The following is a 115343-nucleotide window of genomic DNA, read 5'->3' as shown; positions in this document are numbered from 1 at the left end:
CCAAAAAAAGAAAAAAACAATTGAGAAATATTTGGATTGTGATTTTTATACCAAAAATTATGTTATCCATACAAAAATTTCATTAAAAAATCGAATTTGTTAGTAAAAAGCCAAATGTTAAAAAAGTGAAAATTTAATTTTTTTATAAGCTTTTTTTGGCAATATTCGATGTTCCGTAGCAAGGCCAAAAGTTGTTTCGCTGGGGGTTGGAAATCAATATTTTACTTTTATTTATATGGAAAAAACTTGTACGAACGTTTGGAATAGCTGCCTTCAGATCATCAAAGACAACATACCGGCCCAGAGTTTTAAAACCTGGTTTGAGCCGATTAAAGCTTTGAGAATGGAGGGAAGCGTATTAACCATACAAGTACCAAGTTTATTCTTTTACGAGTGGCTTGAAGAGCACTATGTAGGGTTACTGCGCAAGACAATCAAAAAACAATTGGGCGACGAAGGACGTTTAGAGTATAATATAGTTGTTGAGCAATCATCAAGTAAACCATACACAACTAACATGCCTTCAAACGGAAATGGCGCTGATTCAAAACATCAGAGTATGCCGATACCTATTTCAATTAACAAGGATATTAAAAACCCCTTTGTTATACCCGGGCTCAAGAAGTTGAACGTAGATCCTCAGCTTAACCGTAACTACACCTTCGAAAACTTTGTTGAAGGTGATTGCAACCGTTTGGCCCGCTCTGCCGGTTATGCCGTTGCCGCTAAACCCGGAGGTACTTCATTTAACCCTTTAATGATTTATGGTGGTGTAGGTTTGGGTAAAACGCACCTGGCACAAGCTATTGGTAACGAAATTAAGCGCACCCTGCCCGATAAACTGGTACTGTATGTATCATGCGAAAAATTTACGCAGCAATTTGTTGATGCTTTAAAGCACAATAATATTAATGATTTTGTGAACTTTTACCAGGCCATTGACGTGCTGATCATGGACGATGTGCACAACTTTGCCGGTAAGGAAAAGACACAGGATTTCTTCTTCCATATATTTAACCACCTGCACCAATCGGGCAAACAACTAATCATTACATCAGATAAAGCGCCTAAGGATCTGGCCGGTTTGGAAGAACGCCTGCTTTCGAGGTTTAAATGGGGCTTATCTGCCGATTTGCAGATCCCTGACCTGGAAACCCGTATGGCTATCCTGAAGAATAAAATTTACCAGGATGGCATCGATCTGTCAAACGATGTGATCGAATACGTTGCTCATAACATTGATAATAACGTACGGGAGCTGGAAGGCGCCATGGTATCGTTACTGGCCCAGTCAACCCTTAATCGTAAGGAGATTGACCTGAACCTGGCTAAACAAATGTTGAAAAACTTTGTGAAGAACTCATCTAAAGAAATTTCGATGGAGTATATCCAAAGTTTAGTGTGCGAGTACTTTGAAGTACCTATTGAAATGGTAAAATCTCAAACCCGCAAACGTGAAATTGTACAAGCCCGTCAAATATCGATGTACCTGGCTAAGGCACATACCAAAAGTTCATTGAAATCAATCGGTCATTTTTTTGGTGGCCGTGACCACTCAACCGTGATCTATGCCTGCCAAACTGTGGAGGATTTGATTGACACGGACAAGAAATTTAAAGGGTACGTAGCAGATATTCAGAAGAAACTAAAAATGAGCTAATAATTGCTCGCTAATACAACAAAAAAGGCCGGTTATTTTTAACCGGCCTTTTTTGTTTTTATGTTTTTTAAATGTAGTTTTAACGGTTGTAAACCTTATCATAAAACTGCATATGAAAAAACACACCCTCCTGCTGTTTTTGTTTTTTTTCCATTTTTCAAATATTTATGGTCAATCCGTTACCCTTGAAAAAGGCAAGCAATTTGAGGTTGATGTGCATACAGAAACGAGGTCGCCCGATATGGCGGACTATTCCACTTTAACCTTTGCCTTTAAGGTAGAGGGTAAAGACGGGCCTAATACTGTACTTGAGTGCAGGATTGTAAAAGTGGTTATGAGTAGCCTCTATGCTAAATATCCAGGTTCCAATAGTATATTAAATACCGATAGCATCCATACACTTAAATTAAACTCGTCCTGGCTGCTTTTACATCTGGCGTTGATGCATCAGCCGTTAACTGTAACAATGAGCCCGCGCGGGCAATTGCTGAGTATTACCGGTGTTGATAAAGCTTTGCAGGCTGCCATTGACAAATGGGGCCTCAGCGATGCAATGGCTTCACAGCTAAAGGCTAATGGTAAAAGCTTTCCTGAAACCAGTATAACCGGCATATTTACTCAATTGCCGCCACAAACCATCAGTTACAAAAGCGAGTGGACAAGCGATAACTTAAATTATAAGGTTACTGCTATTAATGGTGCTTTGCTTTATATTACTTCAACAAGTATTAAAACAGGAAATGGCCAGGGCATGAGCGGCTCGGGTATTTTTAACCAGGTAACGGGGCTCATGGAGCAGTGGCAATATGCAACAGAAACCAAGTTTGAACAGGAAGAAGAAGGGAGAAAAATAATGGTGCCGCAGTATGCCTACAAGCAAAGCCTGCGGTATGGTGAAAGGCATTATACGCAGGATACTGCCTGGATTAGCATGGCCATAAAAACAAGTCGTTCATTTAGTGATGCTCTTAAAACCAATACGATGTTCGATTCGGTAAAGGTGCATCGCTATTTCAGGGATAACGATGCTAAATTTGGTAATGATCCTTATTATGTAGTAACCAGATTAAATTTAATGCAAGAAATAGCCGGTTCCAGTAATTATGATGCTTACTCCAAAATGCTCAGAAATACACCCACAAGGTTTTTGAAAGACGAGGAAGGGCACTTGTTCAATAAATTTGTTGAGGTGAGTAATACCTCTGCCGACTCGGCCTATGTGATCAGTAAATACCTTTATAAAACCAGATTGTTTGATCAACTCATTCAGGAATCATATGCACAAAGTTTTTTAAGTTCAGATATAGCCAGTCTTATGCAGGACAGAAGGCTTTAAGAGGTATGTGGCTTTACAAAAACTAAGTGACGCAGATGTAAAGAAAGTGCTTGCCGAGCAAAGCGAGCAACGGCGCAATTCTGTGCAAAAGGCAAATGAGCTGCTACTTTTACTGCATCAGGATAAAGATGTGTTGATTCAACAAAAAATAAACCCGCTTTATTTGTGGGTAAACGCAAAAAAACATGAACAAGAGCCCAACTTGTTAAACAAAACAGCCAAAGCTTTTATGCATATGGACGATGCCAGTATGAAAGCTGGAAATGGTAGCAGATATGCCTTATTGACGTATAAGCTGCTTTTAGGCGCTCACGCAACTGCCAAGGCAAATGCACTTTTGTTAAAAACGATTGAAAACCTGGAGCGATACAGCGCAGATACGCTTAATGCTAACCACTATGCCGATCAAAATATGCTGGCTTATGCCTGGTATCTGAAATATCAGGCCGAAAAACCTGCCGATTCGGTTAAGGCGCTGCAATACCTCTCAAAAGCGGCCAGGTGTTCACCCGCTACTACCAAGGAAAAGGCTCATGCCAGTTATTACGACCGGGTTTTCCTGCATTCAAAGGAGAGTTATAGGGAAGAGTTCATTGAACGGCTTTTTAATAGTGGGGATGATACACAAGCGCTTAAGGTATTTGTTGATCACGTTAACGCCGGATTGGATAATATTGACGAGATTACAAAAATTGTATGAGTCGCATTTTACAAATAAAAGTTTTAAGGATTTTTTTGTTTCGGATGTGATAAGTACCTGGAAAACCGCACCGCCATTTACCCTTAAGGCACTTGATGGCAAGGAATATTCATTGGCCGCGTTCAGGAATAGTTGGTTGGTACTTGAATTTTGGGGAACCTGGTGCGGCCCATGTCGCGCTGAGATGCCCCAAATTAATGCTTTTAACAAGGAGCTGAGTGAAGGCAAACATAGCGGTATCAATTTTTTAAGTATTGCCTGCCGGGATAACGAGCAGGAGGTAAAACTATATATTACCGCTAATAAGTTTGAGATACCTGCGGCTATGGCGAATGATACTATTGAAAAGCAATATAGCGTTTCAAGCTATCCTTCTAAGATTATTATATCGCCCGAGGGTAAAATGCTGACCCTGAAGTTTGGTGGCGACTGGACGGGGATCATTAAAAAGCTTAATCAGATGTATCCGGCAAATAACTAAAATTGTTATGGAGAAAGGTAAATGAGGTATATTTAGTTATGAAAAAACTTATCCTCGCAGTATTTATTTTATTGTCGTTCCAATCCTTCGCCCAGCAAACGGAGCAGGATGCTATTAAGCAAACCATCAATACTATGTTTAACGCCATGCGTAAGGGCGATAGCACGATGCTTAGATCCACCTTTGCTAAAGGAATCGCTTTTCATAGCGTAGCCAACAAAAAGGATGGAACCGTAACTTTGGAAATTGAAAACCCTGACGATTTTATCAAACTTATTGGCACGCCACATAAGGGTGTTTATGATGAACGTATAACTTTTGCCGATATTAAAATTGACGGTCCGCTGGCCAGCGTTTGGGCTCCATACAAGTTTTACTTAGATGATAAATACAGCCATTGTGGAGTGGATGTTTTTCAATTGATGAAAACCGCAGATGGCTGGAAAATCATTTACATAGTTGATACAAGGCGGAAGGGCAATTGCCCGGAGTGATATTCTACATCACACCCAACTTCATCATTCCATAAAACAAACCGGCGCAATGCATAGCTTGTTTTATCTCGTTATTGAGCAGTAGTTGTTTTACTTCTTCAATGGTGTATTCTTCAACAATCAGTTCCTCCAGTTCATCGAGGTGTTGGCCCTGCACCTTTTTGCCACCTTTAGTAAAATAGGTAAATGTTTGATTGTTAGCAGTGGATGGGTTACCATATACAGTGCAAATCAGTTCAAATTCGTCAAACTGGTAGCCGGTTTCTTCCAGCAATTCCCGGCGTATTGCGTGTACAGGTTCTTCGCCTGCATCAATCACACCGCCCGGAATTTCGAGCGAGATAACACCTGCGGCATGACGGTATTGTTTCACCATCAATACTTTATTGTCTTCGGTTATGGCTACTGCGTTAACCCAGTTTGAATATTCAAGTACATAGTAATCTTCAACTATTTTGCCATTTGGCATTTCGCATTTATCAATGCGGAGGGTGGCCCAGGGGCCTTTGTGGATGTATGATGATGAAAGTAGTTTCCAGGTGAGATCTTTACTCATAGTTATTTTGCAGAAATTGATAGATAGCGTTACGCTTGTTTATGTTTTCGAATGATGCTCGATTGTGATTCTTCTCCAGTCGGTTAAATATAGAAATGATCTTTTGTAAGGCGGCCAAGGTTTCGTCATTAGCTGCAAAAGGTTCATAATACATATATAACAACTGAGCTAAAGCATCCAGCTTTTCGGGCGAATAGTTTCTCTCGTTGAGTAAAATGTCAAAATCTTCGATGCTTAGTTCAAGCAGATCGTTCAATTTTAGATCATACTCGTCCTGAAGCATTTGATCAGCATGTTGAATAAATGCTTCAGGATTTGCAGCGTTTTTGAAACCTGCCAGCTTTGATATCGAATATACGATCTTTTCAATCTCGCGTAAGATGAAGTCTTTTTGCATTGGTTAAGATGTGTTATACCGTGAACGACTACCAGCTGCCGCTTGAGCCGCCGCCGCCGCCGCTTCCGCCGCCAAAACCACCAAAGCCACCGCCTCCGCCACCGCCGGAAAAACCTCCCCAGTCGCCACCGCCGCTCCGGCCTCCGCCGCCAAGCATGTTACCTGCCAGGAACCACCAGAATGGGCTTGCACCCCCTGCGACCAATGATTTGCCTGCCGCCTCCGCCGCCGCGATTGCGGAATACCAGGATCAGGATAACTACGACTATGACAATGACTATAAAACCAGCCGGGCCGCCGTTGCTTTGCTTTTGTTTTTTTGCCGCCTTATACTCGCCTTTCATTGCTTTGATAATGCTGTTGGTACCAGCATCAAGTCCGCCATAATAGTCGCCTTGTTTAAAGTGCGGTTTAAGGTCATTTTGGATAATATCCTGAGTAACGATATCGGGCAAGGCGCCCTCGGCGCCGTAGCCGGTTTGAATACTCATTTTACGGTCGCCAATAGCAACCAATACCAATACGCCATTATTTTTGTCTTTTTGCCCTATACCCCATTTCCGTAACAGTTGAACGCCATAGTCATTAATATCATAACTCCCTGTCGATTTCAGGATCACCACTGCAATTTGCGTTGAAGTGGAATCATTGAAGGCTACCAACTTAGTTTCCAGTCGCTGTTTATCAGCCGGGTTTAGAGTGTTGGTATAATCTGTTACGAGAGTATTGGAGCGTTCCGGAAAGTCCTGAGCAATTGCGGCAATAACGCAAAGTGTAAATCCGAAAAACAGTATAAACTTTTTGAGCATGTTTTTAATTTTTAATCGCCATCCATAAAGGCTATATCATCCGGAAGTTCGTTTTGATCGCCATCTTGATGAGGGAAATATTTTTGGAGCTGTTCCCCGGCAATTTTAAGGCCTGTAACAATTCCTTCAACAATATCGCCATATTTAAAATGCTGCAGCATATCATCGCGGGTGGTATCCCAAAAATCGGGGGGGACAACCTGGTTAATACCGGCATCGCCTATGATGGCAAATTTGCGGTCGACGGTGGCCACATATACAAGCACCCCATGCCTGAGCTTGGTTTTATGCATATTGAGCTGTTGGAAATATTTTGCAGCACGGTCAAGAACATTTTCACTGCACCGCTTTTCGATGCACACCCTGATTTCGCCCGATGAGCGGTGCTCGGCATCTTCAATAGCTTTGCGGATGCGCTGCTGTTCCTCTTCGTTAAATACAGCCATATATTTTAATTATTGATTTTGTGAATTGTTGAATTGTGGAGTTATTGCATCTGTGGGCTTGTTTAACTGTTGAAGTACAAGTCGTAATTCAATAACTCAATAATTCAGTAATTCAATAATTAATTAAACTCTACTTTAGGGGCTTTGTCGGCACCAGGCTCGGCAGTGAAATAGCCTTTTTCAGAAAAACCGAACATTTTGGCAGTTATATTGGCTGGAAACGAACGGATTTTGCTGTTATATTCCTGAACGGCATCATTAAAATCTTTGCGCGATACATTGATCCTGTTTTCGGTGCCTTCCAGTTGAATTTGCAAGTCGTGGAAGTTGGAATTCGATTTCAGGTCGGGGTAGTTTTCAGTAATTGAAAGCAATTTACCAAGGGCCGCGCTTAGCTCACCTTGTGATGCCTGGAAAGCTTTTATTGATTCGGGTGTAAGCTTGTTGGGGTCAACTTGCACCGATGTTGCCTTTGAACGTGCCTCAACCACAGCTGTAAGGGTGCTTTTTCAAAATTTGCTGCGCCTTTTACGGTATTAACTAAATTGGGGATCAAGTCGCTACGGCGCTGGTAATCGCTTTGCACGGCACCCCATTTAGCTTTAACAGTTTCATCTAATTTAACCATACTGTTATAGCTGCATGAACTTAAGGACATAGCTGCAGCTATGATTAATATAACCGAGAATAACTTTTTCATTTGTTTTTCGTGTGTTTTTGTGATGTTTTGGGTTAGAGTGCAAATCACGTACCGTTGTTACAAAGGGCATGAGTTGCTGACAAGGTGTCAAGTTACGGCTTTTTGGTAAATTATAGAAGGATGTGAGACGTAAGATGTGCGATATGAGAAATAATTAATGGATTTGAGATATGAGACGTGAGTTATGAGAATGTTCTGTTCTTTTACCCTATAAAAGCAGAAAGCCCCATCAGGGGCTGCGTCATTGTAAATGATTTGTATAAGGTTAATAGCGGGACCGGCTTATCCTGCCAGGCAATGTTCTTCGCGCATGGTTAGTTTCGCTACCATATCTTTTAAAAGCGTACGGGCACGGTGCAGTGTAGTGCGTGATAAAAGTTCGCTCATGCCCAGCGACGAACCTATTTCCTGGTGCGAGTAACCTTCAATGGCGTACATGTTAAAAACAGAGCGGTATGTTTTTGGTAATTTTTGTACCAGTTTCATCAGGTCTTTAGCTTCAAGTCCATTATCATTAAATGAGCTGCTGATAGGTATAGCGGCGGCTTCCTCTGCTGCAAAATCATCAACCAAAACTATTGGCTTTAACTTGCGATAACGTGATATGGCGCAATGTACCATGATGCGGCGGATCCATCCTTCCAAACTGCCTTCGCCACGGTAGTTTTTCATATTGCGGAACATTTTTATAAAACCTTCCTGTAATATATCCTGTGCCTCGTCTTTATCGGTTGCATAACGCATGCAAACAGCAAGCATACGTGGTGCTAATAACCTGTATAATTGTTCCTGGCTCTTCCTGTCGTTAGTCATGCAGCCATTCCATATAGTGTGTAAGCGTTCGTCGGCGGTAGTCATTGTTCTATTATTTAAATACATGAGGTGCATGCCAATCTAAGTGCCATTTTGTAATTTATTGATTTTCAGTATTTTATTTTTTGTTGGCTTTTAAAACTGTTCGATAGCGTACGGTCAATGTGCAAAGCCGAACGGTTTTGAGGATTTTGAACCTTCTCCCGATACTTTTAAAAGTCTCCCCCTTTGAGGAGAGATTTAACCGGGGATTCTTAACTTTGCACCATCCGGGATAAAAACCCGGCATCAGTCATGACAAAAGAAACAGAGATAGTTTGTCCTCCCGGGCAACAGGAAGATGAAGCAGTTTTAAAGCAACTGGCGTCAGCAGCGCTGAAAATTCCCCTGAAAAATATTTCGGCGTTAAAAATCTTAAAGCGTTCTATTGACGCGCGCGGCCGCCGTGTGGTTTACCGCATGCAGGTGAGGGTTTTTATAGAAGAGGTCTACCAGCCTGAAATTTTTTCTGTTAATTACCCCAACGTGCAATTTGGCCGACCAGTAATCATCGTTGGTGCAGGCCCGGCCGGATTATTTGCTGCCCTGCAATGCATCGAACTGGGTTTAAAACCAATTGTTATTGAACGGGGCAAAGATGTAAAACAACGCCGCCGTGATTTGGCAAATATCAACAAACAAGGCCTCGTTAACCCCGAATCAAATTATTGTTTTGGGGAAGGCGGGGCAGGTACTTATTCGGATGGTAAGCTGTATACCCGCTCAACCAAGCGGGGAGACGTGACCCAGGTGCTTAAAATGTTTGTAGCCCATGGTGCTGCCGAAGATATCTTGATTGACGCCCGTCCGCATATCGGTACCAACAAACTGCCGCAGATTATCACTGCCATGCGCGAAACAGTGCTGAACGCAGGCGGTGAGATCATGTTTGATACCAAAGTAAGTCAACTGTTGGTTGATTTTGGAAAAATTAAAGGCGTCAAAATAGCTGCGGGCGAAAAGATTATGTCAGATGCTGTGATCCTGGCTACAGGCCACTCGGCAAGGGATGTGTTTGAAATGCTGCATAGCCAAAATATCCTGATCGAAGCTAAACCTTTTGCTTTAGGTGTAAGGATAGAGCATCCGCAAGAAATAATTGACCGCGCGCAATATCATTGCGAATTGCGAGGCCCTGATTTGCCGCCATCATATTATAGCCTTGTTGAACAGGTTGACGACCGCGGTGTGTTTTCTTTTTGTATGTGCCCGGGCGGCATCATAGCCCCGTGCTCAACAGAAGCAGGGGAGATTGTGGTAAACGGCTGGAGCCCTTCAAAGCGAAATAACCCATTTGCCAATTCGGGTACGGTAGTTCAGATTAACCTGGAGGACGTTGCCGGCGATGATAGCGATCCTTTTAAGATGCTCAACTTTCAGAAACAGGTTGAACATGCTGCTTTTGTAGCCGGTGGCGGTAATCTGGTAGCGCCCGGACAACGGATGGTTGACTTTGTGCAGAACCGTTTATCAAACGATTTACCCGTTAATTCATACTTGCCCGGTACTAAAAGCGTTGAACTTAAAGAATTGTTACCGGGGTGGATCAATGAGCGCTTGCGCAAAGCGCTACCGGTATTCGGTAAAAAAATGAAAGGCTATTATACCAACGACGCCATTTTGGTTGGCGTTGAATCGCGTACATCATCGCCTGTTAAAATTCCGCGCGACAGGGAGACCTTACAGCATCCACAGGTTAGGGGTTTATTTCCCTGCGGAGAGGGGGCGGGCTATGCGGGTGGTATAATTTCTGCTGCTATTGATGGAATTAACTGTGCAACTGCTGCTTTAAAAATATTATCATGACCACATCTCAAAAATTATTTAACCAGCTTCAAAGCGTTTTGTCGGGCGAACCATGGTATGGCCCCTCAGTTTATTCCATTGTTGATAATATCAGTTTTGAAGCTGCCTATGAAAAGCCCGCTGGCTCAATACATAATATTGCCGCTATTATTTTGCACATGACCGGATGGACTGAAGAAGTAATGGACCGCATGAATGGCATGGACGCACAGTTGCCGGTTCGTGGTGACTGGCCTGAACCCGGCCTGCCCGACGAACAAAAGTGGAAATGGATTGTTGAAGATATAAAGCTGGTGAATGTAAACCTGGCAGGCTTTATCCAAAACTTCCCGGAAGAAAAATGGAACGAGCCTGTTACCAAAAAGGGCGGAGAAGCCGGAGAAACTTACGAATACCAGGTGACCGGTTTGATACAGCATCATATTTATCATTCCGCGCAAATTGCTTTATTAAACAGGATGATCAATGGCTAATAAAAAAACATTAATATTAGGGGCAACGCCAGATACCAGCAGGTATGCCAATTTTGCGGCTACCCGTTTGGTTGAACGCGGGCATACCATTGTTAATGTCGGCGTAAAAACGGGCGAAGTAGCTGGCGTACCTATTGAAAAACCTGAAACCATACACCGTGATATTGATACCATAACGCTGTATGTTGGCCCACAAAATCAACCTTCGTTGTATGATTATATATTGAACACAAAACCCAAACGGATCATATTTAACCCTGGTACTGAAAACAGCGAACTGAGGCGCAAGGCTAACGAGCAGGGCATCGAAACGGAGTATGCCTGTACGTTAGTAATGTTATCGATAGGACAGTATTAAGCTCGAAGTCTAAGTCGATAGTTCAAAGTCGGATGTCTGTCAGACATGATCAGATTAATACTTTGAACTTGTAGGGCTTAGGACTTATGACTTTGGACTCTCAACTCACTCTCCGCTGTTAAAGGCCTGCATATCTATCAGTTTCCTGTACAAACCATTGTTTTGCAATAATTCCAAATGCGAGCCACGTTCAACAATGCAGCCATTTTCAAGAACGAGAATGATATCTGCATTTTGTATGGTGCTTAAACGGTGGGCTATTATAAGCGATGTCCGGTTCTGCATTAGGTTGTTCAATGCTTCCTGTACCAGTTTTTCGGATTCGGTATCCAATGCAGAGGTAGCTTCGTCTAATAGCATGATTGGCGGGTTGTTGAGCACCGCGCGTGCAATACAGATCCGCTGGCGCTGGCCGCCGGACAATTTTGTGCCGCGGTCGCCGGTATTGGTTTGATAGCCATTTGGCGTTTCCATAATAAAGTTATGGGCATTGGCTATTCGCGCAGCCGCTTCAACCTCTGCCTGCGTTACACCTGTTTTACCAAAAGCGATATTGTTAAAAATGGTATCATTAAATAAAATGGACTCCTGGTTAACTATACCCATTAAAGCTCTTAATGATTCCATGGTAACGGTTTGGATATTTTTACCATCGATAGAGATCGTACCAGATTGAGGCTCACTGAACCGGGGCAGCAGATCCATCAAAGTTGATTTTCCTCCGCCGGATGGCCCGACAAGGGCTACTGTTTTTCCTTTCGGAATTTCGAAGTTAATGTTTTTAAGTACATATTTTTCAGTTTCAATCAATGACTTTCCGGTATCAGCGGATTGCTTAACATCAGGTTTAACTGCATAAGCAAATGATACATTTTCAAATGTAACCTTGTCTTCAAAGCCGGTAAGTTCTGTGGCATCAGGAGCGTTAACAATTAGTGGTTTCTCATCTATTAGCGCCAGTACGCGTTCGCCTGCTGCTATGCCGGAGTGAATGTTACTAAAAGAATCTGAAATTGCTTTAGCCGGACGCATAACTTGCGAAAAAAGGGCAATGTAAACAATAAAATCCGAGGCGGCTAAAGTGCCGGTGCCGCTTATAATTAGCGAGCCACCATATAACACGATGCCGGCAACCATTAAAACGCCTAAGAATTCGGATACAGGCGAGGCCATTTGCTGCCTCTTGGCCATTGATCGGGTAATTCTTGAATATTCCTTGTTTTCGTGATCGAAACGGTCTTTTATAAATGAAGCAGCATTAAATGCTTTTATGATCTTAATACCCGATAATGCTTCATCAAGATTACTGATCATGTTGCTATAGGTTTGTTGTGATTCGGCGGCCTGTTCTTTAAGCCGTTTAACTATCCTTGATATTATAAACGCCGAAACAGGAATTATCAGCATGGAAAACAAGGTTAGTTTAACGGATATTACAAACAGCATTATCAGGTAGGCTATCAATTGAAAAGGTTCTTTGAAAGCAACCTGTAAAGTACCGGTAACCGAAAACTGCACCACCTGCACATCTGCTGAAATTTTTGAAAGGATATCGCCCTTGCGTTCATTACTAAAATAACCAAGGTGCAGGTTCATTACATTGTTAAATACAGTACGGCGAAGGTTAAGCAATGTATAAATACGCAGGTTTTCCATTATGCGCTGCGATAAATACCTGAATAAATTACTAAGTAAAACTGATGTAACGATTGCTATGCAAACAAACTTTAAAGCGCCAAGCGGGCCATAATGTTGATTAGCTGTATGAGCGAAAAATTCAAAGTCCTTAATAGGGTCCCACCAGTTTTTGGGTTTAACAATTACGGCATTTGCAGCGTGTTTATCAAAAATTGTAGTAAGTAAGGGTGCAAGCAACGCTATATTGAGCGTATTAAATATTACCGAGAACAACGTGCATATAAAATAAGGGAATGCAAATTTTCCTATAGGACGAGCGAATGACAGAAGCCTGAAATATATCTTCATCAAATTATTTTAAAAGTGCAAAGCTAATAGTAATTAAGTAATTAAAGTGATCAAAAATATAGAAGCTGCCGGGGGCATTTACTAATACTTACAGCTGACAGAACCTGGCCTGTTAGAAACTATCCGATTTTATATACCTTTATCAAAGATTGTGCTTAAATACATCAGGCATATCAACGTTAAAAAAATGAATAATAATATAGCATTACTGGTAGGACTGAAGAATAATTTAGACTACAGTAAAAACTTTTATGCTACCACGCGCGCCCTTTACCCTGATGTTGAAATTGTTTTTACAAGTTACAATAGTACCGACGGAACCCATTTATGGTTGGATAGTTTGAATGACAGCAATGTCAGGTATTATTATTCGGATGAAGCGAAAACATTTTCAGATACTTATAACAAGTGCATTGAAATAGCAACAAAAAAATACGTTGCCTTATTACATAACGATATAATAATTGCTCCCAATTTTATTGAATATCTGGAGAAAAGCATATCGAAACAAAGCATCACCAAATTTACCACCGTTGAACCGCCGGTTTTTGCTGATGACGAAAGACCAGGCAAACTTGTAAAAGATTTTGGAGCCGATATTAACACCTTTGATATTGCGGGGTTTTATAAATACGCTGCTGAAATTCAAAACAAAAAGCAACCCGATGTTAAAAATGATGCTACAACTTTTTTCTTTTGTATGCTAAGAGAAACATTGCTCGATATCGGCGGCTTTGACCCTTTATACAATCCGATGTTTTGTGAGGATGACGATATGATTATAAGACTGGGACTGCTGGGCCTCACAGGATACGTAACAGTTAATGCTTTGTGTTATCACTTTGTTAGTAAAACATCCAGGTTTTCAGAGGAGTATCAAAACCGTACCATGCAGATTGAACTAAACTCTAACCGTAATTTTTTCAGGAAGTGGGGTTTCAAAAATTCATCGGCAGTAAAAATAAAATACGACGTTGGGTTTGTAGTAAAGAATGGAAGCACAGAGTTGCTTGAAAAAATAGAACCACTTTGTGCTACCGTTTATGTAGATGGTGATTTCAACGAATATATTGATCGGGAGCAACGGAATACCCTGTTTAATTTAAATAATAAGATAAAATCATACCATCAAAAAAAGAAAATGACATCCTTGTTTTTTTGACGGAAAGAAATTTGGTGCACGTTCGCTGGATATCCTGGAAAACCTAAGCGGCTTAATTACGCGCAAAAGACAGAAACGAACTGCAATAATTTACAAGTTGTTAGGGTTGGGCAATATGATATTCAGAAAGCATATTTTCCGGGTCAGGATAGCTAACTTTGCAACTTATCAACACCTGCTCATCAAAAGGAAATAATGTTTTTCAGTTTTTATAAAAATAAAGTAAGCATATCATACGGCGTAACGGTTTGTAATGAACATGAGCAACTAAACAAATTGCTGGCTCATTTGCTCAAAAACATTGATAAAAATGATGAAGTAATAATATTGCAGGATATTACTAAGGAGGATGAAAAAACTACCGCAGTAATTGAAAAGTATAAGCATCAAATAGTACATTTAAAGGCAAAGCTTAACAGCGATTTTGCATCGTTTAAAAATAACCTGGTGAAAAATGCATCCAGCGACTACCTGTTTCAGATAGATGCCGATGAAATCCCTAAGAAAACGCTTATCAAACGTATAAAAAAACGTTTGTACCGGAAGCCAGATTGCGATTGCTTCCTGGTACCAAGGGTTAATATTGTTGAAGGGCTTACAGAGGCGCATATACAAAAATGGAACTGGACGGTTGATAAACTTAACCGCGTTAACTTTCCGGATTACCAGTTTAGGATCCTCAAGTTAAACGGGCATATTAAATGGAAAAATAAGGTACATGAAGAACTTTATGGCTTTGAAAAAAGCTGCTATTTGCCTCGTAAAAATGAGAAGTATTGCCTGATGCACATTAAAAACCTTGAACGACAGGAAGCCCAAAACAATTTTTATGATACCTTACAATCCTGACCAAACACATTTATTTTAGTGAAACGTATAGCTTTTATTGTTCAGCGGTATGGCATCGAGGTTAATGGTGGTGCCGAGTACCATTGCCGTTTAGTTGCTGAAAAACTAAACAACCGTTTTACTGTTGAGGTGCTTACTACCTGTGCTAAAGATTATATGTCATGGGCAAACGAATACGCTATCGGCACCGAATTTATAAATGGCGTTAAGGTGATACGTTTCGGTGTTGAACACCCAAGGGACTTGAAAAAATTTAAGCTTGCAGGCCGCAGGTTACGGAAGAAAAAGCAAAGAAGATATCATAGGTTGCTTGGCTATTTCGGGCAGCTGAAAAACTTTGAAAAATTGACCGGGGTTAAACCCCGGGCCGAAAACGAGTTAGCGTGGATAAAGGAACAGGGGCCTTATGTGCCCGAGCTCATCACGTTTTTGAAAACCAATCAGGAAAATTATGATGTCCTTATCTTTTTTACCTATTTGTATTATCCCACCGCTATAGGGATTTCAGTGGCCTCTCATAAATCTATACTGATACCTACTGCTCACGACGAGCCACCTATATATCTCGAATTTTTTAGAAGCTTTTTTAAACAGCCTAAGGCCATTCTTTATAATACCGAAAGCGAAAGACGCTTTGTTAACAAAGTTTTTGGTAACGAGGATATCTATTCAGACGTTGTTGGGGTTGGAATTGATGTGCCGGCACTTCAACCCAGTCCGGGCGCCAATGCTCTGCTACAACAGGCCGGCAATTATATTATTTATATCGGGCGTATAGAGGTTGCTAAGGCCTGTGATGAACTTATCAGCAACTTTATAAAGTTTAAGGCCAGTACGGATAATGATATTAAGCTTGTATTTGTAGGCAGGGCATTTATGCCGGTTACAGAACATCCGTCAATCATTTACACTGGCTTTGTTGATGAATATATTAAATTTAACCTGCTCAAAAATTCCAGGGCGTTGGTAATTCCCTCAATATTTGAAAGCTTATCATTAGTAACGCTCGAAAGCATGGCTTATGGTATTCCTGTTATAGCCAATGAAAAATGCGAGGTTATCAAAGATCATATTAATAAAAGTGGAGCCGGTTTCTTATATAACAACCAGGAAACTTTTATAGCGGCTATCCAAACAGCTTTTAGTAATAATACAAATGTTGCGGATCTGAGCGAAAAAGCCAAATCATATGTAGCCGAAAATTATACCTGGGTAAAAGTGTTAGAGAAATTTGATGCGGCTGTTGACTATGTAGCCGGTCATTCTTCGTCAAGCATCTCGCAATAAAGCTGCAGATATTGCCTTGCTGTTTCATCCCAATTGAATTTTTGCGCATGGGCCTTGATTTTTTCTGACGGGTTATGTTGGCGAAAATGCTGCATACCCTCATTAAATGCTTTTTGCATCTCGCTGCCATCAAAACTCGGGAAAAAGTAAGCGCAATCTCCTGCAATTTCGGGTAACGAAGTATGCGTTGAAGTAAAAACAGGTTTGCCGTGGTGCATCGCCTCTATTACAGGCAAGCCAAAGCCCTCGGCTATTGAAGGGAAAACAAAGGCCTCACAATGTTTGTAATACCATGCTTTGTCATTATCTGATATTGTTCCAATTATTTTTACTCTGCTTTCCACTCCATATTTTTTTGCTTCTGCCATAACTTCGTCTTCATACGGGGTTTTTATCCCGGCTATAATGAGTTCAAAGTTGTTATTGGCTAATAATGCAGGTAAAACATGAAAGTTTTTCTTGGCAGATACGATACCTATAGTAAACAGGAATTTTCCTTTAGTATGATATGCGGGGAGGTGGCCGTGCGGTGATTCAAGTTTGTCGGCACCGTTGTAAATTACCGTTAATTTATCAGCTACTTCAGGAAAATAAGTAACAACATCTCTTGCAGCAAACTTAGAAATGGTTACTATACGGTGGCATTTATTAATACGCTCGCCTAACTTTTTAAGGTAATGATTTAGTTTTTTTGCCAATATTTTCGTGAATCTGGTTAATATCATGTATAGTCATGATCTTCTTGTACTTGCTATGTACTTTTTTGGGTTTTAACCTTGAAAATTGATCGGTAAAATGGAAAAGTTTTATACTGTCTCTGTTTATGAAAAAAAACTTATGATATTTTTGGCGGAAATGCCGCTTCACTTCATCGTTATCAAAGTCAGATGTGGCGTCATATAAAAAATAACTCAAATCAAAATTTTTATTTTCTTTTATCAGTGCCTTTCCCAAGCTTCTTCCAAAATAAAATAAGCCTGTATTGGGATATTGCATCGAATCAAACGTTACCAATACACGAGGTTTATTCATATCCATGTTTTAACTTTCTCTGACACCATAAACGGCGTAATTGTTTCTAAATTGTTTGTTCCGCTTTCAATATAGCTCGCTTTTTTGCCAACAGGTGCCCATCGGCCAGGGTGTATAGGCCTTAATGAGGGGAATAATCCAAGGGTATTGATCCCGGTTAGAGCAGCCAAATGCAGCGGGCCTGTACCTGAAGCAATAAGCCCGCCAGTTTTACTTATAAATGCAATTAACTCACTTAACGACATCTTTCCGGTCATATCTTGTACTGTTGAAGGGAGTGTTTTCAGCCAGTTTGCAAGCAAGGCCTTTTCGTTTTCGGAGCCAGTTACAATGATGTTGAATTTTTCGGGTGAAAGGAGGTGTATCAATTCGGCAAAATTATCCAGGCCCCATTCCATACCGCTGCCGTGTGATTTTGGATGGATGATCAGGTTAAACTTATCATTTACAAGTACAGAACTTAAAGCCGGCGTAAGCTCAATTTTGCTGTGAAAGTTATTATTGGATATAATTTCTATTAAGGACGGTACATACTTAAGCCCCAATGGTTTTAACAACACCAGATTAAGCTGTGCCTCATGCAGGTCGGACTTTTTGCGGCTTAATTTTACCAGCCTGTTGCAGGTGTACCAATGAAAAACCCTGTTGGTTGTTCCTATCCGGAGCTTAATACCCGATTGTCTTGCTATCCTGGCAATATGTTTATTAGGCAACACATGAATTATTGCATCTACGTTTTGTTTCTGCAGATATTCAATCTGTTGTGCTTCGGAGAGCTTTTTTAATTCATCGTAATTAATAAATGAGTCTATTGAAGATATGGTATTGATTACTGGCTGCGTATAGGTACGGCCTAAAAAAGATACCATAGCATTTGGAAATAATTGCTTAATGTATGCTGCTACAGGTAAAGTAAGTACAACATCGCCAATAGCGTCAACCCTGCTTATTAAGATGTGTGGTGTTTTTATATAATTAATATCGGCCATTGTCTTAAAGAATTGTACGGGCAGGATTAAAAAAATGCTACACATTAATTTGCAATGATAAGATTAAATCTGTTACAGGGTTAATGTAATTTTATATCGTTGTTATATTAATCCGCATCTTTTATAGATAGTAGTTTATAGATATCTTATTTATCTGATTAACAATTTATAGTTTTACTTATTCGTCTTTTGCTTAAATATTAGTTATTTATGTTAGTGGTATAATACGCATGATATATAATAAATAAGCCAATTCCCCGTAGCGAAGTTTTAATATTGGTATAAGGTGTTTGTTACATAATGAATAGATTTGGACTTTATTATCATTTGCTTTGAATTTGCATCAAAATATCGTTGGTCAATTAAATTTTCGTGTAATTGCGCGTGCTTTAACGATCGTTGAGAATGATCTTAATGGCAGCGGCGCATTGCTTAAAAGCCTTAAGTTTGATAAAAGCTGCCCGGTTATCGGCATTACCGGCCCACCCGGAGCCGGCAAGAGTACGCTGGTAAACGGTGTTATTGATTTACTTTTAAGAGAGGGAAAAAAGTGGCTGTGCTGGCTATTGACCCTACATCGCCGTTTAATTTTGGCTCCCTGCTTGGCGACAGGATTAGGATGGCTTCTCATTTTACTCATCCCGATGTTTTTATCCGATCATTAGCCACACGGGGCTCTTTAGGAGGCTTGTCAGCAAAAACTATTGAGATGGCCGATGTGCTAAGGGCTGCAGGGTTTGATTTCGTGTTGATTGAAACAGTAGGCGTAGGGCAATCTGAAATTGAAATTACTGGGCTTGCCGATATTACGCTGGTTGTATTGGTGCCTGAGGCAGGAGACGAGATTCAGCATATTAAATCGGGCTTGATGGAAATTGCTGATGCTTTTATTATCAATAAAGCAGATCGGGAGGGGGCCGATGTGTTTGCCAATAATTTAAAAAAGATCATTGCACACAGCGTTAACGAGCAGCCGCCCATTTTTAAAACTATAGCCTCCCAAAACCAGGGGCTCGTGGATATAGCCGCCTTTATACAAAACGCCAATTTAAAGCAAAATAACAGGCGTAAATTGCTGTTGACCGAAAAAGTATACAAACTTATTCAGCAAAAAATGATGACTGGAATCGATAAAAAAAGCTTCAGCTTGATATAGCTAAAGCTTTGGAGGCCGGAAATTTTAACCTGTATAGTTTTGTGGATACTTATGTATAGTTATTTGATAGCTTAATGTAAAGAAAATACAGATTGAGCTTTTTTGTTTATATAAATTTAATGTATGTTTTAGCTGTTCATAATTTCTTCAATGTGTTCTGCTTCAACCGGGATGCTGCCCATTAAATCTATATTACCGGTGCCGGTGATGAGGATATTGTTTTCGAGGCGGATACCCAACCCCTCAGCGGAAATGTAAATGCCTGGTTCGCAGGTTAGTATATTCCCTGCCTCGAAAGGTTTATACCTGCTGGCATAGTCATGAACATCCAGGCCCAGATGGTGCGAGGTGCCATGCATGAAGTATTTTTTATACAGAGGGGCGTTTTTATCCTGTTTTTCAACATCATGTCTGTCAAGCAAGCCCAGGCCAATAAGCTCTCCCGTCATGATTTTACCAACTTCCTCCTGGTATTCATTCCATACTGTGCCTGCTACAATGAGTTTTGTAGCTTCCCGCATCACTTTTAAAACGGCATTATAAACCTGGCGCTGCCGCTCAGTGAAACGGCCGCTAACAGGTATTGACCGGGTCATATCAGCATTATAATTGCCATATTCGGCGCCGAAATCAAGCAGTATTACATCGCCCTTGTTACATACCTGGTTATTATCATTGTAGTGCAGCACAATAGCGTTGGCGCCCGAAGCAATAATTGGATTGTAAGCATGGCCCGTAGCACGCTGCCTGATGAATTCATGAATGATCTCAGCTTCAATTTCATACTCGGTTACACCGGGTTTGGTATATTTTAAAACACGTACAAAAGCATCACGCGTAATGTCACAGGCTTTTTGTGTGAGCTGTATTTCAATATCTGATTTTATTACCCTAAGATCGCGTAAAATTGGCGCCGAACGGGTGTAATTATGAAGCGGGTACTTTAATTTAAGAGCTTCATACATGCGGTAATCGCGATATGGAACAGTATGAGCGTACCGGTCATTTTCATTAGTATTGATGTAAATATTTTCGCTATAGTTAATAATGCCATGGAGTATGGTATCATATTCATTCAGCCAAAAAATACTTTCAATGCCCGATGCTTCGCGTGCTTCCTCTTTAGTGTATTTGTGGCCTTCCCAAATAGCTATATGCTCGTTAGTTTGTCTTAAAAAAGTACTTCTCTGTATGCTTTATTAGGACAATCGGGGTACAAAACCAGGATGCTTTGTTCCTGATCAATGCCCGTTAGGTAAAAAAATCCGGGTTTTGTTTAAACATAAATGCCTGATCACCACTGCGCGGGAACTCGTCATTGGCATGAAAAATAGCGATTGAATTGGGTTTTGTTCTCGAAACGAAATTTTTTCTATTATTTGTAAATAAGCTATTTTTTATCGGCAGATATTTCATATTTATCGGTTGAATATTTTATTAAATCATTTTTTTTAGTTATTTGTGTAACTATTACAATTTTTGGAACAATGTTTGGTCATGGATTCAAACATAATTACTAAATTTGAAAAAAATCACAATTAAAATCGTTTAATCTTAAAAACTATGAATTATTCTACATTAAAGAAAACAGTCGCATTGTCTTTTGCTTCTTTGATGGTTGCAGGTTTGGCGAATGCGCAAACCGATTCAACCAAAACAATGGCAACTACAACGTCATCTGAAACCTCAACCGCTAAGGTATTTGGTGGTTTAGGCCAGTACAGGAAATTTAGCATTGGTGTAAATGGTGGTGTTACCTCACAATCATTAGCAACCGGTGGTTCAAGCGATTTCCAAAAGAAAAAACTTAGCCTTGGTTATGGTATTTCATTGAAAGAGCAATTAGCACATTCTTTTGCTTTACAATTAGACCTGAACGGCGGTAAAATTAAAGGCGAAAATGATGGTACCGGCGGTACTTACCGTAATGGTTATGTTAGCTATGATACCAAATTCTGGCAAGGAAGTTTAAGCGCGGTTGTTAACGTTGCTACTATCGATTTCATCCGTCGTAAAAATGCTGTTAACTTCTATTTCAAAGGTGGTTTCGGTTTAGCGATGTATGATCCAACTATTACAAGGATTAACAATGGAACCCAGGTAACCGGTCATTTCAAAAACGATGGTGCAAGCGGTACTCATTACGTAAAAGAATTGGTTATCCCTGTTGGTGCAGGTGTTAAATTCAGGTTAAGTGACGCTGTTGCCTTAGATTTGGGTTATACTCAAAACTATGTTGATGGTGATAACCTTGACGGTTTCAACAGGGCTTATCCTACTAAAGACCACTACTCATACGGTTACGCTGGTTTAGAATTTACTTTAGGTTCAAAATCGAAACCAGTATTAGAGTGGGTTAACCCGGTTGCTATGATGTATGACGAGCTGTATGATGCAGCTTTACGTCAGGAAGTAGAAGCTTTAAAAGGCCGTGTTGCTAACGTTGAAACTGCTGTTAACGACCTGAAAAAAGATTCTGACGGTGACGGTGTTGCTGATCAGTTTGACAAATGCCCAGGTACTGCTGCAGGTAGCGTAGTTGATGGTTCTGGTTGCGTTATCGTATTCCCTAAAGATACTGTTGCTCCAACTCCAGCTGCTGCTTACTCAAACATCCAGTTTGAATTTGATAGCTCAGTATTACGTACTTCATCTTACCCAGTGTTAGATGCTACTTCAGCTGACTTGCGTTCATCTGGTTCAGCCGTTGAAGTTGATGGTTTCGCTTCATCTGAAGGTACTGCTGCTCACAACTTATCATTATCTAAAGACCGCGCTAACTCAGTAAAAACTTACTTAGTTAACTCTGGTGTTGATGCTAAGAAAGTGAAAGTAAAAGGTTACGGTGAAACTAACCCAATTGCTGACAACTCAACTGAAGAAGGTCGCGTACTTAACCGTCGTGTTCAATTCAAAAAGAAATAATATCTGATTAAATATTATTTGCGAAGGCTCCGGATAACCCGGAGCCTTCTTTGTTTTATAAGGTTTTGTATTTGATTGTTGTACCTTAATATAATAGGTATGGGTTTACAGCGGCAAAATTTTGCGTAAGTTTGTGTAATGTATTTCTTCAGGAAAAAAGATCCAAACAGGCCCGACAATTTTAACTTGCGGGTAATGCATTTTATAAATGCATTGGCTGTAATCATGTTCCTGGCCGGGATTATCTGGAAACTGGTACAGGTATTTATACTTAAAAAATGAAAACAATCATCAATACCAACAATGCACCTGCCCCTATAGGGCCATATAGCCAGGCTACTTTAGCCGGTGGTTTTTTATTTGTTTCGGGCCAGATCCCTATTGATCCGCTAAGTGGCGAACTCATTAGCAGCGACATCAAAGCAGAGGCTACACAGGTAATGGAAAACATCAAAGCTATTTTAACCGAAGCTGGCTTAGGTTTCAATAGCATAGTAAAAACCAGTATCTTCTTAACCGATCTGCAGAATTTTGTACAGGTTAACGAAGTTTACGGAACCTATTTTACTGCCGATTTTCCGGCCCGCGAAACTATCCAGGTATCCGCTTTACCAAAAGGGGTAAACGTTGAGATCTCGGTTATTGCGGTTAAATAATATTTTGATTTCGAAATTCGGATTTTCGATTTCGGATTTTGTCTGAGCCGGAATTAAGCAGATTTAAGGATTTATTTAGCATTCTATAAATCCTTAAATTTTGTAAATACTGATTCAGACAAATGCGTTAGGGATAGTAGCGGATACCGGCCCGAGCCTAAGGCTTGCGGGCGTATGAGCGGATAGCCCGGCCGAAGGAACGCCCAAAATTAAAGATTGGCGGTTAGAGATTAGGTTTGCATATGAAATCCAATAAGCAGCGTTTTAAGAACGCTCATTTACCTTGTATCCTGTCCCAACCAGCGATTGTCTCGTTATATTTATAGATTAGTCGATAGTTATTATAGCCATCTGTTAATTTAAGAAAACCACATAAACTACATTTACTCTACCGCTATAAAGAAAGGTTAAAACAGTTAATCAATGAACCCTTTTCAAACGCCACTTGTATATTTAAAAGGTGTAGGCCAGTCGAGGGCCGAGGTTTTGAAAAAGGAACTTGAACTGCACACCTTTGAGGATTTGCTGCGCCATTTCCCGTTCAGGTATATTGACCGTACCCGCTTTTATAAGGTAAGGGAGATACGTGAAGAACTGCCTTATGTACAGGTGCTGGCGCGTATTATCAATAAAGAAGTTGTTGGCGAAAAGCAAAGCCGCCGCCTGGTGGTAAAAGCCAAAGATGATACTGGTATTATTGAGCTGGTATGGTTTAAGGGCATTAACTGGATAGAGAAAACCATTATTCCCGGCAAGGTTTATGTATTGTTCGGAAAGCCCGGCTTTTTTAACATGATGCCACAGATGGCGCATCCCGAAATGGAGTTGTATATGCCGGGCGCTCAAAAACAGGGTAACCTATCCTTACAACCTGTTTACAACTCAACAGAAAAGCTCAAACAATTTTCGCTGGATAGCAAAGGAATTCAAAAACTTACCGCGGTATTGCTTGATCTGCATGCTAAGGACATTCGTGAAAACCTGCCTTTATATATCACCAATCAGTTTAAGCTGCTCAACCGGGCTGATGCTTATCGTAACATTCATTTCCCGGCTGATGCTACACTTCTTAATGAAGCATTACACCGTTTGAAGTTTGAAGAGTTGTTTCTGCTTCAGCTTAAATTACTTAAAAATAAACTTCTTCATACGCAAAAGTTTAAAGGGAATGTATTTGATAAAGTTGGGCATTATTTTAATGAGTTTTATCATCACAAGCTGCCTTTTACCTTAACCGATCCGCAGAAGCGGGTATTGAAGGAGATTAGGCAGGATACTCAACGGGGCATACAAATGAATCGTCTGCTTCAGGGTGATGTGGGTAGCGGTAAAACCGTAGTAGCGCTGATGAGCATGTTAATAGCTATTGATAACGGTTTTCAAACCTGTATTATGGCGCCTACCGAGATCTTGGCCAACCAGCATTATCAAACCATTAAAAGCCTCGTAGGCGATGATTTTATTGAGGTCGCTTTATTAACGGGTTCAAGCAAACAAAAGGAGCGTAAAGTGTTGCATCAAAAGCTTGAAGAAGGTACGCTTAAAATATTGGTTGGTACCCATGCCCTTATTGAAGATAAAGTACAGTTTAAAAACCTGGGCTTTGTGGTAATTGATGAACAGCACCGCTTTGGGGTTGAGCAACGGGCTAAACTTTGGCGAAAAAATGCTGTTCCGCCGCATATATTGGTAATGACGGCTACACCTATTCCCCGTACATTGGCCATGACATTATATGGTGACCTGGATGTGTCAGTGATTGACCAGTTGCCGGCTGGTCGTAAACCTATCCAAACGGTTCATTTTTATGAAAATCAGCGCTTACGGATGTTTGGTTTTATGAAACGGGAGATAGCATTGGGCAGACAGATCTATGTAGTATACCCGCTGATCCAGGAAAGTGAAAAGCTCGACCTTAAAAACCTGGAGGATGGCATTGAGACTATGTCACGCGAGTTTCCGCTGCCTGATTACCGGCTCAGTATTGTACACGGCAAAATGAAGCCTGCCGAGAAAGATTTTGAAATGCAGCGTTTTATTAAAGGCGAAGCGCAGATCATGGTGGCCACTACCGTAATAGAAGTAGGGGTAAACGTACCGAATGCTTCGGTGATGATCATTGAAAATGCCGAGCGTTTTGGCCTGTCGCAATTGCACCAGCTGAGGGGGAGGGTTGGGCGCGGGGCCGAGCAATCCTATTGTATTTTGATGAGCAGTCATAAATTGAGTCACGACGGCAAGATCCGTCTGGATACCATGGTGAAGACCAACAATGGCTTTGAAATTTCGGAGATAGACCTGCAGTTGCGGGGACCGGGCAACATAGAAGGCACCCAGCAAAGCGGCGTAGTTGATCTGAAACTGGCCAACCTGGCCACCGATCAGGAGTTACTTTTCAAGGTACGCAAATGTGTTGAAACCATTTTTGAAAAAGATCCTCAGCTGGCACACCCTGAAAACCAGATTTTGCATCATGCATTTGAAGTAAAGAACGCAGGGTTGAGTTGGGATAAGATATCCTAAGGGATTAATCGTCATCATTTTGCTTTCTTGTTTGTATGACGGGTAAAACAGGTGTCATGGATATGCTCTCGAAGCATGGTGGGTAGGGCATCTGCGCGCGACCCTTCAGCAGGGCTCAGGTAACAGGCCAGCCCTCCTCGTAAGTTATTGGTTTTTTAGCGGTTTGTGATTTGAATGCCTTCTTTTAATTATAGTCCCGCCGCTCTTCGCTCTTTACTGCTCAAATAGTACATTTGTTAAAACTGATCTTACTGTTTATATATGAAGAAATTTACTTTATTATTTTCTGTTGCTGCCTTGTTGTGCACACAAGTTAAGGCACAGGACTCATTAACTATCCGCAAAATGTATGACGAAGCGTTGGTTAACGGCCAGTGTTATGAAAATCTCCATTACCTGTGCAAAAATATAGGTCAGCGCCTCAGCGGCTCTGCCAATGCTCAAAAGGCTGTCGACTGGAGTAAAAAACTGATGGATGGTTATGGTTTCGATAAAGTTTACCTGCAGGAAGTAATGGTGCCGCATTGGGTGCGCGGAGCAAAAGAGAAGGCCGCTATTATTGATGGTAAAACCCGCATCCCGGTACCGATTGTTGCCCTGGGTATGTCAATAGCAACGCCTAAAGCAGGTATTACAGCTAATGTTATCGAGGTTAAAAGCATAAAAGAACTTGAAGGCCTTGGCGAGAGTGTGGTGAAAGGAAAGATCGTTTTCTTTAACCGCGCGTTCGATCCCCGTTTTATTGAAACAGGCATGGCTTACGGTACAGCAGGCGATCAGCGTTTTATGGGGCCGGCCGTAGCCGCCAAACTTGGTGCAGCCGGTGTAATAGTACGTTCGCTCACTGAAATCATCGATGATTATCCGCATACCGGCGCTACCCTTGCTGCCCCGGGCAGTAAAATGATTCCAGCCGCGGCCATATCTACAAAAGCAGCCAATAAGTTGAGCGCTATGCTTAAGTTGAGGAAATTCCCGGCGGCCAAATTTTACTTTAAGCAAAATTGCGAGTTACTGCCTGATGTGAAATCATATAACGTTATAGGAGAAATTACCGGCTCTGAAAATCCTAATAAATTTATTACCGTTGGCGGGCATCTTGATTCATGGGATTTGGCCGAAGGTGCACATGACGACGGTACCGGCGTAATGCAGTCGGTTGAGGTATTGAGAATTTTTAAAACGGTTGGATACAAACCTAAAAACTCGGTACGCGCCGTGCTTTTCATGAACGAGGAGAATGGTCATAAAGGTGGCACTAAATATGCCGAACTGGCCGCCCAAAATAAAGAGCAACACATTGCTGCTATTGAAACCGACGAAGGTGGCTTTACGCCCCGCGGGTTCAGCTTTGCCGATGTATCAAAAGATTTTATCAAAAAAGTGAATGATAACTTCAAATCAATCCTGGAGCCATACGATGTTGATAAGTTAACTATCGGAGGGGCGGGTACGGATATTGAGCCGATGAAAGAAACGGTACCGGGAGTAATATTAATTGGCTTCCGCCCTGATTCACAACGGTATTTCGACTTGCACCATACCGCTAAAGACGTTTTTGAAAACGTAAACAAACGTGAGCTGGAACTTGGCGCGGCTGGTATGGCAGCGTTAATTTATTTGATAGATCAGCACGGATTGTAAGGAACCGAACCATGATTTTTAGGATTAAAGGATGATCCTGATGTGATACCATGCATAAAATTCATGGTAATCTTCTAATCCTAAAAATCATGGTTCAAAAAATAGCTACCTTTGCGGCACATCTAAAAATTAATAAATAGTGACCGAAGAAGGCGATAGTAAACCCCGGAAAGTAGACTCCTTTGCAGCATTGCGTTATAAAGATTTCAGATCTTACATAGGCATGCGTTTTTGTTTCACCTTTGCATACTCCATGCAGGCCGTAGTACTCGGCTTTTATATTTACAGTATCACCCATAGTAAAATAGCCCTCGGCCTTATTGGCTTGTGCGAGGCTATTCCGGCTATTGGTATTGCTTTGTACGGCGGCTATATCGCCGATAAATCTGAAAAGCGAAAAATGCTTTTGCTGATCTTTAGTGGAGTGTTACTGACATCCCTGGTGATGTTTACCGTAACACTCAAAAGCATGAGCGGTATTATTCATACTGGTTGGATTGTACCTATTATGTACGCTATGATATTTTGTAATGGTGTGGCGCGTGCCTTTTATGGCCCGGCAACATTCACCATTTACGCTAACAGTATCCCAAAAGAATTGTATCCAAATGGCAGTACCTGGAGCAGTAGCAGCTGGCAAGTTGCATCTATTTTGGGCCCGGCAGCAGGTGGTTTAATATACGGTTATGCGGATAAGGTAATACCTGGTTTAAGCGGTATAACTGCTACGTTTAGCTGTATTCTGTTTTTGCTACTGGTATCGTTGGTGTTGGTGTACATGCTGCGTCAATATCCGGCGCAATATGTTCCTAAAGAAAGTATCTGGAAAAGCCTTTCGGAAGGGATTCATTTTGTGTTTGGAAACAAAATGATGATCGGCGCTATGAGCCTCGATCTGTTTTCGGTATTTTTTGGTGGTGCGGTGGCTTTGCTGCCTGTTTTTGCCAATGAGATATTAAAAGTAGGTGCTGAGGGACTGGGTATCATGAGGGCTATGTCGTCATTAGGGGCGGTATTGACCATGCTGGTGATGACACGTTTTTCGCCGATGGGCAAGCCGTGGCGTAACCTGCTTATTGCGGTGACCGGTTTTGGTTTGTCAATCATATGTTTTGGTTTATCAACTAATTTTTACCTCTCGCTATTATTTATATTTACTGAAGGAGCTTTTGATAGTATCAGTGTTATTATCCGAGGTACGCTGATGCAGCTTTTAACGCCCGATCATATGCGTGGTAGGGTATCGGCTGTTAACCAGATGTTTATCGGTTCATCAAACGAAATTGGTGCTTTTGAATCAGGTACGGCTGCGCAATTGCTGGGCACTGTTCCGTCTGTATTGTTTGGGGGGAGTATGACTATGATTATAGTAGGCATTACTTACCTGAAAACTAAAAAACTGATCCCATTATCATTGCAACAGATCCATGCACCGGGTGAAGAGGGGATAAAGGAAGGGTAGAGAAATTCTGACATTCCTAAAACGAGTGTCCTGCTGAGTGTTTAAATCCAGGGCCTCTGCGCGCGACCCTTCGACAAGCTCAGGGTGACAGGCCGTCGCTCTCCATGTGTTTACTATTTTGCGGACGATATCGCTTTCACAATCATGAATTTTTCATGTAGCCTGCATTATTTTTAATCTATCCCCTTGCTTTGCTGCATTATAAATTCACATCTTTACGTTGCCAAAAAACGGCATCATCAAACCAATAAACAATAAAACAAACTCACCCTTACAAACAATGAAAAAGGTAATATTAGTAACAGGAGCATCTTCTGGTATTGGCTTAGCTTGTGCCAGTGCACTGCAAGCGGCGGGCCATACGGTTTACGGGTCATCACGTAACCTCGACCGCATGAAATCTGTGTCGTTTAAACCTGTTCAACTTGATGTTACCGACGATGCTTCGGTAAAGGCAGCAATCGACACCATTATTAAGACCGAAGGCAAAATCGACGTATTGGTGAACAATGCCGGCAATGGTGTAACTGGCCCGGCTTATGCTATGCCGGTTGAAAGTGCGAAGCAACAGTTTGAGGTTAACTTTTTTGGTGTGATCCGTGTTAGTTCGGCAGTATTGCCGGGCATGATCGAAAAAGGTCAGGGCCTTATTGTAAACATCAGCTCATTGGCCGGTTTATTCGGCTTGCCATATCAAGGTATGTATAGCGCTTCAAAATATGCTATTGAAGGCTACTCACAAAGTTTAAGGATGGAACTGCGCAATACAGGTGTTAAAGTAACCCTGCTTAACCCCGGCGACTTTAAATCAGACTTTAGCCAGAACCGCGCTAAGGTTAAATTCCCAATCAAGAACGATAAACTGGAAACCGAATACAACGCCGCAGTTGCCGCTATGGAGAAAGACGAAAGCATTGCCCCAAGTCCTGAATCATTAGCTAAAAAGCTGGTTTCGATAGTAGCTTCGTCAAGCCCTAAACATCGTTACCTGGTTGGGCAGGTGGGACAAACTATAGTGCCTACGCTAAAGTCGATTTTACCTGGCGGTTTGTTTGAGAAATTAATGAATGATCATTACGGGATAAAGTAAGATTTTATTTCAATAGCTAAAAAAATGCCATCCTAACAGGATGGCATTTTTTGTTATATTCAAAACTACTTCGGGTTTAGCGATAGCGTAACCCGGAGTGGGCATTGCTTAAGCTTTCAGCTTCAGTGATAAAGCTGAAAGCTTTATGCGTGTTTACCACGGGTTACGCTATCGCTAAACCCACACGGCAGATTTTGGATTTTATTTTATTCAAACCAATCTTTGCCATTATCCAATCGAATAAGCATATCTGAAAAAGATGTGCCGATTTCAATAAAGTACTTTTCTTCGTCATTAAGAAAATCTGAAAGAATAATACGATGAGTTCCATCTTTTTTAAATTGGATGCCAAAGAATTCGCCTCCACCGTTGGTGCCAATACCTAATATACCTGGCCTGTATTCAGGAAATTCATAACCATCGTTTGCTTCTGCAAGTTCTTCGCCTGGCCATAGGCGCACAAAGTTTTCGCCAATAAACTCCCCAAACGGTCCGTAATTTTCGAGGTAATATTTATAGTCTTCAGGTAGTTGAAAAGGAAGGGCGTTTAAAATATTCTGTTCCAAAGGTTTTAACCTCCGTTCAAACTCGTATTTATTTAACAGGTATTTAAGTTTTTCTATTACATATAGCATCTTATACTACCGCAATTAAGAAATAAAAGCAAAGGCCGCATCAATTGTGTTAGATGCGACCTTTACATGAAGTTTTTACGCAGTCAGTTTTTTATACTTAATCCTTTTCGGCGCAACATCTCCCAGGCGTTTCTTCCTGTTCTCTTCGTAGTCAGAATAATTTCCTTCAAAGAAGTAAACCTGTGAGTTACCTTCAAAGGCCAGGATGTGGGTACAGATACGGTCGAGGAACCAGCGGTCGTGACTGATGACTACGGCACAACCGCCAAAGTTTTCCAGGGCTTCTTCCAATGCACGTAAAGTATTTACGTCAATATCGTTAGTAGGCTCATCCAGCAGTAATACATTCGACCCTTTTTTGAGGGTGATAGATAAGTGCACACGGTTACGCTCGCCACCTGATAGTACACCTACCTTTTTCTGCTGATCGGCACCGTTAAAGTTAAACTTAGATACATATGCTCTTGAATTTAGCGGGCGGTTACCTACCATAATGGTTTCCAAGCCGCCCGTTACGTTTTCCCAAACAGATTTGTTGGGGTCAAGGTCGTCGTGCATCTGGTCTACATAACCTAAAGCTACTGTTTCACCTACACGGAAGGTACCTGCATCGGGCTGATCCTGTCCGGTGATTAAGCGGAACAGTGTAGTTTTACCGGCGCCGTTAGGGCCAATAATACCAACTATACCTGCCGGAGGCAAGGAAAAGCTCAGGTTATCGAACAATAATTTATCGCCGTATGATTTGCTTACGCCATTGGCCTCAATCACTACATTACCCAAACGCGGGCCCGGCGGAATGAACAGCTCCAGTTTTTCTTCGCGCTCTTTAGTTTCCTCAGATGCCAGTTTTTCGTAATTGCCTAAACGGGCTTTTGATTTGGCGTGGCGGCCTTTCGGGCCCATACGCACCCATTCCAGCTCGCGCTCCAGGGTTTTCTGACGTTTGCTTTCACTCTTTTCTTCCTGGGCCAAACGCTTGGCTTTTTGATCTAACCATGAGGAATAATTTCCTTTCCATGGGATACCTTCTCCACGGTCAAGTTCCAGGATCCAGCCGGCAACGTTATCAAGGAAATATCTATCGTGCGTTACAGCTATAACTGTTCCTTTATATTGTTGTAAATGTTGTTCCAGCCAATCAATAGATTCGGCATCTAAGTGGTTGGTAGGCTCATCAAGCAACAATACATCCGGCTCCTTTAATAAAAGGCGACATAAAGCTACGCGGCGGCGCTCACCACCAGATAATACTGAGATTTTGGTATCCGGTTCAGGACAGCGAAGGGCATCCATGGCGCGTTCCAGTTTGCTATCCAGCTCCCATGCGTTTACCGCATCAATTTTATCCTGTAATTCGCCCTGGCGGTTCATGAGTTTTTCCATGGCATCGGCATCTTCATAATATTCCGGAAGACCGAATTTTTCGTTGATCTCTTCATACTCCTTTAGTAAGGCAGTAGTTTCAGAAACCCCTTCCTCAACTATTTCGCGCACGGTTTTTTCAGGGTCAAGTTCCGGTTCCTGGCTCAGGTAGCCAACGGTATATCCAGGCGAAAACACCACTTCGCCTATATTGGTTTTATCAATCCCTGCAATAATTTTGAGCAATGACGATTTACCGGAGCCATTTAAGCCGATAACGCCAATTTTAGCGCCGTAAAAAAACGACAGGTATATGTTTTTTAATACTGTTTTTTGCGGGGGATAAACTTTGCTCACCCCGGCCATTGAAAAAATTATCTTTTCGTCTGCCATTATAATTGGATCAATAAATAGAAATTCAAATATGGCTAAAATAGATGAAACGGAGGTTGTAGATTAATGATTAGGGGGCAGTAATTTTAAGTTGTTTTTTGAGTTATAATGTTAATTTAAATTTAATTGAATCTTAAGCGAAGCGCACAACCATCACCGCGGGTTTCCCGTATATAAGTTATATGACGATACCCGGTGGTTAATGCCTAATTGTCATGTTTATGACGAAATGCCTTAAAAGGTGGAAATGTTATTAAATATTTGAAATTTGTTTAAACTTTTTTAGGATATTTATATCAAACAGGTAAGTTTCGTTCGTATATTGTAAAAAAAATGCTTGTTAGCGGGCTTTTCAGATAAAAACTGTTGATTGATGCCAAACTTTGATACATTGCGTATCATTACAATGTCTGTTTCTGCAAAGCATTAAATGTTGGCAATATTGTTGATGAAAGTAAACAGGCGTCGTAATTTGTAAAAACATAATTTATACATTAGGGCGTTCAATAATTAGAAAGGTATATATGGAAGCTAAATTTTCGCCGAGGGTAAAGGATGTTATTCAATATAGCAGGGAAGAGGCATTACGTCTTGGGCATGACTATATAGGTACTGAACATCTTTTGCTTGGGCTTATCCGCGATGGGGATGGTGTAGCAATTAAATTGCTGAAGGGATTGAACGTTGATACCGCAAAACTTCGCCGCGCCGTTGAGGATGCAGTAAAGGGAACTATTGGAACAAACGTACATATCGGCAGCATCCCGTTAACAAAACAGGCCGAGAAGGTATTGAAGATAACTTATCTGGAAGCCAAAATATTTAAAAGCGATGTAATTGGTACAGAGCACCTGCTGCTGTCCATCCTTCGCGATGAGGACAACATTGCCTCACAAATACTTGTACAGTTTAATGTAAACTACGAAGTATTTAAAGGCGAAGTTGAATCGCATAAAAACGATGTTACTGACGAGATGCCGGGGTCACCTACAGGTGGCGACGATGACTTTAAAGAAGAAGAGTCATTTAGTCAGCCTAAAAAAGTATCCGACATTAAATCAAAAACACCGGTACTTGATAACTTTGGCCGCGATTTAACCCGCGCTGCTGAAGATGGCAAGCTTGACCCTATTGTCGGTCGTGAAAAAGAGATCGAAAGGGTATCACAAATTCTATCGCGCCGTAAAAAGAACAACCCTATATTAATAGGTGAGCCTGGTGTAGGTAAATCGGCCATTGCCGAAGGCCTTGCATTACGCATTGTTCAGCGCAAAGTATCACGTGTATTGTTCAATAAGCGTGTAGTTACACTTGATTTAGCCTCATTGGTTGCCGGTACCAAATACCGTGGCCAGTTTGAAGAGCGTATGAAAGCGGTAATGAACGAACTGGAAAAATCACCTGATGTAATTTTATTTATTGACGAGATCCATACTATAGTAGGCGCTGGTGGTGCTTCAGGTTCGCTTGATGCGTCAAATATGTTTAAACCAGCTTTGGCGAGGGGAGAGATACAATGTATTGGCGCAACCACTTTAGATGAATACCGCCAGTACATTGAAAAAGATGGTGCTTTGGACCGTCGTTTCCAAAAGGTAATGGTTGAGCCGGCTACGCCGACTGAAACTATCGAGATCCTGAACCGCATTAAGGATAAATATGAAGAACACCACGGTGTTACTTATACTCCTGAAGCAATTAATGCTTGCGTTAACTTAACCACGCGTTACATTACCGACAGGTTTTTACCGGACAAGGCTATCGACGCGCTTGATGAAGCAGGTTCACGCGTTCACTTAACCAATATCCACGTGCCTCAAAACATTTTAGATATTGAGCAAAAGATAGAACAGATCAAGATTGAAAAAAACAAAGTTGTTCGCAGCCAGAAATACGAGGAAGCTGCTCAGTTACGTGATACTGAAAAGAATTTGTTAGTTGAGCTTGACCAGGCAAAAGCTGTTTGGGAAGCTGAAACAAAATCAAAACGTTACACTGTAACCGAGGATAACGTTGCCGAAGTAGTATCAATGATGACCGGCATCCCTGTACAACGTGTAGGTCAGGCCGACAGTCAGAAGCTGTTGCACATGAGCGATACTGTTGCCAGCAAGATCATTGGTCAGGATGAGGCTATCAAAAAGCTAACCCGTGCTATACAGCGTACTCGTGCAGGTTTGAAAGATCCTAAAAAACCTATTGGTTCATTCATCTTTTTAGGCCCTACAGGTGTTGGTAAAACCGAGCTTGCTAAAGAGCTTGCCCGCTTTATGTTCGATACCGAAGATGCCCTGATCCAGATTGACATGAGCGAATACATGGAGAAATTCGCAGTATCCCGTTTAGTGGGTGCGCCTCCGGGCTACGTAGGTTACGAAGAAGGTGGTCAGTTGACTGAAAAAGTTCGTCGTAAACCATATGCAGTAGTGTTGCTGGATGAGATTGAAAAAGCTCACCCTGATGTATTCAATATCCTGTTACAGGTGTTGGACGAAGGTCAGCTTACTGATTCATTAGGCCGCAAGGTTGATTTCAGGAATACTATCATCATCATGACATCAAACATCGGTGCCCGCCAGTTGAAAGACTTTGGTCAGGGCGTGGGTTTCAGCACCAATGCTAAAACTTTACAGGCCGAAAGCCATTCACGTGGTGTTATTGAGAATGCCTTGAAACGTGCATTTGCTCCTGAGTTCCTGAACCGTATTGATGACGTTATCGTATTTAACTCATTAGGTAAAGAAGAAATCTTCAAAATCATCGATATCGAGCTTGCTTACCTGTTTAGCCGTGTAAATGGCTTAGGTTTCAAAATCGAGCTTACCGATGCTGCAAAAGATTTCATTGCCGATAAAGGTTATGACTCGCAATTTGGTGCAAGGCCGCTTAAACGTGCCATCCAGAAATACCTGGAAGATCCAATTGCCGAAGAGATCCTTAAAGGTGAATTAGCCGAAGGTGATGTGATGGTAGTTGATTTTGATACCGAAACCAAAAAGATCAAAATCACCGACCGCAAAGGCGAAAGCAAAAAACCAGAGCAGGAAGAGCAAAAGTAATTTTGCAATACTGTATTAATATTAAAACCCCGTTTCGATTTTTCGGAACGGGGTTTTGTTTGCTGTCTGAACTAGGATTTTAGTGGATTTTTGGGATTAATCGGATTTTTGTCTGAACTCGAATTTTTTGAATTTTAAGAATTTATTTAATTGCCTTTTCATTCTGATAATTCACTCAATTCGTTTAATTCTAGTTCAGACAATATTCTGTAAATCCTTTAATTCTGAAAATTCTGATTCAGACTTACTTTTTTCCACCACCGGCTCATAATCAACAGGTAACATTTCGGCAACGCGGCTTATGCCCCAGTCACCTTCATAGATTACGGAATGAGGATTAGCTACAATACCATTGTTATCAAAAAAGGCATATGGCTCATCGAAAGAAATAATAGTTGTAGCGTTGTTAGGCATGTTAAACGCCTGGAAAGAATTGTCTGAAGCTTCCCGGCCTTTTTTAGTATACATAACATACAGGCAATCGGTAAATCCTATAGCAAATAAGCCTTCCTGGTCTGTTAGCTTGAAAAAGTCGGCTCTGTCTAAGGGTTTATTGACAAGACTTTGCAGGTATTTATTATTGGGGCCACCGTGATAATTAGGATTAGGCTTACGGATCAGGCGCATCACAACAAAGTTTTCTTGTGTGAGACTATCTTTTATAGCCGACCGATAGAAATGCATATATGAACCAAGGTACGCTGATTGTCGTTCTTTACGCCATTTACGCTTTTGTTTTTCGGTTCCCTTCAGGTCTTCGAAGTTGGAGATTCCCTCATAATACAACATGGCTTTTGCCGGGTTGTAATTGAAGTTGGTTAATTTGTATCGGATCTTATAACCCAGTGCCTTGTTTTCAATCTCCAAAAAATCGTGAGAAGTAGCTTTTAAGATTCGGGTAGCTTCATCATAATCAAAATCAAGCACATCTGAGTTCAGGATTTTACATTTAGCGGCATTGTCCGAATAGCCTAAAAATTGCTGCCTGAAAATAGCATAGTATTTTTCACGGTTAGGATCGGGCCTGATCTTAATCTCATTTAGCTGAAAGGTTTTGGGGATAATACTGATGGTCCCCAGGTTGATATTGGCACTGCCCGCCTGCAAACTATAAGTGTAGGTTTCATAACCAACTATGGATATAATGAAATCATACTTGCCGGGCTTTACGTTGCTGAGGGTGAAAGTACCGTCATCAGCCGTTTTGTTGCCTACCTGGGCATTGTTTAAAAACACACTGGCATTGGGCACGGGCTTGGTATCGGTCATGTTGATTACTTTGCCGGTAATTTTTACCTGGCCCATACAGTACGCAGGTATCAGTAACGATAAAAGCAACAATAACTTACGCATGGTTAAAATTAAACTAAAATTTTAGTTTAACAATATAGCTGCATGAAAATTTATCAGAAATAAAGATTCGAAATAAAATAATTTAAAAAACGTTTAAACCTTTGAACAATTTTTTGTTCAAACAGTTATATAACTAACGCAATACTTTATGAAAAAAATCTTGACTTTAATTTGCTGCACTATAGTACTTGCTGCAACATCGTGTAAAAAGGAATATGTAACTACCAGCCCGAGCGCTACCACTATTTTTGATACCACTCCAAATTTTGTGCTCGACAATAGTATTAACGGCTATACCACGACTTTAAATGTACCCGAAATTACTGACTACTATAACAATCACGGTGCTGTTTTGGTGTATTTAGAGGATAATGGTACCTATGAACAGCTACCGGATGTATATGGGGGGATAAGTTACAGGTTTGTATATCAAACAGGCAAGCTATACATTGATGCTCAAAATTCCGACGGAAGCGTCCCTACAGGTAACGGTATCCCCGGCCCGTTAAAAGTGAAAATAGTATTGGTGCCGTAATCCAATTTAACTCAAAACAAAAAGGAGCCTTGCAAACGCAACGCTCCTTTTTGTTTAAGAACATTTGAAATTATTTCCCCATCTGATCAATAACCGCCTGGGTTACGCCGGTGAATGAGAAACCACCATCGTGAAACAAGTTTTGCATAGTAACCATTTTGGTTAAATCGCTAAACATAGTAACGCAGTAATCAGCGCACTGATCAGCATCAGCATTACCCAGCGGGCTCATTTTTTCGGCAAATTCAATAAAACCGTCGAAGCCTTTTACGCCCGAACCGGCGGTTGTACGGGTTGGCGATTGAGAAATAGTGTTAACACGTACTTTTTTAGCCATGCCGTACTCATAACCAAAGTTACGGGCAATGCTTTCCAATACCGCTTTGTTATCGGCCATGTCATTATAACCAGGGAAGTAACGCTGGGCAGCGATGTAGCTTAATGCCAGTACTGATCCCCATTCATTAATGGCATCATGTTTCATGGCAGCCTGCAAAATGCGGTGAAGACTTAATGCTGATATATCGAAACCTTTGTGGGTAAATTCGTAGTTGTTTTCAAAATAAGGAATGTTTTTGCGCACGTTAACGCTCATGCCTATTGAGTGCAGGATGAAATCAACCTTGCCGCCAAAATGCTCCATGGTTTTGGTGAACAGGTTATTGATATCATCGCCATTGGTAACATCGGCACCAATAACCGGCGCATTGCATTCTTCGGCCAGTTTATTGAGTTCGCCCATGCGTAAAGCAATAGGGGCATTTGATAATACAATTTCAGCACCTTCCTGTACGGCACGTTGTGCTACCTTCCAGGCTATTGATTGCTCATTTAGCGCACCGAAAATGATGCCTTTTTTACCTTTTAATAAATTATAAGCCATTTGTTAAGTTTTTATAATTGAAGCAAAGTTATAATTTTATTTCAGTTGCTGATTGGCTGTTTAAACTAACGGCCGTTATTGCCTGCTGCAAACTCAAAACTGCTAACTGAAGAGTAACTCTCTCGCATTTTGCAAAGCACTTTCGCCCGGCTTATCCCCGCTTAGCATTTTGGCTATCTCCAATACGCGTTCATCGTTGTCCAATTGCTTGATCCGGGTAAAGGTAGCGGCTTCGCTATCATCTTTATAAACAAAATAATGGCTTTGTCCTTTGCTGGCGATTTGCGGCAGGTGGGTAATGGTGATTACCTGTAGGTTTTGCGCTAATCGCTCCATTATCTGCCCAACCTTATTGGCTACCTCGCCAGATACACCAGTGTCAATCTCATCAAAAATAATAGTAGGCAAGGCAGTGTATTGCGCCACAATAGATTTAATGCTCAGCATCAACCTCGAAAGCTCTCCACCGGATGCCACCTTGCTCATCTCAGCCAAAGCATGTCCCTTATTAGCCGAAAATAAAAATTTAATGTTATCAATCCCCGTAGCAGTAAGTAAGGGAGCTTGCTCAGTAGCCCCCCTTTAGGGGGCGGGGGGCATTTGCTCAATGCTTAACATCGAGTTTCCCATCCCCATCTCGGCCAGTGTTGCCAATATTTGTTTCTCAATATCCGGGATAGCTTTTTTGCGGTTGACTGATAACTGTGTCGCCAGCTTTTCAAGTTCGGCTTTATCGGCGGCAATTTGTTTTTGCAGCTTTTCAATGGCTTCGTCACCAAAAAGGGCTTGCTGCACTTTGTCTGATAATTCTTCCTGAATCTGCAATAGCTCGGCGATGGTATTTACCCGATGCTTTTTTTGCAGATTGTAGATCATGCTTAACCGGTTGTTCACCTCTTCGGCACGGGCTTCATCAATAAAAGTATGCTGTTCAATGGCATCAATTTCAGCAGCAATATCTTTCAATTCTATGATAATGCTATTGATGCGCTGGTGCAATTCAGCCACAGCCGGGTTGTATTTTTCTATAGAACCCAAAGCCTGTCCGGCTTCTTTTAGCTGAGTCAACGCTGCAGCTTCGCCATCCTGTAAAAGATAGTTGGCGCCTAAAAGGTTGCGCTTAATTTCTTCGGCATTGTTGAGGGTGTTTAGTTCCAGCTCCAAATGTTCCTGCTCATCGGCAACCAAAGCACCTTTTTCAAGTTCATCAAACTGAAACTGGAAATAATCAAGATCGGCTTTGCCTTTATCATTTTCGGCTATGAGCTGGTTCAGCTTGCTTAACGACTTTTTATATGCTTTGAATTTGGTTTGATAATCAAACAGCAGATCCGAATGACGGGCGACGGAGTCAACCACTAACAGTTGAAAATCCGGATCATTGATCTCCAGCGTAGCATGCTGGGAATGGATGTCAATCAGCTTTTCGCCCAGTTGCTTCAATGCTGTGAGGTTAACCGGCGTATCGTTTACAAAAGCACGGGATTTACCATCGGCCGAAATTTCACGGCGCAATACCGTTTCGGTTTCATAATCCAGATCGTTATCCTCAAAAAAATCGGCTAAATGAAAGCCACTGATTTTGAAAGTGCCCTCAATAACGCATTTTTTTGCTGGTTAAAAAAGTACTTGCTTTCGGCCCGTTGTCCTAAAATAAGTGAAAGGGCACCCAATATGATCGATTTACCTGCACCGGTTTCGCCGGTTAATATGTTCAGGCCGCTATCAAAACCTATCTCCAGGTTATCGATAAGCGCGTAATTATTAATGGTTAGCTTTTGAAGCATAAAAAAAGTGTCCTCATTTTATTGAGGACACTAAATTACAAATTAAGGTTCTTTAAAAAAGATTTTTAATGCTAATTGCTAATTTATTTAGTCAGCTGTGTCTGGTTTGATATCTTCTTTATCGTCGGTGTCAAACTTGTAATCAAAGTCTTTATCCATTTTATCGCGGTAAAGTTTCATTTTTTGTTTAAACGCCGGGCTTTTCATATAGTCCCGCAGTTTTTTGCTGGCTTCTTTAAGCCGTTGTTGTGCCGCTCTAATTTCAGGGCTATCCTGGAAGCCGCGCATTTGCCGGCCAATGTCCCTCATATCCTCCTGTAGTTTTTTCATGTCGGGATTGTTGTAGGCCATCCTGATGCTATCGCCCATGGCCTGCATACGGTTTCTTTTGGCAATAAATTCCGGCGAGTCATAGCGGCTGCGGATTTTTTGGCCCAGGTTTTTCAATTGCTCTGTTTGCGCCTTCACATCGGCCGGGATCTTGCTTTGCAGTTCGTCCTGGTATTTTTTGTAGTTAGGGTCTCTATCGTCGTTATAACCACGATACCCACGATCATGCGGGATGCCATATTTTTTCTCCAGCTCTTCGTTCATTTTTTTAAACTCAGGACTGCTGTAATAAGCACCAATCTTGCGGCCTATCTCACCCATCTGTTCGCTGGTTTTTTTAGATTCGGACGTTTCGCCATATTCCTTTTGAAAATCTTCGCCCATTTTTTGCATTTCCAGCTTCATTTTTTCCATGCCTTCAGTATTATAATAGGCCTGCAGGGCTTTGCTTTTAGCTTCAAGCATTTCCTGTTGCTTTTTGAAATCATTGCTGTTGTAGTATTTACCAATCAGCTCGCCTTGTTTGTTTACTTCGGCGCTGAGTTTTTCAAGCTCAGCATCGTTAAAACCGTCGTAGTTAAAAGAATCATGGCGTTGTTTGGCTTTAACTATTTCGGCCTGGGTTTTCTTTTTATAGGTTACAGGTTTTTTAGTTTTAGGAGCCACCTTGCGTATGGTATCTTCCACAAATAGAGCATGTAAGGCGGCAGGCGCAGCAACTTTTTTAACTGAGAGCTTGCCATCTTTTATGGTGGGGTTTAGCCAGGCAATGCTGCTAACGCCGGCAGCCATTATGGCAATGGCCACAAGCAGGTGGCGGATATTGCCTATAGGTTTCTTTGTTTTCATGATGCGTTCAATTCTGTTTAATAAATGATATTTTTTGCCATTAGCAGCCAGGGCCAGCTGTAAATGCTGCTGCCTGGTTTGCTCAAGCTTCAAAAGCGCGTGTGCATAGATCAAGGGTTGCTGTGTTGTTTGCACAACAAGGTCATCGCAGCTGTTTTCGCGCTCCTGATTAATGATTCGATTAATTAATTGGGCAAAGGGATTAAAGAATAACAGTATGGAAATAAATTGCTGCATCAGGTTCAGCAGGTAATCATTACGTTTAATGTGCGATAGCTCGTGCAGTAAAATGGCTTCAACCTCGGTAGCCGATAAGTATGTAGTAAGGGTTATCGGCACCAAAATAATGGGGCTTAAAAAGCCTATCATACAAGGGGCATCAACCATACGGCTAAAGTTTACCCACACATTTTTAGTAATGCCCAGCTTTTGGCAAAGCTCATCGGCAAAGTCCTGTAGCCTGTCGGCGGGTACCATGGTACGTTTTATCAGGCTGATCCTTTGCCAGCTTAAGCTAACTTTAAGCAGGTTAAATACCAAACCAGCAAAGTAAAGGGCTGATATATAAGGCAGATAGCCTTTTATAACGTATTCGTAATAATTGTTTTGCGGTTTGAATGCTACTTCATGCAGCGGAAGGTAGAAACGTGGTAATAAAGATGGTGCATTGGCGGATGTAAAATTGATCCACTCGTGCAACCTGAACTGATGGATAAACGTGTATATAAACCAGGCGCTTATGGCAAGGATGGCGCCCATGGCCAAATTGTGCTTTTTAATGGCCGATAACTGCGGCCTGCAAATAAACACTAACCTTAAGGCAAACCATACTAACAAACCCTGCCATAACGATTGCAGAATAGTTACGCCCAACACCTGGCTTATATTATAGAATAAATTTTCCATCACGTTTATTTTTTATCCTGATCAAATTGATTCAAAAAATTTTTAATAGCGTCAATCTCGTCTTTTGATGCGCGGTGCTGGCCAAGCGCCTGGATCACCAAATCGGAAGTGGAGCCCTTAAATACAGTAGACAAGATTTTATCCAGAGCGTTGCTTTGGGCCTGCTCCATTGTGAATAAAGCCTTGTAAACATGGGTTTTTGAAGTGGTGTCGCGCTCAACCATTCCCTTATCATGCATAATTTGCATGAGTTTTAAGGTGGTGGTGTAGCCGGCATCCTTGTTTTTAGCAAGCTCCTCGTGAACTTCACGTACGGTGCACTGGCCCTTTTTCCAGATCACCTGTAAAATTTCAAGTTCGCTTTCTGTTGGTTTAATTTCCATCTGTCTCTCTATTACGAATTTCTTCGTACAAATATCTACGATAGATTTCGTATTTACAAATGGTTTTGAAATTATTTAACAAATTTTAACGGTAGGGTGGGTAGTGAGTGGTTGATTGGGTGAGTGAGGAAGAGGTTTGTCTGTTCAGAAAAAATCCGAAATCGAACATCCGAAACGGCGTAGCCCTCTTGAACACCGTTGAAAGAACAATTAAATTGTGAAAAATCCAAAATCAAACAATCAGCATCTTTTAACTATTTTTGCGCTGGAAACTCCGAAATCGAACATCCGAAATCCGACATCAAATACCCATGCTGCAAATACAAGAAAACGTATCCCTCAAAAATTTTAACACCTTCGGTATTGATACCAGCGCCCGTTATTTTGTAGAGATAGCCCATGAAACCGAACTAACAGAACTGTTTGCCGACCCGCAGTGGCAGCAAACAGAGCGACTAATACTCGGTGGCGGCAGCAATATGCTTATGGTTGATGATTTTGACGGACTGGTTGTGCGCATGAACATCCGCGGTATTGAGCACCGGATTAGTCATGACGATGTTTATGTAGAAGCAGGTGGTGGCGAGGTATGGAATGACCTGGTTAATTATTGCGTTGCGCATGAATATGCTGGTGTCGAAAATCTGAGCCTGATCCCGGGTTCGGTAGGGGCATCGCCTATACAAAATATAGGTGCCTATGGCGTGGAGCTTAAAGATGTATTTCACAGTTGCCGCGCTTTTGAAATAGCGACAGGAACATTCAGAAATTTCAGCAAAGAGGATTGTAAATTTGGTTACCGCGAAAGCATTTTTAAAGCTGAACTGAAAGAACAGTATATTATAGTATCGGTAAAGTTCCACTTATCGCTGGTGGCAAGCATTAACACCAGGTATGGGGCCATTGAGCAAGAATTACAAAACAGGGGTATCTCAAACCCTACTATTAAAGATGTATCGCAGGTGGTGGCGCATATCCGGGTATCCAAACTCCCCGATCCGTCAACTATAGGAAACGCGGGCAGCTTCTTTAAAAACCCGGTGATCAGTGCCGAAGAATTTGCTGTGGTGCAAGCTAAATTTCCTGATGTGGTAAATTATCCTGCTGCTGATGGCGGCGTAAAACTGGCTGCCGGATGGCTTATTGAACAATGTGGATGGAAAGGAAAAACCGTGGGGCACACAGGAACATGGAAGAACCAAGCCCTGGTTTTGGTGAACCACGGAGGCGCTACGGGGCAGGAAGTGTATAACTTTTCGTCGCAAATCATAGACAGTGTGTACACTAAATTTGGCGTTACACTACAACGTGAGGTTAATATTATTAGTTAAATAAGTTTATTTAAAGTGAATTTTCATTTTTAATAAAATTTCTTCTCAATAACATTCCTGTTACAAATGTTCCCTGAATAAGTTTGATTTTCTGCTGTAAAAATTCATAACGTTCTGTTTTTCAGTATTGTATTTGTAATCAATGTGTGAATATTACACAATGGGTAAGTTTCAATACTGATGTTTAAATGTGGACTTTTTACTACACACTTTGGCTTAATGGCATCATGCTTGTCTAATTGTTAACACAAAACTTTAACAAAATGACAAAGATTGAGTTTAACACCCTTGTACTACGTCAGGCGACTTCTTTAAGATCATACGCTTTACATTTCACGCACGACGCAGACGATGCTAACGACCTTGTCCAGGATACAATGTTGAAGGCCATAACTTACTACAACAAGTTTAAGGAAGGCACCAATTTAAAAGGATGGTTATATACCATCATGAAAAACACATTCATCAACAACTATCGCCGTTTTGTTAAAATGAGCACTTTCGTTACCAAGAGTGATGAAATATCATCGCCCAACCTGGTATTTAGTTCAACCAAAAATCAGGGCGAAGCCAAATTTGTTATGGATGATATTAAAAAAGCTTTAGACAGGCTACCCGAAGATTATTATGTACCCTTCACCATGTACTTTGAAGGTCATAAATACCATGAAATTGCCGATCACCTGGATATCCCGATCGGTACGGTAAAAACCCGTATACACGTAGCACGCAAACTGCTCAAGAAAAACCTAAAGGCATATGATAACGGCATCGCCAAACCCGTTTACGCAGAGAATTAATATTTAATTAAACTCCATCATATATATAGAAGAAACCCGCTCATGAGGCGGGTTTCTTGTTTCAATCCAGGTTATTAACCGGGCTGTGTTATCTTAAAAAGGTACAGCCGGCTGATAAAATATTTGCCGGGTATTATATACCAATACGCTGTTGAAAACGATATAAATAAAGTTTGTAGCATAAAACAACGGCATACTCAATAATATAAGTTCGCCCACGCCAAGGTTCAATATAGATGAGGGAATATGAAAAAATTCGTGGTTAAAAAGAACAATAGCTGTTAAAACGATAGCTAAACACCATGATATTTGAAAATTGATAAGCCGTTTACAAGGTTTATCTATATCCTTTATTTTTTTTCTGTTGGATAACCACAAGGCCAGTGGCAATGCTATTCCCAACATAGGGAATATAATGAAGCTTAAGGCTGATAAATTGAATTGTAGTAAGAAGTTTCTGCTATCATGATTCAAAATTCCTGCCGGTTCGAAAGGCAATTCTGTTAAATCTTCAGGAGTAATATTTAGTGCGGTTGCCAGTCTTTTAAGTGTATCGCCCCTTGCGTCTGTTCATCGTTTTCTATTCGTTGCACGGTTCTTAAACTTAGTTGGGCTTGTTCAGCCAATTCTTCCTGGCTTAATCCTTTACGGTTGCGCAATTCCTTAATCTTTTTTCCGGGGTTATAGGTTTTCATATTGATATATTTTGCTGAACAAAAGTATAACTGCCTAAAGATATTAATTGCCGACTTGTTTACGTCATGTTTACGACATTGCTGTTATTGCTAATACGCCAACTTCTTCATTGCCTCCTTCGCTACCACCTGCCCTGAGATAATTGCCGGCGGCACACCTGGCCCGGGCACAGTAAGCTGGCCAGTATACAACAGGTTGTTGATATGTTTTGCCTGCATGGCGGGTTTAAAAAAAGCAGTTTGGGCAAGTGTATTTGCCAACCCGTAAGCGTTGCCTTTAAAGGAATGATAATCGACTTTGAAATCATTTAGCGCATAGCTCCGTTTCACCACGATCGAATCCCTTATGTCATGCCCGGTAATCTGAGCAAACCTATCCATCATCAGGGTGAAATATTTTTCGCGGATGGTTTCGTCATCATTTAAGCCCGGCGCTATCGGCATCAGGAAAAACAGGTTCTCGCCGCCCTCGGGGGCAACCGTGCTATCCGTTTTTGAACTACAGCAAACATAAAACAACGGACTGGAGGGCCATTGGGGCGCAGTATAGATCTCCTTGGCATGCAATTCAAAGTCTTCGTCGAAGAATAGGTTATGGTGCTGTATGTTCGGCACTTTTTTATTAGTGCCGATATAGAACAATAAGCTCGATGGCGACATCGTACGGCTATTCCAGTATTTAGTAGTGTAGTTACGATAGGGTTTTTCAATTAAATGCTGGTCAACATGTTGATAATCTGCCCCTGCAATTACCATATCGGCGGTGAATACGCCGTTATTGGTTTGGATTTTATCAACCTGTTTATCCTGTATATTGATTTTTGTAACCTCTGTATTGAGCTTGATCTCAACCCCCAGTTCGATGGCCATGCTTACCATAGCTTTTACTATTTCGTTCATGCCACCCATAGGGTACCAGGTGCCCAGGGCAAGGTCCGCATAGTTCATCATGCTATACATGGCTGGGGTATTTTGCGGGGTGGCTCCTAAAAATAACACGGGGAACTCCAGTAGTTTAATTAATTGGGGGTTTTTAAAATATTTGCGTACATGGCTGCTCATACTGGTAAGCAGCTGCATGCTGAAGCTTTTTTTGATAAGGTTAAAGTCGATAAATTCGGTGATGGAATGGGAGGGGCGGAAAACGTACTCACCCATGCCTACTTTATATTTATATGCCGCCTGGTTTAAAAAATCCCGTAATGCTTTACTACTGCCAGGTTCGGCTTGTTCAAACAGGGCTTCAAGCTCAACCATATCCGCTGGAACATCAAATATTTCATTTTTGCTGTAATAAACACGGTAGCCGGGATCAAGCCTTTTTAGCCGGTAATAATCGGAAGTTTTTTTGCCGAACAGTGCAAAAAAGTTTTCAAATACGTCGGGCATCCAGTACCAGCTTGGCCCCATATCAAACCTGAAACCATCCTGCTCCCAGGCCCTGGCACGGCCGCCGGGCTGGTCATTTTTTCCAGTATGGTAACTTTAAATCCTTCTTTAGCTAAAACACAGGCTGCTGATAAACCAGCAAATCCCGAACCAATAACAATAATATGTTTGCTGTTCATGTTTAATGTGAAGCCCAAGATAAGAAAAATGTTTTAGGCCTATAAAAAACAATACCGCTTTGAATTTGTACTTTTGAAAAAATGACCACGCGAGTGCCGATGATGAACCTGTACGATGAAACTTGTTTTGAATGCAGTAAACTTATAACAAAAAAATATAGCACTTCCTTTAGTCTGGGCATTAGAACTTTCGATAAAAGTTTTCGTTATCCTATTTATGCCATTTACGGCTTTGTACGTTACGCTGATGAAATTGTAGATACCTTTCATGGGTACGACCAGCAGCAACTGATCAACAGTTTTGAGGAAGAGACCTTTAAGGCGATTGAAGAAAGGATCAGCACTAATCCTGTGATTCATTCTTTTCAACAGGTAGTTAACCAGTTTGAGATCGATCATGAATTGATCAGGGCTTTTCTGCGATCAATGGAAATGGACCTGCATAATAAAGCCTATGATGAGGATAGCTACCAAACTTATATCTATGGTTCGGCAGAGGTTATCGGCATGATGTGCCTGCGTGTTTTTACCAATGATGATATTCAGTATCAGGCCCTTGTACCGAAGGCCCGAAGCTTGGGGGCAGCTTTCCAAAAGATCAATTTTTTAAGGGATGTTAAGGCAGATTATACAGAACGTGGGCGCTCATACTTTCCCGGGGTCGATTTCAATAATTTTACCGAGCATGATAAGCTTGCCATTGAGGCGGAAATTAAACACGATTTTGATGAAGCCTTTGAGGGGATAAAATGCCTGCCTGCCGGTACCAGGCTTGGGGTTTATATTGCCTATATTTACTACCTGCAGTTGTTTAAAAAAATAAGTTACACACCTGCCAATGTAATACTACAAAAACGCATCAGGGTTTCTGATTTGTGTAAAATGAGTTTGTACATCAAAGCTGTTCTGCAGCAAAAGTTAAATGTTATTTAATGTTCAGGAAGATCTTTTTTATAGCCAGCATATTGGCATTGGTATTTGGGTTGAAAACGGCTGAAGCCGAAGAACCCAATCTGAAAGTACTGCGCAAGCAAATGCTTATTGCTATTGATAAAAGCAAAACCACCGATTCGTTGTTTAATAACCTTAATGGTATCAAAGAAAAGAGTGGTATAGTCAATGGTTTTATAGGCGGCCTGTTTGCCTTAAAAGCCAAACATGCCTGGAACCCATATTTAAAATTGAAATATCTTAACAGATCGGAAAAGGTATTTAGGCAGGCATTAATTGAAGATCCGCATAATATCGAGATCAGGTTCATGCGCTTTTCTGTTGAACACAATGTGCCTTCTATTTTAGGCTTTAATAAAGACCTTGCTGCGGATACTGAGGATATCATAGCCCAACTGGGTAAAAAGAATTATGGCTCGGCCGATAAGGAATTGACAATCCAGATTATCAAATTCCTGCTTCATTCCAAAAGATGTACTCCTGCCCAAAGCCAGGCACTCAATAAACACTTAACCGAACTTACGTGAGATACACCTATTTACTGATCAACCTGCTAACGGTATTTTTTCCCGTTGTGCTTTCATTTGATAAAAGGGTGCAGTTTTACAAAACCTGGAAATTTATATGGCCCGGCATGGCCATTACCGGTTTGTTTTTTTTGTTTTGGGACGTGCTTTTTACCATAAGAGGTGTTTGGTCGTTCAATCCGGCATACATCATAGGCGTTAAGTTTTTTGGTTTGCCCTTAGAGGAAATGCTATTCTTTTTAACGGTACCGTTTGCCTGTATATTCATTTACGCCTGCCTTAATCACTATGTTAAGTGGCTGATGCCTTTCAGGCTTACCGGCATTATAAGCAGTATGGTAATATTGCTGAGCATCCTGATGCTGATATTATATCACGACCGGCTTTATACCGAGATTACGTTTGGCTTATTGCTACTGCTTGTGGTGCTGATTCAATACGTTTTTAAGGCCGATTGGGTTAATCGTTATTACCTTGCTTACATTGTGGCGCTTTTGCCTTTTTATATAGTAAACGGCATATTAACGTCTGTACCAATAGTGTTGTACAATAACGCCGAAAACCTGGGAAAGCGGGTTGGCACCATCCCATTTGAGGATCATTTTTACCTGATGGCTTTACTGCTCATGAACATTGGTTTTTTTGAATATTTTAAACGACAAAAGTTAAGCCAATGAGTGAGTTGCCAATATACAACAAATCACAACTGGCCTTACGCAATGGGCAGGATAAGCCCCGGATCTGGGTAGCCTATAAAGGTGATATTTATGATGTAACTGAAAGCCGCTTATGGCGAAACGGAAAACATTATGAGCACTGGGCCGGACAGGATTTGACAGATGAACTTGCCGACGCACCACATACCGAAACCGTATTTGAGAGATTTGTAAAGGTCGGTCGACTCATCACCCCCGCCCTCTCTATTGGGGAAGAAGAGAAGGATTGATATGCTTTTTAAACAAAATACTCCCAAAACATTTTTAAATAGTTTCTGAAATGTGGCGCCCCCTCTTCTTTCTGTCATCCCCGCGTCATTTAAAGCCCGGATTGGTAGGGAATATTATGCGATAAATCATGTAAATTTATTGTTACGTGGCAGTTTCTCGCCGAAGAGTATGAAAAAATTAAGGTTTTTCCTTCCTGTCATACCTTTTTCAACAGGCTATGCATGGTACAATTTATAGTTGTAAAAAGGGAGTTTAAGGACCGGCAAGTTGTAGTTTTTCTGTTGGATTTCTCGTGACAGTTAATTTTATTGTGTTGTGATTTACAAGAGCTTATAAAACAAATTAGGAAAATGCCTCGCGCATTTTCCTAATTTATAATTAACAATATTAACTGACTTATTACCGGCCGGATCTAACGGCCATATGGTATTAACGATAGCAAAGGTAATTTCTTGTTGATTATTTCCTAAAACCTTCATTGAAGTTAAAAAAATTCATGTAAAAGAAATATTACATTCATTATTTGTTTTATTTTGTCATTGGCTATTAAGTTTGCTTCCTTAACTATTAGCTAAATTTTTTCTATGAAAAAACGACTACTACTAATTTTGTGCAGTTTCGTATTTGCTGTAACACAGCTTTTTGCGCAAAATCACACTGTTACCGGTACGGTAACAGCCAAGGAGGACGGCCTTCCTCTGCCGGGTGTATCGGTGAAGATAAAAGGGACAACTACCGGTACCCAAACCACCATCGACGGTAAATTTTCACTCAGCGTTCCAAACAACGCGGTTCTATCATTCAGCTTTATTGGTTATGCTACACAGGATGTACCTGTAGGCGCTTCAGCAAACCTAAAAGTGGTTTTAGAAGCATCAGCCCGCGGCCTTAACGAGGTAATCGTAACCGCGTTAGGTATCACTAGGCAACAGAAATCATTGGGTTATGCCGCGCAACAGGTTAAAGGTGATGACCTTACGGTTACCAAGCAATCTGACCTTAACACCGCACTTGCCGGTAAAATAGCCGGTGTACAAGTTTTAGGTGGTTCTGGTGCAAAATTTGGTGTATCAACTATCCGTATCCGTGGTATCAACTCATTATCTGGAGGTAACCCAATTTATGTAGTAAACGGTGTTATTACTGATCCGAACGCAGTGAACAATGATGATATCGAATCAGTTTCGGTATTGAAGGGCCCTGCTGCTACGGCACTTTATGGTCAGCGCGCATCTGAAGGCGCAGTTGTTATCACATTAAAAAAGGCGCAAACAAAGGCGTTGGTGTTTCAATCAATCAATCAACCACTTTCGAAAAAGTTTATCAGCTACCTGACTATCAAAACGAATATGGTGGCGGTACAAGTGTAAAATGGGATACTTATCAGTATGACCCTGCTAATGGCTCTCCTGCTTCATACGCAAAATTTAACGGCGTAAAAATTTATGATTATGGTGTTGACGAAAGCTGGGGCCCTAAAATGGATGGTACACTTTACGCGCCATGGTATTTCTGGGATCCAACCAATCCAGATTTTGGTAAATTGAAACCATTTGTACCGCAACCTAATAACGTACGTGATTTTTACCGTACGGGTGTTACTTTCAATACCAACGCAGCTTTCTCAAAAGCAGGCGATGACTATAACCTGAGGGTTTCATACACTAACATAGATCGTACGGGTATCACTCCAAACAGCGATCAGAAACGTAATAACGTAAGCGTAAATGGGGAGCTGAAGCTTACTAAAAAATTAACTGCAAGCGCTAACGTTAACTTTTCGCAAATTAATTCATTCAACATTCCTTCAGAAGATTATGGTAAACAAACCATAGGTTCATTTAGCCAGTGGTTTCACAGGGATGTTGAAATTGATAAACTTAAAAATTATAGAAGGGCCGATGGTACATTTACATCATGGAACATTTCCGGCCCTGACGATTTAACTCCGCACTACTGGGATAACCCGTACACTGAGGTTTACGAGAATACTTCAAAATCAAACAGCAACCGCGTTTACGGTAACTTAACTTTAAGCTATCAGTTTACTAAAGACATTTCTGCATCATTCATAGCAAGGCAGGATTTATTGACCCGCGATGCGAGTGCACAAGTAGGTTCAGGTACAATAAACCCTGATTCATACACTCAAAATCAATACACCTACAAAGAAAATAACTATGTCGGTAACGTAAGCTATAGCCATAACTTTAAAGACCTTTCTGTAAAGGCAGGTGTTTATGCAGAATCACGTCAGGATCGTTACACTTACTTATCAGGTGCAACAGTAGGCGGTTTAGCAATTCCTGATTTGTATACTTTAAGCAACTCTGCAAATGCGGCAACCTCATTTAGCTACAATGCGCTTTCAAGGGTAAACAGCTATTACGGTTATACCTCATTTGGCTATAAAGATTTCTTATACCTTGATTTCAATGCCCGTAACGATAGGTCTTCAACCTTGCCGGTTAACCACAACTCATACTGGTATGGCGGTTTATCAGGTTCATTCGTATTTACCGAGCTGATGCCTAAAAACGACATCTTAACATTTGGTAAATTGAGGTTATCCGCAGCTAAATTAGGTTCTGACGCGCCTATTTACTCAACATACCCAACTTATAACCTAAGCACTACTCCGCATGGAAATGATGCTGTGCAAACAGTACCCAATACTTTGCCAAATGCAAATTTAACTCCAAGCCTTTCAACATCATATGAAATTGGTACCGAATTGCATTTCATCAAAGACAGGGTTAAGTTTGACTTTAACTACTACACGCGTACTACTAAAGATCAGATCTTATCATTGCCTGTTAATGGTACAACCGGTTATTCAACAGTTGTTATCAATGCAGGTTCTATCCGTAATAACGGTATCGAGATCAGCCTTGGAGGTACACCAATTAAATCGAAAGATTTTACATGGAATGCTGATTTCAACGTTTCATTTAACCGCAACAAAATTGTTTCGCTTTACCCGGGTGTAACTAACGTAAAAGTAACTCCCGACGGTCTTGCCGGTTATGGCCCAGGTGGCGTTCAGTCTGCCGGCGCTCAAAGCTTTGGCTTTGTTGGTTCACCAAGCTTTGGTATCAACGGTTATCTTAATCAGTCTTATGGTCAGATCATTGGATCTGGTTTTGCACGAGATGGCAAAGGAAATATCATAATTGGTGCTGATGGCCTTCCGGTAAGGCAGGACAACGTTAACCTTGGTAGCATGTTACCAAGCTATACAGGTGGTTTTACCAACTCGTTTAACTACAAAAACGTGGTACTTGCTTTTTCTCTTGACTTCCAAAAAGGCGGTAAATTTGTATCAGTTACCCAGCAAAACCTCAATGGTTCGGGCTTAGGTATCGAAACCATAGGTAACAACGCAAAAGGTAACCCGGTACGTAACCCGGTAGCTGAAGGTGGTGGTACCTTGGTAGCAGGTGTACATGCTGATGGTACTCCGAACACTACTTATGTAGAAACCCGTACTTTATACGAGCAATCATACAGCCAGATTTGGGAAAAATGGACTTATGACGCATCTTACGTTAAATTAAGAGAGGTGAGCATTGGTTATTCGTTCCCTAAAAAGATGTTAGGCAGGTTACCATTCCAAACTGCGTACTTTGGTATCACAACCCAAAACCCATGGATGATCTATTCAAAAGTTAAAGGTGTTGACCCATCACAATTGCAGACTTCATTTTATGAAGGTGGCCAATTGCCAAACACAAGAAACTTAGGTTTCAACATTAAGGTAACATTCTAACAAGTTCTTCATTATGAAAAAATCATATATCAGTAAATATATAATCGGGGCTGGTATGTTTATACTTGCCTCATGTAAAGTGGGCGGCGATTTAAACGTTAACCCAAACCAGTCGCCAAATGCGCAAACAGGTTATCTGTTAACCAGTGCGCTGCAATACTTAGGTGGTGTAAACGGCGCCGGTGCAACAACTAATATCAACGCATTCACCGGCGAGTTATACTCTCAGTACCTTGCTGAAACATTTTATACCAACGAATCGCAGTTTTCGTTAAAACAATATGACTACCAGGGTTATTACACTGGTCCACTTGAGGACTTGAAGACACTGATCCAGTTTAATACGGATCCAGCTAAGAAAAGCCTGCAGTCGACTATTAAATTTGGTTCAAATGCTAACCAGATTGCAGCCGCGCGCATATTAAGGGCATTTATTTACCTAACCATTACTGATAGGTGGGGTGATATTCCTTACTCTCAGGCTTTAAATGGCGTATCTGGCTTAACTCCGGCATTTGATGCGCAAAAAGATGTTTATGCGGCTTTAATGAAGGAACTTGACGAAGCGCAGGCACAATTTGACGGCGGTGCAGCTTTAAGCAATGATATTTTATTTGGTGGAGATGCTACTAAGTGGAAACATTGGGCTAACTCGTTACATGCGGTTATGGCATTGAGGTTATCAAAAGCTGATCCTGCAACCGGTAAAACTGAATATGCAAAAGCAGTAGCAGGCGGTTTAATGACTTCAAACGATGACAACGCCGTATACGATTATTTGGCTATCCAAACTAACGAAAACCCATATTACACCAATTACAGAAGCCGCTACGACTACGCCGTAAGCAGTCTTGTTGTTAATACTTTAAGTGATCTTAAAGACCCAAGGTTGCCGGTTTATGCTGCGCAAACAGCATCGAAAACTTACGTAGGTTTACCTTATGGTACTTTTGGCGATGCTTTGGGTAACTATAATAAAGGAACACGTAGTAAACCAGGTAACGTATCATTGATTGGTTTAGCCGTTTCCGGCCAGGCTTCACCAACAGTCTGGACATCATACGCACAAATTATGTTTACCCAGGCCGAAGCTGCTCACCTTAACTGGATTGCTGGTGGTGACGGCGCTGCTGCCGATTTCTATAACAAAGGTATAGCTGCATCATTGGAGCAAAACGGTGTTAGCTCGGCAGATGAAAGCGCTTATCTTGCGCAGGCATCAGTTAAATTTTCTGCAGCAACTGCTATGAACCAGATCATGACCCAGAAATGGATTGCAGGTTTCTTAGGTAACGGTTGGGAGTCATGGGCAGAATATCGCCGTACAGGCTTGCCTAAATTACTTGATCCGGTTCCTGGTTCATTAAGCCCGGATCAAAAGATCCCGCGCAGGCAACAATATCCGCAAACCGAGAACGACCTTAATAAAGCTAATTACAACGCTGTAATAGCCCGTCAAGGTCCTGATGCATTAAATACAAGGGTATATTGGGATAAACAATAATTATTGCTTATAGATTATGATAACAACAAAGGCTGCCATTGGCGGCCTTTGTTGTTTATAGTAATTATTATAAGTGTGTAATCCTCCAAAATGGAATAAAACAGATTTAGTACTATTTAACATATACTATTCATTAAACCGGCTATCTTAGTTTAAACTGATAAGCCTATCATGAACATTAAACCGATCTTGTTTTTGTTTATTCTTTTTTTATTTCTCGATCGGGTTGCTGGTCAAGAAAAACATCAAGCGGAAATTATCGTGGGGAAGCCTGCCGGGAGAAGCAGTGATTTATATCTAAAGCGATCCTTTATAATACATAATCAAATAGGTACTCGCACAGATACAAATTATGCGAACGCGAAATTGATCCGCACGGGATGGGATGATGGGATATTTAAAACAAATACGGGCTTTTACCGGCATGATCTTGTAAGTAGGGTTCCTGCAGGATTTGCAGCGCTTTCGGAAACTGACAGGAGGATGTTTATAATAACTATTAATCAAGATTCCGTTAGGCAAATGAAAGATACCGTATGCTATAGCGATGGTAAGTTACACAGATGTCTTTATGCGGTAATGCCGGTAACTTTGAGCAATCAATCTCCTGATACATTAAATTATATCAATATGTCATGCTCGTGGCTTGATGTTTTTAAAACAGATGCCGGAAACGTAAAATTTTTACTCACGCCCCTGATGGAGGAATGCTGGAAAAATAACCCTGCTGTTTATACGGTTGCGCCTCATCAACAAAGGTATTTCATATACCTACGGCTTTTTTAACGGATACGGGCAAAGGCGGATTGTTCGAATCAAAAGTTTTTAAGATAGGAATGTGTTTATACAAATATATTGAGGGTTCGCAGCTCCCTGTTGATATACGTGGGTTAACGCTTTGGCAGGAAACAGATAATATTATTTGGAGCAATGAGATTGCCGTGAGATAGTTAGCTGGTTTTAAATCAAAAAATAATTCCCGCTCTCTATTTGATATTCAAAACATTGTGGTTATCTTTGCCCTCCCTTGAAAGGAGGTATTTTAGGAATTATGATCATTATTAACGTAAAAGACGGCGAATCATTGGACAAAGCATTGAAACGCTTCAAAAAGAAATTCGAAAAAACAGGTGTTTTAAGAGAACTACGCAGTCGTCAGGCTTTCGAAAAAAATCTGTAACCCGTCGTCATGTTGTTAAACATGCTATCTACAAACAGACTTTAAACCAGGAAACTGTTTAATTTTTTTGTTGAAAAGAATTAAATAATTTCTTGACACTATATTAAAACTATTTGTACATTCATAATCCCGGATGTATAAATAGTTTTTTATGTTTTTAGAGCGTTTTATCCAGTACATCAAGTACGAAAAGCGGTATTCAGTGCATACTGTTTCCGCATATCAGTCTGATCTGGATCAGTTTATGCGCTTTTTAAATAATCCCGGCGGTGCCGATCCCGCGCCCGAGCCGGTTATTAACCATCCATCGCAGGTAAGCTACCATGACATCCGTAACTGGATGGTTGAGCTTATTGATCAAAAACTTACCGGCCGTTCGGTTAACCGTAAAATGGCCACGCTACGCAAATACTTCAAATTTTTATTGCAGGAAGGTATTGTTGAAACCAACCCGGTATCCAGGGTGCGGTCGCAAAAAGTTGCTAAAACGTTGCCCGTAGTGGTTGAAGATACGCGCCTCACAAAAATGTTAGATAGGGATGACATTTTTACAAATGATTTTCCGGGCCTGCGTGATAAGCTTGTTATTGAGCTGTTGTTTGGCACCGGCATGCGGCTTGCCGAACTGTTAGGTATTAAGCAACAGGATATTAGCTTTGAGGGGGAGTAGTAAAGGTACTGGGTAAGCGTAACAAAGAGCGCATTATCCCTATTAATAATGAGCTGAAGGCCCTGCTGCCCGAATATATGGAGGTAAAGAAAAATCAAAATTTTGATAACAATTCCTTCACATTAATCGTTACAAATAAAGGAGCCGATGCTTATCCGAAATTGATTTATTTAATAGTGCAAAAATACCTATCTAACATATCAACCCAAAATAAAAGGAGCCCACATGTGCTCAGGCACACCTTTGCAACCACAATGCTAAATAACGGGGCCGATTTAAATTCAATTAAAGAGCTTTTGGGGCACGCTAACCTGAGCGCAACCCAAATTTACACGCACAATTCAGTTGAAAGACTAAAATCTATTTATAAACTCGCCCATCCAAAGGCTTAAAAAGGAGGAAACATGAAAATTACAGTGCAGTCAATTCATTTCACCGCAGACAAGAAACTTTTAGATTTTATTCAGAAAAAAGCTGATAAGCTTGATACGTTTTATGACCATATTATTAGCGGTGAAGTTTACTTAAAGCTTGAGAATGTGGAAGATGAATGTAATAAGATAACGGAGATCAAATTATTGCTACCCGGAAATCAAATATTTGCAAAAGAGAAGTGTAAGAGTTTTGAGGAAGCTACCGACTTGGCGGTTGAAAGCCTGAGGAAGCAAATTGAAAAGCATAAACAAAAGAAAGCCCTTGCTGATGCTACAGCAAAAAAAGCTGTTTTAACGGCAGTTGAGGAGGGTTTTTAATATTATAAAAAGGCTTGTTTTAAGCCTAAATCGGCAGGTTTTTAGCCTGCCGATTTTTTTTGATAAAAAATTTTGACGTGGCGTTATTTTTTGTAGATTTGCAGTCCCTTTCGGGGAGGTATTTAACGCCTCGAAAAAAGTTAAAATAGTTCTTTAAAATATCAAAAAGCTTATTACTTTTGCGCTCCGTTATCGAAAGCCACTTTAGGTTTAGGTAATAGAAAGGCAAGATAAATATAAGCCTCCTTAGCTCAGCTGGTAGAGCAACTGACTTGTAATCAGTAGGTCATTGGTTCGATCCCGATAGGAGGCTCAGTTTTTTTCGGATTGAGGTATTTAGCTTCAATTTTGGATATCGCAAATCCGGAAATAACTACCGGGGGATACCAGAGCGGTCAAATGGGACGGACTGTAAATCCGTTGCTTCGGCTACGAAGGTTCGAATCCTTCTCCCCCACTTATTAAAGTAAGCAGTTTGTAGTTCGCAGTTAGCAGTTTTGTTAACCGAACTATAAACTGCTAACTTGATTAAAAGGGTTTGAGGAATGGGTGTCATGAGCGGTTAAGCTGCTAATTGATTACTGCAAACCTAAAACTGAATAAGCGGAAGTAGCTCAGTTGGTAGAGCGATAGCCTTCCAAGCTATAGGTCGCGAGTTCGAACCTCGTCTTCCGCTCGGTTGGTTCATTAGTCGGTTAGTTCACTTGTTCATTAGTGGCGGCTGCAAAGACCAATGAACTGATAAACGAGTGAACCAATGAACAAAAAATTAGCCGACGTAGCTCAGGGGTAGAGCACTTCCTTGGTAAGGAAGAGGTCATGGGTTCAAATCCCATTGTTGGCTCAGTGTTATAAAACATACATTAAAGTTAAAATTAACCTACAAAAATAATTTATAGATCATGGCAAAAGAAAAGTTTGACCGCAGTAAGCCGCACTTAAACATCGGTACAATCGGTCACGTTGACCACGGTAAAACAACCCTTACCGCAGCTATCACTAAAGTTTTGGCTGATGCAGGTTTATCAGAAGCTCGTTCATTTGATTCAATTGACTCGGCTCCTGAAGAAAAAGAACGTGGTATTACCATCAACACTGCCCACGTTGAATATTCAACAGCTAACCGTCACTATGCACACGTTGACTGTCCAGGTCACGCGGATTATGTGAAAAACATGGTTACTGGTGCTGCGCAAATGGACGGTGCAATCATCGTAGTTGCTGCAACTGATGGTCCGATGCCACAAACTCGTGAGCACATCCTGTTAGCTCGTCAGGTAGGTGTACCTGCACTTGTTGTTTTCATGAACAAAGTTGACATGGTTGATGATCCGGAATTATTAGAGTTAGTAGAAATGGAAGTTCGTGAATTATTATCATTCTACGAATTCCCAGGCGATGATATCCCAGTTATCCAGGGTTCTGCATTAGGTGGTCTTAACGGCGATCCTACCTGGGTTGGTAAAATCATGGAGTTGATGGATGCTGTAGATAGCTACATCCCAATCCCTCCACGTTTAACAGATCTTCCTTTCTTAATGCCTGTTGAAGACGTATTCTCAATCACTGGTCGTGGTACTGTTGCTACTGGTCGTATTGAGCGTGGTGTAATCAACTCAGGTGAGCAAGTTGACATCCTTGGTATGGGTGCTGAAAACTTGAAATCAACTGTAACTGGTGTTGAGATGTTCCGCAAAATCCTTGATCGTGGCGAAGCTGGTGACAACGTAGGTTTATTGTTACGTGGTATTGAGAAAACTGATATCCGTCGTGGTATGGTTATCTGCAAACCAGGTTCAGTAACTCCTCACACCGACTTCAAAGCAGAAGTTTACGTATTATCAAAAGCAGAAGGTGGCCGTCACACTCCATTCTTCAACAAATACCGTCCGCAATTCTATTTCCGTACCACTGACGTTACTGGTGAGATTTCATTAGAGCCAGGTGTAGAAATGGTTATGCCAGGTGATAACGTTACCATCACTGTAAAACTGATCAACGCTATCGCAATGGAAAAAGGCTTACGTTTCGCTATCCGTGAAGGTGGTCGTACCGTAGGTGCTGGTCAGGTAACTGAAATCTTGAAATAATAATATTTCAATAAAAAGGTTAATTTGAAAACATAAGTTTAGCCTTCAACGGCAAACTTATGTTTTCTTATTATAAATAACACACGGGAATAGTTCAACGGTAGAATAGAGGTCTCCAAAACCTTTGATCAGGGTTCGAATCCTTGTTCCCGTGCTTAAGCACAATATAAAAATGGCAGGCGTAGCTGAATATATTAAAGAGTCATACATCGAGTTAACCGAAAAGGTTACCTGGCCTACATGGCGCGAGCTTCAAAGCAGCGCTGTTTTGGTATTGGTTGCCGCTATAATTATTGCGCTGGTTATCTTAGGTATGGACCAGATCATTAATTATTTGCTTAAACTGTTTTACACATCACTAACATAATATCAGGGGAGACGGAGATGAGTGATCAATTGAAATGGTATGTAGTTAGGGCTATTAGTGGTAAGGAAAAGAAAGTTAAACAATACATAGATGCCGAAATTAGCCGTTTGGGCATTAGTCATTTGGTACCACAGGTATTAATACCTACGGAGAAGTATTACCAGATGCGTGATGGAAAGAAGATCGCGAAAGAGCGTAACTACTTTCCGGGCTATGTGCTTATGGAAGCTGTTTTAGATGGCGAAACTGAACACATCATTAAAAATATAAACAGTGTTATAGGTTTTCTGGGCGATAAAGCCGGAAATGCTATACCGCTTCGCCAGTCAGAAGTTAACCGTATTTTAGGTAAGGTTGACGAGATGAGCGCACAGGGCGAAACCATGAATGTACCTTATTATGTTGGTGAGGCCGTTAAAGTTATGGACGGGCCTTTCAACGGTTTCAGCGGGGTTATTGAAGAGGTTAACGAAGAAAAAAGAAACTGAAAGTAATGGTAAAGATATTCGGGCGCCGTACGCCGCTTGAATTGAATTACATGCAGGTAGAGAAAGAATAGTTTTCAAATAATTTCGGATGTCGGATTTTCGATTTCGAAATTATTGAATTTAAAATATAAGATGAAAGAAGCGGGAGTTAAATCCGAAATGGAAATTCCCAAATCCGAAATCGACACAATCTTAAATGTTACTTAGCTTCCACTTACTAACATTGAGTTTATAATTAAAGTAAATTAAAATGGCAAAAGAGATCGGTGCAATGGTTAAGCTGCAAGTTAAAGGCGGCGCCGCAAACCCATCACCACCAATTGGCCCTGCATTGGGTGCAAAAGGTGTGAACATCATGGAGTTTTGCAAACAATTTAATGCACGCACCCAGGACAAAGCTGGAAAAGTATTGCCTGTTTTGATTACTGTGTATGTTGACAAATCATTCGAATTTATCATCAAAACCCCTCCCGTTGCTATCCAGTTATTGGAAGCTACCGGTTTAAAGAGTGGTTCTGCTGAGCCTAACCGTAAAAAAGTTGCCAGTGTTAACTGGGAACAGGTTGAGACTATAGCAAAAGATAAAATGGTTGACTTGAACGCGTTCACAGTTGAATCGGCCATGAAAATGGTGGCAGGTACTGCCCGCAGCATGGGAATTACCGTATCAGGTACAGCTCCCTGGAATTAATTAATTTATACAAATCAGTTTAAAGACAGTGGCAAGATTAACAAAAAATCAAAAAGTGGCACTCTCCAAAATTGAGGCAAACAAATCGTACACATTACAGGATGCATCTGCATTGGTAAAGGAATTAACCCTTACTAAATTTGATTCATCAGTTGATATAGACGTTCGTTTAGGTGTTGACCCACGTAAAGCCAATCAAATGGTACGTGGTATTGCAACATTACCTCATGGAACCGGTAAAACTGTACGTGTATTAGTTCTTTGTACTCCTGATAAGGAACAAGAAGCTAAAGACGCAGGTGCAGATTACGTAGGTTTGGATGATTATATTGCCAAGATTGAAGGCGGATGGACTGATGTTGATATTATCATTACTATGCCAAGTGTTATGGCGAAGGTAGGTCGTTTAGGTCGTATTTTAGGCCCGCGTAACCTTATGCCAAACCCTAAATCAGGTACAGTTACCCCAGAAGTTGGTAAAGCTGTAACTGAGGTAAAAGGTGGTAAAATCGATTTCAAGGTTGACAAAACCGGTATTATCCACACTTCAATAGGAAAAGCATCTTTCTCTGCAGATAAAATTTATGAGAATGCATTAGAAGTATTGCAAACAATCTCTAAATTAAAACCTTCTGCAGCAAAAGGAACATATTTCAAGAGCATTCATATCTCTTCAACTATGTCGCCTGGAATTACAGTTGAAACTAAATCAGTAGCGGGGATCTAATCATGAATAAAGAAGAAAAATACGACCTTGTTGTAGCCCTAACTGAGCAAATCAAAGAGTATGGTAATTTTTATATCACTGATACCTCTGATTTAACTGTAGCCAAGATCAACAACATCCGCCGTAAATGTTTCGAAAACGACATTACGATGCAGGTAACCAAAAATAGCTTGATCAAAAAAGCTATGGAAGCTGCAGGCGGTGATTTCAGCCCTATATATGATGTATTAAAAGGTTCATCATCAATTCTTTTCTCAAAGTCAGCAACTGCTCCGGCAAAGTTGATCAAACAATTAAGGAAAACAGGTGAAAAACCAATTTTAAAAGCAGCTTATATTGATTCGGCAGTATTTATAGGTGATAACCAGTTAGATACTTTAACCAAACTGAAATCAAAAGAACAACTGATCGGCGAGATAGTTGGCTTACTACAATCACCTGCCAAAAACGTACTTTCTGCACTACAATCAGGCGGAACTACAATTGCAGGCCTTGTAAAAACATTACAAGAAAGAGGTTAACGAACGCCTCACAAGAGTTCGACAATAACAAACAAAAAGCATTAAAAGTAAAAATTTAAATAAAATGGCGGATTTAAAAGCGTTTGCTGAACAGTTGGTAAACTTAACAGTAAAAGAAGTAAACGAATTAGCTCAAATATTAAAAGATGAGTATGGTATTGAGCCTGCTGCTGCTGCTGTAGCAGTTGCTGCTCCTGCTGCTGACGGTGGCGATGCTGCTCCAGCTGCTGCTGAGCAAACTGCATTTGACGTTATCCTGAAAGAAGCAGGTGGCGCTAAATTAGCAGTTGTTAAATTAGTAAAAGACTTAACTGGCCTTGGTTTGAAAGAAGCTAAAGATCTTGTTGACGGTGCACCAAAAGAACTTAAAACTGGTGTAACTAAAGAAGAAGCTGAATCTTTGAAAAAACAATTAGAAGAAGCCGGAGCAGTAGTTGAGGTTAAGTAATTTAACCTACTGAAATATAGCATCAAGACTCCGACCATAAACGGTCGGGGTCTATTGCTGTTTATAAAGGTTTTGAATTAGATGTGAGATATTAGATATGAGATTTGAGATTTTTCAAATCGCTATTTCATATCTCAGATCTCATGTCTCAAGTCTCACATCTACAAAAATTAATAACTAAAATTTAAATACCTTGGCAAACAATAATAATCAAAGAGTAAACTTTGCAACCAGTAGAAAGGTACTTGATTACCCTGATTTTCTGGATGTTCAGTTACAATCTTTCCAGGAATTTTTTCAATTGGAAACCACTTCCGACAACCGTTATAAAGAAGGGCTGTTTAAAGTGTTTGCCGAAAACTTTCCTATTTCAGATTCAAGAAACATCTTTGTCCTGGAGTTTCTTGACTACTTTATTGATCCGCCCCGTTATGATATACAAGAGTGTATCGAACGCGGATTAACTTACAGCGTACCATTAAAAGCAAAGCTTCGCCTGTCATGTAATGACGAGGAGCACGAAGATTTTGAAACAATTGTACAGGACGTGTACCTGGGTACTATCCCATACATGACGCCAAAAGGTACATTTGTTATTAATGGTGCCGAGCGTGTAATTGTATCACAGTTACACCGTTCGCCAGGTGTGTTCTTTGGTCAGAGCCGCCACACCAACGGTACAAAATTATACTCGGCCCGTGTTATTCCTTTCAAAGGTTCATGGATTGAGTTTGCTACAGACGTTAACAACGTGATGTATGCTTACATTGACCGTAAAAAGAAATTCCCGGTTACTACGTTACTTCGTGCCATTGGTTATGACTCTGATAAAGATATATTAGAGCTGTTTGAACTGGCCGACGAGGTTAAAGTAAGCAAATCAGGCCTTAAGAAATATATTGGCCGTAAGCTTGCTGCAAGGGTCCTTAAAACATGGATCGAAGACTTTGTGGATGAAGATACCGGTGAGGTAGTTTCTATCCCTCGTAATGAGATCATCCTTGAGCGTGAAACCTTACTGGAAGATGACCATATTGATATGATCATCGACTCTGGTGTTAAAACCATCATCCTTAACAAGGAAGATGCTTCAACCAGCGGTGATTATACTATTATATACAATACCTTACAGAAAGATACTTCCAACTCTGAGAAGGAAGCGGTTGAACATATCTACCGCCAGTTACGTAACGCTGAACCACCTGATGAAGAAACAGCTCGTGGTATCATCGATCGTTTATTCTTTTCAGATAAAAGATATGACCTGGGTGATGTGGGCCGGTACCGCATCAACCGTAAATTAAAATTGAGCACTTCGGAAGAAACGAAGGTTTTAACCAAGCAGGATATCATCGCGATTGTTAAATACCTGATCAAATTAATCAACTCAAAAGCTGAGGTGGATGATATCGATCACTTGTCAAACCGTCGTGTGCGTACCGTTGGCGAGCAGCTTTATGCTCAGTTTGGCGTAGGTTTGGCACGTATGGCCCGTACTATTCGTGAGCGTATGAACATTCGTGATAACGAGGTGTTCACCCCAACCGACCTGATCAACGCACGTACATTATCATCTGTGATCAACTCGTTCTTCGGAACAAACCAGTTGTCACAGTTCATGGACCAAACCAATCCACTGGCAGAGATCACGCACAAGCGGCGTCTGTCAGCCTTAGGTCCCGGTGGTCTGTCGCGTGAGCGTGCAGGTTTCGAGGTTCGTGACGTTCACTACACCCACTACGGTAGGTTGTGTACTATCGAAACTCCTGAAGGTCCGAACATTGGTTTGATTTCATCACTTTGTGTACACGCTAAGATCAACAACTTAGGCTTTATCGAAACTCCGTACAAACGTGTAGTTGAAGGTAAAGTTATGGTTGACGAGCCGGTTATCTATTTATCTGCTGAAGATGAAGACGGTAAAACCATTGGCCAGGCAAACGCTGTATACGATGATAAAGGTGAGTTTGAATTGCCGCGTGTAAAAGCACGTTTCGAAGGTGACTTCCCGGTTATTGAGCCGGAGCGTCTGGATTTGATGGATATTGCTCCAAACCAGATCACTTCAATCGCGGCTTCGCTTATTCCGTTCTTAGAGCATGATGACGCTAACCGTGCATTGATGGGTTCAAACATGCAACGCCAGGCCGTACCATTGTTACGTCCGGAAGCGCCGATTGTTGGTACCGGTTTGGAAGGCCGTGTGGCAAAAGACTCCCGTACCCTGATCAACGCCGAAGGCGATGGTGTGGTGGAGTATGTTGATGCTAACGAAATCCGTATTAAATATGACCGTAACGAACTTGATCGTTTGATCTCGTTTGAAGGAGATAGCAAAAGCTACCGCTTAACCAAGTTTAAGAAAACCAACCAAAGCACCACCATGAACCTTAAGCCTATTGTTAAAAAAGGCCAGAGGGTTGAAAAAGGTGAAGTACTTTGCGAAGGTTACGCTACGCAAAATGGCGAGCTTGCATTAGGCCGTAACCTTAAAGTAGCGTTCATGCCTTGGCAGGGATATAACTTTGAGGATGCGATTGTAATCTCTGAGCGTGTTGTTTCACAAGATATCTTTACTTCAATCCACGTTGAAGAGTTCGAGCTTGAAGTTCGTGACACTAAACGAGGTGAGGAAGAGTTAACACCAGATATCCCTAACGTATCAGAAGAAGCAACTAAAGACCTTGACGAAGACGGTATCATCCGTGTAGGTGCCGAGGTTAAAGAAGGCGACATCCTGATTGGTAAGATCACCCCTAAAGGTGAATCAGACCCATCACCGGAAGAAAAACTGTTACGTGCTATCTTCGGTGATAAAGCCGGCGACGTTAAAGATGCTTCATTGAAAACCCCGCCGTCAATTGCCGGTGTTGTTATCGATACCAAATTGTTCTCTCGTGCTAAGAAAACTTCAAAAGCTGAAGAAAAAGCACAGTTAGAGAAATTGGATAACAAGCATGATAAAGCTGTGAAAGATCTGAAAAATACTTTGATCGAAAAGTTATTTGAGATCGTTAACGGTAAAACTTCGCAAGGCGTTTATAACGTTTACAAAGAGTTACAGGTTCCTAAAGGTGTTAAATTCACCCAAAAGATATTAGTTGAGCTTAATTACGATAACATTAACCCAACGAAATGGACTACTGATGATGATAAAAACGATCAGATCAAGATCCTTCTTCATAACTTCAACATTAAGTACAATGAAGAGTTAGGTGCTTACCGTCGTGATAAATTCGCTATCAGCGTGGGTGATGAGCTTCCATCAGGTATCGTGCAAATGGCTAAAGTTTACATCGCTAAAAAGCGTAAGCTTAAAGTGGGTGATAAAATGGCAGGCCGTCACGGTAACAAAGGTATCGTTGCTCGTATTGTACGTGACGAAGATATGCCTTTCCTTGAAGATGGAACACCGGTTGATATTGTGTTGAACCCACTGGGTGTACCTTCACGTATGAACTTGGGCCAGATCTATGAAACCGTATTAGGCTGGGCCGGTAAAGAGCTTGGTGTTAAATTTGCTACTCCAATCTTTGACGGTGCAAGCCACGAAGAAGTGGAAGAGTGGATTAAGAAAGCCAACTTGCCTGAATCAGGCCGTACTTACTTATACAATGGTTTAACAGGTGATCGTTTTGATCAGCAAACTACTGTAGGTATTATCTACATGCTGAAATTAGGTCACATGGTTGATGATAAGATGCACGCCCGTTCAATCGGTCCGTACTCATTGATCACTCAGCAACCATTGGGCGGTAAAGCACAATTTGGTGGTCAGCGTTTTGGTGAGATGGAGGTTTGGGCACTGGAAGCATTTGGTGCATCAAACATTTTGCAGGAGATATTAACCGTTAAATCGGATGATGTTATCGGCCGTGCCAAAACATATGAGGCTATTGTTAAAGGTGAAAACCTGCCAACGCCATCAGTTCCTGAATCATTCAACGTATTGGTTCACGAGTTACGCGGCTTAGGTTTGGATATCACATTAGAATAAGGTTAAAGCTTAAAGGCCAAAGGTGAAAGGTTAGGACAGGTTCCGAAACCTTTTACCTTTCGCCTTTTACCTTTCGCCTAAAAAATTACCTTTAAAAAATCAAAGTAGACTATGTCTTACAAAAAGGATAATAAAATCAAAAGTAACTTTACCACCATTACCATCAGTTTAGCCTCTCCCGAGTCTATCCTTGAGCGTTCAAGCGGTGAAGTTTTAAAGCCGGAAACCATTAACTACCGTACTTACAAACCCGAACGTGATGGTTTGTTCTGCGAGCGTATTTTTGGTCCGGTTAAGGATTATGAGTGCCATTGCGGTAAATACAAACGTATCCGTTACAAAGGTATCGTGTGCGACCGTTGCGGTGTTGAAGTAACCGAAAAGAAAGTACGTCGTGAGCGCATGGGCCACATCAACCTGGTGGTGCCTGTTGCACACATCTGGTACTTCCGCTCATTGCCAAACAAAATTGGTTATTTATTAGGCTTGCCTACAAAAAGGCTCGACCTTATTATATACTACGAGCGTTACGTAGTTATCCAACCGGGTATTAAAGAATCAGACGGAATCAATAAAATGGATTTCCTTACTGAAGAAGAATACCTTGACGTATTAGATACCCTTCCAAAAGAAAACCAGTACCTTGACGACAAAGATCCTCAGAAATTTGTTGCCAAAATGGGTGCCGAGGCTTTGGAAGAGTTATTGAAACGCCTTGACCTTGACGAATTATCATTTAGCTTGCGTCACCAGGCAGCAAACGAAACTTCTCAGCAACGTAAAAATGAAGCCTTAAAACGCTTACAGGTTGTTGAAGCTTTCCGTGATGCAAAAACAAGGATCGAGAATAACCCTGAGTGGATGATCGTTAAGATCGTTCCGGTTATCCCGCCTGAGTTGCGTCCGTTGGTACCACTGGAAGGTGGCCGTTTCGCTACTTCAGATTTGAACGACCTTTACCGTCGTGTTATTATCCGTAACAATCGTTTAAAACGTTTAATTGAGATTAAAGCACCAGAAGTGATTTTACGTAACGAAAAACGTATGTTGCAGGAAGCTGTAGATTCGTTATTCGATAACTCACGTAAAGTTAACGCGGTAAAAACTGAAGGTAACCGTGCTTTGAAATCACTTTCAGATATCCTGAAAGGTAAGCAAGGTCGTTTCCGTCAAAACTTATTAGGTAAACGTGTGGATTACTCTGCCCGTTCGGTAATTGTTGTAGGTCCTAACCTTAAATTACACGAATGCGGTTTACCAAAAGATATGGCTGCCGAGCTGTTTAAACCATTTATCATCCGTAAAATGATTGAGCGTGGTGTGGTTAAAACAGTAAAATCTGCTAAAAAGATTGTTGACCGTAAAGACCCATTAGTTTGGGATATTTTGGAAAACGTACTGAAAGGACACCCTGTATTACTAAACCGTGCGCCTACGCTGCACAGGTTGGGTATCCAGTCGTTCCAGCCAAAACTGGTTGAAGGTAAAGCGATCCAATTGCACCCATTAACCTGTACAGCATTCAACGCGGATTTTGACGGTGACCAGATGGCCGTTCACGTACCACTTGGTAACGCGGCAATTTTGGAAGCCCAAATCCTGATGCTTGCTTCGCACAACATCCTTAACCCTGCTAACGGTACGCCTATTACTGTACCATCTCAGGACATGGTGCTTGGTTTGTACTACATAACCAAAGGCCGTAAAACTGATGAAACGCGCGTGGTTAAAGGACAAGGCTTAACTTTTTACTCTGCAGAAGAAGTAATTATCGCTTATAACGAGAAAAAACTTGATCTGCATGCGTTCATTAAAGTTAAAGCTTTAGTTAAAGAACGCGATGGCAAAATCGTAAACAAAATTATTGATACTACTGTAGGCCGCGTGTTGTTTAATCAGCATGTACCTGTAGAAGTAGGTTATATCAATGAGCTGCTTACCAAAAAATCACTTCGTGATATCATTGGTGAAGTAGTGAAAATCACCGGTATGGCACGCGCGGCCCAGTTCCTTGATGATATTAAGGAATTAGGATTTAAAATGGCGTTCCAGGGCGGTTTATCATTTAACCTGAAGGATATCAATATCCCTGCAGAGAAAGTTACTTTGATCGAAACAGCTTCTAAGCAGGTTGATGAGGTTATGGGTAACTACAACATGGGTTTCATTACCAACAACGAGCGTTACAACCAGATCATCGATATCTGGACACGTATCAACAACCGCTTAACTGCTAACGTGATGGATATCCTGAGCAATGATAACCAGGGCTTCAACTCTGTTTACATGATGCTTGATTCAGGTGCGCGTGGTTCTAAAGAGCAGATCCGTCAGCTTGCAGGTATGCGTGGTTTGATGGCTAAGCCTCAAAAATCAGGTTCAGGTGGTGAGATCATCGAAAACCCGATCCTTTCAAACTTTAAAGAAGGTTTGTCGGTATTGGAGTATTTCATCTCTACCCACGGTGCCCGTAAAGGTTTGGCGGATACGGCGTTAAAAACAGCGGATGCTGGTTACTTAACCCGTAGGTTGCATGACGTTGCCCAGGATATGATTGTTGGTGAGGTTGATTGCGGTACCTTAAGAGGTATCTACACAACTGCACTGAAAGATAACGAGGATATTGTTGAGCCTTTATATGACCGTATTTTAGGTCGTACTACGCTTCATGATGTTCATGACCCTATCACTAACGAATTGTTAGCAGTAGCCGGTCAGGACATTACCGAAGAGGTTGCCAAAAAGATCGAGAATTCTCCGTTAGAAGGTATCGAGATCCGTTCGGTATTAACTTGCGAAAGCAAACGTGGCGTATGTGCATTGTGCTACGGCCGTAACCTTGCAAGCGGTAAACGCGTGCAAAAAGGCGAGGCTGTTGGTGTAATTGCTGCACAGTCAATCGGTGAGCCTGGTACACAGTTAACACTTCGTACATTCCACGTGGGTGGTACCGCGTCAAACATTGCTGCGGAATCTCAGATCAACGCTAAGTTTGATGGTATCATCGAGTTTGAGAACGTACGTACTGTAACTTATGAAACTGCTGAAGATGGCTCTGTTGATGTGGTATTAGGCCGTTCGGGCGAGTTCCGCATTATCGAAGCCGGAAGCAATAAAGTAATTGTTACCAATAATATTCCATACGGTTCATACCTGTATGTAAAAGATGGCAGCAAGATCACCAAAGGCGACCGTATTTGTTCATGGGATCCGTATAACGCGGTAATTATCTCTGAATTTGCAGGTATTGCCCAGTTCGATGCAGTATTGGAAGGTATCACTTTCCGTGAAGAATCTGACGAGCAAACCGGTCACCGCGAAAAAGTGATCATCGATACAAGGGATAAAACTAAAAACCCTGCTATCCAGATTGCTGATAATAAAGGTAACATCATTAAAGGATATAACATTCCGGTAGGTGCACACATCGCTGTTGATGAAGGCGATAGGTTACAAACCGGTCAGGTTATTGCTAAAATCCCTCGTTCAACCGGTAAAACGCGAGATATTACAGGTGGTTTACCACGTGTAACCGAGTTATTTGAAGCACGTAACCCTTCAAACCCTGCTGTAGTAACTGAAATTGACGGTGTGGTAACTTTAGGTGGCGTGAAACGCGGTAACCGCGAAATCACCATCGAATCAAAAGATGGCCAGGTTAAAAAATACCTTGTACCACTTTCAAAACACATCCTTGTACAGGATAATGACTTTATTAAAGCTGGTATGCCATTATCAGATGGTTCGATATCTCCGGCGGATATCCTTGCTATCAAAGGCCCTGCTGCAGTGCAGGAATATCTTGTTAACGGTATCCAGGAAGTTTACCGCTTACAGGGTGTGAAGATCAACGATAAGCACTTTGAGGTTATCGTTCACCAGATGATGCAGAAGGTATCTATCGAAGATGCGGGCGATACCCGTTTCTTAGAGCGTGAAGCTGTCGACGGATGGGATTTCATGACCGAGAATGATGAAATTTACGACAAGAAAGTTGTTACTGATCCGGGTGATTCAACTACATTGAAATCTGGTCAGATAGTTTCATTACGCCGCTTACGCGATGAAAACTCGGTATTGAAACGTCGCGACCTTAAACTGGTTGAAGTGCGTGACGCTATCCCTGCAACATCAAGCCCGATACTGCAAGGTATCACCAGGGCGTCGTTAGGCACCAAGTCGTTTATCTCGGCAGCATCGTTCCAGGAAACTACCAAAGTACTGAACGAAGCAGCTATCGCAGGTAAAAAAGACAACATGCTTGGCCTGAAAGAAAACGTTATCGTAGGTCACTTAATACCTTCAGGTACCGGTTTACGCGAATACGAGAATATCCGTGTAGGTTCACAGGAAGAATTTGACCGCCTGATGGCTTCAAAAGCAGAAGAGTTGGAAGCTTAATTGCCAGCTACTTAAATAATTTATTAAGCCTCCCGGTTATCCGGGAGGCTTTTTTTGTCTTTTTTTAAATTGTTAAAACAAAAGTAAAACATCTCTGTTCTACGTTCGACCTTGCGCAAGGTCAATATGGGGTTGATCCAAGTTATCTAAAGTAAAACAAGGCTCAATAATCACCTCAAAAAAAGGCTGTTTATGGAGAACGTCTTTTTGTTATTTTAGTAGGATGGAAGAACAGAACGAAAATCAGCTCAACATTGAGCTTTCAGAAGAAATTGCAGAAGGTATCTACTCAAACCTGGCTATCATTACTCATTCAAACTCTGAGTTTGTATTGGATTTTATCCGGGTCATGCCAGGCGTACCCAAGGCTCGGGTAAAGTCGCGGATCATATTAACCCCCGAGCATGCCAAACGCCTTCTTTCGGCCTTGGAAGATAATATTGAAAAGTATGAAGCCATTAACGGCCGCATCAAAGTACAGCCTGATCATCCGGGTTTTCCGATGAATTTTGGTGGTACAATGGGGCAAGCATAATTTTGATTATTATATTAAAATGCACTTTTGATTAATAAAAAGTTATGCTAATAGCCTTTTTTTAAAAAAAATAATAAAAATTTATTGCAGTTGTGAAAAAGTGTGCATATATTGCAGTGGTCTAAACTTACATCTATTTAAAGTATGAAATCTTAACTTATGAGAAAAAAGTGTCTATTAAATTCATCTTTATTTCTGTTTATCTTATCTATTTCTCTTAATATATTCTCCTGTTCATCAAGCAAATTAAAAGTACAGTATTTTCAGGATATACCGGATTCTGGGCAGTTAAAACAAATTGCGAGAGCGGAGTATACGCCTCCCGTTATAAAAGTCGATGATATTTTAACGGTTGTTGTTCAAACTATTGATCCCCAAAATACTGCTGTTATTAATTTAGGTAATGTGCCTGTTGCAAGTACGGGGATTTCATTGAGTTCAACAACTGCAGCTGCAACAACTCAGCAATCATCGGGTTATTTGGTAGATAAAGATGGAGCTATAGTGTTGCCAATCCTCGGCAAAATTACGGTGGCTGGCCATACGACATCTGAGGCTACCGCTATTATAAATGAAGTAGCATTAAAATTTTATAAGAACCCAACTGTCATAGTTCGTTTTGCAAATTTTAAAGTAAGTGTTACAGGCGAGGTACTTAAGCCCGGCGTTTATGTAATGCCAAATGAAAGGGTGAGTATCCTTGATGCGATAGCATTAGCCGGCGATTTAACAATTTTCGGAAAAAGAGAGAATGTGCTTTTAATTAGAGAGAATGAAGATGGAACCAAAACACCATATAGGGTTAATCTGAAGAAAAGTAATATTATGTCTGCTCCTTATTTTTACCTGAGGCAAAATGACGTAATATATGTAGAGCCAAGGAAGGCTAAATCTGATGCAACTGATGCATCTCAGGCTAAATACATAACATTAGCAGCTTCTATTTTGTCAGTATTGATCATATTGGCTACCAGAAAATAAAAGCGTTAATGGTATACTTTGATCGCAAACTTTAAATATTATCTAAAATTGAAAAGTTTGTTTAATTGTTTTTAATCTAAAATATTTAGTATATAATGGGTACACAAGATCCTACCGCTCAAAATCAATCATTTAAAAGCTTTCAGGAAGAACAGGGCGTTGATTATAAGAAATTCATATCAAAAATTATATCCAACTGGCCTTTATTTGTAATAAGCGTTATCGTATTTAGCTTAATTGGGTTTGCATACAAAAGATATGGTACCGCCAATTATAAAGTAAATGCAATGATGATTGTGCAGCCCGACGATAAATCATCTGGAAGCACTGGTGCAATGGGGGGCTTAAGTGGTCTTACCGATATATCTTCGTTGTTCGGGATCCCTAACAACGCCGAGAATGAGGCGGAGATTTTGAAATCCAGAACCCTGTTAAATAATGTTGTAAAGGCACTTCAGTTAAACGTCATCATTTCAGGCAAAGGAACTATAAAAGATCAGGAACTTTTTAATGAAGCGCCTTTTGAGGTAATTGTTGCTAATAAAACAGATTCGATAGTTGCCAGGAAATATATATTAAAACTTAACGGCGATACTATCAATGTTAAGAATAGCAAGGAAAATATTGATATCAAAACTACCTATGGCCGTATAATAAATTTGCCCCAATATAACCTGATCTTTGTAAAGAAAAATAAAGCGGTTGATCCTAGAGGCTATTCAGTAGTGATCAACTCAACAGAAGCAACTGTCGAAAGCCTTTCTAAGGTCATGTCAGTCAGTTTGCCAAGCAAGACAACGACAACCATTAATATTTCCCTGGAATATCCCAACGCCAAAAAAGGTGAAGCGATTTTAGACAAATTGATGGAAATTTATTTGAAAGGCGACAGGGACATCAAAGTCCAGATCGCTGATAGCACGCTTGCGTTTATTGATGACAGGTTAAAACTGGTAGGCACGCAGCTTTCAGGTGTAGAGAAAAACTTTGAGCAGTTTAGAAGAGAAAATAAGATTGCCGATGTAGATGAGCAGTCAAAGGCCCTGATAGGTGCATCAAGTGATTTTCAAAAACAACTGAGCACCATTAATGTTCAGATTTCTGTAATTCACGATTTATTGAAATATCTAAACGATCCCAATAACAAGAAAATAATTCCTGCGACGGCAATCGGTACCGATAATCAAGGATTTAGTGATGCAATTGGCCAATACAATGCCCTGTTATTGGAGCGTGATAAACAAAGTTTGGTAAGTACCGATAGCAATCCTTACGTACAGTCATTAGATGCTCAAATAGAAAGTTACAGAACTATAATCTTAAAAAATATAAATTCTTATTTGAAAGGTTTACAAGTAAGTAAAGATAACCTCGAAAGCCAAAATAAGACATTTAACAATAAAATAGAAACTGTACCCTCTCAAACAAGAATATTTTTGGATTATACAAGAGAGCAAACTGTTAAACAGGATCTATATGTTTTCTTATTGCAAAAACGAGAAGAAACAGCTATTTCAAAAACTTCAACCATCTCAACTGCGAGGATAGTAGATCATGCCAAAAGCGACTATGAACCGGATAAATCCAAAATTAATTTAGTTGTTGTCCTGTTGATATTATTCGGATTCTTAGCTCCGATAATTTACCTCAGTATCAAAGAAATATTAAACGTTAGGATAGTTACAAAGCTTGACGTAGAAGAAAATACTAAAATTCCTGTGGTTGGCGAAATTAGTCATAACAAGGCAGGAAATAATTTGGTAGTTGATTCTAAATCCCGGACTATTATTTCAGAACAGTTTAGGGCGATGAGGACAAACCTTCAATATATATTGGATAACGAAAAGCCGCAGGTGATACTTGTTTCGTCAAGTATGAGCGGTGAAGGCAAATCCTTTATATCATTGAACCTAGGAAGCGTTTTATCGTTAAGCGGAAAGAAGGTAGTATTTATCGAACTCGATTTGCGTAAACCTAAGTTGTCTCAGAATTTGGGAATGGAAAATAGCAATGGATTTTCTAACTACGTGGTGTCAAGTAACATGGACATTGACGCAATTCTGAAGCCGACATTTTTTAGTGAGAATTGTTTCCTTATCAGCTCGGGTTCTATTCCTCCGAACCCGTCAGAGTTGTTGTTGAATGATAAACTCGGTATTTTGATCAATGAGTTAAAAAAGAGATTCGACTATATCATTATAGATAGCGCGCCAATTGGCTTAGTTTCTGATGCGTTGCTGATCGAGAAGTATGTTGATCTGTCTTTATACATCGTACGTCAAAAATATACATTGAAAGTACAATTAGGTATTATAAATGACTTGGCAGAAACTAATAAGCTGCGTAAAGCTTATCTGGTGATAAACGATATTGATTCGAAAAGTGGTGGCTACTATGGGGCTGGCGGTTATGGTTATGGTTATGGTTATGGTTATGGTTATGGTTATGGTTCTGGCTATGGCTATGTTGAAGACTCAAAACCTAAAGGCAGCTGGCTGTCCAACTTGTTTCGAAAATAGATAATAAAATTGGTTCTTTTTGCTCTGATCTACGGTTCGTAATTAGCAAGAGGCATCATTTTGAGGCCCGGCAATGATTCATGGAGTTAATAATTAGCGATAACTCCATGTATTAACAATTAGCAACTCCTAATTCAATTTCTATATATGAGTTGCTTTGCTATGGCTAACAGTTAACATTTTTTGTATTGTTTGATAAGTTTTAATCGGTAATGTTTTATTTCACTTTACAAGTTGTAGATATTAGGCAAGAAACCTCCGATACAGTTACACTGTGTTTAAAGCAACCCGGCTTAAAGAAAATTAAATATTTGCCGGGCCAGTACCTTACACTGGCCTTTAAAATAAACGGAAGGAAATATAATCGTCCTTACTCATTTTCGTCGGCTCCTGGTGCGGATCCTCATTTAGAGGTAACCATTAAACGAGTTCCGGGTGGCATCGTCTCAAATCATATTAATGATTTTGTTAAAGTTGGTGACCAGGTGGAAGTATTGCCGCCAATGGGTGATTTTATATTTGATGAGACTGTAATAAGCAATGATAAGCATATTATACTGTGGGGGGCAGGTAGTGGTATAACACCTTTAATATCCATTGCAAAATATATCCTTCATCACAAAACAGGTCACAAAATAAGCCTGATTTATGGTAATAAAAACTCGGAATCAGTGATTTTTGGTGATAAAATCAGTGAACTGAAGAAAAACCATCATCAGGAATTAAAAACCTGGCATTTTCATTCGCAGCTAAAGATATCAGATAGTAACCCGGAAGTTATTGAAGGAAGAATAAGTCCGAAAAAGGTGCTTTCTGTAATGAAGGGAGAGTTGGACCTCGAAAACACCGTCCATTATATATGTGGCCCCGCTGGTTTAAAAGAATCGGTTAAAGAGGTTTTAGCAAGCCTTGATGTTAAGTCGCATCAGGTGTTTTCGGAAGAATTTGAAGTGGTTTTAAACCCGAAAGATTTTGAAAATATAACCACGCAGGTTGTACAGATCAAGGTGGGAGATACGCTTAGCAAGGTTGAAGTTGTTAAAGGAAAAAGCATATTGGATGCGGGTTTGGATGCCGGTTTGGAGATAGATTATTCGTGTCAGACAGGAAGTTGTTTGGTTTGTAAAGCTAAACTGTTAGCAGGAGAGGTAAAGATGCCGAAGCCTGCAGAAGAATATGAAAAACTACTTCCGGATGAATGTCTTTTATGTTGTAGTTACCCTGTGACGGATAATGTTCAGGTTAGTGTTTAATTGCTCTACTTAACTTAATGAAAATATAAATGAAAGTTGTATTACTCGCTGGAGGTTTAGGAACCCGCTTATCCGAAGAAACAGTTTTAAGACCAAAACCCATGGTTGAAATTGGAGGCATGCCTATTTTATGGCATATCATGAAAATTTACTCTTCTCATGGCTTTAATGACTTTGTTATCTGTTTAGGTTACAAGGGCTATGTAATAAAGGAATATTTTGCCAATTACTTTTTGCATAAATCAGATGTAACCATCGATCTTAAAGATAACTCGATAAAGGTTCATGATACGCAGGCCGAGCCATGGACGATAACTCTGGTTGATACCGGTAACGAATCAATGACAGGCGGACGTATCAAACGCATTAAGCCCCATGTTGGTAATGAGCCTTTCATGCTTACTTACGGCGATGGCGTTAGTAATGTTAACATTACCGAGTTAGTGAAGTATCATAAAGAAAAAGGAAAGCTTTGCACTGTTACATCTGTACAGCCATCCGGTCGCTTTGGTGCTATTAATCTTAATGAAGATAATTCTGTGCACTCCTTTATGGAAAAGCCTAAAGGCGATGGCGCATGGATTAACGGTGGTTTTTTTGTATGCGAGCCGGGTGTTTTTGATTTCATAGAAGGCGACAGCACTATATGGGAAAGAGAGCCGATGGAAGAAATTGCGAAAGCCGGCGAGATGGTTGCTTTTAACCACGATGGTTTCTGGAAACCAATGGATACCCTGCGTGATAAGCAGGAGCTTGAAGAAGATTGGTCACAACATAAGGCTAAATGGAAAATCTGGTAATATGTTTAAAGAGTTAGAAGCGATATATAAAGGAAAAAAGTTTTTTTAACCGGCCATACCGGTTTTAAAGGCTCGTGGATGTTAAAGATCTTAAGCATGCTGGGTGCCGAAACCACTGGTTACGCATTAGCTCCTCAAAATGATTTTGATCTGTTTCATCTTATTAATGGCGATAAAATTTGCCACTCAATAATTGGTGACCTGCGTGATAAGACTAAATTAACGGCTGCTATTACTGATTGTCAGCCGGATTTTGTTTTTCATCTCGCTGCTCAGCCATTGGTTAGGTTATCATATGATATCCCTGCCGAAACGTTTGAAGTTAATGCTATTGGTACAGCTAATGTACTTGATGGCGTTCGCTTACTTGATAAAGCATGCCAGGTTGTATTAATTACAACGGATAAGGTCTATCATAATTATGAATGGGTTTACCCGTATCGGGAAACAGATCGTTTAGGTGGTTATGATCCTTATAGTGCCAGTAAAGCCTGTGCCGAATTAGTTATTGATTCATACAGAAACTCCTTTTTTAATACAGCTAATTATTCAACTCACTTAAAATCTATTGCGGTAACAAGGGCTGGTAATGTGATTGGCGGCGGAGATTGGGCTAAAGACAGGTTGGTACCGGATATAGTTAGGTTTTTATCAAAAGAGCAAAAGATAATTATCCGTAACCCAAATTCGGTAAGGCCATGGCAGCATGTGCTTGAGCCTGTACTTGGTTACTTATTGTTAGGTACCAGGATGGTAACTGAGCCGGTAACTTTTGCTGATGCCTATAATTTTGGCCCAGGATTAAGTGATGCTTTGCCCGTGCATAAAATGGTTGAACTGGCCATAGAAAACTGGGGTGGCGGCGAAGTGGAGATTTTCAATTCAGATAAACAGCCCCATGAAGCCGGCCTTCTGAAACTTGATATCAGCAAGGCGCTTACCAATTTAAACTGGAAGCCTAAGTATCAGGCTACTGAAGCCATTGAGAAAACGATAGGTTGGTATAAGCATTATTTGAGCAATCCTGATAATATTGATCAATTTACTGAAAGCCAAATAGTAGAATTTATAAACAAATAAATCAGGAAAATAAGATATACCCCGATAAAATAAAAAATTAAAACTAATTCGAGATGTTAAAAAATATAAACGACCCTGAGTTGGAGAAAAGCCTGAGAGCTATTGCAAAGGCACAAACTGAAAAGATTATTGTTCCAGGAAAAAACTATATCCCTGTAACTGGTAAAGTGTTAGACGAGGAGGATATTTTATTTGGTGTTGAAGCAGCTTTAGATGGCTGGTTAACTACAGGTCGTTTCGCCAATAAGTTCGAAGCAGATTTTGCGAATTATTTTGGCGCGCACAGGGCCTTATTGGTCAATTCGGGATCATCGGCTAACCTGGTTGCTTTTTATGCACTTACTTCTCCCAAACTTGGCGAACGAGCTATTGTGCCTGGCGATGAAGTAATTACAGTAGCAGCCGGATTCCCTACAACTGTAAATCCTATTGTTCAGTTTGGTGCTGTACCGGTTTTTGTAGATGTAGATATTGCTACACACAACGTAAACGCAGATTTGATTGAAGCCGCGGTTTCTGATAAAACCAAAGCTATCATGATTGCCCACTCTTTAGGTAACCCATTTAACCTGGATGAAGTTATGCGTGTGGCCAAAAAATATAATCTTTGGGTTGTTGAGGACGATTGCGATTCGTTGGGCGCCACTTACCGCGATAAAAAGACAGGTACTTATGGTGATATCTCTACATTCTCGTTCTATCCTGCGCATCACATTACTATGGGCGAAGGTGGTGCTGTATTGATCAATAATCCGGAGTTATCTAAAGTTGCCGAGAGTTTCAGAGACTGGGGCCGCGATTGCTATTGCGAGCCAGGTAAAGATAATACCTGTGGTTGCCGTTTTTCGCAACAATTAGGCTCGTTGCCATTTGGGTATGACCATAAATATACTTACTCACACGTTGGCTTTAACCTAAAGGTAACTGATATGCAGGCAGCTTTTGGTGTATCTCAACTTAATAAGGTTGACGCATTTGTTCAAAAACGTCGCGAAAACTACAAGGCTTTATACCAAAGGATGAAGCAGTTTGAGGATATATTTATATTGCCGGAACCTACTCCAAACAGCGACCCTTCGTGGTTTGGCTTCCTGCTAACCTTAAGAGAGGGGATGCTGCCGATAGGCACATGCTGGTTCAGCACCTTGAGGAAAGCAAAATAGGTACCCGTTTATTATTTGCAGGTAACCTTTTACGCCAGCCGGCTTATGCCAATATCAAACATCGTGTGGTTGGTGATCTTACGAATACTGATATAATTATGAACAGATCATTTTGGTTGGGTGTTTGGCCTGGACTCAACGAAGATCATTATGATTATATGGCCGATGTAATTAAAGATTATTTAAGCTAATGGAACTCGAAAAAACCTTTATCGACGGGCTTTCAATTATCCATTTGAATTTGTTCAAAGATAATAGAGGGGCATTTACCAAAGTTTTTAACGCCGCATTTTTTGAGGATAACAACCTGGTAACGGATTTTAAAGAAAACTACTTTTCGGTTTCACATAAAGACGTTATCCGCGGAATGCATTTCCAGACTCCTCCTGCAGAGCATACCAAAGTTGTATATGTTAATCAGGGAAGTATAATAGATGTAGTGTTGGATATCAGAACAGGATCGGCAACTTTCGGTAAATATTATCATACCGAAATTTCGGCCGGGAAACCGAAGCTGGTTTACATACCTGTTGGTTGTGCTCATGGCTTCCTTTCGTTAGAGGATGATACGATGGTTTCCTACCTGCAGACATCGGTTTACGATCAATCCTGCGATAAGGGAATTAAATGGGATACGTTCGGAATGGATTGGGGAGTGGCGTCCCCCATCATATCTCAAAGAGATAACCTGTTTCCGGATATTGAGACATATAAGAATATATTTTAAGTCATGAAAATTGTTGTAACAGGGTCAACCGGGTTTGTAGGGCGTCATTTAGTGCCCGAGCTTTTAAACGAAGGCCATGAATTGCTTGAGCTTACCCGAGATACAGCTAAGTCTGAAAACTTGTATGGTGCCGCTACGCAAAAACATTTGCTTGATGCCGACCAGGATGGATTGAAAAATGCTTTGAAAGCTTTTCAGCCTGATGCGGTGATACATCTTGCCTCTTTTTTAACGTCGGCTGATGACTACAACAACGTGACTAAACTGATAGATTCCAATATCATTTTTTTATGTAGTTTATTGGATGCATTGAAGGAAACGGACTTGCAGCTATTTATCAATACCGGAACTTTTGCCGAATATTTTAAAGGGGATGGTATTTTAAAACCAGCATATTTGTATGCTGCCACTAAAACCGCAAGCCGTTCGTTTTTGGATTATTACAGCAATGTATACAATTTCAAAAACGTTAATGTAATTCCATACACCATTTACGGCGGAAAAGATTCACAAAAAAATTATTGATATCATATATGAATCAATAGGCGCCGCTAATCCTGTCGACCTGTCGCCGGGTGAACAGGTACTTGACTTCATTCATATCCAAGATGTGGTTGATTTTTATAAAGCTTTAATTAAACAGGCTGCTACAGTACCACACAACTCAACATTTCAATTGGGCACCGGAAAAGGCAGTACCATTAAGCAGCTGGCAGCCACTATTGAAGAAGCATCAGGAGGCAAAACAAAAATAAACTGGGGTGGGAAAGCGTACAGGCCATCCGATGTAATGTATGCTGTTGCTGATACTGAGTTGGCAAAAGCTGTTTTAAATTGGAGTAGTAATGTAAGCCTTGACCAGGGGGTAAAGATTTTTTTAGGTGATAAATAATTTTCAAGCCGGATAACGTGAAAAAGTTAATCAATTTAATTCTTAATCCGCAAAAGTTAGGAGATGGAATCAAAAGGCGGTTTTATTATTTATCCTACAAGAACAAATTCGGTAAACTGGGTAAAGGCGCGATTATAAGGAGCAAAATTTGGCATACCGGGGGAAGAATATTTTTATCGGTGATAAATGTGCTATTGGCCCTTATTGCAGGATAGAATCATATAGTAATTATAATGGGCAGGCACTGAACCCAAAACTGGTTATAGGTTCATTTACGTCCTTACAACATGCGGTGCATGTTTATTGTGCCAATTCTGTTGTTATTGGTGAGGGGGTGGTTATTGCAAGCGGGTGCATGATAACAGATAATAATCATGGTACTGATCCTGAAGGTGATTTTTATCTAAAACAACCTTTAAAATTTAGAACAACCACTCTTGAAGACGGTGTTTGGTTGGGAGAAAACGTTTGCGTTTTGGGCGGAGCCCATATAGGCAAAAGATCTGTTATCGGTTCTAATAGTGTCGTTTCTGGTGTCATACCACCATTTTCTATAGCAGTTGGAAATCCGGCAAAAGTAATTAAACAATACAACTTCGAATCCAAACTATGGGAAAAAGTTTAATATTAAAGAAAGTATCATTTGGTTTCGTTACCGGGGCTATCAGTTTGGTGATAGATAGTTTGGTGGGGCTTTCTATATTGCCATTGTTACTGAAGTTTTTATCAAAGGATATTGCCGGACTTTGGGTTTTCTTCATGTCGTTCACCGGCATTGTTTTACTTGGGCAGGCGGGGTTAGCTCCCGTAGTAATACGGTTAAGTGCCGAAATAAAGGAAAAACGTGAGGAAAGCAGGTTCTTTGACAACATATGGTCTAATATTACCCATTCGTTTTTAGTTGCAACATTTTTGGTATTGCTCATCTGTGGCGTACTTTATTTTGCTTACATCCGCGAGGTATTGATTAAAAACAACTTCCTGGTAGAGGGAACCTATTGCTGGATATTCTTAAGCCTGGGCAATGCGTTAAGGATTTACGGTATCAAATACCTTCACATTATTAACGGTCTGGGCGAGGTTGGCTGGGATAAGGTTGTCAAGATCATGGTTTCGGTAACCACTTTATCAGGTTATTACCTGGTATTAAAGTTGAATTTCGGCTTTAAAGCTTTAGGGCTTTCGTTCCTGGTATCAAGCGCATTGTTTTATGCAGCCTCTTGGCTTTTATTTGAAAGGTTTAACAAAGGGGTTTTTATAAAGCGTATAACCAAACCTGTTATTGCACAATTGAAGTATTTCTTTAAGGAATCGGGCAAGATACTGGTGCTTAACCTTACATCATTCTTCGTAATGCAATCCGATATTTTCATTATTGAAAGGTTAGCCGGCTTAAAAATAATTCCATATTACTCAGGCTTGTCGCGGATCGTAACTATCGTTATTGCTGTTAGTAGCCTGGCTACGCAGTTGATTTATCCTTTTATAGCACAGAAATATGCAGCGAAAGATTATGACGGCTTACGGAAGTTGTACTACAAAAACGTAATCGTGGCGATATTGATAAGCTTCGCCATAGGTTTGCCCGCGTTATTGCTTGCACCTTATGTAGTGCCTTTATGGTTAGGTAAGGGAGGATATTTGGGCAGTACATTGTTTGGTTTAATGTTGTTGCTTGGTGTTATATATGCGCATCATAATGCACACGCCAGCTCAATTATAGCAACCGGAACAACAACGTTTATGGGGGCGGCTATTTGTAATGCTGTTTTGTCATTATCCCTTGCTATTGTTGGGGGTATGAAATTCGGAATGATAGGTATTGTTGCTGGTAACATATTAGGAACAATTATACCATCAATTTATGTGGTAACGTGGTCTTTAAAGTTTATAAAAAAGCTAAAATAATAGGTGATGGCAAAATTAGCGGCAATTACTACTTCGCACAATGAGGATTATCAGTTTAACAACTGGCTAACCCATTATGAAGCATATAAAGATGAAATAGATTACCATATCATTGTTGAAAATAATTCGAACGAATTATATCGCGAAAAAATAAGGGAGAATTTTCCTAACGCTATTATTTTATGGCAAAATGAAGATTTGGGTGTTGCGCGCGGGTTTAACGAGGGGATAAGATATGTTATGGAACACACCGACGCGGAACTAATTTTGTTCATGATGCAGGATATGTACATACCCAAAGGGGGTGACCATACTAAAAGACCTTCTGCTGGCATCGGATAAAACCGGGGTAGTAGCTGCTGTTAACCTGTACGAAAACCGCTCAAATATTATCCGCGAGCATGGTGGTAATATCAATAAGAAAGACTTTACCGTAGATAAATTTTTCAAAGATGTACCATTGAGCAAAGAGATTCCGGAAGACCTGCAGGTTGATTTTGTATGCGGCGGCAATTACATGATGAAAACGAAGATCTTTAAAGAGGCCGGTTTGTATGATGAAAGGATATTTATGTATGGAGACGAATCCGATCTGTTTATCCGCGTAAAAAAGCAGGATATGATATCATATCAACCACCCGTACGCAGTGCTGGCATGAACATATCTATCTATCGGCAGCTGCCAGGTTACCAAGTAACCATGCAGTGTATTATACAGCCCGTAACTATTTTTATTTGATAAAAAAGCATGGTAATGGCGCTAATTTCAGGTATGGGCTATTTAAATCGGCTAAAGTAGCTGCCAGAAATATTGCCCGGTTTTTTGTGTATGAAAAGAATTTTGTAAAAATAAATTTAATGATGAAAGGTTACTATAATGGTATCTTTTTAATGAATTTAAAAAAGGATTAATGGTGAAAAAGAAGTTGCCAAATAATACAGGGCTGATAACAACATTGTTTTTGTTTGGCGTTGGTTTATGGCGTGTAACCCCGCTTACGCTTGAAGTTTCGGTAGCTTTACAGGCACTTAGTTTGCTTTTTTAGGGATGCTCGTATTTCAATACAAGCCCCAGGTTCCATTACTCTTTAAAAAAGAGATATTCTTTATTTATGCATCTGTCACCTGTAGCACTGTTATGGCTGCTGTTTATCATAAACAAGGCCTGTCTACAACATTAGTTACGCAGCGTTTCATGTATTTTTATCTGGTATATTTTGCGTTAGGAGCATTAAATGTATCAAGCGCCAATGTAGAAAAAGCGTTAAAGTATACAGCCATTTTTTTCGGATGCATGTACTTTTTGCAGTACCTTGTATATCCGGCAATGGTTTTTTATTTTCCTAAAGTTCAAATCGAACGCTCCACTTTACGCTTTAGGGTTGACGGTTTTGAATTTCTGATATTTTTGGCTGCTTTTTCAATCAACAGGATCTTAAATAAAAACATATTATTTTATCCCTTGCTGATATTGTCGCTGGTGGTAAATCTTTTATCAGGATCAAGGTTCCTTGTAGCTATTACTGTCTTTACTATTGGACTGGTTGCATTCAAGTCAAAAAATGTCAGCTTCGGTTTAAAAGTGTTCGTAGTTGTTTTATTTGCACTTTCAGTATTTTTTATAATCCCTTCAACATATGTTAGTACTATAACCGAAACTACCCAAAAGGAGTTAGCCCAGGGCTCGGATTATATCCGTATCCCGGCAGCATACTATTATTTAACTACTTACAATACGGATATCCCGACATGGATTTTTGGTAATGGAGTATATGATGCTAACTCATCTTATGGCCTTCAGGTATTGGCAATCGGGGAAAATTTTGGTTATTATTTGGGCGATATCGGGTTTATCGGTGAGTTTGTACGCTTTGGTATATTTTATTTTGTTGTTATATGTGTGTTGCTGTATCGGGCTATTAAGCATAGTCTTAAAGTAGATCCCGTACTAAATTCTTACCTCATAGGTATTACCGTATTTTATATAATAAGTTGGCCATTTGGTCATGCGCCTGGAATTATTCTGTTTTCCGCGGTATTGTATCTCATAGGGAAGAAACGTTATGAACAAAATAATTTTCAATTAGCGTAAGTGGTGGGAAATAGGCAATTAAATAACTTAAGATAATGAAAGTAGCTTTTGTAGGTAAAAATTTCAAAACGAAGTATTCTGGCGGAAGAATCCATGCATGGATGATGGCCAATGCTTTTGCCGCACAAGAGCATCAGGTTGATTTTTATACCAATATCAAGCCATCTTTTGCCGATGAACTGAGCATATACTCGGGTAAGGAAAAGATTAGGTTATTAATCAGCTCTATTTTCTTTTTTTACAATCCGGGAAATATGACTTAATTGTATTGGTTCCCCATCTGGCATCAAAAAAGTCGTTCATTATTGATAAGTTCTTGCTTTACCCGCTGGTTAAAAGACTTAAGAAAGCATCTAAATGTCCGGTATGGTATATAGATTTTGAGAGCCCGAACTGGATAGGTGAGATGGTGCCGGGTGCCAGGTCCGAAAGTGCTTATGAATACAGCAATCGGGCCCTTCAATATGTAGACACTATACTGTCGACTACCAAAGAAGGAATGAAATATGCCCGGGCCTATTATTCAAAGTTTAATGCCGGATTAAACTATAAACAACTGTATTTGGGTATCAACTCAAAAATAGCCGAAGGGTTTGTTAGCAGTGAGAAAACCAGAAAAGTAGTTTACTTTGGAAGGTTTAATGAAAAGCACAAAAATGCGGGCGTTCTTAATAATATTGTAAAGGCGGTTCCTGAAGGTTATACGCTCTTAGTTATCGGCAATAAAGACAGGCTTGCCCCTGATTTATATCAAAGTTTAGTTAACGAGGCCCGGGCAGGTAAGGTAAACCTTGTTTTCCGTTCGGACATTTCAGAATCTGAAAAATATTCAGAGCTGGCATCAGCTCAATTATTGCTGTACAGTTCAACATTTGAAGGGTATGGTTTGCCGCCTATTGAGGCCCAGTATGTTAATACCCCGGTTTTATGTTCGGCTATTCCTGTTTTGCAGGAGGTAAATGCCAAAGCGGATTTTGTGGATTTCGCAGATTTAGAAGCGTTAAAAAAATTGGTACATAAAATTTTAAACCAAAAGCTTGCACCCAATGAGTTGCATAATTACGTAAGCTCATTTGCGGGCTTTGAGCAATATGCAGTTAATTTAAATAGGCTGTTAAACGATATATCAAAGTAAATGAAATACAAATATGTAGCAGAAATACCCGTGCGTTTGGGTAGTAAAAGAGTTCCAAAGAAGAACCTGCGTTTAATAAATGGTAAGCCAATGGTTGCTTATGCCATTGATGCCGCTAAACAATCAAGTTTTATTGACGCTGTTTTTGTAAACTCAGAAGCTGAGATAATGCGCAAACTTTGTGCTGAGTATGGTATCGAATTTTATGAACGTAAGCCTGAGCTGGCCGAGGACCATATTGTACAGGATCAGTTTAACTATGATTTTTTGTGTAACGTAGACGCCGAGAACCTGGTTTTGATCAATCCGGTATCTCCTTTGGTGTTACCCTCAGATATTGATGATGCTATAAGGTTTTACGAGGAGCACCAGTTGGATACGCTAATATCGGTGAGAGAAGAAAAGCTGCAGTCGTTTTATGACGGTAAACCTTTAAACTTTAAAACCGATGGCTTGCTGCCCATGACACAAAACCTTGTGCCTATTCAGCTTTGCGCTTGGACTGTTTGCATCTGGAACGCGAAGAAATTTAAAGAACACTACGAAAAGCATAACTATGCCGTATTTGTAGGTAACTATGGCTTATATCCATTTGACGCCGTACGTTCGATCAAGGTATCATCTGAGGAAGATTTTATCCTGGCCGAATTATATCTGAAATCTAAAATGGCTGAAAACGCCGAAAAAATAGAATACTATGAGTAAAATATTAACATCTCCCTCTTCTTTTGGCCAGGTTGGAAAAGAGCCTGTTGACTTGCTTGTTGAAAGTGGTTACGAAGTAATTGACAACCCCTACGGAAGAAAATTAACGGAAGACGAAGTAATAGAACTGGCTAAAGATTGTGTTGGCATAGTTGCAGGAGTAGAGCCGCTTACCGAAAGGGTAATGGATGCATTACCAAACCTGAAATGCATAAGCAGGGTAGGCATTGGTATGGACAGCGTGGATTTGAAACATGCCGCCAAAAAAGGAATAATTGTAAAGAATACGCCTGATGGGCCAACACGTGCAGTTGCAGAGCTTACGTTGGCAATGACACTTACATTATTACGCAAAATTCCGCAAGCTCATTATGATATGAAAAACGGGCAGTGGAAAAAACAAATAGGTAACCTGGTGCTTAACAAAATTGTCGGCGTTGTTGGTTTGGGCCGTATCGGAAAACTGGTAGCGCAACTATTCAGGGGCATCGGAAACCCGGTGATCGGCTATGATCCTTATGCTGATCAGGCATGGGCATCAAGTAATAACGTGGAGCTTGTAGATATGGAAACTTTACTTACTAAGGCGGATATAGTTACCATTCACGTACCGGGTAATGAAGATGGTTCGGCTGTTATTGGCGAAAATGAGATCAGCAAGATGAAGGACGGATCATTTTTGATAAACATTTCCCGTGGAGGTATTGTTGATGAAGCGGCATTGTACAATGCGCTTGCAGGCAAAAAACTGACAGGTGCCGCTGTCGATGTATTTTCTGAAGAGCCTTATTCAGGCGCTCTGTGTACGCTCGATAATATCGTACTTACCCCCCATTTAGGGTCATATGCCGAGGAGGGTAAATTATTAATGGAAATTGAGGCGGTTAAAAATCTTATTAACGCTCTAAAATAACATATACTATGAATTATAAAGTAGGGATAATAGGCTACGGCGTAATGGGTAAAATACGCCATCAGGCAATAGATGAAATTAAAAAAGGGACTGTTATTGCTCTGTCAGAACCCAACGGAGAGCCGAATATCAACGGAATTCCTAATATCAGCCACGAAGAAATCCTCAATCACCCGGAAGTTGATGTGATTATTGTTTGTACTCCTAACTTTTTAAACAAGGAGCTTACCATCCGCGCGTTAAACGCACGTAAACACGTTTTTTGCGAAAAACCTCCGGCATTTACAGGTGCTGATATTTTAGAGATTCAGGAAGCCGAAGCAAAGAGCGGTAAAAAACTGATGTATGGTTTTAACCACCGTCATCACGATAGCGTAATCCATATGAAAAATCTTATTGACAGCGGTCAATACGGTAAGGTTTTGTGGTTGCGTGGCCGCTATGGTAAAAGCGTTACAGCCGATTACTTCAACCAATGGAGAGCAAAAAAGGAATTAGCAGGTGGTGGTATCCTGATGGACCAGGGTATTCATATGCTTGATTTGTTCCTTTACCTGTCTGGTGATTTTGATGTTATAAAATCTGAAGTTTCAAATCTTTACTGGCACATGGATGTTGAAGATAACGCATTCGTTATTCTTAAAGAATCAGCTACAGGTAAAGTAGCGTCATTGCACTCTACAATGTCGCAATGGCGCCATTTGTTTTCACTTGAGATATTCCTTGAAAAAGGCTATATGGTTTTAAACGGCCTTATCACATCTTCAATGTCTTATGGAGAGGAAACATTGTCTATTGCAAGAAACAGGTCGACAGCGCCAGCCGCTACCTGGAAAGACGAGGTGGTAACCAAATACGTTAATAATAACAGTTGGCGTTATGAAATGGACCATTTCTTCGATTCAATTAATGAAAATAAAGATATTGAAATAGGTAACTCCAAAGATGCCTATAAGCTGATGAAAATTATCGACAAGGTATACGAACAAAAAGATTTTTAAAAAAGATAACCCCTACTAACATGGAAAGACAAGGAAAAATTAAAGATTATTTAGCTGACTATACGTCACGTTTAACCGATATTTTAAATAAAATAGAGGTTGAAAAGCTTGAGCAGGTTATTACTGCCATGATTGAAGCGTTTAAAAACAAAAATACTATTTATGTAGTTGGCAACGGCGGAAGCGCGGCCACCGCATCTCACATGCAGGCTGACTTCAGGTTTTTTGTACGTTATTTTTCTAAATTCCGTCCAAAAATCTTCGCATTAACAGACAACGCGCCAATGATAACTGCCATTGGCAATGATAACAACTTTGATGATGTTTTTGTTGAACAAATGCGTGGCCAGTTTGTTTCCGGCGATTTATTGATCGCGATATCTGCAAGCGGAAACTCACCAAACCTTGTAAAGGCTGCCGAGTTTGCAAATGAGTTGGGCGGTACTTCAATTGCGTTTGTGGGCTTTTTAGGCGGGAAGTTGAACGAAATTTCTAAAATTTCATTGTACACGCCAAATCCTAAAGGTGATTACGGGCCGATTGAGGATGTACACATGATACTTAACCATATCATTGTAAACTACCTTTCGGTAGACGAAGAGTTTCTTGCTTTAAACGCATAAGCAACGTTAATACAGCTATCTAAGATCATATATGTATACTTCACCATTAAAAAAATACCTTGATGTTGCTGTTAAAGCTGCCGAAATGGCCAGCGAGTTACTTTTGCAGGCAAAACAAGCTCCTGTTAAAATAAACAGCAGCGTAAACAAGGATATTAAACTTGACGCCGATGTTCAGTCGGAGAGCCTTATAGTAAAATATCTGGCCGAGAATTCTCCGTATGATATATTAAGCGAAGAGTCGGGCACAGTAAAAACATCAGCAGATCAAACACTCCGCTGGATAGTAGATCCATTAGATGGCAGTCTAAATTTTTCGCGGGATTTTGATATGTACGGCGTTTCTATTGGTTTGTGGGATGGTGGTCAACCAGTGCTGGGTGTAATATATGATTTTAATCATGGAAAAATGTATACCGGCATAGTTGGAGACGGTGCTTATTGTAATAACCAAAAAATCCAGGTAAGTAATATCGCCGATAGGAAGGACAGCATCATTGCTACCGGCTTCCCTGTTTATTCGGATTTTGATCAGGACAGTTTATTGAAATTTGTTTCCAATATTCAGGTATACAAAAAAGTGCGGCTGTTAGGCTCAGCCGCACTTTCATTAATCATGGTAGCAAAAGGCAGCATGGAAGTATACATGGAGGATAATATTGCGATTTGGGACGTAGCTGCAGGTTTGGCCATATTAGAGGCAGCGGGGGGCTACTATGAACTTAGTGCAGGCAAAGGTGATAATTATTTGAAGGTGTTTGCCTCAAACGGACAGGTAAAGTAACGGACAGAATAAACGAGTTTAAAAAAATATGATAGTAGATTCAATTGATAACATCGACTTTTATAAATCTTTCAATAAGGATATTTATGATGGTCTTTTGTTTATAAAAGAGGCTCCTGCCGATATCGCGTTAGGAGAATATCCAATATCGGCAAATGTAAAGGCCATTGTAATGGAATATGAAACTAAGGTTGACAATGGGTTTGGCTATGAAGCTCATCAGCATGTAATTGATATCCAGTTCCCTTTTATTGGAAAAGAACTCGTGAAGTATGTTACTTTAGATAAGCTCGAAGCTTATACGCAATATGATGAAGCTAAGGATGTTACTTTTTTCCGCGCATCGGTTCCAGAGTCTGAAGTTGTAATAGGTGAAGGTATATTTGGTATATTTTTCCCGATAGATGCCCATGCGCCTATGCATTGCTTTAAAGTACCAGAGTACATCAAAAAAATTGTTATAAAAATTAAGTGTTGAGTTCTGATTTACAACAAAAAGCAAATATGATTCGCTTATCTTATACAATTTCGCAAAATACACCTGCATACGGTAACAAGGATAAAATATTTATCAGGGATAATTCATCTATCCTAAAAGGCGAAACGGCAAATACATCGTGCTGGATATTTTCAAATAATCATATCGGTACGCACATAGATAGCGCTTTTCATTTTTGCCAAACAGGAAAAAAACCTACGAGCTGCCGGTAGAAGATTTCTATTACAAAAAAGTAAGCCTGATAGACATACCTTGCGGGCAGGCAAAACTTATCAGTATTCCTGATATAGAAACATCTAGTGATATCGACCCCGAAGTAGAATTGCTACTTATACGCACAGGTTTTGAAGGATACAGAGATACTGACAAATATTGGAACGACAACCCGGGTTTGGCTCCCGAACTGGCGGATTATCTGAGGCTGAAATTTCCGAAATTAAGATGCGTTGGGTTTGATTTTATATCACTTACCTCATGGCAGTTCAGACCACAGGGGAGGGAAAGCCACAAGCAGTTTTTATGTCCGGGTGATGATAAGGTAAGTATATTGGTTATTGAAGATATGGCCTTGGCTGCGGTTAACCGTAAGTTGAACTGGGTGATAGTTGCTCCTTTGTTTGTTGAAGACGGTAACGGCGGAGCCGTAACTGTATTTGCCGAATTTGCCTGAATATAAATACACGCAGCATTATAACAGAGGGCTGTTAACACAAAACGATTAATTATAATTAATAAATAAACAAGACTATGGAAGGCATAAAACGTTTACTATCATTCAAGCTAAGTGATCTTACCTTTGGAAGGGTATCAAGGGCGCTGTTAAGAAGGGTTGGCAATATATGGCATTTGGCTACGTGGTATTTCCCATTTGGATTTTCTAAACGGAACAAGGAAAAGATTAAACAATATGAAAATATTCATGCCGGCAAAAGGTGTTTTATTGTTTGTAATGGCCCCGGCTTAAATAAAATAAATATCGATCTGCTGAAAAATGAATACACTATTGGTATGAATAGGATCTATTTGATGGAAGAGCAAAATGGCTTTTCACCTACTTATTTATTTTGTTATGATAAAGCTACTCAGCTTCTTCAGTTTACCGAAGAGTTTGATGCTTTAAAATTACCCTGCTTTTTTAACTGGGATTTGAATAAGAAATTCAGCAGAAAAGATAATCAGGTGTTTTTAAAAGGAAAATTTTCACCTTCTTTTTCAATAGATCCGATTGATGATTTGGTGGGCAATGGCAAAACCGTAACATATATATGCATGCAGTTGGCTTATTATATGGGTTTTAGCGAAGTTTACCTGGTAGGGAAAGATCATTCTTACAATACCACTGTAAAACCCACAAATGCAATTGTAAGTGATGGGCATGATCTTAATCACTTTTCGCCAAAATACTATCGCCCCGGACAAATATGGGATGCCCCTGATTACCATTCGGAAGAGTTAGCATATAAGCTTGCGCGTAAAGTGTTTGAGCAAAGCGGCAGAAAAATACAAGATGCAAGTGTTGACGGCAAGCTTGATGTTTTTGAAAAAGTTGACTTTAAAGAACTGTTCACAGAGAATATACATAGTTAGTTCCATTATTATATAATGAATATTTTTGTTATCGGTACAAGGGGAATACCCAACATTCAGGGGGGTAGAAACCCATTGCGAGGAGTTATATTCAGATCTTGTTAAGAAAGATAATGTCAATGTTACCGTTGTAAGAAGAAGTGCTTACGCAAATGAAACTAAGGGCCTTGAAAATTATAAGGGAGTTCATTTAAAAACTATCTACTCTCCGAAAAACAGGTTTTTAGAAGCGATTGTACATACATTTTTAGCAATTATATATGCTGGAGTTAAGCGTCCGGATATACTTCACATTCATGCTATTGGACCGGCTTTGTTTACCCCCTTTGCCAGGTTGTTAGGTTTAAAGGTTGTAGTAACCCATCATGGACCAGACTATGAGCGACAAAAATGGGGAAAAGCAGCTAAGAGGTTTTTAAAATTAGGCGAATGGGCTGGAGTAAAATTTGCTAATAAGGTAATAGTGATCTCCAAGGTAATTGGAGAAAGCATCAAGAATAAATACGGAAGGCATGATTACGATTTAATACATAACGGTGTTCCGGTTGCAAAAAGAATTACCAGACAGACTATCTTAACCAGCTTGTTGTACAGCCCCATAAATATGTTTTTACCCTTGGCAGGTTTGTTCCTGAAAAAGGCTTTGATTATTTAATTAGGGCCTATAAGCAATCGCCCATAGCTAATGAGTACAAACTTGTTATTGCCGGTGAAGCAGATCACGAAACAGAATATTCAACGGAGTTGCGTTTGCTGGCACAAAAAGAGGGAATAATCCTTCCGGGATTTATTAAGAACGATAAACTACATCAACTGTTTACAAATGCCCGGTTGTTTGTTTTGCCTTCCTTTTATGAAGGATTGCCAATCGTATTGCTTGAGGCCATGAGTTACAGCCTTGACATATTGGCAAGCGATATCCCCGCCAATAAAGAAGTCAATTTAACCGGCTCATTTTATTTTGAGGTTGGTAATATCAATAGTTTGTCAGGACAGTTAGAAAAGAAGCTATGTCAACCAGTAAATGAGGTTAGGTATAATTTGCAAAGTTACAACTGGGAGGTAATTTCAAATCAGACGTATGACGTTTATAAACAATTAATAGGTCGATAATATGCTATTTAATTCAATATCTTTTGTAGTATTTTTTATAGTTGTTACAACGTTATATTTCGTATTAAGTCAAAAATACAGGTGGCTGCTACTTTTAATAGCAAGCTGTTACTTTTATATGGCTTTTGTTCCTATTTATATTATAATACTGGGTGGAACCATTATAGTTGATTATTTTGCCGGAATTTATATCGAAAATGCAAAAGGGGTAAGGCGCAAGTTTTTCCTTACAATAAGCTTGATTGCGAACATTGGCGTACTTTGTGTGTTCAAGTACTACAATTTTTTGAACGGAAACTTAAGTGCACTTTTAGCGTATTCCGGGCATAAAAACCCCATCCCGTTTTTAACGATATTATTACCGATAGGATTATCTTTTCATACGTTTCAGGCTATGAGTTATACTATTGAAGTATATCGTGGTAACCAACCAGCCGAACGTAATTTTGGAATATACGCGTTATACGTAATGTTTTATCCCCAGCTGGTGGCTGGTCCTATTGAGAGGCCTCAAAATTTGCTGCATCAGTTTTATGAAAAGCACGATTTCAATGCCGAACGTGTTGCAGCCGGGTTAAAACAAATGATGGTTGGTTTTCTGAAAAAACTGGTGGTCGCAGATCGACTTTCGATATATGTCGATACTATTTATAGCAGTTCGGCCACGCAATCTGGAAAATCACTTTTGGTGGCAACCATTTTTTTGCAGTGCAAATATATTGTGACTTCTCCGGGTATTCGGATATTGCAATTGGAGCTGCAAAAGTAATGGGCTTTGACCTGATGAAGAATTTTAACCGGCCATATTTTTCGCTGTCAATAAGCGAATTTTGGCGCAGATGGCATATTTCCTTATCTACGTGGTTTAAAGATTATCTTTATTTCCCCTTAGGTGGTAGCAGAGTAGCAAATGTATACAGAAGATATTTCAATCTGCTGGTGGTTTTTCTGATAAGCGGATTATGGCATGGTGCAAATTGGACTTTCGTGATCTGGGGTGCACTTAACGGCTGTTTGCTTATTATTGAATCGGCTTTAAAAGTACCTTTTACAACTACAATATGGTGGAAGAAGCTTTTAAGGACAATTATTACGTTCTCTTTGATTTGTTTAACCTGGGTATTTTTCAGGGCAACAACCGCTAACCAGGCTATCACAATAGTAGGAAAGATACTTCAATTTAAAGGGCCACTGTATCTTGGTAATCCTAAGGATCATTTCCTTTATTCTGTATTTGCCATTTTCTTCCTTTTATTTATTGAGTTTATCAGGGAATATTTTCCGAAAAGATTTGAGCTATTTGGTAATAAAAATGTAATGGTGCGGTATGCTGTATACGCAACAGCAGTAATTGCTATTTTGCTTTTTGGCGTGCTCGATGGCGGGCAGTTTATTTATTTCCAATTCTAACTGATACTTTATCAAGCATATTCTGATTTATGAAGGAATTTATAATTTTTTTAAAACGCCTGGTTATTTTACTGTTAGTAGTGATAGTCAGTGATATCGCCATAGGTGCTGTTATTAACTATGTGTTTAATAAACAAAAGAGTGGGAAGTACTTTATTACTACATACGCATTAAACAAAACTAATGAGGATATCCTGATTTTTGGGAATTCTCATGCCGCGCAGCATTTTAATACGCCCTTGATGGTTGAAAAAATGAAAGTGTCGGCTTTTAATTTCGGTGTGCAAGGGCAAAGTATGTCATATTATTACCCGGTGATAAAGTCAGTATTAAGTCATCATACGCCTAAGCTCATTATACTTAATCTTGATTGTTCTGAATTAAGCAAAAACCCGGCAAATTATCAAAGGCTTTCTATCTTTTTGCCTTATTTCCATAAAAACAAGTATATCGATACAAGTATAGCTTTGATTGGTAAAGTTGAGAAATATGAAGCCTGGTCATCGCTTTACAGATATAATTCAACTTTAGGATACATGTTATTTAACATGTCAGGAAAGTCGGATAATAAAAGTTACAAAAGCTTGGGTTTTGATCCTCAATACGGGAATTTTTGTCAAAAAACTCCTGATGAGAGTACAAAACCTCCTAAAACAAAATTTGATGACAGGGTAATAAACTTACTCAGTTCTTTAATCGCAGATATTAAGCAAGCTCACATTCCGCTTGTAGTAACAACTACGCCTCTCCTCAATGGCATGGGCGATAACATATATCAGGATAAACTAAGGGTTTTATTAAAAAATAATGGTGTAGAATATTGGGATTATGCTAATGATACTAACTTTAAAACTAAATGCGACCTGTTTCTAGATCAAACCCATTTAAATAAAGGCGGAGCAGATCTTTTTACAACGATGATCATTAAAAGGATAAGTGACAGCAATCTTTTAACGAGTAAGGACACAGCACAGAATTGATTAAAAGGCGAATATAATAACAGTTTAGTCCTTATTGCTGACCTAGTAATAGGGACTAATTATTTATACGTGCACGCACCATGCTATGCTGCCTCCCTTTTCCAAATAGTAGTCTGAATATATCAGTCTTGTCTGTCTTTTAGTCAATTATTTTCTTTCAATCGATGAATGCTAGCCGTAAAATTAAATGCGAAGGGGAGGTAATAATAATGGATGCCCTTAAAAACAAGGTAGGCAGGTAGGTTAGGCGAAGCGGACGATTATTAAAAGCGACGAGAACACACAGATTGACCTATTATATAAATAAATAACAAGTGTTCCCGTTTGTATAAAAACACTTGTTATCTATTTTATCGTGTTTTATTGCTCTAAGCCAGAGATAAACGCTTTATAACTTGGCTTTTTACGATACTGCTCATCAAATAACAATGGATTATCTTTCTTTTTAGGGCCCCCACCTGCATTGATGTAAGTATCTTTGTCGGTCACACACCAGAATGTAATTCCAAACTGCTGACGTTTAGGTACAAGGGTTTTATATTGATGAGCTATGTAATAGTATAGGTTAGCTTGTTTGTTTGCATTTTGTGAGGAATCGGCGGTGTCAAATAAATTGCCTCCGGGGTTAAGGCGGATATCTAATTCAGAAATATGAATTTGCAAGCCGGTTTTGGCAGATTGGACGAGTGCGTTTTTTATACCTTCTTGTGAGGTGCCTATATCAACGTGCAATTGTAATCCCAGTCCGCCAATAGGAATATTACGTGCTTTAAAATCACGTACCATGTTTAACATCGCTTGTAATCGCCTGGGTGATTTCTCTTGGCTGTTATCGTTGTAAAACAGAACGGCTTGAGGATCGGCTTCGTGGGCGTATATAAATGCCCTGGCTATATAGTCTTTACCTAAATGCAGCGCCCAAACGTTTACATACTTTTTATCGTAGGTAGCCATCCTTGGTGTACCATCATTATCAAAAGCTTCATTCACAACATCCCATGATTTAACCCTACCTTTGAAATGCCTTACTATGGTTTGAATATGTGTTTTAAATAAATTTTCCCACGCTACAGAATCGCCCTGGAAATTTTGTACCCAATCAGGAAGCCCCTGAAAGTAAATGAGGCAATGGCCATGTACATCCAGGTTATTTTTCACTCCAAAATTTACAAGGTCATCTGCCGGCGAAAATAAAAAAGTATTGGGTGTTGGCCTGAGTTGGTTCCAGAATAATGAACTGGCAGTACTCATACTATTAAATTCACGCACTACTATTTCCCTTATTTTAGGGTCATTTAACTGGCGGGTGCCTATTCCAACTCCAATGGGGAAACTCGTGGCTTTTTTTAAAGTATCGTTTTGAGTTTTCGTGTTCAAAGTATATTTAAACTGTTTGTGATTGGTAACGGAAGAAGGGAAGGATACAAAGCAAAACGCAGTGCAAACAAGGGCAATATATTTCATAATTTTAAATGTATTAAATTTTATTTAATTAAAGCGGTCATTGCAATACCTGCAAAAATACCGCTCCTTTTATTTATAAGGGTAGTAACAGTTTTTTTTATTTTTTATTTTAAAAGCTCATATAAACGAGTGTTTTATTACAATGTGTTTTTAACGTTAACGCTATTTAATGTTTTTAAAGTAGATAATAAGTATGAGTTTTTAATGAAAAAAATTATCGAATCTTGACAGTTCAGTTCTGGATACCTTTATATTCGCCCACATTACAATATTATATGAACCAATGTTTGTATTTTTAAAGACAAATATTGAAAGATAACTATCGCTCTATTCTATGGAAAAAAGAAAGGCATTAATTACGGGTATCACCGGCCAGGATGGTGCATATCTTACCGAGTTGTTAATTTCAAAAGGATATGATGTCCATGGTATAAAACGCCGTAGTTCATTGTTTAATACAGATAGGATTGACCATCTTTATCAAGATCCGCACGATAGCGAAATAAGGTTAACACTTCATTACGGTGATTTGAGTGATAGCACTAATCTTATTCGTATAATCCAGCAAGTTCAGCCAGATGAGATATACAACTTAGGTGCTATGTCGCACGTGAAAGTTAGTTTTGATACTCCTGAGTATACAGCTAATGCCGATGGCATTGGAACTTTAAGGTTACTTGAAGCTATTCGTATCTTAGGCCTTGAAAAAAAGACAAAAATATATCAAGCATCTACTTCTGAACTGTATGGTTTAGTGCAGGCTGTTCCTCAATCTGAAACCACACCATTTTATCCGCGTTCACCATACGCAGTGGCAAAAATGTATGCTTATTGGATAACAGTAAATTATCGTGAGGCTTATGGCATTTACGCTTGTAACGGTATATTGTTTAACCACGAAAGTCCCTTGCGTGGCGAAACCTTTGTAACTCGTAAAATTACCCGCGCAACTGCAAAAATTGCTATGGGGTTACAGGATAAATTATTTCTGGGCAATCTGGATGCTCAAAGGGACTGGGGACATGCTAAGGATTATGTGGAGGCTATGTACCTGATATTACAACAGGATAAACCTACTGATTATGTGATTGCTACCGGTGTAACTACCCGTGTTCGCGAGTTTGTAAGACTTGCTTTTGCCGAAGTTGGCATCACAGTTGAATTTAAAGGCGAGGGCATTAATGAAGTTGGATATGTTGTTAGCTGTAACAATCCTGATTTTCACGTTGAAATAGGTAAGGAAGTAGTTGCTGTTGATGCTAAGTATTTCCGTCCAACCGAAGTAGATCTACTGATTGGTGACCCTGCAAAATCAAAGAAATTGTTGGGCTGGCAACCTAAATACGACTTGAAAGAGCTTGTTAGCGAAATGGTTGCAGCCGACGTTGACCTGTTCAGAAGGGAAAGGTTATTGAAGGATTCTGGCTATGCCATCAAAAACCAATTTGAATAAACTATGATGGAAAAGGACGCAAAGATATATATAGCTGGTCATCGTGGCATGGTTGGTTCCGCAATTTTCCGTAAACTACAACGTGAAGGTTTTACGAATTTTGCAACGCGTTCATCGTCAGAACTCGACCTTCGTGATCAGGTTGCTGTATCCGAATTCTTTAGGCAGGAAAAGCCCGATTATGTTTTTCTTGCAGCTGCAAAAGTTGGTGGTATTGTTGCCAATAATACTTACAGAGCTGAATTTTTATATGATAATCTGCAAATTCAGAATAATATCATTCATAACTCATATTTAAATGGGGTAAAGAAGCTGATGTTTTTGGGTTCAAGCTGTATTTATCCAAAATTAGCGCCTCAGCCTTTAAAAGAGTATTACTTGTTGACTGGTCCGCTTGAGGAAACCAATGAACCATACGCGATAGCCAAAATTGCAGGCATAAAAATGTGCGATGCTTATCGTGCTCAATATGGTTGTAACTATATATCAGCTATGCCTACTAACTTGTACGGTTATAATGATAATTATCATCCTCAAAACTCTCATGTTTTGCCTGCTTTGATCCGTCGTTTTCACGAAGCTAAGGAGCAGCAGGCGCCGGCGGTAACTATATGGGGTACCGGCACACCAAAGCGTGAATTTTTATTTGCTGATGATCTTGCCGAAGCATGCTATTATTTGATGCAGAACTATAATGAGCCGGGGCTGGTTAATATAGGAACTGGCGACGATGTAACTATAAAAGAGCTTGCAGAGCTTGTAAAAAAAGTAACTGGTTATAAGGGCGAAATTAATTTTGATACTTCTAAACCAGATGGTACACCCAGAAAGCTAATGGATGTTACTAAACTGGCAAATGCAGGATGGAAATATCACACCAAGCTTGAAGATGGTATTGCATTAGCATACGCCGACTTTTTAAGCAAGGGTGAATTGATTGTTCAACGATAAGTAATTCATGTCATACTTAAACATCAGAAGCCGGCGAAAACCGGCTTCTGATGTTTAAAACCCCTAATAAATCATTTATTAGGCTCGCTGTTGGCAGCTCTTCCTTAGGTGTTCAATGCATTAATAATATAGCAGCCAACTGTTTGAATTACGGTCCGTCCGTTAATAAGGTGTATTACTCATTTTTAAATATGCCGTTGGGTTCTGTAACGTATTTTGCATTATCTTCGTTAATAGAAAACGGTACGCAATCCGGTTTTAGTTATCTTAATATATTATATGACTATAATACCAACCCCGCTTAAGGGATGTTTATTAATAAAACCACGTATTTTTAGTGATGACCGCGGTTATTTTTTTGAATCGTTTAATCAACAACGGTTTGCTGATGCTACAGGCTTCAATGTCAACTTTGTACAGGATAATCAATCTTATTCAACTAAAGGTGTATTACGTGGCCTGCATTTACAAAAAGGTCGGTTTTCGCAAGCTAAGTTGGTTAGGGTAACCAAAGGCGAAGTATTGGACGTAGCTGTCGACCTGCGCAAAGGGTCGGCAACTTATGGGCAATATTATGGAGTGCATTTAACCGAACAGAATAACGAGCAATTTTTTATTCCCCGTGGATTTGCCCATGGCTTTATTGTATTGAGCGATGAAGCCGTATTCCAGTATAAATGTGATAACTACTATAACAAAGAGTCAGAAAGTGGTCTACATTATGCCGATCCTGATTTAAATATTGATTGGCAGCTCAGCGGGAGCAATGTGCTGGTATCGGATAAAGACCTTGAACTGCCCTTTTTAAAGGATGCTCCTGATTTTGGGTTCTAATTTTTATCCTGGTTTAATCAAAAAATAACACTTCTAAAAAATGCAAAATATCATCGTATTTGGAGCATCAGGACAATTGGGTAACTGCTTAAAGAAAGTAGCAGGCGACAGGAAAATAGATTATATCCATTTCCTGCCTGAAGAAGAGGCGGACATTCTGCGGGAAGATTTGCTGGATATTGTTTTTGAAAAATATAGACCGGCGTTTGCTATCAATTGCGCTGCTTATACCGCTGTTGATAAAGCGGAAGACGAAGTTGACCTGGCCCGGGCGATCAATAAAACAGGGGCCGCAAATCTTGCCAGGCATTGTAAAGCATATGGTGCTACCCTTGTTCAGATCTCAACTGATTTCATTTTTAAGGGCGATGTGGCATTGCCACTCACAGAGGAGGCCATTGCTGAGCCTATCAGTGTATATGGCCTTACCAAACTGGAGGGAGAACAGGCAATTGCGGAAATTCTTGATGAACACTATACAATTCGTACAAGCTGGCTATACTCCGAGTATGGCAACAATTTTGTAAAAACCATGCTAAGGCTTGGGGCCGACCGTGATGAGCTTAAGGTGATTGCAGACCAGGTGGGCACACCCACATATGCTATTGACCTGGCAGAAGCAATTTTAACTATCATAACAGCTGGTAAAAAAGCATATGGTATTTATCATTACAGCAATGAAGGGGTAACCTCATGGTATGACTTTGCCAAAGGTATCTTTGATATTTCAGGTACTGATGTTAAAGTACTCCCAATACGCACATCAGAATATCCAACGAATGCGCAACGACCGGCATATTCGGTACTGGATAAGGCTAAGATCAAAGCTACGTTTAATATAAAGATCCCTTACTGGCGCGACAGCCTAAAAGCTTGTATTAAAAAATTGGCTGCCGCACAATAAACAATGAGTTTTAAAAAATAAAATGCCAGGCTTTTCTTACAAACCTGGCATTTTTAGTTTTTCCCCAAATAGCTTATAGGAATGTCCCTGCTGCTACCGTTTCATTAGTTGATTCATCAACCAGGATCAATGAGCCGGTAATACGGTTTTTGCGATACTCGTCAAACACTACGGGTTGAGTAGTGCGTAAACGGATCTTCACCATTTCGTTCATCTTAATATCGGTATTTTCTTCCTGCTTTTCAAGTGTATTGATATCAAGTTTATAATAAACTTCCTTAATGATCGACATTACCTCGCGGGTGGTGGTTTTGAGATGATATTTAGCACCTGGGCGCGGGCTGCGGGTTGCCATCCAGCAAATCATCGCGTCAAGGTCCTGGCTCACCTGCGGTTCGCTGTCGTCTTTAACAATCATATCGCCGCGGCTTACATCAATATCATCCTCCAAAGTAATGGACACCGACATTGGTGCAAAAGCTTCCTCAACCGGACCCGAATAAGTATCGATAGATTTTATGGCTGATGTTAATCCTGATGGCAATACGGTGATCTTATCGCCAGGCCTGAAAATGCCGCCTGCTATCCGGCCGGCATAACCGCGGTAATCATGATATTCATCCGCATGAGGACGGATCACTGTTTGCACCGGGAAGCGGGCATCAGAGTGGTTTTCATCACTGGCAATATGGATAGTCTCCAGTGTATGTAACAGGCTTTCGCCTTTGTACCACGGCATGTTTTCCGAATCGTTAACCACATTGTCACCGGCTAAAGCGCTGATAGGCACAAAACGGATATCAGTGACATCAATTTTTGCTGCAAAAGCTTCATATTGTTCAACTACTTTGTTAAAAGCCTCTTCGCTATAATCAACCAAATCCATTTTGTTCACACAAACAATAATATGTGGTATTTTTAATAGTGATGCAATAAATGAGTGGCGGCAGGTTTGCTCAACCACACCTTTGCGGGCATCAATAAGTACCAGGGCAAGGTTTGCTGTTGAAGCGCCGGTAACCATGTTGCGGGTATACTGGATATGGCCAGGGGTATCGGCAATAATAAATTTACGTTTGGGTGTGGCAAAATAGCGGTAGGCCACGTCAATGGTAATGCCCTGCTCGCGCTCCGAACGTAAACCATCAGTTAATAATGAAAGATCAACATGCTGAAGCCCTTTTCGTTCGCTCGATTGTTTTACAGCCTCCATCTGGTCTTCAAAGATGGATTTCGAATCGTATAGTAAGCGTCCTATAAGGGTACTTTTACCATCGTCAACACTACCTGCTGTAGTAAAACGTAATAATTCCATTGTGGTGGTATGTTTTTTGCTCCGGGCTTGGCTGCCTGAAGGCTCATTGAATCAAATTTAAAAATAACCTTGCTTTTTCCTGTCTTCCATTGAAGTATCCGAGCGTTTATCGTCGCTTCGGTTGCCCCGTTCGGTGCTGCGGGTTGCTGATACTTCAGCAACTATCTTCTCCAGGGTATCAGCGTCTGATTCGATACCGCCGGTGATGGTGATATCGCCCAGGGTACGGAAACGCATGAGCTTATTTTCGATAGTTTCACCCTCCCTAAGCTGTAAGAACTCCGAAGCAGGCAGCCAGGTATTATCGCGGTAAACTGCATTACGTTGGTGTGCAAAGTATAATGAAGGTATAGCTATGTTTTCCTGCAGAATGTAGTTCCAGATATCCATTTCGGTCCAGTTACTGATCGGGAACACACGGAAGTGTTCGCCCATGCGCTTGCGGCCGTTAAAGATATTCCAGAGCTCGGGGCGTTGGTTTTTAGGATCCCACTGGCCAAACTCATCGCGGTGACTGAAGAAACGTTCTTTAGCACGGGCCTTTTCTTCATCACGGCGCGCACCGCCGATAGCAGCATCAATCTTATTGCTTTCGATGGTATCAAGCAGGGTTACTATCTGCAACTCGTTTCGGCTGGCGTTAATACCGCTTTCCTCAACCGCACGACCTTTGTTAATTGATTCCTGAACCGAGCCTACAATAAGTTGCACGCCAAGGTTTTCAACCAGCTTATCCCTAAACTCCATAGTTTCAGGAAAGTTATGACCGGTATCAATATGGATTAGGGGCATTGGGATTTTAGCGGGCCAGAATGCCTTTTTTGCCAGGTGTGTTACAACAATAGAGTCTTTCCCGCCCGAAAACAGGATGGCAGGACGATCAAATTGTGCAACCACTTCCCTGATAACGTAAATGGCCTCTGATTCTAATTCCTGCAGATGAGTAAGATAATATTTATGCATGTTAACAATGAAAATCCGCTAAATCCACCTAAATAGTAGTTTTTAACGTTCAAACTGCAATAATAACAATTTTATGCTAATGTTGAGGGGATTAAATGGATTTTGCTTTTGAAAAAGGCTTGTTGCCTGATACATGGTTTATGTTCAAAATAATCAGATAAAATATAAGTTTGCATATTGAACAATAAATACCAACTTTATACCTGATAGCATTGTTCAACAGTATAATAATGGGCCCTGATATTACGGAAGCATTATTATATACTAACTTCGGGATGTTTATTTAAAAATTAGTATAATCAAATATGAAAGGCATTATTTTAGCAGGAGGGTCAGGCACCCGACTTTATCCTATAACCAGGGCAATCAGTAAACAACTGATGCCTATTTATGATAAGCCAATGATATACTACCCATTATCGGTTTTGATGCAGGCGGATATCAAAGAAATTCTGATCATTACCACAGCCGAAGATAATCCCGGTTTTAAACGGTTGCTGGGCGATGGCACAGAGTTAGGCTGTAAATTTGAATATGCTATACAGGAAAAGCCTAATGGACTTGCCCAGGCTTTTGTTATTGGCGAGCAATTTATAGGCGATGATAAAGTAGCTTTGATATTGGGCGATAATATATTTTATGGTACCGGATTTAACGAATTGATCCGCAGCTTCAATGACGTTGAGGGTGCTGCTATTTTTGCTTACCATGTGGCAGATCCGGAGCGCTATGGCGTGGTTGAATTTGATGCCGAATTCAGGGCATTGTCAATTGAAGAAAAGCCATTGCAGCCAAAATCGAAATTTGCAGTACCCGGCCTTTATTTTTATGATAATTCGGTAATCCAAATAGCTAAAGATCTTGAACCCTCACCCCGGGGTGAGTATGAAATTACCGATGTTAACAAGTTTTACCTTGAACAGGGTAACTTGCATGTTGGCGTTATGGATAAGGGAACAGCCTGGTTAGATACGGGTACGTTTGATTCATTGAGCGACGCTACTGAATATGTGCGCGTGATCGAAAAACGCCAGTCAACCAAAATCGGGTGTATTGAGGAGGTTGCTTACCGCCGTGGGTTTATCAATGACGATCAGTTGCGGCTGTTAGTTAACAAGTATATCAAAAGTGGTTACGGCAAATATTTACAAAGCCTGCTGCCGCAATAAAATAATTATGCGGAAGTTTCAATGGCTTTAGCCATCTGGTCAATAACATCGGGAGCACCGGCATCAAACCAAATAAAGTCTTTGTCTTTTCTGAACCAGGTAAGCTGCCTTTTGGCAAAGCGCCTGGTATTTTGTTTTATAAGCAAGAGCGCTTCATCAAGACTGGTTTTTCCATCAAAATAATCAAACAGCTCCGAATAGCCAACCGTATTTAAAGCATTTAATTCACGGTGGGGCAGGAGGGACTTTACTTCTTCCGCTAGCCCTTGTTTAGCCATCTGATCAACGCGCAGGTTTATACGCTCATATAGTTTTTCGCGGGGCATATCAAGCGCCAGTTTGATAATGTTAAAAGGTCTTTTATTTACAGTAGCGTTGCGGTAAGATGAAAATGGTTTACCTGAGGTTTCAAAAACTTCCAGCGCCCTGATGATACGCTGAGGATTATTAAGGTCGACCTGGGTATAATAATCCGGGTCGACCTGTTGTAGTTGTTTTTGTAATGTTGTAATTCCTTCTCTTTCCAGTTGTTGGTTTAGTTTTTCACGTACTGAAATATCGGCTACGGGCAAGTTATCAAAGCCTTCACAAATAGCTTTAATGTATAAACCTGACCCTCCCGCCAGGATCACCTTATCATGTACTTTAAAAAGTTCATCTAAAAGGCTAAGGCCTTGTTTTTCAAAATCGCCTACAGAAAAACTTTCAGATATAGAATGCGAATTAATGAAATAGTGTTTGGCGGCAGCCAACTCACTTTCATCCGGTTTGGCAGTACCAATAGTCATTTCTCTAAAAAACTGCCTTGAATCGGCCGAAACAACTGCTGTATTGAAGTGCTGTGCCAGCTTAATAGCCGCAGCCGTTTTTCCTATGGCGGTAGGGCCGGCAACTACAATGAGGGTTGGGGAAAGAGGGTTCATAGATGATGGTTCATAGTTCATAGTTTAAAATGTAACTTGGGTAAAAACCATGAACTATCAACTATGAACCATGTGCTAAGTTTAATAATCGTCGCTACCGCCACGGCCAGGCCTTTCATCATCATCAAAGCCTTCATCATCGCTAAATTCATTGCCGAACTCATCTTCTTCCTCTTCTTCTTCGCCGCCGCTGTGTTTTTCTTCCGGCAGGTCATCGGTATCTGTAACTTCCGAAAAATCTTCGGCATCCTCCGGGTTAAAGGCCATTTCGTTCAGAAAGTCGAAGTCTTCGGTAACAGGCGGTAAAACGGTAGCGTTAAATGCATTGCCAAATTGTTTAGGCGCTTCGCCAACTGATTTTACAACGGCAGGGTAAGTGGTGCCCGGCGTTTCATCTAAAATGATCTTCATCAGTTCCACATGAAAATCAAACGGACGATCGAAATTGAATGTATAGTAAAATTTTTGGTGCGGGTCATCAATAAAACTCAACAGCTTTACTTTATTCATTAATGATACACCACGGTCAATACGCCTTTGGTTAGGCAGGTAAGTTATTTCTTCACCTTTAGTCCACTGATCATTACTGATATAAAATGATGAAGAAAATTCCGGATTATAACCAGTTGACTGATGAATTGCGCGGTGAAGATCTTCGAAAGTTTGATTTGATTTTACATCAATTTCTCTCGTAACGTCATCGTAGTCTTCAAAAGTAACCCTGAACCTGTATACTGCCATTGTTTATTGTAGATTTTGGACAAAAATAATAATGTTTTAATTTAATTTGGGGTAGTCACAACTTTTAAGCCAATTTCAATGCCTTTGCTGATTGTAAAGGTTAACGCGGCCTCACGATTGTTGGGAATTTCGCCTTCCAATATGGCTTCGCGGATCTGATTTTTGATTATTCCTACCTCGCGGCCTTCTTTTATCCCAAATATGGTCATGATATCGTTACCGGTAACCGGCGGCTGCCAGTTACGGATGCTGTCGCGCTCCTCAACGTCTCTTAATTTTTGTTGAACAAGCTCAAAATTGTTACGATATTTTTTAACCTTATATTCGTTTTTGGTGGTGATGTCTGCTTTACACAACAACATCAGTGCTTCAATATCGTCCCCTGCCTCAAAAAGCAAACGCCTCACTGCTGAATCGGTAACTATGGATTGTGAAAGTACGATGGGCCTTAAATGCAGTTGCACCAACTTTTGAACTTGCTTCATTTTTTCATTAAGCGGCAGCTTAAGCTGGGTGAAGATCTTGGGCACCATGCGTGCGCCCCGGTCTTCATGACCATGAAAGGTCCAGCCGTGGCTGGGCTCAAAACGTTTGGTGGCGGGTTTGGCTATGTCATGCAGTATAGCAGCCCAGCGTAACCACAGGTCGTCAGTAGTTTCGCAGATGTTGTCAAGCACCTGAAGGGTATGGTAAAAGTTATCCTTATGACCTTTGCCATCTACATAGTCAACCCCGTAAAGGGCTACCATTTGCGGGAAGATCTTATGCAGCAGTCCGGTATCAAACAAATAATTAAAGCCGATTGATGGTACCGGCGACAGGATGATCTTGTTCAGTTCATCGGTAATCCGTTCCTGCGATATGATGCTGATCCTGTCGGCAGTGGTTTTAATGGCTTCAACAGCGATATCATCAATCCTGAAATTAAGCTGGGTAGCAAACCTGATGGCCCGCATCATACGCAGCGGATCATCAGAAAATGTTTCGTTAGGATTAAGCGGCGTGCGGATCAGCTTGTTTTGCAGGTCGGCAATGCCGTTAAAGGGATCAAGCAACTCGCCAAAAGTATCCGGGTGGAGGGAAATAGCCAGCGCGTTGATGGTAAAATCGCGGCGTTTCTGATCATCTTCCAAAGTGCCATTCTCCACAATTGGCTTGCGCGAGTCGCGACGGTACGATTCCTTGCGGGCGCCAACAAACTCTATCTCCAAATCGCGGTATTTGAGCGAAGCCGTACCGAAGTTTTTATAAACCGCCAGTTTAACTCTAAGCGTATTGGCAACAACTTCGGCAAAAGCAATACCGTTGCCAATAATTACGATATCAATGTCCTTCGACGGGCGGTTCAGGAAAATATCGCGCACAAAACCACCTATAGCATAGGCCTGTACATTTTGTTCGCCCGCCAAACGGGATATAACAGAAAATACGGGATGCCTGAGGTGTTGTTGCATAGTTGGATGCTTAAAAACGCTAATAAGGGTACAAAGGTAAGATTAATTGGTAAAATGCCCCGGTAAAGTCAAAAGTCTTAGTCGAAAGTCCTAAGTATCTTTCCACTTAATAAACAAAACTTTCAGACTTCAAACTTTGGACCTCATACTTCCGGCTTTCTGCACGACAGGGGGTTAATAGGGTTAACACAATTTTAATTATTTTATTTAAATAATTGATAGTCAGTATATTGAATATGTAGAGGGGTTACACAAAAGAATTTATAAAAATGTTTCTGTTAAAACATATCTTCAAAAACACCTTTTTAACTAATCACTAATCTCCAGCCTCTGATCCCTCGTTAACGACGCAAAAACTCAAACCGCCCATCAGGAGCCAGCCTCATGATGGTTGACGGTGTTTTGATCTCTTTGCTATGCTGCTCCAAATCAACTACGTAATCAACACCATCAATAATTTCCTGGTCTATTTGCGAAAAATATTGCGGCGAGGGCTTACCGCTAATATTAGCTGATGTTGACACCAAAGGTTTGCGTAAACGCTGAATCAATTGCTGGCAAAAAGGGGTGTCTTTTACAACCCTGATCCCCACGCTGCCATCGGCAGCAATTAATGCCGGAGAAATGTTTTTGGCGCCCGGCATCACCAGCGTTAAGGGGTTTTCGGCGTATTCAATCAATTCAAAAGCCAGCGGGTTTACTTCACTGATATAGCTTTCCAGCTTGTTTTCGGTATCCAGCAAAATGATCATGCTTTTGGCCTCATCGCGCTGTTTTAGGCGATAGATCTTTTGAATGGCTTCGGTGTTGGTGGCATCGCAGCCTATGCCCCAAATGGTATCGGTAGGGTAAAGGATGATGCCACCCTCTTGTACAATTTTAAAAGCCTTGGCTACTTCGTCTCTAAGCATGGTTCAAAATATTTTGGTAAAGCTGCATTAATTGCAGGCTTAGTTTATCATTGGTAAAATTAGCTGCGTAAGCGCGGCCTTTGGTTATCATGGTTTGCCTTAAGTCATCATCACTAAGCACCTGGTTTAGTTTTTCAGCAAGACCGATATCATCATCAGGGTTCACATACAGGCTGCCTGGCCCGCCTGCTTCTTCAAGGCATGAGCCTGTTGCTGCTATAACCGGCGTGCCGGAGTTTAAAGCTTCTAACACGGGTATACCAAATCCTTCGTACCGTGATGGATAAACAAACACCGATGCCAGTTGATAAACAGCAGGTAACTCTGCAAAGGTAACGTCTTTTAAAAATATTACCCGGTGGTTTAAGTTATTAGCCGTTATATACGTTTTAACCAATTCTGTGTATTGGGTTTCTTTGCCAATTACCACCAGTGGTATGTCATTGACGTTTTTTAAAGCCATAACGGTTAACAGCAAGTTTTTGCGTTCTTCAATAGTGCCAACACTCAAAATAAAGCGGTTGGGCAGGTTATATTTTTCTTTTACTGCCGATTTTTGCGCGGCGGTTTGTTCAATTGCAAATGAAGGGTCACATCCCTGGTAAACAACTTCTATTTTTTGGGGGCGATGGTGAGCAGGTCGACAAGATCATCCTTTGTTTTTTGGCTTATGGCGATAATTTGATCCGCGACACGGCAGGCATGTTTAACCTTAGCGAGGTAAATACGGTAATTAACCGCACCAAAATGTTTCGGATAACGCATGAAGATCAGGTCATGCATGGTAACAACCGACTTAATGCCGGTATGTTCGATTCCCGAAGGCAACTCGTGACTTAAACCATGGTACACTTCAATACCATCACGTTTTAAATCTTTGATAATTCCTTTACTACGCCACCATGAAGTGAACCATTTGCTTTTTGGGGTAACAGTGCGAATGCTGGGATAATCGCCAATAAAATTAAGCCGTGGATTAGCTTTGGCCTTTGGCGTATATAAATATAAAAGGTTGGATAGATTGAGCGACGCTATGCCTTTAATTAACCAGCGGCTGTAATTACCTAAGCCGGTATTATTGTAAAAAGCCCGTTTAGCATCGTATCCTATCTTCATGTTTTAGATATGAGATGTGAGATATGAGACGTGAGAAATGCTGCATTCTCAGAGGAATATAGCAGATGTGAAATAAAGGTATTGCCGGAATCTTTACCATGCAAAATCTCATATCTCACATCTGATATCTCATATCTATAATTATACCGCTACGTTATTTTCACGCAGGGCGTCATTTAATGACGTTTTTTTATCGGTTGATTCCTTACGGGTACCGATGATGAGGGCGCAAGGCACCTGGTATTCGCCGGCAGCAAACTTTTTAGTATATGAACCCGGAATTACTACTGAGCGGGCAGGTACGCGGCCTTTATATTCAACCGGGGTGCTGTGGGTAACATCAATGATTTTGGTTGATGCGGTTAACACCACGTTTGCACCTAATACAGCTTCATGTTCAACATGTACGCCCTCAACAACAATTGCACGTGAACCAATAAAGCAGTTATCTTCAATAATAACCGGGGCAGCCTGTAGCGGCTCCAACACACCACCAATACCAACACCACCGCTTAAGTGTACGTGTTTACCAATCTGCGCGCATGAGCCAACAGTAGCCCAGGTATCAACCATGGTACCTTCATCAACATAAGCGCCAATGTTTACGTATGATGGCATCATGATGACGCCTTTAGCCAGGTGGGCACCGTAGCGGGCAATACCATGAGGTACAACACGAACGCCGGCTTGCTTGTAATCCGTTTTGAGTTTCATTTTGTCATGAAAAACAAAAGGGCCGGTTTTAATTTCTTCCATCTGCCTGGTCGGGAAATACAAAACAACCGCCTTTTTAATCCACTCATTTACATGCCAGCGTGTGCCAATGGGTTCGGCCACACGGATCTCGCCTTTGTCCAAACGGTCAATAACGGTTTCAATGGCGTTGGTGTATTCATTATAGTTCAGCAGGTTCCTGTCTTCCCAGGCCTCTTCAATCAGTTTTTTAAGATCTTGCATTGGTGAAATTAAACTTTTGGCAAATTAAAGGATTTTTAAGGAAATATGTTTTAAAAGATTGAATGTCATGAAAGAGCGGCGGGAGTTGAAAGATTAATTACAACTAAGTGCAGGAAAGGCCTTGACAAAGTATTATGGATTCTTTGAGGAAGCCTTGAGTGTAATAGCAAGTTGCGTTTAGTATTTGGGCCTTTATGTGTTTGATATTACACATTTATACAATATGCGGACAATTAGTTAATACTGCATAAAAATACATTAAGTAAGCCTTAATTTTATATAAACGGAAACCAACGTTTAAACTAATTAGGTGTCAAAGCCTTCCGGACAGCGAGTGTCGGGGAGGCTTACTTTTTTTATTTCAACGGGCGATTATAGCTATAATTCCAAGGGATATAATTGGATTTTTGGGTAAATAACTTGATTTTAAAAGAGCGTTTATTTATTGTTGTTTGTTAGTGTTGCTGGCAAATAAGTTTATAAAGTATTAAACATTAGTACTTTACTTATCGTGCAACTGCTGTTATATCAATCTGTTACCTTGGATGAGTATTGGTATAATTGTTTTACCTTTTAATTTATTACTGTTACCCAAATTATTCCCAGGTATGACCCCATTTGTACTAATTGCCATTATTTTACTTGGCCTGGCTTTGCTGCTTATTTTTGCGTTTTGCTTTTTAGCTTTCTCAAATACATCCAAAGACGCTATTATCCACACTGGAAATTTCCTGATTATGTTAGCGTTGGTTATGCCGAACATCTTTATCATAAGTTCATTAAAAAAGACCTGCCCAAGTAAGTTGTAAAAAGTACCGGATCATAAAAGGTTTTTGATAACTACAATAATCTCTGGCAAAGCCGTTTTAAAAGCCGTAAATTTGAGGCTTTATACTTATACCACCGTCGGGATAGCGGCGTGGCAAGTTGCGTTTCAGCTGTAAAGCATCTCCCGAATATGGATGCTTTTATTTGTACGTAAAATGATATTGGTAAATTAGCCGGCCGACCGGATAATCGGTGTAAAAGCAATTGAATGTTATGGCCGAAAAAGAGAAACTGAGAATAGATAAATACCTGTGGGCCATCCGCGTGTTTAAAACCCGTACGCTTGCTTCTGATGCCTGTAAGGCCGGCCGCATCAAGCTGGATGGTAAAAACATCAAGCCGTCATACGAGGTGAAAATTGGTGATGTTTACCAGGTAGCAAAAGGTATAGAGCGCAAGGTAGTGAAGGTAACCGGCTTGTTGGAAAACCGGGTAGACGCCAAAACGGCCGTGAATTTTTATGAAGATATAACTCCTGTTGAACAAACCCAGGCCTTTAAATCAATGTTCCATGCCCCGATACTGAAGCGTGATCGTGGCACGGGCCGTCCCACTAAGGCCGACAGGCGCGAAATTGATGACCTGAAAGATAATTTTTTTGAAGAGCAGGAGGAGAACCAGGATTAAGCAGATTTTAGGGATTGATGGATTTTGATTTGCAAATGTGAATCAAATTCCTGCCCATCTGATAAATCCTACAAATCCGGGTTCAGACCAATTTACCCCCTCAAATTCCGGTCAATAATGATCTTTATGCTCGGTTGTTTCCCAAAGTTTAAAGGCAGTTAGCGCTTCATCACGAAGGATTTGGACAAAAGGAAGCTTGCGTTTTTCCATGGTGCAGCCCAGTTCATCATAAATAAAATGATCGTCGAACCCTATCGCAGCGGCATCGGCTTTGGTATTGGCGTAATAAATTTTATCTATACGTGCCCAGTAAATAGCGCCCAGGCACATTGGGCAGGGCTCACAGCTGGTATAAATTTCGCAGCCTGATAAATTATATGTTCCCAGTTCCTGGCAGGCCAGGCGGATCACCGAGACTTCGGCGTGTGCGGTAGGATCATTAGTGGGTACAACACGGTTGGCGCTGCGGGCTATGATCATGCCGTCCTTAACAATTACGGCCCCAAAAGGCCCGCCCATTCCGCGCTTTACATTGTCTTCGGCCAGTTCAATGGCTATGCGCATAAATTTTTCGTGTACCGTATTTTCCATATTGCCCTAAATTAAAAAACCTCAACCGAAGTTGAGGTTTTAATTTGAAAATGTGTCAATTTGAATATTTGAAAATGACTTGTAATGTTCAAATTACTTCATCATCAAATTTTCAAATCAGGATATTATTTTTTGTCTTTAGCGTAAGCTTCGTTAAGGCGTTTGGCAACGTCAACGGTAACATCTAAAGATGGATCACCATACAATACGGTTGGATTGGCTTTTGAATAGGTTAACACCAGTTTGTAGCCTTTTTCTTTAGCATAACCTTTTACAAAGTCGGCAATTTTATCATACAGTTTAGCATTTTCAGAAGCTTGCTCGTTTTGGAATTCGGCACCTGCATTTTGAGAGTAGCCTTGTAATTCCTGTTGTTTACGCTGTAACTGTTGCTCGGTAGCCTGGCGTTGATCAGCCGGCATGGTAGCCTGATTTTTCTGGTATTCGGCAACCTGGCGTTGAAATGCTTGACCGCGGTTTTGCAAGTCGGTTTGTGATGCTTTTCCTTTTTCTTCAAGGCGTTTTGACATATCCTTAAAGTAATCGTACTTGTTTAATAAAGAATCAGAGTTTACATAAACAATAGTTTCTTTATCAGGAGTTGCTGTGGTTGCAGCAGCCGGTTTATCGGCGGTTTTATTTTGAGTACAGGCCGCAACGCTACCTGCAATTGCTAATCCTAAAGTAAGTTTGGTTAAAACTGAAGCACTGGTTTTCATTTCTGTCAATCTGAAAATTATTATAAAATTTTGACAAAGATAATCTTTCATTGCAAGTATCCTAATGATTTCGAATATCGGATTTTCGATTTCGGATTTGTTTTTTAAAGATTACGTTGATTGATTTTTAGTTTAGTTTATGGGATTGCACCGATTAATTTTTGACTACACCGATTTTCCCTGAACCGGGATTTGGAGGGATCAAGGAATAACCAGCTTTTTGAAGCTATAAGCAAATTCGATAAATTCTTTAATTTCATAAAATTCGGGCTCAGACAAAATCAGCAGGGCAAATAAAATCCAATAAATCCTGAAAATCCACCCTAATCCCGGTTCTGACAACTCTCCACAACAGTACTTTTATCCACAAATAATCGTTAATACGGGGTATTTTTTGTAATTTTGAAGATTGTTTCATTAAATAAATATGAGCGAAGAAATTCAGGATAAATCCAATTATTCAGCAGATAACATACAGGTTTTAGAGGGTTTAGAGGCGGTACGTAAGCGTCCGTCGATGTACATTGGCGATACAGGTGTTAAAGGTTTGCACCACCTTGTATATGAAGTAGTTGATAACTCTATCGACGAAGCCCTTGCCGGTTATTGCGATGATATAAAAGTTACTATACATGTTGGCAATTCCATAACCGTATCAGATAACGGTCGTGGTATCCCTACGGGTATCAATACAAAAGAGGGTAAATCGGCGCTTGAAATTGTAATGACCGTTTTGCACGCCGGTGGTAAATTTGATAAGGATACTTATAAAGTATCCGGCGGTTTACACGGTGTGGGTGTGAGTTGCGTTAACGCATTATCAACCCATGTGAAGACCCTTGTGCACCGTGAAGGCAAGATCTTTACCCAGGAATACGAACGCGGCAAGCCGATGTTTGACGTTAAGGAAATTGGCGTATCTGATAAAACAGGTACTATCCAAACCTTTCAGCCCGATCCGGAAATTTTTACTACCACTACCGAGTATAAATATGATACGCTTGCTGCCCGTTTGCGTGAGTTGTCATTCCTGAACAAAGGCATTCGCCTGAGTTTAACCGATGAGCGTGAAACCCAGGAAGATGGTACTTTCCGTAGCGAAGAGTTTTTCTCAGAAGGTGGTTTGCGCGAGTTTGTTAAGTTTTTGGACGGAACACGTACATCGATCATCCCTGAGCCCATTTATGTAGATGGTAATAAGGGCGGTATCCCGGTTGAACTTGCCCTGCAGTATAATGATACTTACAGCGAGAATGTTTTTTCATATGTAAATAACATTAACACCATTGAGGGTGGTACGCACGTAGCAGGCTTCCGTCGCGGTTTAACCCGTACCTTAAAAGCTTATGCCGATAAAGAGGGCCTGCTGAAAAACGTAAAAGTTGAGATCAGCGGCGATGACTTCCGCGAAGGATTAACTGCCATTATATCAGTAAAAGTTCAGGAGCCTCAGTTTGAAGGCCAAACCAAAAGTAAGTTGGGTAACAACGAGGTAATGGGCGCGGTTGACGTAGCTGTGGGTGAAATTTTGGGTAACTTTTTGGAAGAGAACCCTAAAGAAGCCCGCCTGATTGTAAATAAAGTAATCCTTGCCGCTACCGCCCGTGCCGCCGCCCGTAAAGCGCGCGAAATGGTACAGCGCAAGAGTGTAATGACAGGTTCGGGTTTACCGGGCAAACTGTCTGATTGTGCCAATAGCGATCCAACCCTTTGCGAGCTATTCCTTGTGGAAGGTGACTCGGCGGGTGGTACCGCCAAACAGGGCCGTAACCGCGAGTACCAGGCTATTTTACCATTGCGTGGTAAGATCCTGAACGTGGAGAAAGCCATGGAGCACAAGATTTACGAAAACGAAGAGATCAAGAACATGTTTACCGGTTTGGGCGTAAGCCGCGGTACGCCTGAAGATGATAAAGCCCTTAACTTAACCAAGCTCCGTTACCATAAGATCATCATCATGACGGATGCCGACGTGGACGGTTCGCACATCAC

At 40.6% G+C, this 115343-nt stretch carries 114 protein-coding genes, 5 tRNA genes and 8 pseudogenes (1 of these 127 only partly in view); 88 read left to right on the top strand and 39 right to left on the bottom strand.

Annotated features, from left to right (window positions below):
• The first annotated feature begins 235 nt into the window (after positions 1 to 235).
• The 5 genes from dnaA (at position 236) to ACRQ5D_RS02380 (ending at position 4671) form a co-directional block, all read left to right on the top strand.
• Entirely contained in the window at positions 236 to 1660 is a 1425-nt protein-coding gene (gene dnaA, locus ACRQ5D_RS02400; protein WP_090528828.1) for a chromosomal replication initiator protein DnaA, read from the top strand.
• Between the two features lie 112 nt (positions 1661 to 1772).
• Positions 1773 to 2996, top strand: a complete 1224-nt coding sequence (locus ACRQ5D_RS02395; RefSeq protein WP_432328410.1) for a DUF6263 family protein — start codon at positions 1773 to 1775, stop codon at positions 2994 to 2996.
• Positions 2997 to 3003: 7 nt separating this feature from the next.
• The gene (locus ACRQ5D_RS02390) at positions 3004 to 3696 is read left to right on the top strand and encodes a hypothetical protein (protein ID WP_432328409.1); all 693 of its coding nucleotides are present in this window, start codon (positions 3004 to 3006) and stop codon (positions 3694 to 3696) included.
• Positions 3671 to 4177 carry a TlpA family protein disulfide reductase gene (locus tag ACRQ5D_RS02385; RefSeq protein WP_432328408.1) on the top strand — a complete coding sequence of 169 codons (507 nt, stop codon included), beginning with the start codon at positions 3671 to 3673 and terminating at the stop codon, positions 4175 to 4177. The genes ACRQ5D_RS02390 and ACRQ5D_RS02385 overlap by 26 nt, the downstream gene beginning before the upstream one ends.
• 38 nt (positions 4178 to 4215) lie before the next feature.
• Positions 4216 to 4671: a nuclear transport factor 2 family protein gene (locus ACRQ5D_RS02380; RefSeq protein WP_091165812.1), complete on the top strand. Its 456-nt coding sequence runs from the start codon at positions 4216 to 4218 to the stop codon at positions 4669 to 4671.
• A 4-nt stretch (positions 4672 to 4675) separates the two neighbouring features.
• Here ACRQ5D_RS02380 and ACRQ5D_RS02375 read toward each other — a convergent pair whose 3' ends face one another.
• The 7 genes and pseudogenes from ACRQ5D_RS02375 to ACRQ5D_RS02345 form a co-directional block, all read right to left on the bottom strand.
• Positions 4676 to 5227 (bottom strand): NUDIX hydrolase, encoded by a 552-nt coding sequence (locus ACRQ5D_RS02375; protein WP_091165815.1) that lies wholly within the window; start codon positions 5225 to 5227, stop codon positions 4676 to 4678.
• Positions 5220 to 5624 (bottom strand): hypothetical protein, encoded by a 405-nt coding sequence (locus ACRQ5D_RS02370; protein ID WP_091165818.1) that lies wholly within the window; start codon positions 5622 to 5624, stop codon positions 5220 to 5222. Before ACRQ5D_RS02370 ends, ACRQ5D_RS02375 begins: the two co-directional genes overlap by 8 nt.
• A gap of 28 nt (positions 5625 to 5652) precedes the next feature.
• Positions 5653 to 5781, bottom strand: coding sequence for a hypothetical protein (locus ACRQ5D_RS02365; RefSeq protein ID WP_431199041.1), 129 nt, complete (start codon positions 5779 to 5781; stop codon positions 5653 to 5655).
• Position 5782: 1 nt separating this feature from the next.
• Positions 5783 to 6433 (bottom strand): TPM domain-containing protein, encoded by a 651-nt coding sequence (locus ACRQ5D_RS02360; protein ID WP_431199040.1) that lies wholly within the window; start codon positions 6431 to 6433, stop codon positions 5783 to 5785.
• Positions 6434 to 6444: 11 nt separating this feature from the next.
• Positions 6445 to 6879, bottom strand: coding sequence for a TPM domain-containing protein (locus ACRQ5D_RS02355; RefSeq protein WP_090528810.1), 435 nt, complete (start codon positions 6877 to 6879; stop codon positions 6445 to 6447).
• Between the two features lie 119 nt (positions 6880 to 6998).
• Positions 6999 to 7579, bottom strand: a pseudogene (locus tag ACRQ5D_RS02350) (LemA family protein).
• Between the two features lie 282 nt (positions 7580 to 7861).
• Positions 7862 to 8437, bottom strand: coding sequence for an RNA polymerase sigma factor (locus tag ACRQ5D_RS02345; RefSeq protein ID WP_091165826.1), 576 nt, complete (start codon positions 8435 to 8437; stop codon positions 7862 to 7864).
• 249 nt (positions 8438 to 8686) lie between these two features.
• Between ACRQ5D_RS02345 and ACRQ5D_RS02340 the strand changes: the two genes are divergently transcribed.
• Genes ACRQ5D_RS02340 through ACRQ5D_RS02330 form a run of 3 tightly spaced genes read left to right on the top strand, consistent with a single transcriptional unit; the run spans position 8687 to position 11068 of the window.
• Positions 8687 to 10237, top strand: coding sequence for an NAD(P)/FAD-dependent oxidoreductase (locus ACRQ5D_RS02340; protein WP_091165828.1), 1551 nt, complete (start codon positions 8687 to 8689; stop codon positions 10235 to 10237).
• Positions 10234 to 10710 (top strand): DinB family protein, encoded by a 477-nt coding sequence (locus ACRQ5D_RS02335; RefSeq protein WP_091165832.1) that lies wholly within the window; start codon positions 10234 to 10236, stop codon positions 10708 to 10710. The genes ACRQ5D_RS02340 and ACRQ5D_RS02335 overlap by 4 nt, the downstream gene beginning before the upstream one ends.
• Positions 10703 to 11068: a CoA-binding protein gene (locus ACRQ5D_RS02330; RefSeq protein ID WP_091165836.1), complete on the top strand. Its 366-nt coding sequence runs from the start codon at positions 10703 to 10705 to the stop codon at positions 11066 to 11068. Before ACRQ5D_RS02335 ends, ACRQ5D_RS02330 begins: the two co-directional genes overlap by 8 nt.
• A 105-nt stretch (positions 11069 to 11173) precedes the next feature.
• Here the strand turns inward: ACRQ5D_RS02330 and ACRQ5D_RS02325 are convergent, their stop codons facing one another.
• Positions 11174 to 13054 (bottom strand): ABC transporter ATP-binding protein, encoded by a 1881-nt coding sequence (locus ACRQ5D_RS02325; protein ID WP_091165839.1) that lies wholly within the window; start codon positions 13052 to 13054, stop codon positions 11174 to 11176.
• A gap of 187 nt (positions 13055 to 13241) precedes the next feature.
• Between ACRQ5D_RS02325 and ACRQ5D_RS02320 the strand changes: the two genes are divergently transcribed.
• From ACRQ5D_RS02320 to ACRQ5D_RS02310, 3 genes are all read left to right on the top strand, one after another.
• Positions 13242 to 14216 carry a glycosyltransferase family 2 protein gene (locus tag ACRQ5D_RS02320; protein ID WP_432328407.1) on the top strand — a complete coding sequence of 325 codons (975 nt, stop codon included), beginning with the start codon at positions 13242 to 13244 and terminating at the stop codon, positions 14214 to 14216.
• 195 nt (positions 14217 to 14411) lie between these two features.
• Complete coding sequence (locus tag ACRQ5D_RS02315; protein WP_091165846.1) at positions 14412 to 15065, top strand: glycosyltransferase; 654 nt, start codon at positions 14412 to 14414, stop codon at positions 15063 to 15065.
• A gap of 18 nt (positions 15066 to 15083) precedes the next feature.
• Positions 15084 to 16352: a glycosyltransferase family 4 protein gene (locus tag ACRQ5D_RS02310; RefSeq protein ID WP_091165849.1), complete on the top strand. Its 1269-nt coding sequence runs from the start codon at positions 15084 to 15086 to the stop codon at positions 16350 to 16352.
• Here the strand turns inward: ACRQ5D_RS02310 and ACRQ5D_RS02305 are convergent.
• Genes ACRQ5D_RS02305 through ACRQ5D_RS02295 form a run of 3 tightly spaced genes read right to left on the bottom strand, consistent with a single transcriptional unit; the run spans position 16325 to position 18373 of the window.
• Positions 16325 to 17050 (bottom strand): glycosyltransferase family 4 protein, encoded by a 726-nt coding sequence (locus ACRQ5D_RS02305; RefSeq protein WP_431199035.1) that lies wholly within the window; start codon positions 17048 to 17050, stop codon positions 16325 to 16327. The genes ACRQ5D_RS02310 and ACRQ5D_RS02305 overlap by 28 nt on opposite strands.
• Positions 17022 to 17384 carry a hypothetical protein gene (locus ACRQ5D_RS02300; RefSeq protein WP_431199034.1) on the bottom strand — a complete coding sequence of 121 codons (363 nt, stop codon included), beginning with the start codon at positions 17382 to 17384 and terminating at the stop codon, positions 17022 to 17024. Before ACRQ5D_RS02300 ends, ACRQ5D_RS02305 begins: the two co-directional genes overlap by 29 nt.
• The gene (locus ACRQ5D_RS02295; protein ID WP_256337394.1) at positions 17381 to 18373 is read right to left on the bottom strand and encodes a glycosyltransferase family 9 protein; all 993 of its coding nucleotides are present in this window, start codon (positions 18371 to 18373) and stop codon (positions 17381 to 17383) included. The genes ACRQ5D_RS02300 and ACRQ5D_RS02295 overlap by 4 nt, the downstream gene beginning before the upstream one ends.
• 332 nt (positions 18374 to 18705) lie before the next feature.
• Between ACRQ5D_RS02295 and meaB the strand changes: the two are divergent.
• Positions 18706 to 19529: pseudogene (gene meaB / locus ACRQ5D_RS02290) on the top strand (methylmalonyl Co-A mutase-associated GTPase MeaB).
• 128 nt (positions 19530 to 19657) lie between these two features.
• Here the strand turns inward: meaB and ACRQ5D_RS02285 are convergent.
• The 3 genes and pseudogenes from ACRQ5D_RS02285 to ACRQ5D_RS02275 form a co-directional block, all read right to left on the bottom strand.
• Positions 19658 to 20494: a M24 family metallopeptidase gene (locus ACRQ5D_RS02285; RefSeq protein ID WP_431199033.1), complete on the bottom strand. Its 837-nt coding sequence runs from the start codon at positions 20492 to 20494 to the stop codon at positions 19658 to 19660.
• 117 nt (positions 20495 to 20611) lie between these two features.
• Positions 20612 to 20677, bottom strand: a pseudogene (locus ACRQ5D_RS02280) (hypothetical protein); the annotation flags it as partial.
• 103 nt (positions 20678 to 20780) lie between these two features.
• Positions 20781 to 20945 carry an aminopeptidase P N-terminal domain-containing protein gene (locus tag ACRQ5D_RS02275; RefSeq protein WP_431199032.1) on the bottom strand — a complete coding sequence of 55 codons (165 nt, stop codon included), beginning with the start codon at positions 20943 to 20945 and terminating at the stop codon, positions 20781 to 20783.
• A gap of 147 nt (positions 20946 to 21092) precedes the next feature.
• On the opposite strand from ACRQ5D_RS02275, the gene ACRQ5D_RS02270 reads away from it, so the two are divergent.
• The 7 genes from ACRQ5D_RS02270 (at position 21093) to ACRQ5D_RS02240 (ending at position 29829) form a co-directional block, all read left to right on the top strand.
• Complete coding sequence (locus ACRQ5D_RS02270; RefSeq protein ID WP_091165862.1) at positions 21093 to 22454, top strand: OmpA family protein; 1362 nt, start codon at positions 21093 to 21095, stop codon at positions 22452 to 22454.
• Positions 22455 to 22592: 138 nt separating this feature from the next.
• Entirely contained in the window at positions 22593 to 22736 is a 144-nt protein-coding gene (locus ACRQ5D_RS02265; protein ID WP_369596624.1) for a DUF6728 family protein, read from the top strand.
• On the top strand, positions 22733 to 23110 hold the full coding sequence (locus ACRQ5D_RS02260; protein WP_091165865.1) for a RidA family protein: 378 nt from the start codon (positions 22733 to 22735) through the stop codon (positions 23108 to 23110). Before ACRQ5D_RS02265 ends, ACRQ5D_RS02260 begins: the two co-directional genes overlap by 4 nt.
• 423 nt (positions 23111 to 23533) lie before the next feature.
• Positions 23534 to 25633: an ATP-dependent DNA helicase RecG gene (gene recG / locus ACRQ5D_RS02255; RefSeq protein WP_091165869.1), complete on the top strand. Its 2100-nt coding sequence runs from the start codon at positions 23534 to 23536 to the stop codon at positions 25631 to 25633.
• 261 nt (positions 25634 to 25894) lie between these two features.
• Positions 25895 to 27277 carry a M20/M25/M40 family metallo-hydrolase gene (locus ACRQ5D_RS02250; RefSeq protein ID WP_091165872.1) on the top strand — a complete coding sequence of 461 codons (1383 nt, stop codon included), beginning with the start codon at positions 25895 to 25897 and terminating at the stop codon, positions 27275 to 27277.
• 139 nt (positions 27278 to 27416) lie between these two features.
• Entirely contained in the window at positions 27417 to 28739 is a 1323-nt protein-coding gene (locus ACRQ5D_RS02245) for an MFS transporter (protein ID WP_254780122.1), read from the top strand.
• 280 nt (positions 28740 to 29019) lie between these two features.
• Positions 29020 to 29829, top strand: a complete 810-nt coding sequence (locus ACRQ5D_RS02240) for an SDR family oxidoreductase (RefSeq protein WP_143020732.1) — start codon at positions 29020 to 29022, stop codon at positions 29827 to 29829.
• Positions 29830 to 30035: 206 nt separating this feature from the next.
• Here the strand turns inward: ACRQ5D_RS02240 and ACRQ5D_RS02235 are convergent, their stop codons facing one another.
• Together ACRQ5D_RS02235 and ettA are read right to left on the bottom strand one after the other, a co-directional pair.
• Positions 30036 to 30395, bottom strand: a complete 360-nt coding sequence (locus tag ACRQ5D_RS02235; RefSeq protein WP_431199029.1) for an SMI1/KNR4 family protein — start codon at positions 30393 to 30395, stop codon at positions 30036 to 30038.
• Positions 30396 to 30539: 144 nt separating this feature from the next.
• The gene (gene ettA / locus ACRQ5D_RS02230) at positions 30540 to 32222 is read right to left on the bottom strand and encodes an energy-dependent translational throttle protein EttA (protein ID WP_090528750.1); all 1683 of its coding nucleotides are present in this window, start codon (positions 32220 to 32222) and stop codon (positions 30540 to 30542) included.
• A gap of 524 nt (positions 32223 to 32746) precedes the next feature.
• On the opposite strand from ettA, the gene ACRQ5D_RS02225 reads away from it, so the two are divergent.
• Complete coding sequence (locus tag ACRQ5D_RS02225) at positions 32747 to 35281, top strand: ATP-dependent Clp protease ATP-binding subunit (RefSeq protein ID WP_091165885.1); 2535 nt, start codon at positions 32747 to 32749, stop codon at positions 35279 to 35281.
• 195 nt (positions 35282 to 35476) lie between these two features.
• Here ACRQ5D_RS02225 and ACRQ5D_RS02220 read toward each other — a convergent pair whose 3' ends face one another.
• Positions 35477 to 36634 carry a carboxypeptidase-like regulatory domain-containing protein gene (locus ACRQ5D_RS02220; RefSeq protein ID WP_431199028.1) on the bottom strand — a complete coding sequence of 386 codons (1158 nt, stop codon included), beginning with the start codon at positions 36632 to 36634 and terminating at the stop codon, positions 35477 to 35479.
• 148 nt (positions 36635 to 36782) lie between these two features.
• On the opposite strand from ACRQ5D_RS02220, the gene ACRQ5D_RS02215 reads away from it, so the two are divergent.
• On the top strand, positions 36783 to 37169 hold the full coding sequence (locus tag ACRQ5D_RS02215) for a hypothetical protein (RefSeq protein WP_091165890.1): 387 nt from the start codon (positions 36783 to 36785) through the stop codon (positions 37167 to 37169).
• Positions 37170 to 37239: 70 nt separating this feature from the next.
• On the opposite strand, the gene ACRQ5D_RS02210 is transcribed toward ACRQ5D_RS02215, so the two are convergent.
• The 6 genes from ACRQ5D_RS02210 to ACRQ5D_RS02185 all read right to left on the bottom strand — a co-directional run bounded on the left by ACRQ5D_RS02210 (position 37240) and on the right by ACRQ5D_RS02185 (position 42307).
• On the bottom strand, positions 37240 to 38052 hold the full coding sequence (locus ACRQ5D_RS02210) for an enoyl-ACP reductase FabI (protein ID WP_091165893.1): 813 nt from the start codon (positions 38050 to 38052) through the stop codon (positions 37240 to 37242).
• Between the two features lie 102 nt (positions 38053 to 38154).
• A complete protein-coding gene (locus tag ACRQ5D_RS02205; RefSeq protein ID WP_431199027.1) occupies positions 38155 to 38547 on the bottom strand; it encodes a hypothetical protein in 393 nt (130 codons plus the stop codon).
• An 87-nt stretch (positions 38548 to 38634) separates the two neighbouring features.
• Positions 38635 to 39567 carry a hypothetical protein gene (locus ACRQ5D_RS02200; protein ID WP_432328406.1) on the bottom strand — a complete coding sequence of 311 codons (933 nt, stop codon included), beginning with the start codon at positions 39565 to 39567 and terminating at the stop codon, positions 38635 to 38637.
• A gap of 47 nt (positions 39568 to 39614) precedes the next feature.
• Positions 39615 to 39839 carry an AAA family ATPase gene (locus ACRQ5D_RS02195; RefSeq protein ID WP_432328405.1) on the bottom strand — a complete coding sequence of 75 codons (225 nt, stop codon included), beginning with the start codon at positions 39837 to 39839 and terminating at the stop codon, positions 39615 to 39617.
• An 87-nt stretch (positions 39840 to 39926) separates the two neighbouring features.
• Complete coding sequence (locus ACRQ5D_RS02190; protein ID WP_091165898.1) at positions 39927 to 41924, bottom strand: M56 family metallopeptidase; 1998 nt, start codon at positions 41922 to 41924, stop codon at positions 39927 to 39929.
• Positions 41925 to 41929: 5 nt separating this feature from the next.
• Positions 41930 to 42307 (bottom strand): BlaI/MecI/CopY family transcriptional regulator, encoded by a 378-nt coding sequence (locus ACRQ5D_RS02185; RefSeq protein WP_091165901.1) that lies wholly within the window; start codon positions 42305 to 42307, stop codon positions 41930 to 41932.
• 293 nt (positions 42308 to 42600) lie between these two features.
• Here ACRQ5D_RS02185 and murB point away from each other — a divergent pair, with 293 nt between their 5' ends.
• Together murB and ACRQ5D_RS02175 are read left to right on the top strand one after the other, a co-directional pair.
• Positions 42601 to 43638 carry a UDP-N-acetylmuramate dehydrogenase gene (gene murB, locus ACRQ5D_RS02180; RefSeq protein ID WP_256337404.1) on the top strand — a complete coding sequence of 346 codons (1038 nt, stop codon included), beginning with the start codon at positions 42601 to 42603 and terminating at the stop codon, positions 43636 to 43638.
• Positions 43639 to 43901: 263 nt separating this feature from the next.
• The gene (locus ACRQ5D_RS02175) at positions 43902 to 44438 is read left to right on the top strand and encodes an RNA polymerase sigma factor (protein ID WP_090528721.1); all 537 of its coding nucleotides are present in this window, start codon (positions 43902 to 43904) and stop codon (positions 44436 to 44438) included.
• Positions 44439 to 44531: 93 nt separating this feature from the next.
• Here the strand turns inward: ACRQ5D_RS02175 and ACRQ5D_RS02170 are convergent, their stop codons facing one another.
• From ACRQ5D_RS02170 to ACRQ5D_RS02155, 4 genes and pseudogenes are all read right to left on the bottom strand, one after another.
• A complete protein-coding gene (locus ACRQ5D_RS02170) occupies positions 44532 to 44912 on the bottom strand; it encodes a DUF4870 domain-containing protein (protein ID WP_432329692.1) in 381 nt (126 codons plus the stop codon).
• Positions 44913 to 44962: 50 nt separating this feature from the next.
• Positions 44963 to 45133 (bottom strand): helix-turn-helix domain-containing protein, encoded by a 171-nt coding sequence (locus ACRQ5D_RS02165; RefSeq protein ID WP_091165915.1) that lies wholly within the window; start codon positions 45131 to 45133, stop codon positions 44963 to 44965.
• Between the two features lie 90 nt (positions 45134 to 45223).
• Positions 45224 to 46543 carry a phytoene desaturase family protein gene (locus ACRQ5D_RS02160; protein WP_432329691.1) on the bottom strand — a complete coding sequence of 440 codons (1320 nt, stop codon included), beginning with the start codon at positions 46541 to 46543 and terminating at the stop codon, positions 45224 to 45226.
• Between the two features lie 3 nt (positions 46544 to 46546).
• Positions 46547 to 46701, bottom strand: a pseudogene (locus tag ACRQ5D_RS02155) (FAD-dependent oxidoreductase); the annotation flags it as partial.
• Between the two features lie 81 nt (positions 46702 to 46782).
• Here ACRQ5D_RS02155 and ACRQ5D_RS02150 point away from each other — a divergent pair.
• From ACRQ5D_RS02150 to ACRQ5D_RS01865, 58 genes and pseudogenes are all read left to right on the top strand, one after another.
• A complete protein-coding gene (locus ACRQ5D_RS02150; protein WP_256337395.1) occupies positions 46783 to 47634 on the top strand; it encodes a phytoene/squalene synthase family protein in 852 nt (283 codons plus the stop codon).
• Positions 47634 to 48179, top strand: a complete 546-nt coding sequence (locus tag ACRQ5D_RS02145) for a hypothetical protein (protein WP_431199023.1) — start codon at positions 47634 to 47636, stop codon at positions 48177 to 48179. The genes ACRQ5D_RS02150 and ACRQ5D_RS02145 overlap by 1 nt, the downstream gene beginning before the upstream one ends.
• Positions 48176 to 48856: a lycopene cyclase domain-containing protein gene (locus tag ACRQ5D_RS02140; protein WP_091165930.1), complete on the top strand. Its 681-nt coding sequence runs from the start codon at positions 48176 to 48178 to the stop codon at positions 48854 to 48856. Before ACRQ5D_RS02145 ends, ACRQ5D_RS02140 begins: the two co-directional genes overlap by 4 nt.
• Positions 48853 to 49125 carry a cytochrome b5 domain-containing protein gene (locus tag ACRQ5D_RS02135; protein WP_091165934.1) on the top strand — a complete coding sequence of 91 codons (273 nt, stop codon included), beginning with the start codon at positions 48853 to 48855 and terminating at the stop codon, positions 49123 to 49125. The genes ACRQ5D_RS02140 and ACRQ5D_RS02135 overlap by 4 nt, the downstream gene beginning before the upstream one ends.
• 585 nt (positions 49126 to 49710) lie before the next feature.
• Positions 49711 to 50496 carry a carboxypeptidase-like regulatory domain-containing protein gene (locus ACRQ5D_RS02130; RefSeq protein ID WP_432328404.1) on the top strand — a complete coding sequence of 262 codons (786 nt, stop codon included), beginning with the start codon at positions 49711 to 49713 and terminating at the stop codon, positions 50494 to 50496.
• A gap of 110 nt (positions 50497 to 50606) precedes the next feature.
• Positions 50607 to 52895, top strand: coding sequence for a hypothetical protein (locus ACRQ5D_RS02125; RefSeq protein ID WP_432328403.1), 2289 nt, complete (start codon positions 50607 to 50609; stop codon positions 52893 to 52895).
• 13 nt (positions 52896 to 52908) lie between these two features.
• Positions 52909 to 54399, top strand: a complete 1491-nt coding sequence (locus tag ACRQ5D_RS02120; protein ID WP_091165940.1) for a SusD/RagB family nutrient-binding outer membrane lipoprotein — start codon at positions 52909 to 52911, stop codon at positions 54397 to 54399.
• Positions 54400 to 54570: 171 nt separating this feature from the next.
• On the top strand, positions 54571 to 55185 hold the full coding sequence (locus ACRQ5D_RS02115) for a hypothetical protein (RefSeq protein WP_091165944.1): 615 nt from the start codon (positions 54571 to 54573) through the stop codon (positions 55183 to 55185).
• A 265-nt stretch (positions 55186 to 55450) separates the two neighbouring features.
• A pseudogene (rpsU, locus tag ACRQ5D_RS02110) lies at positions 55451 to 55641 on the top strand (30S ribosomal protein S21).
• Between the two features lie 89 nt (positions 55642 to 55730).
• Positions 55731 to 56249, top strand: coding sequence for a site-specific integrase (locus ACRQ5D_RS02105; RefSeq protein ID WP_431199022.1), 519 nt, complete (start codon positions 55731 to 55733; stop codon positions 56247 to 56249).
• An 8-nt stretch (positions 56250 to 56257) separates the two neighbouring features.
• Positions 56258 to 56641 carry a tyrosine-type recombinase/integrase gene (locus ACRQ5D_RS02100; protein ID WP_431200932.1) on the top strand — a complete coding sequence of 128 codons (384 nt, stop codon included), beginning with the start codon at positions 56258 to 56260 and terminating at the stop codon, positions 56639 to 56641.
• Between the two features lie 12 nt (positions 56642 to 56653).
• A complete protein-coding gene (gene hpf / locus ACRQ5D_RS02095; protein ID WP_091166593.1) occupies positions 56654 to 57001 on the top strand; it encodes a ribosome hibernation-promoting factor, HPF/YfiA family in 348 nt (115 codons plus the stop codon).
• Between the two features lie 240 nt (positions 57002 to 57241).
• Positions 57242 to 57314 (top strand) — tRNA-Thr (locus tag ACRQ5D_RS02090).
• Positions 57315 to 57378: 64 nt separating this feature from the next.
• Positions 57379 to 57459 (top strand) — tRNA-Tyr (locus ACRQ5D_RS02085).
• A 145-nt stretch (positions 57460 to 57604) separates the two neighbouring features.
• Positions 57605 to 57677: transfer RNA gene (locus tag ACRQ5D_RS02080), tRNA-Gly, on the top strand.
• A gap of 96 nt (positions 57678 to 57773) precedes the next feature.
• Positions 57774 to 57845 (top strand) — tRNA-Thr (locus ACRQ5D_RS02075).
• A gap of 58 nt (positions 57846 to 57903) precedes the next feature.
• Positions 57904 to 59091, top strand: a complete 1188-nt coding sequence (gene tuf, locus ACRQ5D_RS02070) for an elongation factor Tu (RefSeq protein ID WP_091166595.1) — start codon at positions 57904 to 57906, stop codon at positions 59089 to 59091.
• A gap of 83 nt (positions 59092 to 59174) precedes the next feature.
• Positions 59175 to 59245 (top strand) — tRNA-Trp (locus ACRQ5D_RS02065).
• 18 nt (positions 59246 to 59263) lie between these two features.
• Positions 59264 to 59458: a preprotein translocase subunit SecE gene (secE, locus tag ACRQ5D_RS02060; RefSeq protein WP_090529653.1), complete on the top strand. Its 195-nt coding sequence runs from the start codon at positions 59264 to 59266 to the stop codon at positions 59456 to 59458.
• Between the two features lie 17 nt (positions 59459 to 59475).
• A pseudogene (gene nusG, locus ACRQ5D_RS02055) lies at positions 59476 to 60017 on the top strand (transcription termination/antitermination protein NusG).
• 179 nt (positions 60018 to 60196) lie between these two features.
• A complete protein-coding gene (gene rplK, locus ACRQ5D_RS02050; RefSeq protein WP_090528676.1) occupies positions 60197 to 60637 on the top strand; it encodes a 50S ribosomal protein L11 in 441 nt (146 codons plus the stop codon).
• Between the two features lie 28 nt (positions 60638 to 60665).
• Positions 60666 to 61364: a 50S ribosomal protein L1 gene (gene rplA / locus ACRQ5D_RS02045; protein ID WP_090528673.1), complete on the top strand. Its 699-nt coding sequence runs from the start codon at positions 60666 to 60668 to the stop codon at positions 61362 to 61364.
• A 2-nt stretch (positions 61365 to 61366) separates the two neighbouring features.
• Positions 61367 to 61885 (top strand): 50S ribosomal protein L10, encoded by a 519-nt coding sequence (rplJ, locus tag ACRQ5D_RS02040; protein WP_090528670.1) that lies wholly within the window; start codon positions 61367 to 61369, stop codon positions 61883 to 61885.
• A gap of 64 nt (positions 61886 to 61949) precedes the next feature.
• Positions 61950 to 62333 (top strand): 50S ribosomal protein L7/L12, encoded by a 384-nt coding sequence (gene rplL / locus ACRQ5D_RS02035; protein ID WP_022833154.1) that lies wholly within the window; start codon positions 61950 to 61952, stop codon positions 62331 to 62333.
• 193 nt (positions 62334 to 62526) lie between these two features.
• Entirely contained in the window at positions 62527 to 66330 is a 3804-nt protein-coding gene (gene rpoB / locus ACRQ5D_RS02030; protein WP_091166600.1) for a DNA-directed RNA polymerase subunit beta, read from the top strand.
• Between the two features lie 111 nt (positions 66331 to 66441).
• Positions 66442 to 70731 (top strand): DNA-directed RNA polymerase subunit beta', encoded by a 4290-nt coding sequence (rpoC, locus tag ACRQ5D_RS02025; RefSeq protein ID WP_091166602.1) that lies wholly within the window; start codon positions 66442 to 66444, stop codon positions 70729 to 70731.
• Between the two features lie 223 nt (positions 70732 to 70954).
• Positions 70955 to 71266: a DUF3467 domain-containing protein gene (locus ACRQ5D_RS02020; protein WP_090528662.1), complete on the top strand. Its 312-nt coding sequence runs from the start codon at positions 70955 to 70957 to the stop codon at positions 71264 to 71266.
• Positions 71267 to 71425: 159 nt separating this feature from the next.
• Positions 71426 to 72247: a polysaccharide biosynthesis/export family protein gene (locus ACRQ5D_RS02015; RefSeq protein ID WP_091166604.1), complete on the top strand. Its 822-nt coding sequence runs from the start codon at positions 71426 to 71428 to the stop codon at positions 72245 to 72247.
• Between the two features lie 95 nt (positions 72248 to 72342).
• Complete coding sequence (locus ACRQ5D_RS02010) at positions 72343 to 74766, top strand: GumC family protein (protein WP_091166606.1); 2424 nt, start codon at positions 72343 to 72345, stop codon at positions 74764 to 74766.
• Positions 74767 to 74978: 212 nt separating this feature from the next.
• The gene (locus tag ACRQ5D_RS02005; protein ID WP_091166608.1) at positions 74979 to 76019 is read left to right on the top strand and encodes a ferredoxin--NADP reductase; all 1041 of its coding nucleotides are present in this window, start codon (positions 74979 to 74981) and stop codon (positions 76017 to 76019) included.
• A gap of 29 nt (positions 76020 to 76048) precedes the next feature.
• The gene (gene rfbF / locus ACRQ5D_RS02000; RefSeq protein WP_091166610.1) at positions 76049 to 76819 is read left to right on the top strand and encodes a glucose-1-phosphate cytidylyltransferase; all 771 of its coding nucleotides are present in this window, start codon (positions 76049 to 76051) and stop codon (positions 76817 to 76819) included.
• Between the two features lie 78 nt (positions 76820 to 76897).
• Complete coding sequence (rfbG, locus tag ACRQ5D_RS01995; protein WP_431199021.1) at positions 76898 to 77899, top strand: CDP-glucose 4,6-dehydratase; 1002 nt, start codon at positions 76898 to 76900, stop codon at positions 77897 to 77899.
• A gap of 53 nt (positions 77900 to 77952) precedes the next feature.
• A complete protein-coding gene (rfbH, locus tag ACRQ5D_RS01990) occupies positions 77953 to 79062 on the top strand; it encodes a lipopolysaccharide biosynthesis protein RfbH (protein ID WP_432328402.1) in 1110 nt (369 codons plus the stop codon).
• The gene (locus ACRQ5D_RS01985; protein WP_432328401.1) at positions 79029 to 79253 is read left to right on the top strand and encodes a DegT/DnrJ/EryC1/StrS family aminotransferase; all 225 of its coding nucleotides are present in this window, start codon (positions 79029 to 79031) and stop codon (positions 79251 to 79253) included. The genes rfbH and ACRQ5D_RS01985 overlap by 34 nt, the downstream gene beginning before the upstream one ends.
• Positions 79253 to 79789: a dTDP-4-dehydrorhamnose 3,5-epimerase family protein gene (locus ACRQ5D_RS01980; RefSeq protein ID WP_091166616.1), complete on the top strand. Its 537-nt coding sequence runs from the start codon at positions 79253 to 79255 to the stop codon at positions 79787 to 79789. Before ACRQ5D_RS01985 ends, ACRQ5D_RS01980 begins: the two co-directional genes overlap by 1 nt.
• Positions 79790 to 79792: 3 nt before the next feature.
• Positions 79793 to 80314, top strand: coding sequence for an NAD-dependent epimerase/dehydratase family protein (locus ACRQ5D_RS01975; protein WP_431199020.1), 522 nt, complete (start codon positions 79793 to 79795; stop codon positions 80312 to 80314).
• A complete protein-coding gene (locus ACRQ5D_RS01970; protein WP_432329688.1) occupies positions 80295 to 80681 on the top strand; it encodes an NAD-dependent epimerase/dehydratase family protein in 387 nt (128 codons plus the stop codon). Before ACRQ5D_RS01975 ends, ACRQ5D_RS01970 begins: the two co-directional genes overlap by 20 nt.
• Positions 80682 to 80829: 148 nt before the next feature.
• Positions 80830 to 81306 (top strand): acyltransferase, encoded by a 477-nt coding sequence (locus tag ACRQ5D_RS01965; protein WP_431199019.1) that lies wholly within the window; start codon positions 80830 to 80832, stop codon positions 81304 to 81306.
• On the top strand, positions 81291 to 82589 hold the full coding sequence (locus ACRQ5D_RS01960; protein WP_091166622.1) for a lipopolysaccharide biosynthesis protein: 1299 nt from the start codon (positions 81291 to 81293) through the stop codon (positions 82587 to 82589). Before ACRQ5D_RS01965 ends, ACRQ5D_RS01960 begins: the two co-directional genes overlap by 16 nt.
• A gap of 6 nt (positions 82590 to 82595) precedes the next feature.
• Complete coding sequence (locus ACRQ5D_RS01955; RefSeq protein ID WP_432328400.1) at positions 82596 to 82931, top strand: glycosyltransferase family 2 protein; 336 nt, start codon at positions 82596 to 82598, stop codon at positions 82929 to 82931.
• Positions 82894 to 83328 (top strand): hypothetical protein, encoded by a 435-nt coding sequence (locus tag ACRQ5D_RS01950; protein WP_432328399.1) that lies wholly within the window; start codon positions 82894 to 82896, stop codon positions 83326 to 83328. The genes ACRQ5D_RS01955 and ACRQ5D_RS01950 overlap by 38 nt, the downstream gene beginning before the upstream one ends.
• 172 nt (positions 83329 to 83500) lie before the next feature.
• Positions 83501 to 83635: a hypothetical protein gene (locus ACRQ5D_RS01945; protein ID WP_431199015.1), complete on the top strand. Its 135-nt coding sequence runs from the start codon at positions 83501 to 83503 to the stop codon at positions 83633 to 83635.
• Positions 83636 to 83637: 2 nt separating this feature from the next.
• Positions 83638 to 84681 (top strand): hypothetical protein, encoded by a 1044-nt coding sequence (locus tag ACRQ5D_RS01940; protein WP_432328398.1) that lies wholly within the window; start codon positions 83638 to 83640, stop codon positions 84679 to 84681.
• 35 nt (positions 84682 to 84716) lie between these two features.
• Entirely contained in the window at positions 84717 to 84944 is a 228-nt protein-coding gene (locus ACRQ5D_RS01935) for a hypothetical protein (protein WP_432328397.1), read from the top strand.
• Positions 84945 to 84949: 5 nt separating this feature from the next.
• Positions 84950 to 85816, top strand: coding sequence for a glycosyltransferase (locus tag ACRQ5D_RS01930; RefSeq protein ID WP_432328396.1), 867 nt, complete (start codon positions 84950 to 84952; stop codon positions 85814 to 85816).
• Positions 85817 to 86521, top strand: coding sequence for a cytidylyltransferase domain-containing protein (locus ACRQ5D_RS01925; RefSeq protein WP_091166628.1), 705 nt, complete (start codon positions 85817 to 85819; stop codon positions 86519 to 86521).
• A complete protein-coding gene (locus tag ACRQ5D_RS01920; protein ID WP_091166630.1) occupies positions 86514 to 87434 on the top strand; it encodes a phosphoglycerate dehydrogenase in 921 nt (306 codons plus the stop codon). Before ACRQ5D_RS01925 ends, ACRQ5D_RS01920 begins: the two co-directional genes overlap by 8 nt.
• Positions 87435 to 87442: 8 nt before the next feature.
• The gene (locus ACRQ5D_RS01915; RefSeq protein ID WP_091166631.1) at positions 87443 to 88435 is read left to right on the top strand and encodes a Gfo/Idh/MocA family protein; all 993 of its coding nucleotides are present in this window, start codon (positions 87443 to 87445) and stop codon (positions 88433 to 88435) included.
• Positions 88436 to 88455: 20 nt separating this feature from the next.
• The gene (locus ACRQ5D_RS01910; protein ID WP_091166633.1) at positions 88456 to 89058 is read left to right on the top strand and encodes a D-sedoheptulose-7-phosphate isomerase; all 603 of its coding nucleotides are present in this window, start codon (positions 88456 to 88458) and stop codon (positions 89056 to 89058) included.
• Between the two features lie 31 nt (positions 89059 to 89089).
• Positions 89090 to 89842 carry an inositol monophosphatase family protein gene (locus ACRQ5D_RS01905; RefSeq protein ID WP_091166634.1) on the top strand — a complete coding sequence of 251 codons (753 nt, stop codon included), beginning with the start codon at positions 89090 to 89092 and terminating at the stop codon, positions 89840 to 89842.
• Between the two features lie 28 nt (positions 89843 to 89870).
• Entirely contained in the window at positions 89871 to 90320 is a 450-nt protein-coding gene (locus ACRQ5D_RS01900) for a YhcH/YjgK/YiaL family protein (protein ID WP_091166636.1), read from the top strand.
• A 26-nt stretch (positions 90321 to 90346) separates the two neighbouring features.
• A pseudogene (locus ACRQ5D_RS01895) lies at positions 90347 to 91011 on the top strand (cyclase family protein).
• A gap of 77 nt (positions 91012 to 91088) precedes the next feature.
• Positions 91089 to 91928: a 6-hydroxymethylpterin diphosphokinase MptE-like protein gene (locus tag ACRQ5D_RS01890; RefSeq protein ID WP_091166640.1), complete on the top strand. Its 840-nt coding sequence runs from the start codon at positions 91089 to 91091 to the stop codon at positions 91926 to 91928.
• Between the two features lie 25 nt (positions 91929 to 91953).
• On the top strand, positions 91954 to 92583 hold the full coding sequence (locus ACRQ5D_RS01885) for a glycosyltransferase family 4 protein (protein WP_432328395.1): 630 nt from the start codon (positions 91954 to 91956) through the stop codon (positions 92581 to 92583).
• On the top strand, positions 92583 to 93041 hold the full coding sequence (locus ACRQ5D_RS01880; RefSeq protein WP_432329687.1) for a glycosyltransferase: 459 nt from the start codon (positions 92583 to 92585) through the stop codon (positions 93039 to 93041). Before ACRQ5D_RS01885 ends, ACRQ5D_RS01880 begins: the two co-directional genes overlap by 1 nt.
• A gap of 118 nt (positions 93042 to 93159) precedes the next feature.
• Complete coding sequence (locus ACRQ5D_RS01875) at positions 93160 to 93810, top strand: hypothetical protein (RefSeq protein ID WP_431199010.1); 651 nt, start codon at positions 93160 to 93162, stop codon at positions 93808 to 93810.
• Entirely contained in the window at positions 93750 to 94451 is a 702-nt protein-coding gene (locus ACRQ5D_RS01870; RefSeq protein ID WP_431199009.1) for an MBOAT family O-acyltransferase, read from the top strand. Before ACRQ5D_RS01875 ends, ACRQ5D_RS01870 begins: the two co-directional genes overlap by 61 nt.
• A 29-nt stretch (positions 94452 to 94480) precedes the next feature.
• The gene (locus ACRQ5D_RS01865; RefSeq protein ID WP_091166646.1) at positions 94481 to 95431 is read left to right on the top strand and encodes a hypothetical protein; all 951 of its coding nucleotides are present in this window, start codon (positions 94481 to 94483) and stop codon (positions 95429 to 95431) included.
• A 360-nt stretch (positions 95432 to 95791) separates the two neighbouring features.
• Here the strand turns inward: ACRQ5D_RS01865 and ACRQ5D_RS01860 are convergent, their stop codons facing one another.
• Complete coding sequence (locus ACRQ5D_RS01860; RefSeq protein WP_091166648.1) at positions 95792 to 96895, bottom strand: endo-1,4-beta-xylanase; 1104 nt, start codon at positions 96893 to 96895, stop codon at positions 95792 to 95794.
• A 334-nt stretch (positions 96896 to 97229) separates the two neighbouring features.
• Between ACRQ5D_RS01860 and gmd the strand changes: the two genes are divergently transcribed.
• The 4 genes from gmd (at position 97230) to rfbD (ending at position 101037) form a co-directional block, all read left to right on the top strand.
• Positions 97230 to 98348, top strand: a complete 1119-nt coding sequence (gene gmd, locus ACRQ5D_RS01855) for a GDP-mannose 4,6-dehydratase (RefSeq protein ID WP_091166650.1) — start codon at positions 97230 to 97232, stop codon at positions 98346 to 98348.
• Positions 98349 to 98354: 6 nt separating this feature from the next.
• Positions 98355 to 99299, top strand: coding sequence for a GDP-L-fucose synthase (gene fcl / locus ACRQ5D_RS01850; protein ID WP_091166653.1), 945 nt, complete (start codon positions 98355 to 98357; stop codon positions 99297 to 99299).
• 279 nt (positions 99300 to 99578) lie between these two features.
• The gene (gene rfbC / locus ACRQ5D_RS01845; protein WP_091166659.1) at positions 99579 to 100133 is read left to right on the top strand and encodes a dTDP-4-dehydrorhamnose 3,5-epimerase; all 555 of its coding nucleotides are present in this window, start codon (positions 99579 to 99581) and stop codon (positions 100131 to 100133) included.
• A 40-nt stretch (positions 100134 to 100173) separates the two neighbouring features.
• Positions 100174 to 101037, top strand: a complete 864-nt coding sequence (gene rfbD, locus ACRQ5D_RS01840) for a dTDP-4-dehydrorhamnose reductase (RefSeq protein ID WP_091166661.1) — start codon at positions 100174 to 100176, stop codon at positions 101035 to 101037.
• 73 nt (positions 101038 to 101110) lie between these two features.
• Here the strand turns inward: rfbD and cysN are convergent.
• Positions 101111 to 102358, bottom strand: a pseudogene (gene cysN, locus ACRQ5D_RS01835) (sulfate adenylyltransferase subunit CysN); the annotation flags it as partial.
• A 51-nt stretch (positions 102359 to 102409) separates the two neighbouring features.
• Positions 102410 to 103315, bottom strand: a complete 906-nt coding sequence (cysD, locus tag ACRQ5D_RS01830; protein ID WP_090528572.1) for a sulfate adenylyltransferase subunit CysD — start codon at positions 103313 to 103315, stop codon at positions 102410 to 102412.
• 305 nt (positions 103316 to 103620) lie between these two features.
• Here cysD and rfbA point away from each other — a divergent pair, with 305 nt between their 5' ends.
• On the top strand, positions 103621 to 104484 hold the full coding sequence (gene rfbA, locus ACRQ5D_RS01825; RefSeq protein WP_091166665.1) for a glucose-1-phosphate thymidylyltransferase RfbA: 864 nt from the start codon (positions 103621 to 103623) through the stop codon (positions 104482 to 104484).
• Positions 104485 to 104489: 5 nt separating this feature from the next.
• Here the strand turns inward: rfbA and miaA are convergent, their stop codons facing one another.
• From miaA to ACRQ5D_RS01790, 7 genes are all read right to left on the bottom strand, one after another.
• Positions 104490 to 105428, bottom strand: coding sequence for a tRNA (adenosine(37)-N6)-dimethylallyltransferase MiaA (miaA, locus tag ACRQ5D_RS01820; RefSeq protein WP_256337397.1), 939 nt, complete (start codon positions 105426 to 105428; stop codon positions 104490 to 104492).
• Positions 105429 to 105488: 60 nt separating this feature from the next.
• Positions 105489 to 106148 carry an IS1096 element passenger TnpR family protein gene (locus tag ACRQ5D_RS01815; protein WP_091166667.1) on the bottom strand — a complete coding sequence of 220 codons (660 nt, stop codon included), beginning with the start codon at positions 106146 to 106148 and terminating at the stop codon, positions 105489 to 105491.
• A gap of 41 nt (positions 106149 to 106189) precedes the next feature.
• Positions 106190 to 107602: a CCA tRNA nucleotidyltransferase gene (locus ACRQ5D_RS01810; RefSeq protein ID WP_091166669.1), complete on the bottom strand. Its 1413-nt coding sequence runs from the start codon at positions 107600 to 107602 to the stop codon at positions 106190 to 106192.
• Positions 107603 to 107943: 341 nt separating this feature from the next.
• Complete coding sequence (locus tag ACRQ5D_RS01805; protein WP_091166671.1) at positions 107944 to 108513, bottom strand: L-threonylcarbamoyladenylate synthase; 570 nt, start codon at positions 108511 to 108513, stop codon at positions 107944 to 107946.
• Entirely contained in the window at positions 108506 to 109042 is a 537-nt protein-coding gene (locus ACRQ5D_RS01800; protein ID WP_431200929.1) for a glycosyltransferase family 4 protein, read from the bottom strand. Before ACRQ5D_RS01800 ends, ACRQ5D_RS01805 begins: the two co-directional genes overlap by 8 nt.
• A gap of 83 nt (positions 109043 to 109125) precedes the next feature.
• The gene (locus ACRQ5D_RS01795) at positions 109126 to 109629 is read right to left on the bottom strand and encodes a glycosyltransferase (RefSeq protein WP_432328394.1); all 504 of its coding nucleotides are present in this window, start codon (positions 109627 to 109629) and stop codon (positions 109126 to 109128) included.
• Between the two features lie 141 nt (positions 109630 to 109770).
• Positions 109771 to 110586 carry a 2,3,4,5-tetrahydropyridine-2,6-dicarboxylate N-succinyltransferase gene (locus ACRQ5D_RS01790; protein ID WP_091166675.1) on the bottom strand — a complete coding sequence of 272 codons (816 nt, stop codon included), beginning with the start codon at positions 110584 to 110586 and terminating at the stop codon, positions 109771 to 109773.
• 1041 nt (positions 110587 to 111627) lie between these two features.
• Between ACRQ5D_RS01790 and ACRQ5D_RS01785 the strand changes: the two genes are divergently transcribed.
• Positions 111628 to 112041, top strand: a complete 414-nt coding sequence (locus tag ACRQ5D_RS01785) for an RNA-binding S4 domain-containing protein (protein ID WP_091166679.1) — start codon at positions 111628 to 111630, stop codon at positions 112039 to 112041.
• Between the two features lie 111 nt (positions 112042 to 112152).
• Here ACRQ5D_RS01785 and ACRQ5D_RS01780 read toward each other — a convergent pair whose 3' ends face one another.
• Both ACRQ5D_RS01780 and ACRQ5D_RS01775 read right to left on the bottom strand, forming a co-directional pair.
• Positions 112153 to 112632: a nucleoside deaminase gene (locus ACRQ5D_RS01780; RefSeq protein WP_091166680.1), complete on the bottom strand. Its 480-nt coding sequence runs from the start codon at positions 112630 to 112632 to the stop codon at positions 112153 to 112155.
• Between the two features lie 125 nt (positions 112633 to 112757).
• Entirely contained in the window at positions 112758 to 113351 is a 594-nt protein-coding gene (locus ACRQ5D_RS01775; RefSeq protein WP_090528531.1) for an OmpH family outer membrane protein, read from the bottom strand.
• A 427-nt stretch (positions 113352 to 113778) separates the two neighbouring features.
• On the opposite strand from ACRQ5D_RS01775, the gene gyrB reads away from it, so the two are divergent.
• Positions 113779 to 115343, top strand: partial view of a DNA topoisomerase (ATP-hydrolyzing) subunit B gene (gene gyrB / locus ACRQ5D_RS01770; protein WP_091166682.1) — the 5' portion only. Its footprint extends 394 nt past the window's final position; 1565 of the gene's 1959 nt are visible here — the first part of the coding sequence; its start codon is at positions 113779 to 113781; its stop codon lies beyond the right edge, outside the window.

The sequence above is a fragment of the Mucilaginibacter sp. P25 genome (assembly GCF_050859465.1).
Taxonomy (GTDB): Bacteria; Bacteroidota; Bacteroidia; order Sphingobacteriales; family Sphingobacteriaceae; genus Mucilaginibacter; species Mucilaginibacter gossypii.
The sequence above is the reverse complement of the archived record's forward strand: the minus strand, read 5'-3'. Positions and strand labels throughout refer to the sequence as shown.

What these genes read in the sequence shown, in the direction of transcription:
- rfbA (WP_091166665.1), top strand. Translation starts at nt 103,621, where the DNA reads ATGAAAGGCATTATTTTAGCAGGAGGGTCAGGCACCCGACTTTATCCT.
- ACRQ5D_RS02325 (WP_091165839.1), bottom strand. Translation starts at nt 13,054, where the DNA reads ATGAAGATATATTTCAGGCTTCTGTCATTCGCTCGTCCTATAGGAAAA.
- ACRQ5D_RS01875 (WP_431199010.1), top strand. Translation starts at nt 93,160, where the DNA reads ATGGCTTTTGTTCCTATTTATATTATAATACTGGGTGGAACCATTATA.
- cysD (WP_090528572.1), bottom strand. Translation starts at nt 103,315, where the DNA reads ATGCATAAATATTATCTTACTCATCTGCAGGAATTAGAATCAGAGGCC.
- ACRQ5D_RS02005 (WP_091166608.1), top strand. Translation starts at nt 74,979, where the DNA reads ATGTTTTATTTCACTTTACAAGTTGTAGATATTAGGCAAGAAACCTCC.
- ACRQ5D_RS01920 (WP_091166630.1), top strand. Translation starts at nt 86,514, where the DNA reads ATGAGTAAAATATTAACATCTCCCTCTTCTTTTGGCCAGGTTGGAAAA.
- ACRQ5D_RS01945 (WP_431199015.1), top strand. Translation starts at nt 83,501, where the DNA reads ATGGTGAAAAAGAAGTTGCCAAATAATACAGGGCTGATAACAACATTG.
- dnaA (WP_090528828.1), top strand. Translation starts at nt 236, where the DNA reads ATGGAAAAAACTTGTACGAACGTTTGGAATAGCTGCCTTCAGATCATC.
- ACRQ5D_RS02375 (WP_091165815.1), bottom strand. Translation starts at nt 5,227, where the DNA reads ATGAGTAAAGATCTCACCTGGAAACTACTTTCATCATCATACATCCAC.
- recG (WP_091165869.1), top strand. Translation starts at nt 23,534, where the DNA reads ATGAACCCTTTTCAAACGCCACTTGTATATTTAAAAGGTGTAGGCCAG.
- ACRQ5D_RS02330 (WP_091165836.1), top strand. Translation starts at nt 10,703, where the DNA reads ATGGCTAATAAAAAAACATTAATATTAGGGGCAACGCCAGATACCAGC.
- ettA (WP_090528750.1), bottom strand. Translation starts at nt 32,222, where the DNA reads ATGGCAGACGAAAAGATAATTTTTTCAATGGCCGGGGTGAGCAAAGTT.
- ACRQ5D_RS02120 (WP_091165940.1), top strand. Translation starts at nt 52,909, where the DNA reads ATGAAAAAATCATATATCAGTAAATATATAATCGGGGCTGGTATGTTT.
- ACRQ5D_RS01910 (WP_091166633.1), top strand. Translation starts at nt 88,456, where the DNA reads ATGGAAAGACAAGGAAAAATTAAAGATTATTTAGCTGACTATACGTCA.
- ACRQ5D_RS02185 (WP_091165901.1), bottom strand. Translation starts at nt 42,307, where the DNA reads ATGGAAATTAAACCAACAGAAAGCGAACTTGAAATTTTACAGGTGATC.
- rplJ (WP_090528670.1), top strand. Translation starts at nt 61,367, where the DNA reads ATGAATAAAGAAGAAAAATACGACCTTGTTGTAGCCCTAACTGAGCAA.
- ACRQ5D_RS01960 (WP_091166622.1), top strand. Translation starts at nt 81,291, where the DNA reads ATGGGAAAAAGTTTAATATTAAAGAAAGTATCATTTGGTTTCGTTACC.
- ACRQ5D_RS02175 (WP_090528721.1), top strand. Translation starts at nt 43,902, where the DNA reads ATGACAAAGATTGAGTTTAACACCCTTGTACTACGTCAGGCGACTTCT.
- ACRQ5D_RS02240 (WP_143020732.1), top strand. Translation starts at nt 29,020, where the DNA reads ATGAAAAAGGTAATATTAGTAACAGGAGCATCTTCTGGTATTGGCTTA.
- rfbG (WP_431199021.1), top strand. Translation starts at nt 76,898, where the DNA reads ATGTTAAAGATCTTAAGCATGCTGGGTGCCGAAACCACTGGTTACGCA.
- ACRQ5D_RS02015 (WP_091166604.1), top strand. Translation starts at nt 71,426, where the DNA reads ATGAGAAAAAAGTGTCTATTAAATTCATCTTTATTTCTGTTTATCTTA.
- ACRQ5D_RS01955 (WP_432328400.1), top strand. Translation starts at nt 82,596, where the DNA reads ATGGCAAAATTAGCGGCAATTACTACTTCGCACAATGAGGATTATCAG.
- fcl (WP_091166653.1), top strand. Translation starts at nt 98,355, where the DNA reads ATGGAAAAGGACGCAAAGATATATATAGCTGGTCATCGTGGCATGGTT.
- ACRQ5D_RS01905 (WP_091166634.1), top strand. Translation starts at nt 89,090, where the DNA reads ATGTATACTTCACCATTAAAAAAATACCTTGATGTTGCTGTTAAAGCT.
- ACRQ5D_RS02355 (WP_090528810.1), bottom strand. Translation starts at nt 6,879, where the DNA reads ATGGCTGTATTTAACGAAGAGGAACAGCAGCGCATCCGCAAAGCTATT.
- ACRQ5D_RS01980 (WP_091166616.1), top strand. Translation starts at nt 79,253, where the DNA reads ATGGAACTCGAAAAAACCTTTATCGACGGGCTTTCAATTATCCATTTG.
- ACRQ5D_RS02320 (WP_432328407.1), top strand. Translation starts at nt 13,242, where the DNA reads ATGAATAATAATATAGCATTACTGGTAGGACTGAAGAATAATTTAGAC.
- ACRQ5D_RS02165 (WP_091165915.1), bottom strand. Translation starts at nt 45,133, where the DNA reads ATGAAAACCTATAACCCCGGAAAAAAGATTAAGGAATTGCGCAACCGT.
- ACRQ5D_RS02395 (WP_432328410.1), top strand. Translation starts at nt 1,773, where the DNA reads ATGAAAAAACACACCCTCCTGCTGTTTTTGTTTTTTTTCCATTTTTCA.
- ACRQ5D_RS02010 (WP_091166606.1), top strand. Translation starts at nt 72,343, where the DNA reads ATGGGTACACAAGATCCTACCGCTCAAAATCAATCATTTAAAAGCTTT.
- gmd (WP_091166650.1), top strand. Translation starts at nt 97,230, where the DNA reads ATGGAAAAAAGAAAGGCATTAATTACGGGTATCACCGGCCAGGATGGT.
- ACRQ5D_RS02215 (WP_091165890.1), top strand. Translation starts at nt 36,783, where the DNA reads ATGAAAAAAATCTTGACTTTAATTTGCTGCACTATAGTACTTGCTGCA.
- ACRQ5D_RS02160 (WP_432329691.1), bottom strand. Translation starts at nt 46,543, where the DNA reads ATGGGGCCAAGCTGGTACTGGATGCCCGACGTATTTGAAAACTTTTTT.
- ACRQ5D_RS01815 (WP_091166667.1), bottom strand. Translation starts at nt 106,148, where the DNA reads ATGGCAGTATACAGGTTCAGGGTTACTTTTGAAGACTACGATGACGTT.
- ACRQ5D_RS02210 (WP_091165893.1), bottom strand. Translation starts at nt 38,052, where the DNA reads ATGGCTTATAATTTATTAAAAGGTAAAAAAGGCATCATTTTCGGTGCG.
- ACRQ5D_RS01915 (WP_091166631.1), top strand. Translation starts at nt 87,443, where the DNA reads ATGAATTATAAAGTAGGGATAATAGGCTACGGCGTAATGGGTAAAATA.
- ACRQ5D_RS01890 (WP_091166640.1), top strand. Translation starts at nt 91,089, where the DNA reads ATGGAAGGCATAAAACGTTTACTATCATTCAAGCTAAGTGATCTTACC.
- rplL (WP_022833154.1), top strand. Translation starts at nt 61,950, where the DNA reads ATGGCGGATTTAAAAGCGTTTGCTGAACAGTTGGTAAACTTAACAGTA.
- ACRQ5D_RS02105 (WP_431199022.1), top strand. Translation starts at nt 55,731, where the DNA reads ATGTTTTTAGAGCGTTTTATCCAGTACATCAAGTACGAAAAGCGGTAT.
- ACRQ5D_RS02130 (WP_432328404.1), top strand. Translation starts at nt 49,711, where the DNA reads ATGAAAAAACGACTACTACTAATTTTGTGCAGTTTCGTATTTGCTGTA.
- ACRQ5D_RS01985 (WP_432328401.1), top strand. Translation starts at nt 79,029, where the DNA reads ATGCTGGTTCAGCACCTTGAGGAAAGCAAAATAGGTACCCGTTTATTA.
- ACRQ5D_RS01780 (WP_091166680.1), bottom strand. Translation starts at nt 112,632, where the DNA reads ATGGAAAATACGGTACACGAAAAATTTATGCGCATAGCCATTGAACTG.
- ACRQ5D_RS01865 (WP_091166646.1), top strand. Translation starts at nt 94,481, where the DNA reads ATGAAGGAATTTATAATTTTTTTAAAACGCCTGGTTATTTTACTGTTA.
- ACRQ5D_RS01795 (WP_432328394.1), bottom strand. Translation starts at nt 109,629, where the DNA reads ATGAAGATAGGATACGATGCTAAACGGGCTTTTTACAATAATACCGGC.
- ACRQ5D_RS01775 (WP_090528531.1), bottom strand. Translation starts at nt 113,351, where the DNA reads ATGAAAACCAGTGCTTCAGTTTTAACCAAACTTACTTTAGGATTAGCA.
- ACRQ5D_RS02360 (WP_431199040.1), bottom strand. Translation starts at nt 6,433, where the DNA reads ATGCTCAAAAAGTTTATACTGTTTTTCGGATTTACACTTTGCGTTATT.
- ACRQ5D_RS02340 (WP_091165828.1), top strand. Translation starts at nt 8,687, where the DNA reads ATGACAAAAGAAACAGAGATAGTTTGTCCTCCCGGGCAACAGGAAGAT.
- tuf (WP_091166595.1), top strand. Translation starts at nt 57,904, where the DNA reads ATGGCAAAAGAAAAGTTTGACCGCAGTAAGCCGCACTTAAACATCGGT.
- rfbH (WP_432328402.1), top strand. Translation starts at nt 77,953, where the DNA reads ATGTTAAAAAATATAAACGACCCTGAGTTGGAGAAAAGCCTGAGAGCT.
- rpoC (WP_091166602.1), top strand. Translation starts at nt 66,442, where the DNA reads ATGTCTTACAAAAAGGATAATAAAATCAAAAGTAACTTTACCACCATT.
- ACRQ5D_RS02335 (WP_091165832.1), top strand. Translation starts at nt 10,234, where the DNA reads ATGACCACATCTCAAAAATTATTTAACCAGCTTCAAAGCGTTTTGTCG.
- ACRQ5D_RS02380 (WP_091165812.1), top strand. Translation starts at nt 4,216, where the DNA reads ATGAAAAAACTTATCCTCGCAGTATTTATTTTATTGTCGTTCCAATCC.
- ACRQ5D_RS02285 (WP_431199033.1), bottom strand. Translation starts at nt 20,494, where the DNA reads ATGTATGAAGCTCTTAAATTAAAGTACCCGCTTCATAATTACACCCGT.
- ACRQ5D_RS02115 (WP_091165944.1), top strand. Translation starts at nt 54,571, where the DNA reads ATGAACATTAAACCGATCTTGTTTTTGTTTATTCTTTTTTTATTTCTC.
- ACRQ5D_RS01975 (WP_431199020.1), top strand. Translation starts at nt 79,793, where the DNA reads ATGAAAATTGTTGTAACAGGGTCAACCGGGTTTGTAGGGCGTCATTTA.
- rfbF (WP_091166610.1), top strand. Translation starts at nt 76,049, where the DNA reads ATGAAAGTTGTATTACTCGCTGGAGGTTTAGGAACCCGCTTATCCGAA.
- ACRQ5D_RS02345 (WP_091165826.1), bottom strand. Translation starts at nt 8,437, where the DNA reads ATGACTACCGCCGACGAACGCTTACACACTATATGGAATGGCTGCATG.
- ACRQ5D_RS02145 (WP_431199023.1), top strand. Translation starts at nt 47,634, where the DNA reads ATGTTCAGGAAGATCTTTTTTATAGCCAGCATATTGGCATTGGTATTT.
- secE (WP_090529653.1), top strand. Translation starts at nt 59,264, where the DNA reads ATGGCAGGCGTAGCTGAATATATTAAAGAGTCATACATCGAGTTAACC.
- ACRQ5D_RS02315 (WP_091165846.1), top strand. Translation starts at nt 14,412, where the DNA reads ATGTTTTTCAGTTTTTATAAAAATAAAGTAAGCATATCATACGGCGTA.
- ACRQ5D_RS02265 (WP_369596624.1), top strand. Translation starts at nt 22,593, where the DNA reads ATGTATTTCTTCAGGAAAAAAGATCCAAACAGGCCCGACAATTTTAAC.
- ACRQ5D_RS02250 (WP_091165872.1), top strand. Translation starts at nt 25,895, where the DNA reads ATGAAGAAATTTACTTTATTATTTTCTGTTGCTGCCTTGTTGTGCACA.
- ACRQ5D_RS01805 (WP_091166671.1), bottom strand. Translation starts at nt 108,513, where the DNA reads ATGCTTAGAGACGAAGTAGCCAAGGCTTTTAAAATTGTACAAGAGGGT.
- ACRQ5D_RS02150 (WP_256337395.1), top strand. Translation starts at nt 46,783, where the DNA reads ATGACCACGCGAGTGCCGATGATGAACCTGTACGATGAAACTTGTTTT.
- ACRQ5D_RS01790 (WP_091166675.1), bottom strand. Translation starts at nt 110,586, where the DNA reads ATGCAAGATCTTAAAAAACTGATTGAAGAGGCCTGGGAAGACAGGAAC.
- ACRQ5D_RS01810 (WP_091166669.1), bottom strand. Translation starts at nt 107,602, where the DNA reads ATGCAACAACACCTCAGGCATCCCGTATTTTCTGTTATATCCCGTTTG.
- ACRQ5D_RS02125 (WP_432328403.1), top strand. Translation starts at nt 50,607, where the DNA reads ATGGATGGTACACTTTACGCGCCATGGTATTTCTGGGATCCAACCAAT.
- ACRQ5D_RS02295 (WP_256337394.1), bottom strand. Translation starts at nt 18,373, where the DNA reads ATGGCCGATATTAATTATATAAAAACACCACACATCTTAATAAGCAGG.
- ACRQ5D_RS02225 (WP_091165885.1), top strand. Translation starts at nt 32,747, where the DNA reads ATGGAAGCTAAATTTTCGCCGAGGGTAAAGGATGTTATTCAATATAGC.
- ACRQ5D_RS02020 (WP_090528662.1), top strand. Translation starts at nt 70,955, where the DNA reads ATGGAAGAACAGAACGAAAATCAGCTCAACATTGAGCTTTCAGAAGAA.
- ACRQ5D_RS02135 (WP_091165934.1), top strand. Translation starts at nt 48,853, where the DNA reads ATGAGTGAGTTGCCAATATACAACAAATCACAACTGGCCTTACGCAAT.
- rplK (WP_090528676.1), top strand. Translation starts at nt 60,197, where the DNA reads ATGGCAAAAGAGATCGGTGCAATGGTTAAGCTGCAAGTTAAAGGCGGC.
- ACRQ5D_RS02275 (WP_431199032.1), bottom strand. Translation starts at nt 20,945, where the DNA reads ATGAAATATCTGCCGATAAAAAATAGCTTATTTACAAATAATAGAAAA.
- ACRQ5D_RS01785 (WP_091166679.1), top strand. Translation starts at nt 111,628, where the DNA reads ATGGCCGAAAAAGAGAAACTGAGAATAGATAAATACCTGTGGGCCATC.
- ACRQ5D_RS02370 (WP_091165818.1), bottom strand. Translation starts at nt 5,624, where the DNA reads ATGCAAAAAGACTTCATCTTACGCGAGATTGAAAAGATCGTATATTCG.
- miaA (WP_256337397.1), bottom strand. Translation starts at nt 105,428, where the DNA reads ATGAACTATGAACCATCATCTATGAACCCTCTTTCCCCAACCCTCATT.
- ACRQ5D_RS01940 (WP_432328398.1), top strand. Translation starts at nt 83,638, where the DNA reads ATGCTCGTATTTCAATACAAGCCCCAGGTTCCATTACTCTTTAAAAAA.
- ACRQ5D_RS01860 (WP_091166648.1), bottom strand. Translation starts at nt 96,895, where the DNA reads ATGAAATATATTGCCCTTGTTTGCACTGCGTTTTGCTTTGTATCCTTC.
- ACRQ5D_RS01925 (WP_091166628.1), top strand. Translation starts at nt 85,817, where the DNA reads ATGAAATACAAATATGTAGCAGAAATACCCGTGCGTTTGGGTAGTAAA.
- hpf (WP_091166593.1), top strand. Translation starts at nt 56,654, where the DNA reads ATGAAAATTACAGTGCAGTCAATTCATTTCACCGCAGACAAGAAACTT.
- ACRQ5D_RS02365 (WP_431199041.1), bottom strand. Translation starts at nt 5,781, where the DNA reads ATGCTTGGCGGCGGAGGCCGGAGCGGCGGTGGCGACTGGGGAGGTTTT.
- ACRQ5D_RS02300 (WP_431199034.1), bottom strand. Translation starts at nt 17,384, where the DNA reads ATGAATAAACCTCGTGTATTGGTAACGTTTGATTCGATGCAATATCCC.
- ACRQ5D_RS02195 (WP_432328405.1), bottom strand. Translation starts at nt 39,839, where the DNA reads ATGCTTCAAAAGCTAACCATTAATAATTACGCGCTTATCGATAACCTG.
- ACRQ5D_RS01935 (WP_432328397.1), top strand. Translation starts at nt 84,717, where the DNA reads ATGAAAGTAGCTTTTGTAGGTAAAAATTTCAAAACGAAGTATTCTGGC.
- ACRQ5D_RS02260 (WP_091165865.1), top strand. Translation starts at nt 22,733, where the DNA reads ATGAAAACAATCATCAATACCAACAATGCACCTGCCCCTATAGGGCCA.
- ACRQ5D_RS02270 (WP_091165862.1), top strand. Translation starts at nt 21,093, where the DNA reads ATGAATTATTCTACATTAAAGAAAACAGTCGCATTGTCTTTTGCTTCT.
- ACRQ5D_RS02190 (WP_091165898.1), bottom strand. Translation starts at nt 41,924, where the DNA reads ATGGAAAATTTATTCTATAATATAAGCCAGGTGTTGGGCGTAACTATT.
- ACRQ5D_RS01900 (WP_091166636.1), top strand. Translation starts at nt 89,871, where the DNA reads ATGATAGTAGATTCAATTGATAACATCGACTTTTATAAATCTTTCAAT.
- ACRQ5D_RS02220 (WP_431199028.1), bottom strand. Translation starts at nt 36,634, where the DNA reads ATGCGTAAGTTATTGTTGCTTTTATCGTTACTGATACCTGCGTACTGT.
- rfbD (WP_091166661.1), top strand. Translation starts at nt 100,174, where the DNA reads ATGCAAAATATCATCGTATTTGGAGCATCAGGACAATTGGGTAACTGC.
- rfbC (WP_091166659.1), top strand. Translation starts at nt 99,579, where the DNA reads ATGACTATAATACCAACCCCGCTTAAGGGATGTTTATTAATAAAACCA.